This is a genomic window from Balneolales bacterium ANBcel1 (genome assembly GCA_029688905.1).
Taxonomy (GTDB): domain Bacteria; phylum Bacteroidota; class Rhodothermia; order Balneolales; family Natronogracilivirgulaceae; genus SLLW01.
This window is the reverse complement of the sequence record JARULB010000005.1, coordinates 230,686-346,028: the sequence shown is the minus strand read 5'-3', so window position 1 is coordinate 346,028 and position 115,343 is coordinate 230,686. Positions and strand designations below refer to the sequence as shown.

The 115,343-nt window shown below is 54.4% G+C and carries 73 protein-coding genes (2 of these 73 only partly in view); 38 read left to right on the top strand and 35 right to left on the bottom strand.

Annotation, left to right across the window (positions count from 1 at the left end; all coding sequences use genetic code 11):
• Nucleotides 1-948, top strand: the 3' portion of a protein-coding gene (locus QA596_09075; GenBank protein ID MDG5767614.1) for a PH domain-containing protein. 552 nt of this gene lie to the left of the window's left edge; 948 of the gene's 1,500 nt are visible here — the last part of the coding sequence; the start codon falls outside the window, past its left edge; it ends in the stop codon at nt 946-948.
• A gap of 108 nt (nt 949-1,056) precedes the next feature.
• Here QA596_09075 and alr read toward each other — a convergent pair whose 3' ends face one another.
• From alr to QA596_09030, 9 genes are all read right to left on the bottom strand, one after another.
• Entirely contained in the window at nt 1,057-2,217 is a 1,161-nt protein-coding gene (gene alr / locus QA596_09070) for an alanine racemase (protein ID MDG5767613.1), read from the bottom strand.
• Nucleotides 2,218-2,418: 201 nt separating this feature from the next.
• Nucleotides 2,419-4,464, bottom strand: coding sequence for a hypothetical protein (locus QA596_09065; GenBank protein MDG5767612.1), 2,046 nt, complete (start codon nt 4,462-4,464; stop codon nt 2,419-2,421).
• A 2-nt stretch (nt 4,465-4,466) separates the two neighbouring features.
• Entirely contained in the window at nt 4,467-5,696 is a 1,230-nt protein-coding gene (locus tag QA596_09060; GenBank protein ID MDG5767611.1) for an ATP-grasp domain-containing protein, read from the bottom strand.
• A 160-nt stretch (nt 5,697-5,856) separates the two neighbouring features.
• Entirely contained in the window at nt 5,857-6,336 is a 480-nt protein-coding gene (locus QA596_09055; GenBank protein MDG5767610.1) for a DUF302 domain-containing protein, read from the bottom strand.
• A gap of 128 nt (nt 6,337-6,464) precedes the next feature.
• On the bottom strand, nt 6,465-7,142 hold the full coding sequence (locus tag QA596_09050) for a DUF502 domain-containing protein (GenBank protein ID MDG5767609.1): 678 nt from the start codon (nt 7,140-7,142) through the stop codon (nt 6,465-6,467).
• 216 nt (nt 7,143-7,358) lie between these two features.
• The gene (locus tag QA596_09045) at nt 7,359-10,472 is read right to left on the bottom strand and encodes an AsmA-like C-terminal region-containing protein (protein MDG5767608.1); all 3,114 of its coding nucleotides are present in this window, start codon (nt 10,470-10,472) and stop codon (nt 7,359-7,361) included.
• A gap of 196 nt (nt 10,473-10,668) precedes the next feature.
• Nucleotides 10,669-12,135, bottom strand: coding sequence for a M48 family metalloprotease (locus QA596_09040; GenBank protein ID MDG5767607.1), 1,467 nt, complete (start codon nt 12,133-12,135; stop codon nt 10,669-10,671).
• A 37-nt stretch (nt 12,136-12,172) separates the two neighbouring features.
• Nucleotides 12,173-12,355 carry a twin-arginine translocase TatA/TatE family subunit gene (tatA, locus tag QA596_09035; GenBank protein MDG5767606.1) on the bottom strand — a complete coding sequence of 61 codons (183 nt, stop codon included), beginning with the start codon at nt 12,353-12,355 and terminating at the stop codon, nt 12,173-12,175.
• A 275-nt stretch (nt 12,356-12,630) separates the two neighbouring features.
• A complete protein-coding gene (locus tag QA596_09030; GenBank protein ID MDG5767605.1) occupies nt 12,631-13,566 on the bottom strand; it encodes a YaiO family outer membrane beta-barrel protein in 936 nt (311 codons plus the stop codon).
• A 31-nt stretch (nt 13,567-13,597) separates the two neighbouring features.
• On the opposite strand from QA596_09030, the gene QA596_09025 reads away from it, so the two are divergent.
• The 4 genes from QA596_09025 to QA596_09010 are packed head-to-tail and all read left to right on the top strand — an operon-like array spanning nt 13,598 to nt 17,721.
• A complete protein-coding gene (locus QA596_09025; protein ID MDG5767604.1) occupies nt 13,598-14,818 on the top strand; it encodes a GAF domain-containing sensor histidine kinase in 1,221 nt (406 codons plus the stop codon).
• 2 nt (nt 14,819-14,820) lie between these two features.
• Nucleotides 14,821-15,207: a response regulator transcription factor gene (locus QA596_09020; protein MDG5767603.1), complete on the top strand. Its 387-nt coding sequence runs from the start codon at nt 14,821-14,823 to the stop codon at nt 15,205-15,207.
• A complete protein-coding gene (locus QA596_09015; protein ID MDG5767602.1) occupies nt 15,204-16,334 on the top strand; it encodes a HEAT repeat domain-containing protein in 1,131 nt (376 codons plus the stop codon). The genes QA596_09020 and QA596_09015 overlap by 4 nt, the downstream gene beginning before the upstream one ends.
• Nucleotides 16,324-17,721 carry a glycosyltransferase gene (locus QA596_09010; GenBank protein MDG5767601.1) on the top strand — a complete coding sequence of 466 codons (1,398 nt, stop codon included), beginning with the start codon at nt 16,324-16,326 and terminating at the stop codon, nt 17,719-17,721. Before QA596_09015 ends, QA596_09010 begins: the two co-directional genes overlap by 11 nt.
• A gap of 64 nt (nt 17,722-17,785) precedes the next feature.
• On the opposite strand, the gene corA is transcribed toward QA596_09010, so the two are convergent.
• Nucleotides 17,786-18,922, bottom strand: coding sequence for a magnesium/cobalt transporter CorA (corA, locus tag QA596_09005; GenBank protein MDG5767600.1), 1,137 nt, complete (start codon nt 18,920-18,922; stop codon nt 17,786-17,788).
• 396 nt (nt 18,923-19,318) lie between these two features.
• Here corA and QA596_09000 point away from each other — a divergent pair, with 396 nt between their 5' ends.
• Nucleotides 19,319-22,660: a T9SS type A sorting domain-containing protein gene (locus QA596_09000; GenBank protein MDG5767599.1), complete on the top strand. Its 3,342-nt coding sequence runs from the start codon at nt 19,319-19,321 to the stop codon at nt 22,658-22,660.
• A gap of 122 nt (nt 22,661-22,782) precedes the next feature.
• Nucleotides 22,783-24,798: a glycoside hydrolase family 97 protein gene (locus tag QA596_08995; protein MDG5767598.1), complete on the top strand. Its 2,016-nt coding sequence runs from the start codon at nt 22,783-22,785 to the stop codon at nt 24,796-24,798.
• Nucleotides 24,799-24,827: 29 nt separating this feature from the next.
• On the opposite strand, the gene QA596_08990 is transcribed toward QA596_08995, so the two are convergent.
• Nucleotides 24,828-28,043: a glycoside hydrolase family 2 TIM barrel-domain containing protein gene (locus QA596_08990; protein ID MDG5767597.1), complete on the bottom strand. Its 3,216-nt coding sequence runs from the start codon at nt 28,041-28,043 to the stop codon at nt 24,828-24,830.
• A gap of 345 nt (nt 28,044-28,388) precedes the next feature.
• Between QA596_08990 and QA596_08985 the strand changes: the two genes are divergently transcribed.
• From QA596_08985 to QA596_08960, 6 genes are all read left to right on the top strand, one after another.
• On the top strand, nt 28,389-29,096 hold the full coding sequence (locus tag QA596_08985; GenBank protein ID MDG5767596.1) for a TetR/AcrR family transcriptional regulator: 708 nt from the start codon (nt 28,389-28,391) through the stop codon (nt 29,094-29,096).
• A 14-nt stretch (nt 29,097-29,110) separates the two neighbouring features.
• Complete coding sequence (locus tag QA596_08980) at nt 29,111-29,881, top strand: outer membrane lipoprotein-sorting protein (GenBank protein ID MDG5767595.1); 771 nt, start codon at nt 29,111-29,113, stop codon at nt 29,879-29,881.
• A gap of 12 nt (nt 29,882-29,893) precedes the next feature.
• Entirely contained in the window at nt 29,894-31,114 is a 1,221-nt protein-coding gene (locus QA596_08975; protein ID MDG5767594.1) for an ABC transporter permease, read from the top strand.
• 98 nt (nt 31,115-31,212) lie between these two features.
• Nucleotides 31,213-32,433, top strand: coding sequence for an FtsX-like permease family protein (locus tag QA596_08970; GenBank protein ID MDG5767593.1), 1,221 nt, complete (start codon nt 31,213-31,215; stop codon nt 32,431-32,433).
• Between the two features lie 107 nt (nt 32,434-32,540).
• Nucleotides 32,541-33,254: an ABC transporter ATP-binding protein gene (locus tag QA596_08965; GenBank protein MDG5767592.1), complete on the top strand. Its 714-nt coding sequence runs from the start codon at nt 32,541-32,543 to the stop codon at nt 33,252-33,254.
• Nucleotides 33,255-33,264: 10 nt separating this feature from the next.
• Nucleotides 33,265-34,491 carry a hypothetical protein gene (locus QA596_08960; protein ID MDG5767591.1) on the top strand — a complete coding sequence of 409 codons (1,227 nt, stop codon included), beginning with the start codon at nt 33,265-33,267 and terminating at the stop codon, nt 34,489-34,491.
• A 132-nt stretch (nt 34,492-34,623) separates the two neighbouring features.
• Here the strand turns inward: QA596_08960 and QA596_08955 are convergent, their stop codons facing one another.
• Entirely contained in the window at nt 34,624-36,360 is a 1,737-nt protein-coding gene (locus QA596_08955) for a methyl-accepting chemotaxis protein (GenBank protein MDG5767590.1), read from the bottom strand.
• Between the two features lie 623 nt (nt 36,361-36,983).
• Between QA596_08955 and QA596_08950 the strand changes: the two genes are divergently transcribed.
• Nucleotides 36,984-38,168: a glycosyl hydrolase gene (locus QA596_08950; GenBank protein MDG5767589.1), complete on the top strand. Its 1,185-nt coding sequence runs from the start codon at nt 36,984-36,986 to the stop codon at nt 38,166-38,168.
• 48 nt (nt 38,169-38,216) lie between these two features.
• Here QA596_08950 and QA596_08945 read toward each other — a convergent pair whose 3' ends face one another.
• From QA596_08945 to QA596_08910, 8 genes are all read right to left on the bottom strand, one after another.
• Nucleotides 38,217-38,627, bottom strand: coding sequence for a cupin domain-containing protein (locus QA596_08945; protein MDG5767588.1), 411 nt, complete (start codon nt 38,625-38,627; stop codon nt 38,217-38,219).
• Between the two features lie 611 nt (nt 38,628-39,238).
• On the bottom strand, nt 39,239-41,449 hold the full coding sequence (locus QA596_08940; protein MDG5767587.1) for a prolyl oligopeptidase family serine peptidase: 2,211 nt from the start codon (nt 41,447-41,449) through the stop codon (nt 39,239-39,241).
• A gap of 204 nt (nt 41,450-41,653) precedes the next feature.
• Nucleotides 41,654-44,635 (bottom strand): phosphoenolpyruvate carboxylase, encoded by a 2,982-nt coding sequence (locus QA596_08935; GenBank protein MDG5767586.1) that lies wholly within the window; start codon nt 44,633-44,635, stop codon nt 41,654-41,656.
• 244 nt (nt 44,636-44,879) lie between these two features.
• Nucleotides 44,880-45,641 carry an SDR family oxidoreductase gene (locus QA596_08930; GenBank protein MDG5767585.1) on the bottom strand — a complete coding sequence of 254 codons (762 nt, stop codon included), beginning with the start codon at nt 45,639-45,641 and terminating at the stop codon, nt 44,880-44,882.
• A 398-nt stretch (nt 45,642-46,039) separates the two neighbouring features.
• Nucleotides 46,040-47,650: a methyl-accepting chemotaxis protein gene (locus tag QA596_08925; protein ID MDG5767584.1), complete on the bottom strand. Its 1,611-nt coding sequence runs from the start codon at nt 47,648-47,650 to the stop codon at nt 46,040-46,042.
• A gap of 222 nt (nt 47,651-47,872) precedes the next feature.
• Nucleotides 47,873-48,295, bottom strand: coding sequence for a substrate-binding domain-containing protein (locus QA596_08920; protein ID MDG5767583.1), 423 nt, complete (start codon nt 48,293-48,295; stop codon nt 47,873-47,875).
• A gap of 13 nt (nt 48,296-48,308) precedes the next feature.
• Nucleotides 48,309-49,421 (bottom strand): hypothetical protein, encoded by a 1,113-nt coding sequence (locus tag QA596_08915; protein ID MDG5767582.1) that lies wholly within the window; start codon nt 49,419-49,421, stop codon nt 48,309-48,311.
• Between the two features lie 691 nt (nt 49,422-50,112).
• Nucleotides 50,113-51,984: a hypothetical protein gene (locus QA596_08910; GenBank protein MDG5767581.1), complete on the bottom strand. Its 1,872-nt coding sequence runs from the start codon at nt 51,982-51,984 to the stop codon at nt 50,113-50,115.
• Nucleotides 51,985-52,296: 312 nt separating this feature from the next.
• Here QA596_08910 and QA596_08905 point away from each other — a divergent pair, with 312 nt between their 5' ends.
• Genes QA596_08905 through QA596_08895 form a run of 3 tightly spaced genes read left to right on the top strand, consistent with a single transcriptional unit; the run spans nt 52,297 to nt 56,928 of the window.
• A complete protein-coding gene (locus QA596_08905) occupies nt 52,297-53,028 on the top strand; it encodes an ABC transporter ATP-binding protein (GenBank protein ID MDG5767580.1) in 732 nt (243 codons plus the stop codon).
• Nucleotides 53,025-55,589, top strand: a complete 2,565-nt coding sequence (locus tag QA596_08900) for an ABC transporter permease (protein MDG5767579.1) — start codon at nt 53,025-53,027, stop codon at nt 55,587-55,589. The genes QA596_08905 and QA596_08900 overlap by 4 nt, the downstream gene beginning before the upstream one ends.
• Before the next feature lie 28 nt (nt 55,590-55,617).
• Nucleotides 55,618-56,928 carry a lipocalin-like domain-containing protein gene (locus QA596_08895; GenBank protein MDG5767578.1) on the top strand — a complete coding sequence of 437 codons (1,311 nt, stop codon included), beginning with the start codon at nt 55,618-55,620 and terminating at the stop codon, nt 56,926-56,928.
• 162 nt (nt 56,929-57,090) lie between these two features.
• Here the strand turns inward: QA596_08895 and QA596_08890 are convergent, their stop codons facing one another.
• Both QA596_08890 and QA596_08885 read right to left on the bottom strand, forming a co-directional pair.
• A complete protein-coding gene (locus QA596_08890) occupies nt 57,091-57,753 on the bottom strand; it encodes a phenylalanine--tRNA ligase beta subunit-related protein (GenBank protein ID MDG5767577.1) in 663 nt (220 codons plus the stop codon).
• A gap of 184 nt (nt 57,754-57,937) precedes the next feature.
• Nucleotides 57,938-60,325, bottom strand: coding sequence for a glycoside hydrolase family 95 protein (locus tag QA596_08885; protein MDG5767576.1), 2,388 nt, complete (start codon nt 60,323-60,325; stop codon nt 57,938-57,940).
• A gap of 640 nt (nt 60,326-60,965) precedes the next feature.
• On the opposite strand from QA596_08885, the gene QA596_08880 reads away from it, so the two are divergent.
• From QA596_08880 to QA596_08820, 13 genes are all read left to right on the top strand, one after another.
• A complete protein-coding gene (locus tag QA596_08880) occupies nt 60,966-61,535 on the top strand; it encodes an RNA polymerase sigma-70 factor (protein ID MDG5767575.1) in 570 nt (189 codons plus the stop codon).
• A gap of 321 nt (nt 61,536-61,856) precedes the next feature.
• Nucleotides 61,857-62,918 (top strand): DUF4974 domain-containing protein, encoded by a 1,062-nt coding sequence (locus QA596_08875; protein MDG5767574.1) that lies wholly within the window; start codon nt 61,857-61,859, stop codon nt 62,916-62,918.
• 88 nt (nt 62,919-63,006) lie between these two features.
• On the top strand, nt 63,007-66,444 hold the full coding sequence (locus tag QA596_08870) for a TonB-dependent receptor (GenBank protein MDG5767573.1): 3,438 nt from the start codon (nt 63,007-63,009) through the stop codon (nt 66,442-66,444).
• 25 nt (nt 66,445-66,469) lie between these two features.
• Nucleotides 66,470-68,065 (top strand): RagB/SusD family nutrient uptake outer membrane protein, encoded by a 1,596-nt coding sequence (locus QA596_08865; protein ID MDG5767572.1) that lies wholly within the window; start codon nt 66,470-66,472, stop codon nt 68,063-68,065.
• A 62-nt stretch (nt 68,066-68,127) separates the two neighbouring features.
• Nucleotides 68,128-69,357 (top strand): glycan-binding surface protein, encoded by a 1,230-nt coding sequence (locus QA596_08860; GenBank protein MDG5767571.1) that lies wholly within the window; start codon nt 68,128-68,130, stop codon nt 69,355-69,357.
• A 170-nt stretch (nt 69,358-69,527) separates the two neighbouring features.
• Nucleotides 69,528-72,062, top strand: a complete 2,535-nt coding sequence (locus QA596_08855) for a T9SS type A sorting domain-containing protein (GenBank protein ID MDG5767570.1) — start codon at nt 69,528-69,530, stop codon at nt 72,060-72,062.
• A 116-nt stretch (nt 72,063-72,178) separates the two neighbouring features.
• Nucleotides 72,179-74,584: a glycoside hydrolase family 31 protein gene (locus tag QA596_08850; GenBank protein MDG5767569.1), complete on the top strand. Its 2,406-nt coding sequence runs from the start codon at nt 72,179-72,181 to the stop codon at nt 74,582-74,584.
• A 147-nt stretch (nt 74,585-74,731) separates the two neighbouring features.
• The gene (locus QA596_08845) at nt 74,732-77,248 is read left to right on the top strand and encodes a glycoside hydrolase family 2 TIM barrel-domain containing protein (GenBank protein MDG5767568.1); all 2,517 of its coding nucleotides are present in this window, start codon (nt 74,732-74,734) and stop codon (nt 77,246-77,248) included.
• Nucleotides 77,249-77,617: 369 nt separating this feature from the next.
• Nucleotides 77,618-80,290 (top strand): TonB-dependent receptor, encoded by a 2,673-nt coding sequence (locus QA596_08840; GenBank protein MDG5767567.1) that lies wholly within the window; start codon nt 77,618-77,620, stop codon nt 80,288-80,290.
• An 80-nt stretch (nt 80,291-80,370) separates the two neighbouring features.
• The gene (locus tag QA596_08835; GenBank protein ID MDG5767566.1) at nt 80,371-81,723 is read left to right on the top strand and encodes a DUF4876 domain-containing protein; all 1,353 of its coding nucleotides are present in this window, start codon (nt 80,371-80,373) and stop codon (nt 81,721-81,723) included.
• A gap of 40 nt (nt 81,724-81,763) precedes the next feature.
• Nucleotides 81,764-83,344: a hypothetical protein gene (locus QA596_08830; GenBank protein ID MDG5767565.1), complete on the top strand. Its 1,581-nt coding sequence runs from the start codon at nt 81,764-81,766 to the stop codon at nt 83,342-83,344.
• 42 nt (nt 83,345-83,386) lie between these two features.
• Nucleotides 83,387-85,633 (top strand): YCF48-related protein, encoded by a 2,247-nt coding sequence (locus tag QA596_08825; GenBank protein MDG5767564.1) that lies wholly within the window; start codon nt 83,387-83,389, stop codon nt 85,631-85,633.
• A gap of 92 nt (nt 85,634-85,725) precedes the next feature.
• Nucleotides 85,726-88,101 carry a HEAT repeat domain-containing protein gene (locus QA596_08820; GenBank protein ID MDG5767563.1) on the top strand — a complete coding sequence of 792 codons (2,376 nt, stop codon included), beginning with the start codon at nt 85,726-85,728 and terminating at the stop codon, nt 88,099-88,101.
• Between the two features lie 164 nt (nt 88,102-88,265).
• On the opposite strand, the gene gdhA is transcribed toward QA596_08820, so the two are convergent.
• The gene (gene gdhA / locus QA596_08815) at nt 88,266-89,627 is read right to left on the bottom strand and encodes an NADP-specific glutamate dehydrogenase (protein MDG5767562.1); all 1,362 of its coding nucleotides are present in this window, start codon (nt 89,625-89,627) and stop codon (nt 88,266-88,268) included.
• A 94-nt stretch (nt 89,628-89,721) separates the two neighbouring features.
• Nucleotides 89,722-90,705, bottom strand: a complete 984-nt coding sequence (locus QA596_08810) for an aldo/keto reductase (GenBank protein ID MDG5767561.1) — start codon at nt 90,703-90,705, stop codon at nt 89,722-89,724.
• A gap of 566 nt (nt 90,706-91,271) precedes the next feature.
• Between QA596_08810 and QA596_08805 the strand changes: the two genes are divergently transcribed.
• From QA596_08805 to QA596_08785, 5 genes are all read left to right on the top strand, one after another.
• Complete coding sequence (locus QA596_08805; protein ID MDG5767560.1) at nt 91,272-93,893, top strand: T9SS type A sorting domain-containing protein; 2,622 nt, start codon at nt 91,272-91,274, stop codon at nt 93,891-93,893.
• Nucleotides 93,894-94,208: 315 nt separating this feature from the next.
• Nucleotides 94,209-95,417 (top strand): D-galactonate dehydratase family protein, encoded by a 1,209-nt coding sequence (locus QA596_08800; protein MDG5767559.1) that lies wholly within the window; start codon nt 94,209-94,211, stop codon nt 95,415-95,417.
• Nucleotides 95,418-95,645: 228 nt separating this feature from the next.
• Entirely contained in the window at nt 95,646-97,115 is a 1,470-nt protein-coding gene (locus QA596_08795; GenBank protein ID MDG5767558.1) for a catalase, read from the top strand.
• A gap of 378 nt (nt 97,116-97,493) precedes the next feature.
• Nucleotides 97,494-98,006 (top strand): ankyrin repeat domain-containing protein, encoded by a 513-nt coding sequence (locus tag QA596_08790; GenBank protein ID MDG5767557.1) that lies wholly within the window; start codon nt 97,494-97,496, stop codon nt 98,004-98,006.
• A gap of 98 nt (nt 98,007-98,104) precedes the next feature.
• Nucleotides 98,105-98,524: a secondary thiamine-phosphate synthase enzyme YjbQ gene (locus QA596_08785; GenBank protein ID MDG5767556.1), complete on the top strand. Its 420-nt coding sequence runs from the start codon at nt 98,105-98,107 to the stop codon at nt 98,522-98,524.
• A 24-nt stretch (nt 98,525-98,548) separates the two neighbouring features.
• Here QA596_08785 and QA596_08780 read toward each other — a convergent pair whose 3' ends face one another.
• The 5 genes from QA596_08780 to QA596_08760 all read right to left on the bottom strand — a co-directional run bounded on the left by QA596_08780 (nt 98,549) and on the right by QA596_08760 (nt 103,201).
• Entirely contained in the window at nt 98,549-99,379 is an 831-nt protein-coding gene (locus QA596_08780) for a DUF4382 domain-containing protein (protein MDG5767555.1), read from the bottom strand.
• An 88-nt stretch (nt 99,380-99,467) separates the two neighbouring features.
• Nucleotides 99,468-100,442: a hypothetical protein gene (locus tag QA596_08775; protein ID MDG5767554.1), complete on the bottom strand. Its 975-nt coding sequence runs from the start codon at nt 100,440-100,442 to the stop codon at nt 99,468-99,470.
• A gap of 25 nt (nt 100,443-100,467) precedes the next feature.
• Entirely contained in the window at nt 100,468-101,826 is a 1,359-nt protein-coding gene (locus tag QA596_08770) for a glycogen-binding domain-containing protein (GenBank protein ID MDG5767553.1), read from the bottom strand.
• A 29-nt stretch (nt 101,827-101,855) separates the two neighbouring features.
• A complete protein-coding gene (locus QA596_08765; GenBank protein MDG5767552.1) occupies nt 101,856-102,647 on the bottom strand; it encodes a glycogen-binding domain-containing protein in 792 nt (263 codons plus the stop codon).
• A complete protein-coding gene (locus QA596_08760) occupies nt 102,644-103,201 on the bottom strand; it encodes an RNA polymerase sigma factor (GenBank protein ID MDG5767551.1) in 558 nt (185 codons plus the stop codon). The genes QA596_08765 and QA596_08760 overlap by 4 nt, the downstream gene beginning before the upstream one ends.
• Nucleotides 103,202-103,369: 168 nt before the next feature.
• Between QA596_08760 and QA596_08755 the strand changes: the two genes are divergently transcribed.
• Both QA596_08755 and QA596_08750 read left to right on the top strand, forming a co-directional pair.
• Nucleotides 103,370-105,448 carry a M1 family metallopeptidase gene (locus QA596_08755; protein MDG5767550.1) on the top strand — a complete coding sequence of 693 codons (2,079 nt, stop codon included), beginning with the start codon at nt 103,370-103,372 and terminating at the stop codon, nt 105,446-105,448.
• Nucleotides 105,449-105,815: 367 nt separating this feature from the next.
• The gene (locus QA596_08750; GenBank protein ID MDG5767549.1) at nt 105,816-107,042 is read left to right on the top strand and encodes an AI-2E family transporter; all 1,227 of its coding nucleotides are present in this window, start codon (nt 105,816-105,818) and stop codon (nt 107,040-107,042) included.
• Here the strand turns inward: QA596_08750 and QA596_08745 are convergent.
• The 5 genes from QA596_08745 to rpmH all read right to left on the bottom strand — a co-directional run bounded on the left by QA596_08745 (nt 107,022) and on the right by rpmH (nt 111,657).
• Nucleotides 107,022-108,662: an N-acetylmuramoyl-L-alanine amidase gene (locus QA596_08745; GenBank protein ID MDG5767548.1), complete on the bottom strand. Its 1,641-nt coding sequence runs from the start codon at nt 108,660-108,662 to the stop codon at nt 107,022-107,024. The genes QA596_08750 and QA596_08745 overlap by 21 nt on opposite strands.
• A gap of 167 nt (nt 108,663-108,829) precedes the next feature.
• Nucleotides 108,830-110,665, bottom strand: coding sequence for a membrane protein insertase YidC (gene yidC / locus QA596_08740; GenBank protein ID MDG5767547.1), 1,836 nt, complete (start codon nt 110,663-110,665; stop codon nt 108,830-108,832).
• A 12-nt stretch (nt 110,666-110,677) separates the two neighbouring features.
• Nucleotides 110,678-111,010, bottom strand: a complete 333-nt coding sequence (yidD, locus tag QA596_08735; protein ID MDG5767546.1) for a membrane protein insertion efficiency factor YidD — start codon at nt 111,008-111,010, stop codon at nt 110,678-110,680.
• An 88-nt stretch (nt 111,011-111,098) separates the two neighbouring features.
• Entirely contained in the window at nt 111,099-111,518 is a 420-nt protein-coding gene (gene rnpA, locus QA596_08730; GenBank protein MDG5767545.1) for a ribonuclease P protein component, read from the bottom strand.
• Complete coding sequence (gene rpmH / locus QA596_08725; protein MDG5767544.1) at nt 111,499-111,657, bottom strand: 50S ribosomal protein L34; 159 nt, start codon at nt 111,655-111,657, stop codon at nt 111,499-111,501. The genes rnpA and rpmH overlap by 20 nt, the downstream gene beginning before the upstream one ends.
• Before the next feature lie 225 nt (nt 111,658-111,882).
• Here rpmH and secA point away from each other — a divergent pair, with 225 nt between their 5' ends.
• Nucleotides 111,883-115,245: a preprotein translocase subunit SecA gene (secA, locus tag QA596_08720; GenBank protein MDG5767543.1), complete on the top strand. Its 3,363-nt coding sequence runs from the start codon at nt 111,883-111,885 to the stop codon at nt 115,243-115,245.
• A gap of 63 nt (nt 115,246-115,308) precedes the next feature.
• Here secA and QA596_08715 read toward each other — a convergent pair whose 3' ends face one another.
• Nucleotides 115,309-115,343, bottom strand: partial view of an Ig-like domain-containing protein gene (locus tag QA596_08715; GenBank protein ID MDG5767542.1) — the 3' end only. The gene runs 2,518 nt beyond the window's last position; only the last 35 of its 2,553 coding nucleotides appear in the window; its start codon lies beyond the right edge, outside the window; it ends in the stop codon at nt 115,309-115,311.

Genomic DNA, 115,343 nt, shown 5'->3' with positions numbered 1-115,343 from the left:
GTGGCACTTTCGATTGTGGGCACCGCGATGTCACAGGCCCATCAGGTGATTTCAGAGGATCAGATGATCGCTTTTATTGAACAGTATGCCGGTGGCACCAGTGCCGAATTCTGGATCACACTCGTATTATTGGCAGTGCTGGCCGCATGGCTGCTCTCCGTATTTGGCACACTCCTGCGATTTTCCGGATTTACGCTTACCCGCAATGGCCGGGAGCTGCAGTTCCGGCGCGGCCTGTTTGAAAAAAAGCAGGTCACCATACCCTATCACAGAATTCAGGCGGTACGCGTAGTCGAGGGTATTTTGCGTCAGCCGTTCGGGTATGCCATGGTATATGTGGAAAACGCGGGTTTCGGGGATGAAGGCGGGAAGACGACGGTTATATTTCCGCTGATCCGGAAGTCCGAGCTGAATCGTTTTATGCAGGACATGCTGCCGGAGTATGATGTGCAGCTGCCGGGGGTCCGGCCACCGGGGCGCGCATTCCTGCGGTATCAGATAAAAACGGTGGTGCCGGCGCTGATAGTGGCATCGGCGGTGGCGTGGTATTTTTCGCTATTCTGGCTGATACCCGTAATCTTTGCCGTAACGGCTCTGATTGGCTACATCCGCTACCGGGATGCCGCGGCAGGATTTGACCGGGAGCAGGGGTTCATGCGGTTTCGCCGTCTGGCGCGGACAACCGTGGTGTTCCATCGGCGCCGAGTACAGTCGCTGTCGGTTCTGGCCAACTGGTTCCAGCGCAGGAAACAACTCTGCTCGGTGATGGTGACGGTAGCTTCCGGAAGCGGTGGAGCGGACTTCCGGGTCGACCACCTCGATGAATCGGTCAGGCAAGAGTGGATGGGCTGGTACGGCGCCGCACAAATTGTCGAAAAACCCGCCGAACCGGCGGGCAGTTGGCCCGACTGGGCCGGGGTTGCTGAATACTTTGCAAAAAACACGTGATCCGGTCCGCCAGGCCCAAAATCACCTCCCTCACCTGGACCGTTCCGCAGAGAGTGGATGGAGCCGCTTCCGACCGGCAGATCAGTAGATCATCATGACTCGTTTCCATTACCTGACCGTTCTGCGGGGGATCGCGGTAGGAAGCCGACTCACCAGTTCATTGTTGATGGAATCGGTGATCTCTGTAAAAGACTTGATGGTTATGGAGTTGTTTTTCTGCTTGCCGATCAGAATAACATCATCCCCGACAGCCACATCCGGAATTTGACTGACATCCACCATAAACACATTCATGTTTATAAGGCCGGTTACCGGTGCTTTTTTTCCGTGGATGAGCACGTGCCCGCGGTTCGATAACGCCTTGGGATAGCCGTTTGAGTAACCGATTGGGATCACGGCGATCGTCATATCCCTGGGTGCCTGATAACTGGTTCCGTACCCTACGAACTGATCACGCTTCACTTTTTTCACGTGCATGACGTCGGTTTTCCAGGTCATTACCCGTTTCAGGGGGGTGTCCTTCACCTTGCCGGTCTGCAGCAGATGCATGTTGTAGATATCCGGACTGGGCCACAGGCCGAACTGGGCGGTGCCGACCCTGACCAGGTCCATCACCGTCTCCGGAAAGGCCAGCGCGGCCGCCGAGCAGGCGGTATGCCGGATGTTGGGCAGGTATCGCATTCGCCGAACCTGCTTGTACATGTCGTTGAATGTTTTGAGTTGCCGCTGAATCCGGAATTGATTGGCCAGCGATTCAATGCCGGCAAAGTGCGTACAAAGGCCTTCAAACCGCAGCAGCTTCTTGTGTTTTTTGAGAAATCGAATTGCCTGTTCGAGTTCTTCGGGTGGCAGACCGGTGCGGTTTCCTCCGGTCTCCAGCTCCAAATGGATGACGGCTTGCCTGCCCACCTCTTCTGCGGCAGCCCGGGCATTCTCCAGCTGCTCGAAATCAAAGACAAAAAACTCCACCCCGTTTTCGATGACCCACGGCAAATCTTCGGGATAGAGGATGCCCATGATCATGATCCGGCTTTCGTCGTGGGTGAGCGCCTCGCGGACTTTCCAGGCCTCGTAGCTGGAAGCCACCGAAAAGTGTCGGATGCCGCATTTTTCGGCCATCGGCACGAAGGTGGCTATTCCGTGGCCGAATGCGTTTGCCTTCACCACAGATGATATCACCGGATGCGGACCGATTTTCTCCCTGATAAAGCTGAAGTTCTGCTTGAGGGCCGACTGGCTCAGAAATATGCGGGAAGAGTGTTTGACCATAAATTACTGAGTATATCTTCTAATGTGTGCGGCTGATGAAATCCGGTTTGTAACATGAGGGTTGCAATGTGAGGATTGCCGTGCACGGAATCGTCGTGGCAAATACGGGCTTTTCCATGCCCGGGATGTTTATTCAGGAAGCATCGGGCGCCGAAAGGGAATACCTGGATTTCGAATGGTAACCATCATCGCCAAAACATGCTACGTGATTCCCGGTGAGGCTATGGGCTCGGGCACATCCTGCCAGGTGTAGGAAGCGCCCCAGCTGTTTTTGGCAATTTTTGTGACCCGCTCAATTTCTTCGGCGGGGATCCGGTCAGATGCATCACTGTCGGCGGGGTTGTAGTGAAAGGCGTACAGGCGGGAGGCAAACTGATAGAAGGGCAGAGACGATTCACCCGGCTGTTCTCCATAGCCGGCGACGGTGGGCTGGATGTCGGACTGCCACTTTTGACGCCCTTCGTTGTTGGGATTCAGAAAATAGATCCGGTAATCCTCCTCGTGCCGCGCAACCCGCAGCAGGGAGACGGCGTGGAAGCCGAGCAGTTTACCATTGGCCGCCGTCAGAAAAATGCCGACGGGGTTGGGGTAGGCGAGATCGTGTCCGCCGTTGTATTCGGGGTGATGGGTAGCGTAGAAGAGTCTCAAAAAAGCGTCGTACCGGCTGATGGTGTTGTACAGGTAATTATAGGGAGTTCGGAACCCGGTGTGTATCCATTGTCCGTACATGGCGGGGTTGACCCACTTGTGGGGATCCTCTCCCCGCCCGGAGGCCCGGCGCATCATCTCGAAATAGATGCGGTCGAGGTGCGGTACCAGCGCGATCGACACCGCGTCAAGGTTGTAGTCGAAGTCCTTGGCCAAACCTTCCGGGAGCTCGGATGCCTTGAGCAGCTGCCCTTCAAACCGCATTTCAAGATCGTTGGAAGATGCGGCGGTGTGAATCAGGTCGAGCAGTTTGCCGGGTGCGTGCCGGCTCCACAGACTCATGCCGCGCGCCGACTGGCAGGTCGGGTTCCAGCCCTGGCCTACTCCGAGCGGCTGACCCATCATGCAGATGGTGTCAGCGAACAGGTGCTGAAGCGGCGTGCAGCGGCTGTCGGGACGGGATGCGGAGATGTGGGCGGCAACATCGGGGTGGAGCGAAATATCGGTCAGTTTTTCCAGGCCGGTCATCACCGGCTGGCGCGAAAGGAGGTTGCGTTCCAGCATGGCGGCAAGTCCGTACACGAAACGGGTGGTATCGGGACGGCATGCGAAGGAGATGAACCGGGTGATGGATGCGTGATGTTCTTTCAGCTCGGCCAGTCCGTAGTCGTTTAGTCCGAGCAGCCTGCCGATCAGTTCCGGCATGTCGCTCACCCGTTTGAGCATCAGGGCGTGGAAGGCAGATGAAAGCCCGGTTTGCCGCAGGGTGAATGAGAGGGCGTCGCATTCCTCGCCGAGCAGCTGTTCCGGGGCATTCGCAATATGTGCTTCGTACTCTTCAGGTGTTCGGTTGACCGACTCCGGCGACGGGGCGTACAGGGCATCAATATAAAGCGGGAGCCCGTTGGCCCGGCCTTCGGCATCGTCTTCAGAAGATGGTTTCGTACCGGGCCCGGCCGTCATGCGGTCAGTTGTAATCTGGTCCGCCATCTGTTCCCTGACGGTTCGGATGATGCTTTTGGCACGGTCGGTTACAATGGGCCTCTGGCTGCAAATCTGTTCCAGCTCTTTTGCCAGCCGCCGGCTGATCCGGTCCCACTGAATGAAATCGTGTTTCAGCCAGGCAAACAGATTCTCGATTTTTCTGCGGGTGGCCTCATCCACATTGCGAAGCTCCTCGGAGGCATCCGGGAACAGCAGGTCGAGATTTACAACCACCAGTTCTTCGAGGAACCGGCGGGCCGCTTCGGCCGTCATTGCCGGACTTTCCAGGCGACCCCGAGCTATTGCAAGAATTCGCAACTCGCTGAGAACCTCATAAACGGTGTTCATCCCACCCGCTTTAAGGGTGCCTCCCACCAGCGAATAATTGAGGACATCGGGATCCTTCCACTGGGTATCATCAAAAAAGCCGGCCTCTACAATATCGCCGATGTGATCGTAAATCAGCGCCATGCCTCCTTCCTTGTCCATGATGGCATCGAGGCTGCTGGCCAGTTTTCGGGCCTGGTCCTGCCGGGTAAGCACTCCGGCGGTTTTAAGCTGTTCCAGTTGTTCGATAAAATTATGGCGGATGTGTCCGGCGATTGTGTCAGCCATAATCAACCCTGGTAAAAATCGACATTTTCGTAGTGTCTGAGCAGCTCTGCCATTCGTCCGGGATCTTCACCGCGGAAGAAGATGGTTCCGTAGTGATTGCCAAAGCCTTCGCGCTGGTCCGATACTTTGTGCTCCATTGGTTCGGTAAGCGTATGGTTTTCAAAATAGGGATCCTCTTTGAGCTCTTCCGGAATGATCAGGCGGGAGACTTTGCCGGGTTTCGGGTACACCATCAGGCTTCCGGCGTACTGTTGGGCGGGTTCTTCATCGGATGGGAAAAACGCTTCAACCTGCTCTTCGGTGGTGTCCGGGTCACTGCAAAGAATCATGGCCTGGATGGCGTCGAAACCGTAGGCTTTGCTGATGAGTTCAAAAATGTGCCCTCCGGGAATTCGGCAGGCAACTTCCCCGAAACTGAGGGTGTTGTCTTCGGTCAGGAACCACTCCGGGTGGATGACGCCGTACTCAATTCCGAATGCATCCACCAGTTTTTGCATCACCTCGCGAATTTGGGGACGCTTCGACTGCAGATCGGGTCCGGCGGGAATGTAGTTGGAATAGCCGAGGCGAATATACTCGGTAATATTCATAAATCGGATTTTCCCATTGTGGATGAACGCTTCGCAGGAAAACTCCTGGCCGGGGAGGTGGCTCTCGACCAGACACGGAAAGTCTTTTTCGATCACCTTTTCGTCGATCTGATCGTGATTGCGCAGCAGTTTGTGTCCGACGGTTCCGGCGGCGCTGAACGGCTTCAGATGCACCCAGGCATCTTCCTCACCCTTGAGTACCAGATTGGCTTCATTCAGGCGGTCCATGAACTTGTGGACATCCTGCTTGTTGTGGACCTCCTCAAAAAGTCCGACCCGGAGTCCGGCGAGCAGGGCCTTGCGCTTCATCATCGCCTTGTTTCGAAACAGGAACGCACGGTTCATCACCCTGGGGTCATCCCTGTACAACGTATTAAGGGCTCCGGCCCACTCCACGGTTTCCTCGTACAGCGGGATGGCTACATTCGGGTTAAAAGGCGCCAGCTTTTCGCGTAATATCAGGGAATTGGACTGGTCACCCCACTGATTGAAGTCCCATGCTACAAAAGGAATTCCGTTTTCCTTCGCATAGGGTTCAAACTCTTCAAAACTCACAACGACATAGGGTTTGTCCAGTTTTTGTGCACTTTCAATGGCCTGGGCACTCCATCCCAGAAGGACTACTGCTTTATTGGTATTCATAAATAATTGGGTTTTCCATGATAAAAAAACGCGATTCTGATTGCTGCGGCACCGGATTTTATGTAAACGGTACACCAATATCAATGAGCATGCGCAGGAAATAGTTCATTGGGGACCTGAAACAGGAGGGGCGACCGGGTTCGGGTTCGACAGCCGGGATTTATTCCACCACCTGGGCGATCATCATCTCCATGTCCCGTGTCGCTTTTGTCATTACATCGTATATCACGCCGCCGTAGGGACGGGCAATGGCTTTGTGATCCATGCGCGAAATGTAGGTGACCCCGTCGCTCTTTTCATAAATTGCAATGCGGCAGGGCATAAGCGGGGTGATGATGCGCTCGTCATCAAGTTTCAGCACTTCAGCCGAATACCGGGCCGAGCAAACCTCGAAAATCTTGATCTTGTTGACCTCATGGCCGTGACGCTGCATCATCTGCTGCATGTTATGTGTCGTGATAATGCCCCAGCCGGCTTCATCTACCGCTGTTTCAAAGCGATCGATGGTGGTTTCAAAATCATACGGGGACGCGTCTTCCATCATCCCCGGGGTTTCGCTTTTACCGAAACCGCTCAGGATAATGATAAGCAGGGCGGCGGCAAGTCCTGCAATACCGGAATAAAAACTGATTCTAATCATATCGAAGTACCTTTTTTTCTAGGTTGGCAATTGAATAAAACAATATATATAGATAAATACATATTATCAAGTGTTCGATGTGCCTTTACAGTTCTGCTGTTCGGTTGCATTCGGAGAAGAGAGTTTTATCAGCGGGGTTTTTGCATTCTGGAAAACTCGTGAGGTGTCACAATTCCTGCCGAAAGGACCATTTTCAGGCCCTGTTCCACGCTAATGGAAAGCGGGATAACTTCGCTGGTGGGGATGAGGGTAAGCATACCGGTAGTAGGATTGGGGGGCAGGGGGATGTAGACGCTGGTCAGGTCGGCGCGCTCATTTTCGGAGTCATGATACTCAATCTCGTTGGTGATGAATCCCATGGTGTACAGGCCCTTACGGGGGTATTCGATCATGCAGACTTCCTGAAAGGTCCCTTTTTTATCGGGAGAAAAGGCATTGATCAGTTCGCGGGCTCCGCTGTAGATGGTTTTGGTAAGCGGCAGATTGAGAAAGATGCTTTCAAGAACGCGGAAGAAGAACTTGACGACCAGGTACCGGGAAAAGATGCCCAGCAGGAGGATCAGGATGATGGCGGTGAGAAAACCGAGTCCGGGAATATTCAGACCGACATACCGGTAGAATGGTGAGGCGATTCCGTCGATAAATTGGAAAATGAGCCACAGCAGCCAAACTGTGATAAACACCGGAATGACAATTGCCAGGCCGCGCAGGAATGCGCGCCGGATATTCTTGAGCAGATGTGATCCGCCCTCTTCTTCGTCTGTTTTGAAGGGGTTCTTGTAGACGACTTTTTTCTCCTCGAACATGTACAACTCCTTTCGCGGTTAATCTTTTGATATCTGGATATAATAGTCTCCGGTAGTCACGCCGGCATGAGGTGTCTGCGAAGACCTCTCTGCAAGGAGCGGAATGCCCCCGGCCCGACCCTGTGTAACCGTATGGAAGAAACCCCGCAATCGGTTACGGTTCACAGACTCAGCTATATAAACGGAAAGAAACGAAAAATCGATCTGTGGCTGTAGTTAAAATCTGTTCAGGATTCCCTCGAGGATATCCCTGCCGGCATCGCGGGCGCGTTCCTTCAGGTACTCCTCAACAAGTTCCCGGATCCGTTCCTGGTCGAGGCCCGGCCTCGGGTTCTCGGAAGTGCCGCGAATGGTGGCGGGGATTACGAGTTTTCCGTCATCCCTGCGCAATGCGTCGACCGCGTCACCCGGAAGGACTCCTCCGATCCGGCCTGCCCAGGCACCCGGCAGAATGAGTTCGGCGCGGTAGTCCAGCTCATCCTCGATCAGGTTTTGCGTTCCCGACAAATTGAGTCCGATATCCCGGCTTGTCAGATTGAAATCATCCAGTCTCATGATGCCGTCTTCGATATGGTATTTGGCGGTCCAGGAGTCCAGGCTCAGGTCTCTGAGCTCATTCACGCCGAGCAGTTCCGCGATGGCCACCTGTACGGGGTGACCGGCGACACGTGCTTCCTCCATACCGAAATCACCGGTAGTAAACAATGCGGCCATGTCCATCTCAAGGTACTCGTCGAATTCGGCATAGAACTCGGTAGTGGCGCTGAAATCGGCGCGAATATGTTCGGCCATTTGAAGCTGTCCGCCGAAATCCATCTGGGAGAACAGTTCCTGAACCCTGACCTTGTCCAGCTCACCGTTGAAGGTGATGCCGGTATGATCGGCCGCGAACACATCCCACCGGAAGTCACCATGGACCGTTCCATCGAATATATGGACCGACACCTCGTCGGAGCCGATATGGTTCGGCGACATTTCAATCGTACCTTTGATATCGGTGGCCTCCATCCCGAAGAACTGCAATACGGCGATTTCGGCGTCAAACGAACCGGCCAGGTTGGGAAGCACGGCTTCAAACGGTTCGGGCTCAAAATCTTCGGGCGGTTCCTCAAAATCCATGAATTCATCGGCATTGAACAGTTCCGACCGGAAGCTTCCGGTGAAGCGGGCCGGCTCGGCACTACCGGGCTCTTCCATGATGGCCATATAGTTACGAATGCGGCCGGAAATAGAGTAATCGGATTCGCCAAAATAGAAGGTGATGGATTCGGCATGCAGGTCATCGCCAATGAATTCCAGTGATCCGTTCAGTTCACGCAGCGGAAGCATCAGGTCGGGTGAAGCCATATGGACTTCCGAGGCGACCACCGAACCGTCGAGCCGGACCGCCTCGAGGTCATCGATCCTCCCCCTCAGCCGTGCGCCGGATTCAATCTCGCCGCCCATAACCAGTCCGAACTCCTCTTCAACCGGATAGTAGGCGTTTATTTCGGCCAGTGCGATCAGCCCGTTGACGGTGAGGTCGAAGGAAGCGTCGTCCTCCATGTAGCGGTTGACACTGCCCGACAATGAGAACCGGTTTGTGCCGGAGCGCACCCGTGCTTCTTCTATGGTGACGGTTTGATCCGTAGCCCGGACCACCGCTGTCAGGTCTTCGATATCCTGATCGATTTGATGGTACGAAAGAAATCCGTCCCTGAGTTCAAACAAGCCGGAAAAGGTGGCTTCTTCCGGTGTTTCAAGAAGCCCTGCGACCGAACCGCTGAATGAGATCATGCCCCGCATGGAGAGCGTATCGGAATCTATCGGGTAGTATTCCCCGACGGTGGCCAGGTCCAGTGTAATCTCGCCATCGGCTTCAAACGCTGCGATCTCCGGTTCCAGCGGCGAGGTGATCTGCACCGTTCCGCTGAAATAGTTGTCCGATGACCGGGCTGTGGCACGGGAAATCCGCACGGATTCGCGTGTGGCGTTCACTTCCACCTCGATATCTTCCACGGGACGGCCAAGTTCGGCATGACCGATGCGGCCGCCTGAAAGTGTGGCGCTGACATCAAACGAGGCTTCCTCCGGGTTCCAGACCATCCCTTCCGCTACTGCGCGTATGTCTATGAGTCCGGCGAGCTCACGGATATCAAACTCCTCCAGCGGAACATATCTGTTGGCGGTGGAGAGATCCGCGTTCATGGTTCCGTTAAAAGTAAAAACGGCGGTCTCTTCCAGGGGATCGCGAATTTCGGCCGTTGCTGATAACCTGGAAGCTCCGGCGGATGCTTCAAACGTTTCAATCACAACCAGGGTGTTGTCGGCCCGGGCAGAGAGCCGGATACCGGATATGCGTTCGGGCACGTCGCTGTGCTGGATGAATCCGTCGGTAATGGATGCCTGTGCTTCGAATGCGGGAATATCCTCCTCGCTGATCCTTCCGGAGAGAGAGACGGAGAGATCCAGACCACCACCGGTTTCCAGTCCGGCAATAAACTCTTCGTAATCCGGAGGCACGAGGTCGAGCAGGGCGCCGAAATCATCCGAAGCGGAAGCAATTTGCAGGTCGACCATCGGTTCTCCGCCGCCCCAATCGGAGATGCTTCCCTCCAGCGTTAATCCGAGGCCGTGCAGATTCAGCCGGCCGTCCAGCAGGTTCAGGATTTCATTTTCGAGGTCCAGGATGGATGTTTGTGTAAGGTGAAAACCGAGTCCGGAGACAAGTTGCTGCCCTTCAAAGCTGACGTCCAGGCTTTCAAGTGTGATATCCATGGTGCTTTCAAGGACATCGGTGAAACGCAGCGAGCTTTGGATATCCAGTCCGGAGAGCATGGCTGTGGTGCCGGTGCTGTGGTCGATCATGCCGAATGCGGCGCCGGTAATGACGATTTCGGAGAGGTCCAGATCCATGATCTCACCCGGTTCTGCAGGATCATCAGGTATGTCGGCGGGTTCCTCTGCCAGGAAGGGGTCGATGTTCGTGGAGCCGTCCTCGTAAACGATATAGGTAAATTCGGGTCGGTCAATTTCAAGGCGGTTTACACGGATTTCACTCCGGATCAGGGGGATCAGATCCACGGAAACCAAAAGCTGATCAACGCGGAAAAACGTGTCTTCCACCGGGTCGGGCACATCAACCCCTTCGATAATAAGCCCGAAGCGGGGGAAGGTTCGGAACAGGGAGTAGGAGATGCGTTCGATTTGAACATCACGTCCGGTGAGCTCCTGCACCTCCGGCAAAATCATGGAGCGGAGCCGATCATCGGTCAGATAAAGGGAGAGTCCACCGATCAAAACGATCAGGACAAGCAGTAGGATACCCAGGGCCAGCGCCAGTTTTTTCATCTTGATTCCGGTTAATGGTTGAGGATAAGCGAAGCGGTTAACGCGGGTTTACAGGCCGTTTGGCCGAGAGCAGCCGGCGCCCGGGATCAGGCTGCGGGGAAGGTGCCGGCATGAGCGGTGGCCTGCGTCACGTTGGGAGTAAATAGTGATGATTGCGGAATTCTGCAGCAATCAGGTACAAAAATATACGCAAAAATTACTGAACCGGGATTTTCAAAAGTCGGCCCTTATCAACGGTTTCTCCCTCCTCCACTTGATTGATAATGGCAACTTCGCCGGCTGTAATGCCTCTTGGCAGCGGATCCGGCAAAAAGTCTTCAAACACCCCAGGTTCTTCCACACGGACGATCTGCAATCTGGCCGGCTGAACAGCAAGGATATCGCGGTCGGTCAGCCGGTCGAAACTTTCGGGCACAGTCCGGAAGTCATCCCGAAACGTGTCGAAATCATCAGCGGAGCTGTAGCTGATATAGCGGTAGATCCGGTTGTCGAATTCCACGGCGTACACCAGGGCTCTCAGGTTTCCGGCATCCTGTGTGATGGTCACATCAGCCTGGTAGGCCGAATGCCGATCGCTGCTTTGGGTGGCGGTTTCGCTGTTAACGGTGATGCCTTCCTGTCGGGCAAATGACTGTACGGATTCACGGGCCGACGCTGACTCTCCGTCAATGCGAAAAATCATGACGGCATTTTCCGAAGGTGCAAGCAGGATGACCTGGTTGCGTTCGTTAATCAGACGCCACTCATCCGGCACCGGAAACTGAAACTCAAGGTCGGGGTGGACAAAACGGTCGCCATCCACAAAACCTTCCCGGGGGTTGTCACCGTAGAGCATCCCGTCCAGCATTTCCATATAGGTTTCTTCATTGCGGATGGTTTGCTCGTACCCCCGTTCCCGCCATTCGCGGGCAAGCGTGGGGATGTTCTGCTCCCGTTCTCCCGGATCGGGGTGACTGGAGAGCCATGTCGGGATGGTCTGACCCGAAGCTTCGGAAATACGCTTGAGACTGGTAAAAAATGCCGCGCCCTCTTCGGCGGCAAAGCCTGCTCGGGCGGCGTACTCGACACCAAGTCGGTCGGATTCACGCTCGGCGCTTCGGCCGTAGCTCAGGAAGATAAGCTGTGCGGCCTGGCTGCTCAGGTTCAGAATCGGTTCTCCCGGAATGCCGAGAAACTCCTGGCCGAGGATGGCGCCACCGAGAATGGCGATTTGTCCGACAGACTGCCGCAGCTGGCGCTGGGAAGCGTGGCGGGCGGCAACATGACCGATTTCATGGCCGATGACCACGGCGAGCTGTGCGTCATTGTTCAGGTGGGCCAGCAGGCCGCGGGTCACATACACATAGCCGCCGGGCAAGGCAAATGCGTTGACAACGGGGCTGTCCAGCACCCGGAAGTAAAACTCTGTTTCGCGGAACTTGGCGTCCGTGTATTCCCGGCGCATATGGCTCTCGGCCAGTACGAGGCGGCTGAGTTCATCCACATAATCCGAGACGTTCGGGTCATCGTACAATCCGTACTGGGCCGTGAACTCCCGGTCGACTTCACGTCCAATTTCCACCTCCTGGCTCCAGGTGTAGGCCAGCAGGCGGGTGCTGCCGGTAACCGGGTTTTGCTGAACCGCGCATGATCCGGAAACCAGTAGCAGGGCCACCAGAACCATACTTCTGAAAAACCTGAATCCGGGAAGAAGTGGTGCGCTATTGCCTGTCCGGTTCATCGTTCTCCTTGTCCTCATCTTTCTTTCCGTCATTAACCGCTTTGCGAAACTCAAAGATTCCCCTGCCGATGCCCCTGGCCATGTCGGGGATTTTCCGCGCGCCGAATAAAAAGATAATGATCAAGGCGATGATCAACCATTCAAATCCACCGAGAAAGCCCATATTATAACAATTGATAGGTGTGTACCTGAAAAAAAACGCAACAGGCGGGAAACGGATCCAGCCTTCCTGTAATATACAGAATAACAAAAAATAAGCCCTCGTCAATAACGGAGTTGTTGTCTACGCTACTGTTGTTTTTTACGGAGCCATTATTACTGTTGATGGACCGGCGGGCCTTGCCGAAACATCAGGAGCTGGCGGTGAGAGAGATGTCTTCTCTGAAGGTTGAATAATTGCATGTTTTACAAGGCCAAATGCCCAAATGTTGGTACTGGTCAGAAGTGACCGGTGATACCGGCTCGAAACGACCAGTTATTTACGTAGTTTCCCGGATCGAACGACAGTTCCTGGCGGTAGAGTGTGATTGCGGCAACACCTGACAGGTTTCTGATGATTGGGTATCTGCCTTCGGCGCCAATTTGCGCGGATTTCAAGAGCAGAACGTCCCTCTGTTCGGCCTGACCTATCTGGAAGATGGTTTCATCGGAGGAGCGGCCAATAGCGGCCCGGATCATGAGATAATCCCCCTCGTCATTTATAAACCGGCGAATACTTCCCTGCCAGGTCTGTCCGGATCCGCCGTCGGAAAAAATGAAATAGGGGCGGAAGGTGGCCATATACCTGTCGAAATAATGGCTGAGGGAGGTGGTAATCATGATGGTTTCATCTGCACTCTCAAAATCAAGGAAGCGTAGACCGACGGACCCCTCCATGCGCCAGGGCAGGGCCGAAAAGAGTTCGGCTCCGGCCCGGTGCCGGGGAAAAATTTCGGAGTCGGAGTATGCGTAAGCTGCATATGCATAGAGCCGCTCGGAGATAATCGGATAGCTTTCAAACTCCCACTGATAGGCAGTCTGGTCGAAACGATTGCCACGGTGAAGCCGCAGCACATAGGCTCCCAGGGAATTATTTGTTCCAAAATGGAATGATGTTTGATGCTGGGTGTCATACACCCGTGAAAAAACATGCAAATTGTGCTGTATGCCGGCTTCGAAAGGTGTATCGGATGCGCTTGAAGAGCCGGGAGCGGCTGCAAACAGCATGGCAATACCGAAATAAATAACGCGGTTGAAATTGGTGAAGGTAAACAGATGGCGTTTGATCATGATGTAACCGGAAGTCATATGGCTTTGCAAGTAGTGGAATAAAATGTCTCCGGGCATGGCGGCAATGTTGCGGTGGTATTCGTCAACATAAATATTATTTTTCACTTGTATGTAAGCATTTAATCGTTTTTTTGTGATGACACATTCTACTTGGCTTGGAGAACAGACGCCTCCGATTCCGGCTGATGAAACGCAGCGGCTGGAGGCTCTCAGGCGATATGTCGGGCCGGACGGGGCGGTGGAACGAAACGAAGCTTTGGAAAAGCTGGCCCGGCTGGCGTCCGAGTTTTTTGAGATTCCGATTGTACTTGTGAATCTCATCGACGAAGAGACTCAGTATCAGCAAGCTTGTCACGCGTTTGAGGCGCGTACAACTGCACGATCCGAAAGCTTCTGCCAATTCACCATTATGAGCGATGATGTTTTTGAAGTCAGAGATGCCAGAAAGGATCCTCTTTTTCGAAATAATCCCAATGTCACGGGGGGTATGCAGCTTCGGTTCTACGCCGGTGCCCCCTTGAAAACACCCGACGGACACAACATCGGTTCGCTTTGTTTGATTGATCGCAAGCCGAACGCTTTGACTCCTTCAGACAAACAGGCCTTGCGCACACTGGCGGATGAAGTTGTATCACGAATGGAGTTGACACGTCTCAACCGGGTTCTCGAGGAGGAAAGTCGTGCCAAGGATGAGCTTATGCGCATCGTTAGTCATGATATGCGTAATCCCCTGATGGGCATAGTGGGATTTGCCGAGTACTTGCACCAGGAAACCGAAGATGAAGAAAAGAGGGAGATCTACTCCATTATGGAGGATGCCGCAAAGCATATGCTTGGGATTGTAAATGTGATGCTAAATTCGGACTATCTCCGCAATGAATCGTTTGCGTTACATCGGAAGGTGATGGATGTTGCAGAGCTAACCAGGGATGTCATCAAATTGTATCAGCCCTTCGCCATGATCAAGGAGCAGGAGCTGGCGGTTGATCTTCCGGACAACCTCAGGTTCAAGATCGACCCGGAACGGTGGAAGCATATCACAGGAAATCTGATCAGCAATGCCGTCAAGTTTACCCCGCGACACGGGCGCGTTTTTGTCTCGGTTGGCGTGGTGGAAGGGACTCCACGATCGCTTGTTCTTCGGGTGGAAGATACCGGAATCGGACTTTCAGAGGAACAACTGAAAAGTTTGTACTCCGGTAACAAAAGCATACGCCGAAGAGGAACCGAGGGGGAGGAGACCAGCGGCCTTGGCATGCTCTTCATTAAGAAAAGCGTAGAGCTGCATCGGGGTACAATCAGTGTGACATCAGCACCGGATAAAGGAACCGTTTTTACTATTGAAATACCGGAGTAATAATGAATCCAAAAGTATTGATTATCGATGATGACCCCGCTGTGGCAAAGTTCATTAAGTTTCGCCTGACCAAAAAGGGTTTTGAGGTGGATCATGTGGATAACGGGATCGACGGATTGCATGCCATCGGAGAGTTGCAACCCGATCTGGTCATACTGGATCTGATGATGCCCGGGATCGACGGACGTGAAGTGGCCGAACAGGTCCGTGAATTCAATCTGATTGACCCCAACCGGATCATCATACTTTCCGGAAAGGAAATGAGCAGTGAAATCAAGGCACTGTTTGAGCTCGGAGTTCATGACTGTATCCAGAAGCCGTTTAATATCGACAATCTTCTTGTCCGGATTGAAAGAGCCCTGTACCTGTTGTCTCAGAAAAAGGAATGAATCCGTCAGCCGCCAATGCCACTTTTATTGATGCCTGGGCACCGGCTGTTGTAGCCGCAGTTATTGTTTTGCTCGCCGCTGTTTTTCTGATATTGATTCTGTACACCACACTGAGTCGTTTCGTAATGAACCGCAAAAGAAGGCGCGACAAGCAAGTGGAAGAGAAACTTCAGCCGTTGATCTATTCCTGTCTGGATGGGGAAATGAGCCGAAAGGAGTTTTCAAGCATGATTCGAAGAAAACACGAGATCCTGGCCGCTTATAAAGTTATTACGCTCATGATCGAGAACCTGTCGGGAGCAGAGCGGCAAAGGCTGCAGGCTCTATTAGAGCTTCCGGCGTTCCGGGTGTATTTTTACCGCAGGTTGCGGTCACGGCGTCCAATGGATGTTGCCCAGGCCTGCAGATATTTTTCCCGGAAAGCAGTGATTGATAAAGGGGCTGTAAGCCGCCTGATCGCACTCCAGGGCCATCCCTATAACGTTATTGCCTATGCGGCTACACTGGCTCTGGTTAATTCCGGCGACCGTATTGTGAGGGATAAGGCCCTCGTCCGGTTCTTGCACAGACCCCGAAACGCCTCCATGGCCGTTCATGACATTATCTTCACCTATTATGAAAAGAACCGGGATAAGGATGAGGTTTCGGAGAAACTGGTGTTCTTTGTAATGGATTCCCGAATACCGGACCAGACACGGGCGGCTGTTATTTCCATGTTTCCGACTTTTGGTTTTTACCAATGGGAAAATAATCTGCATGAACTTTTGCTGCTGGTGTTACCCGGCGATTCCAACGGCAAGCTCACTGCAACACTGGTACGGGTTCTGTATGAGCTTTCGGATGGCAATATTGAAGCGGAGATCAAAAAGCTCCGCCTTCGGGAATCCCCCTTTCCGGAGGTGCGGCTCGAAGTAGCCAGGATCTATGCCGATGCCACAGACCCGGAAAGCGTCGACATTTTGCTCGGAATGGCGCATGACGAAGACCTTGAAGTGCGAATCGCAGCTCAGAGAGCCCTGGCGAAACGCGAAGGGAACAATCTGCCGGATCATCTGTTTTCCAGGGAAATTCTCCCGGAATGGAGAGCGATGAAACAAAGCGAGGAGGTGTGTTCCGATGCTCTATAGTTTGCTTTTCGCCATCAATGTTCTGGTACTTGGATATTTCTTTATCGTCAATCTGGTATACATGATATTAATTGCGGCGTCCTACCGGAATGTCCGTAAATACCGGGATGTAGATCAGATTTTTAAAATGACCGGGGTTTACAGCACGAATTTATATAAGCCTGTAAGCATTATCGCGCCGGCATTTAACGAAGAACAATCCATAATCCACTCCGTCAACGCTCTGCTCAACCTGAAGTATGCAAACCTGGAAGTTGTAGTAGTCAACGACGGTAGCAGCGACGATACCCTGCAAAAACTGATCGACTACTATAAGCTGAAACCGGATCGGCGCTATCGCCCCCGGTTCCTGGAACACAAGCCCATCCGGCAGGTATATTCATCCCCGCGATACCCTGCGCTCGTGGTTGTTGACAAGGTAAACGGGCGCAAGGCCGATGCCCTGAATGCCGGACTGAATATCGCGAATAACGATTTGATTTGTGCTGTCGACGCCGATTCAATGCTCGAGCCGGATGTTATAGTGAAAATGCTGCGTGTGTTCATGGAAGATGAAAACACCATCGCCGTGGGCGGGGTGATTCGCGTAGCCAACGGATGCACCTACAAACACCGTATGGTCGATCGTGTTTTGCTTCCGAAAACGTTCCTGGGTCGCATTCAGGCCGTTGAATACCTGAGAGCCTTTCTGTTTGGCCGGGTCGGCTGGGACTATTTCGACTCACTGCTTGTGATTTCCGGCGCATTCGGGGTTTTTGATCGAAAGGCGGTGATCAAAGCCGGTGGTTATCTGCACGATACCGTGGGAGAGGATATGGAGCTGGTAGTTCGGCTTCACAAGTATCACCGGGATAATGACATCCCCTATCGCATCCGGTTTATCTCCGAACCGGTCTGCTGGACCGAGGTGCCGGAGGACCGCAAAACCCTGGCCAAACAACGTAACCGATGGCACCGGGGGCTGGCTGATTCGCTGTTTCGCCATCGCGACATGATGTTACGGCCATCCTACGGCAAACCCGGAATGGTGGCCATGCCGTTCTTTGTTTTTGGCGAACTGCTGGCACCGGTAATAGAATTGTCGGGTTTTATTCTTGTAGGAATTTCGTTGTGGATGGGCGCCATCAACGTGACCTTTGCCCTGCTGTTTCTGACCTTCGCCATTGTGCTCGGAATGATCCTTTCGATCAGTGCCGTTTTACTCGAGGAGATGACCACCAGACGCTACGATCGACCGATGGATGTGGTCGTTCTGGCCGTTTACGCCCTGTTTGAAAATTTCGGATACCGACAGCTTCACGCATGGTGGAGACTCAAAGGCCTGGTGGACTACCTGAAAGGAAACAAGGAATGGGGGACCATGGTCAGGAAAGGTATCGGCAAGTGAATTTCCCGCACCCGGAATTGTTTTCCGGACATCACAGAACGAATTGCAGGGTTGCCTACAACCCCTATATCCATTTTCTTCTTCGGAACAGCACCAGCATCCCCAGGGCGATGGCCAGCATGATACCAAGTATCCCGAAATAGCCGTATCGCCACCCGAGTTCGGGCATGTACTCGAAATTCATCCCGTAAATACCCACAACAAACGTAAGCGGAATGAAGATGGTGGCGATGATGGTCAGCATTTTCATCACCTGGTTCATTCGGTAACTGACGCTGGAGAGATACAGGTCAAGCATTCCTGCCAGCAAGTCCCGGTTCGTCTCCACACTGTCGATCACCTGGATGGTGTGGTCGTACAAATCACGCAAGTAGGGAATGGTTTTCTCATTAATGAGCTCCGATTCCGACCGCTCCAGTTTACCGATGGATTCACGCAGCGGCCAAACCGACTTGCGAAGAAACAGGACCTCCCGTTTTATTTGATAGATTTCGTTGAGAGTCCGGGAATCGGGAGCCGACATCAACTGCTCCTCGATTTTTTCAATTTGGTCACTGATGCTCTCCAGGTTCAGAAAATAGTGGTCGATGATCATGTCCATGATCGCATACAGCAGATAATCCGGGCCAACCTTCCGGATGCGACCTCTATGTTCCCGAATTCTGGTAAATAGCGGCTTGAAGAGTGATTCATGCTTTTCCTGAAAGCAAAGCACAAAATTACTTCCCAAGATCAGGCTCACCTGATCGATTCCGATGTGACGATTCTCGGGTTCATAATCCAGTACCTTCAGTGTTACAAAGACATGGTCGTCGAATATTTCGACTTTGGGCCGCTGATGAGGGTTCAGTATGTCTTCGCACACCAGCGGATGGATTCCGAAATGCCGGGCAAGCGCTTCAATTTTTTCCGCGTCATGCAGGCCGGTGATCGTAATCCATGACACCGTTCCGGTGTCGCGCATGGGGAAAATCGCCTCAATTTCCTTTGACTCCTGCTCATCCAGGTAATCGTTATTGTAGTCAATCCATGAAACATGAAGGCTGTCGACTTTTTTTCGTCCGGTGAAAACCGGTGTGCCAGGTGGAAGGCCAATTTTACGGGCGGTGTTTCGGAATAAGCGTGACATGATGCCGAGAATGAACGTAGTGTTGTCCCGGACGGACAGGGTTACCGGCCAGGCTGAAAAGGAAAGGTACATAAACCGGAGAATGAATCAAGCAATGGCCCCTATCAACAACTTCAAGTGTAGAAATCCGGTTTCGGATATTTTCGGCAATGCTGGCAGCAGGGCACAAACCCGGGTGCCGATAATGGTAGCACAGCTTTTGAATCCGATGCGACACGGATGGCAATTACGGATCATAAACGCTTGTGCTGCATGCGAATGAAAAGTCGATCAGGTTGATCAACGCACTTATTGACAGGCGCTTGCCCGCAAGTGTTGAAATATCAACTAATTATTGTTAAGTTTGTCGGTGTCGGGGCTGTGGGTTTTCGTTTTTGGCCATCCCCTCCCGCCAGAGAGCAACCCGCGCATATATCGATGGCCTGCCACTGTCCCATTGTGCCAATCACGTACACTTGACGAGAAGGTATGGAACAATTGCTACGTCCCCTGTCTGTTACATTGACCCTGTTTCTGTTGCCGGTTGTCCTGTCCGGGTCGACGATCACACTTGAAGAGCACGGCCACGAGTACCATATTACCGGAACGGTCATCGATCCCGGCGGTGACCCTGTTCCGGGCTTGATTGTGGATCTTGTCGACGCACAGGATGTGCTGATCGATCGGGATACGACCTCCGCAGAGGGGGGCTACAGCGTTTCCCGGACGGTGACTTCTGCCGACCCCGGCCGATCCGATGAAACACCCGGCCAGTTTGAACTGGAACCGATATATCCCAACCCTACGGGGGGGCAGTCCATCCTCCCTGTGCGTGTAGCTGCTGAAGGGGTATACCGTATTGAGCTTTTCAGTGTGGACGGGCGCCTGGTCACCTCCCTCGAAGAACGAATGAACCCCGGCCGGCATACCGTGCACATCGGCATGCCGACCAGTGCCGGCAGCTATCTGGTGCGGGTTCGGGGAAATGGCTTTAGCGCGACACGCCAGGTTACCTCGCTTTCGGGAAGCGGTGCGCGGCTGGCCGTTGTCCACGGATCCGCACCTCCCTCCGTCCGGGATGAGGCACCGGTCCGGACCGGCATCAAGCAGCCATTCTCACTGTTTGATACCGGATCAGTGACGCTGAAAGTGCATGGTGACGGGCGATTCGAAGAGTATTCGGTTCACATTGATACACCCGGTACCCATGAGTACGACATCGTACTGCAACCGGCCGGAGCGGATCCTGCGGTCGCGTGCGCCAATCTGCAGCCGGCGGAAAGTGGTTCGGTCCCGGCCCGATATATCGAACTTGAAGGCCTGGGCGAAGAGTTCGGCCAGGAACCAATGGCCTGGTTTTACGACGCGACGACCGATGAGCCGGACGAGGATGCCCGCCATCCCGCATTCATCGAACGCATCGGTGATGGCGGCGAGGCTCGGGTTGCCGTTCCGCTGCATCCTGTGAACCTCATGGAGGGCGGTGCGGCGCATCTGGTTATCGTCAGCGAGGATGAGTCCGTTGTCTGCGAAGGGATTCCCTTCGAAATCGAGCCCATGGCGCCGGCGCCCGGAACCCTGACCGCCATCGCCGATGACCTGGAGGATATGCTGCTTGCACGCGCCGCAGCCATCGGGTATACCAAAGCCGAACTGCTGAGTACCGATCCGGCCACCCTCACTCCCGATGTGCTACCCATCGCCGCCGGCTTTCACATGCTGGAAGGCGAAGGCTTTTCCAATAATATCCGCGCCATTATCAACGGGGACGCGCCGATTGCCGCCGATACGGATGAAGAGGCCATGGAGTTGATGGAAGCGGCTTTGACGGCATCCGGCTACGCCGCCGACTTCGCCGCCTTGATTGAAGAACTCTCGGAGCTGCCCGAACTGGAGCAACTGGCCGAAGCCGAAACCGGCAAACGATTACCGGATAGTGATTTTCAGCAATCGTTCGGACTTGAACACGTCTCTTTGTCATCCGCCCAGGCATTGAGTAACTACATGAGCGCCCAGGCCCGGTGTGCCAATGCAAATACCGGAGCTGCTCAGGCGTCACGGGTTGGCGGCGGACTGGTACTTACCGGCGTGGCATTTCTGGTTCCACCCAGTGCCCCGGCCGCAGGAGTGGCTGCGCTCAATCTGTTTCTGATGGATTTGATCCTGGGTATTTGCGAAGACCAGTACCCGTCCAAATTGCGGGATATCCAGCTGACGGTGGATCCGGCATCGTTTTATGAAGACTCCGAAGATACCGGTGAATGGGAGGCCTCGCTGCAGGCAGAGGCAAACGGCTTTACACTGACCTGGCCGGATGCTATCGGTGCCATACCCGGTCTGGGCAAAGTCGGTGAAAAAGTGGGAAGCATCGCCCGTCAAACCGACGCGATCCAGGGGCTGGTCGGGGAGACGACCGAACTTGTTCAGGGCTTCGCGACTGCGGGATTGGGTCTGAGTGCCGAAAGCGGTCCGATTAATTACCCGGCCACGATTTACGGCCCGTTAACGATCGACCCGGCCTCCGATGAAGACTATTTCACCTGGGAAATAGTTTCACAGGCGGAAACGCCACCGTTCGGTTTTATCGATGACGACAGAGGCTATGAGCCTCTGGCTGCCGGCGAGGCGGAGTTGTGGGTGCAAACCGCTCCGGGCGCATTCCAGGACAACCACTCCAGCGCCCGGGAAGATCTGGAGGTGCGCGCAATCGATGTGGAGATAGAAATTCTCGGAATGGAGGGCATGGCGACCAACATCATCCGAATGGGACCCGAATCCATGTTCCAGTACGAAATCACACTGGCAGCCTCGGTGGAAAATGCTCATGACGAATCCGTCAACTGGTACTATGAAGTGCTGGAAGGTCCGGATCCGGTGGAATTTGAGCCATTCGGACCCGATAATGAGATGCTCTTCCTCGCGTTCGCGGAGGAGTCGGAAGGCTCCTACATGATTTTCGCGGAAAGCGGCACACGCGACGGGCCACGCGCCGGAAACGATCCGGTGCGACGAGACCACGCGGCGATCATTCTAAGTGAGGAGGAAGAGGATGAACCGGAGTCATTTTTATATCTTTCGCCCCGGCCGGGTTGCATCGTACCGGATCAGGACGATATCCAGTTCACGGCCAATCTTGGCGATGATGAGCAAATCCCGTTTTCCGAGCTGGATTACGCGCTCAGCGGACCCGGTTCGCTCTCCCAGGATGGACTCTACACACCGTCCGGCGTGGGACGTGTGAGCATCGCCGTCGCCTATAATCATCCCGATTTCGATGAACCGCTCACCGACGAGGTCTCGTTTTTTGTCAGGGAGTCCTGCGGAGAGCTGACCGTTTCGTCGCCCTATTTCACCTATGAGACCGGCGATGTCGGAGCCGATTATCTGGCAAGCAGCCTCATGAACGTGAGCAATATCTTCGGCGATTGGCCCGGTCAGGGTCCGGGAGGATATATCGTGCTTTATGCTTCCACCACCATCGGCGATTCGGGCGAGTGGGTCCGGGAACTGCCATGGGTAAGGGCCCCGGATTTCGGATCCGAAAACTGGTCGATTCCCGATTTCTACGACTCGTCGGGGGATCAATGGGTTCCGACCAGCAGAGATGTTGATGACTATTCCCGATATACCCTGACCATCGAGCGGACCGAAGAGGTTCTGGATGGTGAAGTAATCGGCGTTGTCAGCGGCAGCTTCGCAATGCCGATGTACAACTATTCGGAAGCCGAACGGCTGGATTTGCATCCCGATGAATACACCAGAGCGACATTCACCGGGACGTTTGAGAACATCCCGGTATCCGGGCCATGGTACCTGCCGACCCCTCCGTGATCGCAAAAACAGCTCTCTCGACACTGCGGGATTGGCTTTTTCCCCGCAATCGTGTATGTTATCGTTAACTCGTTGCAATGGTCCATGCACAGGGGCGAAACATTATAAAACAGAGGGTTGGTATGAAAATTTTGAAGAGGGTACGATCAGGGTTCTTGCTGTTTACCGTCAGTTTACTGACGCTGCAAATCAGCGAAGCGGCAACAGCCGGTATGGTTGATAACGAGGTTGTGCTGAGATCACCAGACGGACTCCTGGTCGCGACAGTCACGATCGGAGCCGATATCCGCTGGACCATCACCCACGACGGGGATCTTATTCTGGACGAATCGTCCATCGCCATGCATCTGGATGACGGCACGACATTTGGCGCGAATCCGGTACTTACCGACGTGTCCGAGCGCTCGGCGGACGAAGTCATCCACACCCGCCTGTACAAAAAAAGCGAGGTGCCCGACCGTTTCAACGAATTGGCACTTTCGTTTGAAGGAGACTTCGGACTCATTTTTCGCGCCTATGACGATGGCGCCGCCTACCGGTTTGTGACTTCACATGACGGAGAACTGACCATCCGGTGGGAGGATGTGGCTTTCAACTTCGCGGAAAACCATGTCGGACATATCCCCTACCTGGAGACTCCGGAAGGAGTACGCTACTCAAGCTCCTTCGAGAGTTTTTATAATCCGTTTCCATTGACGGAATTTGATCCGGAAAGGTTGTCCCACCTTCCACTGGTGATTGAAGTTGGCGACAAACGGGCCGCACTTTTGGAGGTCGATGTCGAGGATTATCCGGGCATGTTCATCGTCCCAAGCAGAACGCATGAGTATGGACTTTCCGCTCATTTTGCGCGTCACTCACTGGAGGAGCTGCAAAGCGGCTACAATAATCTCCAGCTCTTTTCCACCAAACGCGCCAATTATATTGCCCGAACCGACGGGGATCGCGTTTTCCCGTGGCGTGCCGTCGTCGTGGCCAATGAGGATGCCGAGCTGCTGGACAATGACATGGTATTCAGACTTGCATCTCCTTCACGTATTGACGACGATTCGTGGATCCGCGAAGGACAGCTTGCCTGGGACTGGTGGAACGACTGGAACATCTCCGGAGTGGATTTTGAAGCCGGTATCAACACCGAAACGTACAAGCATTACATCGATTTCGCCGCCGAGAACGGCATCGCATACATCCTTCTGGACGAAGGGTGGTCCATTGAGAGCAATAATTTGATGGAGACGATTCCGGAGATCGATCTCGAAGCGATTATCGCTCATGGAAAGGCAAATAATGTGGATGTATTGCTCTGGGCCGGATGGGTTCCGGTGCACCGGGACATGGAGGAAATCTTTGCCCTTTATGCCGGGATGGGCGTCAGGGGATTCAAGATCGACTTTATGGACCGGAACGACCAGTTCGTCATCAACTTCCATTATCGCGCAGCCCGAAAGGCGGCTAAGTATGAGATGCTGGTGAACTACCACGGGACGTATCCCCCCACCGGCCTGCAGCGTACCTGGCCGAATGCCATCACCTATGAAGGAGTGCGGGGCCTGGAGTATCATAAATGGGAGGATGAGGATCTTACATCTAACAATGTGGCAATTCCGTTCACCCGAATGCTGGCGGGTCCGATGGATTATACCCCCGGCGGTATGCGCAACGCGAATCGTCATAACTTCCGGCCGGTTCACTCGATGCCGATGACCCAGGGCACGCGATGCCATCAGCTGGCGATGTATGTGATGTACGAGTCACCGCTGGCGATGCTCGCCGATAACCCAAGCGCCTACAGAGCCGAACAGGAAAGCGTGGATTTCATCACATCCATTCCCACGGTGTTTGACGAAACGGTTCCGCTTGCCGGAAAGATTGGCGAGTATGCCGCTATTGCCCGCCGTAACGGAGACAACTGGTATGTCGGAGCAATGACCAACTGGGATGGCAAGGAGCTGACGCTTGATTTCTCGTTTCTGCCGGAGGGTGAGTACGAAGCGGTGATTTTCCGGGACGGAGTGAATGCAAACCGGGACGCGCGTGATTATGTGCGTGAGGTGAAGCTTGTCACAAACACCGACCGGATATCTGTTTCGATGGCAAGCGGCGGTGGATGGGTGGCCAGGCTTGTTCCGATCCGCTAATGACAAACCCGGCTCGCCCGATCATCAGCTTACTTCGCAACTAACGGTTCGAGTGTGATCGTGTAGGTATAGGGCCGCGCCTCGAGCCGGTACTGCGGATGCGGCCTGGCTCCCTCCGACCACGAATTGTCGCCCCCGACACCCATTTGTCCGTAATCCAGGTTGAGTGTGAAGTAATCGCGATCACCCTTGAGCTGATAGGTGTGGGTGGCTTCGTCAAGCTCCTGCTGGCTGTAGGGCCAGGCACTGAAATTCAACTGTGGTGTGCCTGAGACTTTAAAGCCGAGTCCGTCGGCATCACGAAACTCCACCCAGCGAACATCGGTACGGTTGGCGTTTTCCTGCGGCCTGACATAGTCGACGGCAAGATCACGTGTGTGCAGGTCGTAAATGCCGATTTGTGCCCCGGTTTTACGGTCCTCGTATGTTTCATGAGGCCCGCGCCCATACCAGGTCGTTCGTTCCATCGCGTCAGGTATGCGGGTTTGCATGCCCAGCCGCATCATGGGCTCATGATCCGGGTCCGGGTTGATCGCTGTTCCTATGCGAATCCGTCCGTTGGCATCGAACTCGTATGTATTGGTGTAACTTGCATCCCCAACAGGAATACGGAATTCGGTTGTGACTGTGACATGGCCGTTTTCATCCTGACGGGTTTTGATATCTGTCAACTCCCGGTTTTCGGCGGCATTCTCCCACTCGGCAAGCAGATGGGCAAGACCATGGCCATTGGCATCGTCATTGTCGGTGTGTGCCCGCCAGAAATTTGGAACAAGAGGCGCGGTAAGCATCTCATGGCCGTCGACGGTCCAGCGAACGAGCGCGCCCGTCTCCCGGTCGATATACGCACGAAACGTCTCTCCGGAGATCACATAATGACGCTCCTCCTCTTCAAGTGACAGATCAGACCCGTTTCCCGCATCGGTAACAGCGCCAAATGGATCGCTGTACTCCCCATCCTGCAAAATGAACTGATCCCAGGCAACCAGGTGGCCCGCCGGTGCCCATTTGTGATCATCCGCCAGCATGAAAGAGAGCGTTAAAATATATTCGGATGCCGGGTCCATGGCGATGTTGGTCAGCGGAACCTGAATCTCACCGGACGTTTGCGGCTTGATCTCGGGCAGCGTTGCCATGCCCTCAGCAATCACATGTCCGTCTTCCGTCACGGTCCATCGGGCATCCACGAAGTCCAGATCCCGGAAAAAGTACTCGTTAAAGACCTCGAATCGGCCGGCGCCGGCATCATCAGGCATCCGCACATGAATGTCCTGGTACACTTTTTTGACTTCCGGCATAGCCGGACTGGGTTCGCGGTCGGGCATTACTATGCCGTTGATGCAAAAATTCCCGTCATGGACTTCTTCCCCGAAATCGCCTCCGTAGGCCCAATATGTTTCGCCCTGATCATCGGTTTTGGCCAGGCCCTGATCCACCCAGTCCCAGATGAATCCACCCTGAAGCACGTCATAGGCCTTGATGGTATCCCAATAATCCTGGAGATTGCCGACGCTGTTGCCCATCGCATGCGCGTACTCACACAAAATGAGAGGCATTTCGGGATCGTTTTCGGCATAGGCCTGAATTTGTTGAATACCCGCGTACATCGGCACGGCCAGATCGGTCGCCTCCGTCACCCACGTTTCCATGGGCCAGTCCCAAAGATAATGGACAGGCCGTGTGGGATCGAATTCCCGGATCCAGTTGGCGCCGTCCACCAGGTTTTGGCCAATTCCGGACTCATTACCCAGTGACCAGATAATCACGGAGGGATGATTTTTATCCCGGTGTACGACGGATCGGATGCGGTCCAGATGCGTTTCTCGCCAGACGGGCCGATCGGCCAGGTACGGATCTACCACATACCAGGAGTCGTGCGACTCGATATTCGCTTCGTTGACCAGATACAGGCCGTAGCGATCGGCAAGCTCGTACCAGACCGGATCGTTCGGGTAGTGTGCCGTGCGAACCGCATTGATATTGTGCTGTTTCATGAGCTTGATCTCGGCGATCATACTGTCGCGCGAGATCGCCCGCCCGGTAAACGGATCATGCTCATGGCGATTGACCCCTTTTAGGAGGATCGGTTCTCCGTTGACAAGCAGCTGTGTGTTACGGATTTCAATTTGCCGGAACCCGAATTGGTGGCTGAGGATTTCGGTTGGTTCTCCGGCCTCATCCCAAAGCGTGAGCAGCAGGGTGTAGAGATTCGGTGTTTCCGCGGTCCACTTTTTGGGATTTTCGATGTGCGCTTCCAGGGAGACGGTCTGCAGGGATCCCGCTTCAATATCCGGTACAGGCATCTGCATAGCCGGGTCGGTGGTCACGGTGCGGCCCGCATTATCGACCAGCTCGACCGACAGGCGATGTGCTTCACCAGGGGAAGCGCCATCATCCGATGCACGTTCGTTCACATAACGCGCGATTTCGACATCAATCGTCAAATGTGCGTGGCGATACTCTTCGTCCAGCTCGGCATGGGCAAAGAAATCCCGGATGTGCGTTTTGGGCGTTGAGAAAAGGAATACATCCCGATAAATCCCGCTCCAGCGCCAGCGGTCCTGGTCTTCCAGATAGCTGGCATCCGACCAGCGGTAAACCTCCAATGCGACACTGTTTTCGCCGTCCCGAAGGTATTCGGTGATGTTAAATTCGGCCGGTGTTTTACTGCCCTGGCTGTAGCCGGCTTTCTCGCCGTTGACCCACAGATAAAATGCGCCATTCACACCCTCAAAATGGAGAAAGACCTCGCGTCCGTCCCAGTCGTCCGGAATCTCGAAGGTCTTAAGGTAGGATCCGACCTCGTTTTGTTCATGATCCACGTAGGGTGGATTGGTTGGAAAGGGAAATCCGAAATTGATGTATATCGGGCTTCCAAAACCTTCCAGCTGCCAGTTGGAAGGGACCCGAAGCAGGTCCCAGTCGCCCGAATCAAAATCGTTGCTGTAAAAACCGGAGGGGCGTTCCGAAGGATTCGGCGCCCAATGAAACTGCCAGTCACCGCTGAGAGTGCGGACATAGGGAGAGTTGCTTCGATCCATGGTTAACGCGGCTTCCCGGCTGGAATACGGAACAAGGGTGGCGTGAGGATCCTCCTTGTTAACGCCAATCATCTCCGGGTTTTCCCAGTCAGGGTGGGGTTGACGGTCGGCGGTATCGATCCCGGCAGTATTGCAGGCAGCTGCTGCTACAAAGAGGAACAAAATGACAAAAGTGGGAACCGAACATACGGATGATGATTTCATGGACCAGAAATTTTAGTTGAGATTTACAAGCACACCACCCAGGCAATATCCAAAAACTTTACCAAATAAGCGGGATTAAATCGGTTGATACTTCGGCGCTATGCGCTTCGGGCATGGGCGGTTGCTGTGATGGTTCCCATGGTGACGGTGCCGGTGGAATTCACTGCATCGACACGGGAAGCCTGCCTTAATAATAATTTAAAAAGACGGTTCGGAATCTATTGACACGATTCGGGAAGTTTATTATACTTGGATAAACCATTTGGTTGAACCATTAGGATTATCCTGCGGGATTAACTGATTTGCATAGTGTAATAAGGCTTACGGGCCAATTTCAGAATAAATATGAGTGAAGTCGAAAAAAATACGGAACAAGCAATAAAAGAAGCGGCACGAAAAATTTTCCAGATTGACGGGTACGCGGGTGCCCGGATGCAGGCGATTGCCGATGAAGCGGGCATTAACAAGATGATGCTTCACTACTATTTCCGTAGCAAGCAGCATCTTTTTGATGTCATCTTCGAGGAGGATTATACCACGCTGATGGCGCCGCTAGCCGTCATCCTGCGAAATCCGGAGCTGCATGTTGAGGATCAGATCATCACATTTGTGCGGCGTTATCACGATACCATGATTACGCATCCGCGGCTTCCGCTTTTTGTGGTGCATGAGTTTTCCAAAAATCCGCACAAGGTGCTGGAAATGGCACAAAAAAGCATTCCGGTCAGCAAAAGCGAAGAACCGGGGCATCCCGGCCTCAGCGCTACCACATTCATGGATCAGATCGATGAAGGCAAGGCCCGGGGCCATTACCATCCGGATGTCGATGCGGGTCAGCTGGCCGTCAGCATGCTGGGGATGTGCACTTATGCTTTTATTTCCAGGATTTCGGTCCAGACAGCCTATGAACTGACTGATGAGCAGTACGACAAGTTCCTGGAGGAACGCAAGGAGCACGTGATAGACCACACCTTCCGGATTCTCATGACAACAGACTATTACGAGCAGTGGAAGGAAAAAAATCAGAAGGAGAAAAAGAACAGATCAACCTGAACAGGGAGTATCCCATGTTTTACAAAACTATTACCAAATCCATTTTGCTGATCTGCCTGCTGGCTGCGATGCCGTTAGCCGACGCCCGGGGGCAGAGTCAGGGCCCCGCCGAAATCATTGACCGGATGGAGCAGGTTATGCGCGGCAATTCCAACTACGCCGAAATGACCATGCGTATCGAGCGGCCCCGCTACCAGCGGGAAGTGTCCATGCGTTCGTGGATGCTTGGCCGCGACTACTCCATGATCATCATCACCGCGCCGTCGCGTGATGAGGGAACCGCCTTTCTGATGCGTGAAAACGATATCTGGAACTACGACCCGCGCATCGACCGCACCATCCGTCTCCCGTCTTCCATGATGGCGCAATCCTGGATGGGGTCCGATTTCACCAACGACGACCTGGTGCGCGACTCCGACACCGTTGAGGATTTTGAGCATGAGATTCTCCGGACCGGGGAGTATGAGGGCAGAAACGCCTGGGTCATTCGCCTTATCCCCAAACCCGATACCCCGATCGTCTGGGGCAAGGTAAAAATGTGGATCTGCACCGACACGTATGTTCAGTTGCGTGTTGAGAACTACGACCAGCAGGAGGAGCTGGTCAATACCATGAAGCTGGATGAGATTCGCACCATGAATGACCGCGAAATACCCACCCGGATTACGGTAATTCCTGCCGGCAAGGAGAATGAACAGACCATCCTGGTCTATGAGAAACTGGAATTCGATATTGATATCGACCGCCGCTTCTTTACCCAGCAGAATATGCAGCGCCAACGCTAAGCCCCCGATCCCATGCTTATCTATATCAAACTCGCCTGGCGAAATATCTGGCGCAAGCGCAGACGCACATTGATCACCGTCTCCGCCATTGTCTTTGCCGTGATTGCCGCCATCATGATGCAGTCGGTAAACCGAGGCAGTTATGAGATGATTATCGATCGCACGGTTAGCTTCAGTACCGGATATATCCAGCTGCAGGATTACCGTTTTGATGACGAATCGTCTCTCGATAATGCGTTTTACTACGACGAGGAGATCCGCGATCAGGTTCTTGGCGCGGATGAACGTATCACACATCTGATTCCGAGAATCGAAACCTTCATGTTGGCCGCCAACGGTGGGTATACCCGCGGTTCGGTAGTGCTGGGCGTCGACCTGGAAAAAGAGCATCGCTTTAACAACTTCCGCGACTATCTGGATGACGGCCGTTTTTTTGAGCCGGGAGAGCAGGCTGTCGTAATTGGAAGCGGATTGTCCGACCGCCTGCAGCTTGCAGCCGGGGATACCCTGATCCTGATCGGGCAGGGCCGGTTTGGCATGTCGGCCAGCGGCCTGTTTGAAATTTCCGGCGTGATACGGCATCCGATTCGTGATTTGGACAACATGGCGGTGTACATGCCTCTGGAAAGCGCGCAGTGGCTGTTATCTGCAGAAGACCACCTCACCGCATTGCTGATTTCTCCGGAACGGGAGCGGCAGACAGGCAGCGTAGCCGCCTCGTTGAAAAGTGAATTTGAAGACGGGGAGCTGGTTGTTCTGACCTGGCCCGAGCTTATGCCCGAACTTTTGGAATTGATGGAGCTGGACCTTGCCGGTCCGCGGTTTATCACGCTTGTCCTTTATATCGTCATCGGATTCGGATTTCTGGGAACGGTACTGACGATGACCATGGAGCGACTCCGTGAGTTCGGCGTACTTTTGTCGATCGGGATGAAGCGCGGGCGCCTGTGTGCCGTAGTCTTCCTCGAGACGCTCTTCATCAGTATCATCGGTGTGCTGGCCGGTATGGCGGCGGCCTGGGGGATTCTCTGGCTCATCAATCCGATCCGGCTGAGCGGGGATGCCGCCGTAGCCCTGCTTGACATGGGCTTTGAACCGCTGCTGCCCATGTCTTTTGCCGCCGATCAGTTTTACATGCAGGGTTTTTATGTGTTTCTGATCGCCATGGTGGTGTTTCTATTTCCACTGGTAAAAATATCCCGGCTGAATATTCTTGATGCAGCGAGGAGCTGACATGACACGAATATGGCTGCCACCGTTTGACTTGCGGGGTAAGAGGGTGCATTGCCGTTCGATATCATTTGACCTTACAAATCAGAAATTTTAACCACATGAAAACGTTGATAACCATTTCCTGGCGGAATATCTGGCGCCATCCGGCACGCAGCGGCGTCATGCTGGCTGCCATCACGATCGGATTGTGGTCCGCCCTGCTGATAGTCGGCTGGGCCAACGGACTGCTTCAGCAGCGCATGGACTACATGATCGAACGGGAGGTTACGCACGCCCAGGTCCATCACCCGGAATTTCTCGCCGATCTCTTCCCCTGGAACTACATACCGAACCACGATGACGTCTCCGCATGGCTGAAGGATCATCCCGATGTCGCATCGCACACCTCCCGGACCATCACCGAAGGGATGCTGCAATCTCCGGTAAAAACCTCCGGAGTCCGCATCCGGGGTATTGACACGCAGACCGAAACGCGAACTACCCGGTTCCACGAGAATATGGTCGAGGGCGAATATCTCGACACCGGAATGCGCAATGCCGTAATCATCAGCCGGATTATGGCGGATGACCACAACATGCGCATCGGAAACCGGATTGTGCTCACCTTCGAGAATATGAATGGCGAGCTGACCTCCGGCTCCTTTTTCATTTCCGGCTTTTTTGAATCGGCTTCATCAGATTATGACCGCCGGAATATCTTTGTGCGATCCGCCGATCTGCTGGATTTGCTCGCCGATCAGCCGGTTTCCCACGAAATCGGGATCATGTTGAAGGATGTTGAACGGGCTGACGCCCTGGTGGCCGAACTGAACGATCAATTCGAAGGAATCCACGCGCAGACATGGCGGGAACTCTCTCCGGAACTCAGCATGATTGTCGCGCTGGGCGGACTCATGGTCATTATCCTGACCGTGATTTTCATGATCGCGCTGGGATTTGGCATCCTGAATACCATGCTCATGGCATTGTTCGAACGCATGAGAGAGATCGGCATGCTGCTTTCAATCGGAATGAGCAAACTCCGGGTGTTCGGTATGATCATGCTCGAGGCTTCCATACTTACCATGACCGGCGCCTTCGCGGGTATTCTGCTGGCCTGGCTCAGCATCATGCGGCTCGGCAAAACCGGGATCAACCTGGAAATGTTTGCCGATGGAGCCGCCATGGTCGGTTTCGATTATATGATCTATCCGTTCATGACGACCACCGATTTTGTAACCGTCATTGTCATTGTGATCATCATTACCCTGCTCGCATCGTTTTATCCGGCCATGAAGGCGGTCCGTATCAAACCGCTGGAGGCGGCCAGGGATTCCTGAAATGTGCAGTCCGCCGCCCGACGCCGGGTGCTGCCGTCAGCGGCATCATCGGTATCGGGCAGGCTTCGGAAACCGGTTTTTTCAAATAACTCTCAAAATGAACCATCATGGCACTTGTAAAAACGGAAAATTTGTCAAAGGTATACAATCCGGACACCGTCCCGGTACATGCCCTGCGCGATGTCTCCATCACCATCGAACCGGGCGAATTCACCAGCATTGTGGGTCCGTCGGGTTCCGGTAAAACCACACTGCTCAACATGATCGGTGGACTTGACAAGCCGAGCTCCGGCAGGGTGATTGTCAACGGCACCGACATAACCGGCATGAAAGACAGCAAGCTGATCGATTTCCGGCTCCGGAATATCGGTTTTGTCTTCCAGCACTATAACCTGATCCCGGTATTCACCGCACGCGAAAATGTCTCGTTTATCATGCTGCTGCAAAATCGCGATAAAAAGGAGATGCATCGCCGTGCCGATGAGTTGCTCGACAAGGTGGGACTCGGCGACCGCAAGGATGCGCGCCCCAAGGAGATGTCGGGAGGCCAACAGCAGCGCGTTGCCGTTGCCCGGGCCCTGGCTTCCGAACCCAGTTTCATTCTGGCCGACGAACCGACCGCCAATCTGGATTCCGAGTCGGCCATGAATCTGCTGGATATCATGAGCCGCATGAACAGGGAACAGGATGTCACCTTTGTGTTCTCCACTCACGACCAGCGGGTCATAGACCGGGCCCGGAGGGTAATTACCATGGTGGATGGTGCCGTGGATGGGGATGAAATCCGTCACGAGGAGAAGAACCATGCCGCATCATCGTGAACCCGTTTGTATGTGTAGCCCCGACACCCGGTGTGAGCGGAGAAGCATCCTGCCGCGCCGTCCTGTACCGTTTCGCATAGTGATCCCGGCCATACTTCTTCTGGTCTGGATTGCGGGTGCGGAGGAGCTGCGCGCCTGGTCAGGTGACCGCCTTCAAATCCGCGGGTATCTGCAAGGCATGCCGGTACGCATTTCCGCGGATCTTCCGGAACCGGTCGGCAGCGACACCTGGATGGAGTATCGCCTGCAAAACCGGCTCAACGTCAGGTGGGATGCCGGATCGGATCTGAGTTTTCACTGGCAAATGCGAACCCGAATCTTTGGCGGGGACCTCATCCGGGACTTTCCGGAGTATGCGGCCGGTATTGATACCGACGACGGACTGGTGAATCTTTCCTGGATGATAACCGAGCAGAACAGCTGGGTGCTGCACCATATCCCCGATCGTTTGTATGCCGAATGGGACCGGGGTGCCTGGAATATTCGTGTCGGCCGGCAACGAGTGAACTGGGGCGTCAACATGATCACCAACCCCAACGACATCTTCAACATCTACTCGTTCTACGACTTCGGCTATCCTGAACGGCCGGGCAGCGACGCCATCAGGATCCGGCGATTTCTTGGTTTCAGCTCCCGGATGGAACTGGCCGTGAGTCCGGCCCGAAATCTGGAAAACAGTGTGGCGGCCATGTTGTACTCTTTTAATACCCGTGGTTACGATATCCAGGTGATCGGCGGATACTATCGCGAGCGGTTTACCACCGGTGCCGGCTGGGCGGGTAACCTGAGGGATGCCGGGTTCAAGGGAGAGGTGATGTTTTATGCCGACATCAACGAGACGGACGGCTCACGGGCAACCAATCTCATCGCCTCGGCCTCCATCGACTACATGTTCTCGAACAGCCTGTTTCTTGTGACCGAAGCGCTGTACAACAAGGATGGGGGGATGGATACATTCTCGCTGCTGGCCGAGCCGCTTACTCCCGACAACCCTTCCTTCTCCCGCTATCAATTCACCGCACAGGCAACCTACCCCGTTCATCCACTGCTGGACGGATCGCTTGCCGCGATTTTTTATCCTGACGAATCCTCCGTATTCCTGTCACCATCACTGACATGGTCGGTTCTCCAGAACCTGGACATGCAGCTTCTGGCCCAGTTTTTTGCCGGCAGCGACGACTCGGCATTCGCGAATGCGGGCAACCTGGTGATGGCTTCGTTGAAATACAACTTCTGACAGCATGACGAACCCGCCCGAAAACCCGGACATGTGTTCGCAATTTTTTTGATCAATCCAGTGGCGTACGCCGAAACGCGAGCGCCTCTTCAAGCCCGTTCGTAACCGCGATGTGCCGGTTCGGCCTGAGGATTAGAAATCACTCAAATCGCCATCGTCCAGGGGAATCAGCTCCCTGGCTTCTTTTTGATTCTTTTTGCGAGTGCCGTTACCTCCGTTTCGTCCGTACGGCTCACGGAAACCCTGACCAGCGGATGGCTGTGGACGAAGCAATGTGTGAGCGTTTGAACCGGAGGAATTGCCGCGAGAGTAACCGTTGCCGGTCGATTTACCCGTATGGTGTCCGTTGTAGCTGTTTCCGTTCTTCGACCCGACCAGGGCTACAAGCATGTCCACCATTTGATTAAGCTCACTGGCCTGGGATGAAAGCTCTTCGGCGGAGCTGGCCGTCTCTTCGGAGTTCGAGGCATTCGTCTGTACCACCTTGTCCATTTCCGCCATCACACTGTTCATTTCCGAGATGCCGGTTGCCTGTTCCTTGCTGGCCGCGGAGATTTCAATAATCAGGGTACTGACATTGTCGATGCTCTCCTTGATTCGCACCAGGTTATCCGAAACTTCCGTCGCGACCTCCGATCCCCTGTGGGAACTGGACTGCGACTTTTCAATGAGTTCCGATGTGTTTCTGGCCGCTTCGGCACTTCGCTGAGCCAGATTCCGTACCTCTTCGGCGACTACCGCGAACCCTTTGCCCGCCTCACCGGCACGCGCCGCTTCCACAGCGGCGTTCAACGCCAGCAAATTGGTCTGAAAAGCGATATCGTCGATGGTTTTTATGATGCGGGTAGTTTCCATGGAGGAAGTCTGGATCTCTTCCATCGTCTCCGACATCCGCTTCATCGCCTGTACGCCGTTCTCAATAATAGGCTGGGCCTCTTTCATTGCCCGTTCCGCTTCATTGGCATTACTGGAGGTGTGCTTTGTCTGGGAGGCCATCTCTTCCATGGAGGAGGTAGTCTGCTCCAGGCTGGCAGCCTGTTCGCTGGCTCCCTCCGAGAGCTGCTGGCTGGCAGATGACAATTGTGTAGATGAGGCCGTAACCTGCTCGGCGCCGCTGCTGAGTCCGTCGATGATCTTTTGCAGGGCATTGTTGATGGCACGGCTGATATAGCCACCGAGAAGCAGCGCGATGGCAAAACCCGCAATCAGGGCGGCCAGGGTAAGAGTACGGATAATATTGGATAAACGAACGGCGCGGCTGGTCACTTCATCTGCCACAGCAGTATTGATGCGAACCAGATTTGCCAGATGGCCGGTAGCCTGCGTTTGAAGCCCGTAGGAGTCTTCTAGCGTCATTTGTGCAATTCTGCTTCGTAACTCCTCTGCCTGGTCTTCGTTGCTTATGTCGTCCAGTTGCCGGTGCAGACGCAAAATGTCATCGTTGACCCGCGCCCACTCCGGGATGTAGCGGTTGAAACCCTGCCACTCCCGTTCCATTTCTGCCGTTCTTGGCAAGGATTCGTATCTGCCCAGTGCCGCTTGATAGGTTTGGCGCAGCCGGGCAAACTCTTCATAATAAGCCCGACGCTCCTCACGGCTATTGTACGGGGTAAGCAGAGTCCGAGTGATACCCACCAACTGCTCCAGAGCTACCTCCATACGCAGCAACTGTTCTACCGCCGGCAATTGTTCTGTTCCGATGTTATCGATGCTCCGATCGGCCTGATATGCCCCATACAGCCCGATAAAACCCACAATAAGTGTGATAACCGCCACTCCACTGAATGCGGCCATCAGTTTTTTCCTGATTGTCCAGTTACTGCCCCATTCCGTAATACCGGAAAAGGTTCCATTGTCTTTTTTTCTCATAAACGTGATTTTGATAATGTACAGGATTAGATATACCGGCTACAGGATTTATCGGCCCTGTTAAACCGCCTGAAGTGAATAAAACCACGGAATGGTGGTATCCCCCCGACTCTTTCCGAAGCTCACTTAACCGTGCGGCAAAAAAAACAGAGCAGCCTGACATCCTGCTTCATACCTGATATCCAAAAAAGAACAGCGTGTGCCCCACAGGGCAACGAAACAACCCCATAAGTTTCAAAAACCATGCCACTCGAAAGAGGCTCGTGACCCTGGTTTTATTTTCGATTCACTGCAATCTACCCTGTTATCGGGCGCACAGAAGTGTTGCTTAAGTGTTTTTATGACACTCGCAGTGCCGGTTTCGCATTTATATTGGATGGATGGCAGTCCGCGGCCCCCATTTGCAGCTTTTTTTCACGCCCCGCTTTTTTTTTCGGATGATGACTGCCGGAGACTTTTTTTCGCGATCTGTCCCGGAGTCGCTACTTGCAATCCGGAAATCTTTTCCTTGAATTTATTCAATCATATTGATTAATTCAGAGTGTATGCGACTATTCCTACCGGCTGCCTGGCGTGCCGGGCCGGACCTGTTTTCTGTCAATTTCAAATATGTGAGGCTAAAGATGGCAATAATCAGATGGGCTGTAATCCTTATCACGGGTATTCTATTGACGGGGCTGACGGCTTGTGAACCCGAATCGGAGCCCCCTCCGTTTCAACCGCTTGCGATGGTTGATCCTGACGCAACTGCTGAAACTAAGGCGCTGTTTCTCAACCTCAGAGATATCGGGGAGAACCATATTTTATTCGGACATCAGGATGATCTGGCCTATGGGGTTCACTGGAAAAATGAGCCGGGACGCTCGGATGTCAAGGAAGTGACCGGATCCTATCCTGCAGTGTTCGGCTGGGAACTCGGTGACCTTGAATTGGGCGCAGAGGAGAATCTGGATGCGGTCAATTTCGAAAACCTGAAAGGGTGGATTCGTGAAGCGCTTGAACTCGGCGGGATCAACACCATCAGCTGGCATGTGAACAATCCGGCTACGGGAGGTGATGCCTGGGATACCGACGGACGTCCCGTCGCCACCATCCTTCCCGGTGGTGAGAATCACGACATGTTCAACGAATGGCTGGATACGTTTGCGGATTTTGCAAACGATTTGACGGCAGTTGTTGATGGCGAGGAACGGTTTATCCCCATAATTTTCAGGCCCTGGCATGAGCATAACGGCAGCTGGTTCTGGTGGGGCGCCGACCACTGCACCCCGGAGGAATACATCGAGCTGTGGCGGTATACGGTCGAATACCTGCGTGATGAAAAAGGGCTGCATCATCTGATCTGGGCCCACTCGCCGGGCGATTTTACCGGTATGGATGAGTTTCTGGAGCGCTACCCGGGTGACGATTACGTGGATCTGGTCGGGTTTGACATGTATAGCCTCGACCGGGAAAAATATATTGAAAGCATGCGGGCACTGGTGGAATATGCCGAAGAGCGCGGGATGATTACCGCTTTCACCGAGACTGGAAACGAGGCGCTGCGCAATGAAACCTGGTTCACCGAGACGCTTTATCCCCTCCTGATGGCTGACGAAGTTGCCGCCCGTATCTCCTACGTGCTGGTCTGGAGAAACGCTCACGAGGCCACAGACCGTGTCGATCACTATTATACCCCCTACCCCGGACATCCGGCCGAACAGGACTTTATCCGGTTTTATGAGAAGGATGAAATCATATTCCTCGACCGGTTGCCCGATATGTATACGATATCCGATGAGCCGGTACAGCCACGACTTTTGCCCTGATCACTCCGTTCGTTACAAATTATGCACCCATATAACGGATGCACGGTATCACAAAGCTTCCCCGGCATCATGTTCGGCGATAAAATGGTATTTCACCTCTTCGATGGAATCCGCAGCAAAGGTATAGAAAAACCGGAGGGGTTCTGTTCCGGTGTTTTTTAAACAGTGGACGGCATTTCCGGGAATGTATACGGCACATCCTGGAGCTACCTTCTGGACAAATCCGTCGATAGTAATTTCGCCGTTGCCGCCGGTAATGTGATAGATTTCCGTCTGTTTGTGCCGGTGTGCCTTGAATTCCCTGCCGGGAGGGATTTCCGCCATGCCGGCAGTCAGGTTCTTTGTCGGGGAACGGCCGGCACTGAACAGGGTTCGCCAGTACACCTCGCCATGGATCTCGTCGTTCCATCCATTGGTATAGAGACCTTCCTGGGTTATTACGGGTTGAGCTTCATCCATAAGAGTGTTGGTGATTAAAAATGGTTCCGGTTGAGTTCGCGGACCGTTTGAATATGTGTACCACAGCCGTTCGTGCTGCAGAAACCAGGGCACGGAACAGACGGGAGGCATATCCCTTCGTACCGTGTACCCTGTGTTTATGACGTAACCAGCCCCTCCGAGATTGTATCGGCAGAGGGGATCGCTGTCAGGTATTGGTTTGTGTGGAGGACAACGTGCAAAAAAAAGTGCGGCTCATCGGTAGTGCGGCTCATCGGTCAAAACGGCATCATTCTTACAAATAATCAACGATTGCCAGGAATGACCGTATGTTTCAGATAAAACAGCTGCAGCGATTTTTTTCACATACGGACAGTTTTGGTGGCACCGTTCGTAATGAGCGGCGCGGCACCGCCGGTAGGGGCATACGAAAACCCTGAATCACGCCCGCCTGATGGCACGCTATAACATCGGCTGGACGAGCTGCGGGAAGAAAAGCCCCGGGTGGATTTCATCCTCGGCGGAGCTCCCAACCGGTGGTACTTTATTGAAGATGGAGGAGGTAACTCAGATCACCTGCCTGCCCGGTTTTGAAGGCATCTTTTCAGATTGTAATAGTGGTGCTTCGGTTCTCAGGGTGTCTCTGCGAAAGGATGGATTCCCATTGAGAACCAGGCGAAAGCGTAGCGATCAGCCCACTCGCGGATCACCGACTCGGTGGAGCGCCCGGCGCCATGTCCGGCGCGGGTCTCGATCCGGATGATTACCGGATTGTCGCCGGCGTGTTTTGCCTGAAGCTCAGCGGCAAATTTGTAGGAGTGCGCCGGCACCACACGGTCGTCATGGTCGGCTGTAGTAATCATGGTTGACGGATAAACGGTGCCTTCCCTCACATTATGCACAGGGGAATAGCCAAGCAGATACTGGAACATCTCCTCGCTCTCTTCGGAGGTGCCGTAGTCGAACGCCCAGCCCGCACCGGCGGTAAAGGTGTGGTAACGGAGCATATCGAGCACACCGACAGCCGGAAACGCAACGGCCGCCAGATCGGGACGCTGCGTCATCACCGCTCCCACCAGAAGGCCCCCGTTGGAACCTCCGGCAATGGCCAGCCGCTCGCTGGAGGTGTATCCGTTGTCGATCAGGTACTCACCGGCGGCAATGAAATCGTCAAACACGTTTTGCCGGTTGGTGCGGATCCCGGCATGATGCCAGCGTTCACCGTATTCGCCGCCGCCACGGATGTTGGGTTGGGCGTAAATGCCGCCGTTCTCAAGCCAGATCAGCCGGCTGATGCTGAAGGAAGGCCGCAGGCTCACATTGAATCCACCGTATCCGAACAGGTAGGTGGGGTTGGTGCCGTCCAGCTCCAGCCCCTTTTTGTAGGTGATGAACATCGGAATTTCGGTGCCGTCCGGACTTTCGTAAAACACCTGCTCGGTAACGTACTCCTCCGGATTAAAATCGATGTCGGGCATCCAGTACATTTCGGAGGCCCCGGTTTCGGTATCGTACTTGTAAATGGTTGAGGGGTAGGTAAAAGAGGTGAACACATAGTAGAGCGTTCGCTCCTCCTTTCTGGCGGAAAAGCCACCGGCGGTACCGATCGAGGGGAGCTCCACCACACGAACCAGGTTGCCGTCGTAGTCCAGCTGGCGAACTTCCGTCTGGACGTCAATCAGGTAGCTGGCAAACAGGTATCCGCCGGCTGTGCTAACCGTAAGCACATGATCGGTTTCCGGAATGATATCCACCCAGTTCTCCGGGGCCGGATTGTTGATATCGGCAGCTACGAGGCGGTAGTTAGGGGCTTCACGGTTGGTGTGGATCAGCAGCCGGTCGCCATCGGTATCAATCACCGTGTAATTGCTGTCGAAATTGTCGATGATCGGGATGAGTTCACCGGATCCGGCTTCCAGATCCTTTACGTAGAGCTCGTTGCCGGTGGTGCTTTCAGCCGCCCAAATCACCAGATACCGCTGATCTTCGGTGATTCCCCCGCCAACATAGCGTCTCGGGGTTTCCTCGCCGCCGAAAACCAGCTCGTCCTCACTTTGGGGAGTGCCGATCCGGTGAAAGTAGAGCTTGTGCTGGTCGGTCATTGCGGAAAGCTGACTTCCGTCGGGGTTTTCATAACTGCTATAGTAGAAGCCCTCGTTTTTATACCAGGAGATACCGGAGAATTTGACATCAACAAGGGTGTCGCCAATCTGTTCCATGGTGGCGGTGTTGCGGACAATAACCTTCCGCCAGTCGGAGCCTCCCTCCGATATGGCATAAGCAGCCAGTGAGCCGTCGTTGGTGAAACTGAGTCCGGCCAGCGAAGTGGTCCCATCATCCGAAAACGTGTTGGGATCCAGGAATACTTCCGCACGGCTTTGGATGTCGCCGTCTTCAAGATCCGAGAGATCGGCAATTCGGTAGATTACGGAGTGGTTTTGGAGTCCGTCGTTATGCGAAAAGAAGTAGTAATCCCCGTACTTCGTTGGTGCGCTTTGACGTTCGTAGTTCCAGTCTTCTGTGAGTTGCTGCCGGATTTGCTCGCGGAAAGGAATTTGCTCGAGGTAGTCAAACGTCACTTCGTTCTGTGCCTTGACCCATGCGGCGGTTTCATCCGACAGGTCATCTTCCAGCCATCGATAGGGGTCGGGCACCGCAGTGCCGAAATAGTGATCTACGGTGTCACTTTGACGCGTATGGGGATAGGCGAGGAGCCGTGCGGTCTCTTTTGTTACCTGTTGTGCGGCTTCCGGGTCGGTGCCGGAATCTGCCTGTATGGCATCCTGCTGCTTGCAAGCGGTAATCATCAGCAGTGTGAGGAGGGTCGACAAAACGATTTTCATGGGTATGATTTTTAAAGGGATCAATCAGAGGAGGGAGGCCTCCACAGAAATAAGTGTAGACTCCGGCCACATATTGTGATGCTCCCAGCGGGATTATTGGCCGGGCAGGATCTGTCTGAATAGCTTGACGAAGAGGTCGCGCCGACAAATGTTTGCCCATCTCGTTAATATAAAAAAAAGCTGATTACAGAAATAATGCCGGCGTCACCCGGTGGTTCCGAGTCCCCCGGCAATGGCATTCAGCACCAGAAGCATGTCTTCGAGCATCACGTCGGCTTTTTCATTCTCCCCGTTCCGCTTGAGTTCCCGCCAGGTTTTGAGCTGATCTATCTGCAGCCGGTGCAGCGGTTTCAGCCGCTCGTTCCGGAAGCCGATCATGGTGTACATCCGGGGCCGGCGTTCATGAAGCTCATGGCCGTAGAGAATCTCCAGCATTCGGCGGGTGCGGTGGTACTCGTCCGTGATCCGTTTCAGATAGTGCTCTGCGGTATCGCGATCGGCCATCAGGTTTGCATACCACTGCATGATTTCGGTGTCGGTCAGCGCAATTGCCGATGAGGCATTGGTGATGATGTAGCGGAACGGCATGAAATCAACCGCATGGTTTTTGAGGGTTTCGAACGACTCGGCGTCCTCTTTCTGCAGGATTTCGAGCGCGTGGCCCACCCCGTACCAGCCGGTCAGGAAAAAACGCGACTGGCTCCAGCTGAATACCCACGGTATGGCCCGGAGATCTTCAAAGCTTCGTTTGCCGGTTCTGCGCGCGGGCCTGGACCCGATGCTGCTCGATTCGATGATGTCGATGGGCGTGACCTGCGAGAAGAACGAGACAAACCCGTCGGAGCGCACCAGGCTTTGATAGCGTTCGAGACTGCTGTCGTACAGGCGTTTGATTATGGGCTCAAGGGTCTGGTAGAGGTCGTTGCAGGAGCTGCCCCGGCGCACGCTGGCAGCATTTCCGGAAGAGGAACCCTCGCCGTTTTGTCCCGTTTCGTGATGTCCGGGCCGCTCCGGGTTTTCGCCGATGTCAAAGGCACCAAGTGTGAGTCCGGCCGTACCGGCTTGCAGCAGCTCCAGATTATAGAGCGCGGTCAGCTTGTTGGCATATTTCTGGGAGATGACTTCCCCCTGCTCGGTCAGCCGCATATCCCCCCGGATGGTTTCGGAGGGGAGCCCGGCGATAAAACGATGGGTCGGACCGGCGCCCCGGCTGATGGTTCCGCCCCGGCCATGGAAAAACCGGATGCGTATTCCGTGTTTGCGGCCGGCTTCGGCAAGGCGGCGCTGGGCGACATTGAGGCTCCACAGGCTGGCAAGTATACCGCCGTCCTTGTTGCTGTCGCTGTAACCCACCATCACCTGTTGGTAGAGATCAGGCTGACCGGTTTTCGATTCACCTGATTCTCCTGCTTCTTCGAGCTGCCTGTCGGCCTGAATGGTCTTGTCTGAATCGCTGCTTTTCGTCCGGGTAGAAAGAGTGAGCATCTCTCTGGTAATGGGACGCCCGTCGGAGAGGGTTCTCTGGAGATACAGGCTCTGGCGTGTGACCGGGTGTTGCAGAAACGAGTCCAGGATATCCGGGCCCCGTTCAAGATCATTGATAGTTTCAAACAGGGGTACGACGGAAAACAGGCAGGCCAGACCGTTTTCGCCGGTGACCAGGAGTCCGGCTTCCCGGGCCAGCAGATATACTACCAGCAGGTCGGAAAGACTGCGGGTCATGCTGACGATTAGGGCGCCGATGCCGCGTGTGCCGAATCGCCGCACGTGCCGGTAGAGAACCCGGTAGCAGGCCAGCACTGCGTCGGCCTCCTTGCCGATACCGTGCCGGTGCCGCAGAAACGGCCGTGATGTTTCGAGTTCACGATTCAATAACTCAAGCCGCTTCTCCTCCGGCCAGTCGGCGAAATGTTCGGCGTCGGGGATACCGGCGGCCTCCATCAGCTGTGAAAGTGCGGCATCATGAAACCGGCTGTTCTGGCGGATGTCCAGCGATGCCAGGTGGAATCCGAACGTTGAAACTTTCCGCGCGATCGGGTCAACATCCGAGTTGGCGATGCGACCGGCATTGATTTCACGGAGAGAATCCGTCAGTTGGTCAAGATTCTCCAGCAGCTCTTCGGTTCTGGTATAATAACGGGGGTGATCGAGTTCAAGCAGCGGCTCATCGTCATCATCCAGCGGAAGCCGGGTGATCAGCAGGTTGACGAACTGTCGCCAGGGCTCCTCCGGATTGCGATCCATGGCTTTTTGGCCCGCTTCCCCGCACAGGTCGGCCAGGATCTCCAGATGGTTTTTGAAAGCGGATGGAGCGGGTGCTTCGCGAGAGGAAATACTGATTTTCCGGGCCAGGTCAACCAGGTCGGATTTAATCATGCGGAGCGCGTTTCTGCGCAACTCAAGAAGCGTATGTGCGGTTACATCACTGGTGACGAAGGGGTGGCCGTCACGGTCGCCTCCTACCCAGTTCCCGAACGACACACGGGGAAGCTGATTTCTGTTCTCGATGAGTTTAGGATCAAAACCGGTAGCACTCCAGGCGTCTCTCAACCGCTGGTCGAGCAGAGGCAGCACCACCGGAAACACATTCTTCAGATAGTGCATAACGTTGCGCAACTCGTCCTGGATGGCAGGTTTTTGCAGAAAAACCTGACCGGTCTGCCACAGGCGCTCCAGGGCCACCTTTACATCCTCGGCTATTTGAAGTTTCTCGTTTTCCGTCCAGACCTGGTTTTCGCGCTTCACCATCAGCAGGTAGATGGCGCGGAGCTGGTCAATGACCGTCGACCGTTTCGATTCGGTTGGATGGGCGGTCATAACCGGTTCGATGCGCACATTGCGAAGCTCTCCGGCAATGGTCTCGGGTGGGAGTCCCCTTTTTTCGAGATCCGGAAGGATGCGGCCCCACAGTCCGGAGATGCGTGAAATTCCGTGCTGGTCTTCCAGCTTTCGGCGAAGCTGGGCGGCCGCGTTCTCCTCAACGATGGTGATGAGCTGAAAATAGAGGGAAAACGCTTTGCTGACCTTGTCGGGGTCCGCTTCTGCTGAATGATCCCCCTCGAGATGGCGAATGACCTCCTCTTCTCCCAGATCCCGGAGCATCCCGGTGTAACAGTCGTGTAAAAAACCGATGTCGTCCTGGATTTTTTGCAGGTCTATGCTGTCGTCGGTTGTGCTGAAGTACATGGTCGGGAGTATGTTATGAGGTGAATAGCAGGAAAGTCCGGGAGCGGCGGGCCACAGAGCCTGACCGTAAAAACTGCTACAAAATCAGCGTAAACAAACGTCCGTTTGCTACATGTCATCGATTACACCGGCATGCCGGTTAATGGCAGATAATTTACGGATTCTTTTGTTATGGTCAGATGCGGTGTGCCGGTCATTTGCAAGTGGTCGTTCTGTATAAACGGCAAAGATAGGCAGCTTCTTGTCAGGGGTAATCCTGCCGTGTCGGTCTGACCATAATGTCGCTGACATGCACATGCGGCGGCTGATCGACCACATATTGAATTGCGTTGGCAATGTCTCCGCTCTGCAGCAACGGGCCGAATTTGTCATGGAACGTACGGACCAGCTCGTCGCTGTATCCCGCAGCGGATTGAAAGCCGCTGATCACGATAGCCGGTTCCACCAGGGTTACACGTACCCCACTCGGGCCGATCTCTCGGCGAAGGCCTTCGGCCAGGGCATGAACCGCGAACTTGGTCGCTCCGTAAACACTGCTGAACGGGGAGATAAGCCGCCCGACCGTTGATCCGATGATGACAATATCGGCTGCAGCGTCCGGGTACCGATCCTTTTGCAGATCAACCAGCTTTCGCGCCGCCTGTTGCAGCAGGTGCGTGGTGCCCCTGACATTGATGTTGAGAACTTCGTCAAACTCCGAGAGGTCGGCGTCCTTGACCGACCCTCCCATGCCCCGTCCGGCATTGGCGACCACCGTGTCGGCCGGCCGGCCGAAATGCTGTTCGGCCGCCTCAAAAAGTTGTTGGATGACGGTGCTGTCGGACGCATCTCCGGCAACCCCGTGAAACGCGGCACCCAGTTCCGCCTCGAGTTGGTTCAGTTTTTCGACAGTCCGGCCGTTGCCCACAACACCGTAGCCGTTGGCAATTAAGGAGCGCATCACCGCTTCACCGATACCGGAAGTGGTACCGGTTACTATGGCGATTCGGGAAAAGTCAGAGGCCATACAGGTACAATTTGATGATGGAGGATTAACCGCGCTACCGGTTTTGGTTTTCTTTGCAAAGAATACCGATGAATCCGGAATGGTTCAAGGGGGGCGGGCTTTCTCTTGAGCGGAATCACCAAAAAACCATTTCGGAAAAGCCTGCCGGGTGCGGCAAATCAGGCTTTTACAGGGTCTCTAAAACGACGATGCCCCCAACGACCATGCAGACATGTATCGAAGAGGGCATCACGCTTCCAATAGAACATCCGGCTATTGAGGGAGATCCTGTCCCGGGTTGCAGGAAATCATTCCTCGACCGGCTGCTTTTCGGCAGGAGAGGGACGAGCCGGTAATGGAACATATACCCGGCCCGCCGCGCCTGTTATTCAGATCGGTGGGAGAGATTTCCCGTTTGGTCAGTTCAATTCAAAAGCAATTTCCTTTTCAGGCGACGGCTTTTTGGAGTGGCCGTTCATCCCTTTTGGTTGCGGTTTTTGAACCTGTAATGGCTTGTGTCCGTTCTGCTGCCGGGCGAGTCCGCCCAGTTTGTAATAGGCAATAGACTGTTTCAGACGCTCGGCCTGGTTCATCAGGTCTTCCGCGGATGCGGCAAGCTCCTGGCTCGAGGCAGCGCTCTGCTGCGAGAGTGTGCTGAGCTGCTGAATCGACTGGTTGACCTGGTCGGCGCCTTTGCTTTGCTCATCACTCGACATGGAGATCTCCTGTACGAGCGTAGAGGTTTTGTCGATTTTCGGAATGGTTTCGAACATCACCTCGCCGGCGCGGTTGGCCAGGTTGTAGGCGGTTTTGGTGAGTTCCACAATCTCGTCGGCCGCCGTTTTGCTCTTTTCCGCAAGCATCTGAACTTCTTCGGCCACAACGGCAAACCCTTTGCCGGCATCACCTGCCCTCGCGGCTTCAATAGCCGCGTTCAACGCCAGGACGTTGGTCTGGAACGCAATATCGCTGATCTGGTTGATCCGCTCTGTTATGGTTCTGTTGGCGTTAATCGCGTCCTGCGACCTGCTGCCGACATCTTTCAGCTTGGTGTTGGCTTCCGAAGACAAGCTGTTGGTCTCCTGGGCGTTTCTTGCATTCTGGTTGATGTTGGCAGAAACCTGCTCCATGGTGCTCGAAATCTCTTCCACAAAAGAAGCCTGTTCACCCGACCCTTTTGCCATCTGGGAGGATGTCTCTTCGAGTCGACGACTGATCTCATTGATGTGGTTGGACTCATTTTGCACCCCGACGATCACTTCCGTGAGTTTGGAGACCAGGTCATCCACCGCACGGGAAATATCGCCGATCTCATCCTTCCGGTGGAGAAACTTTTGCGGCACCTTGATGTCCAGATGTCCGTCGGACAGCCTCAGGATGTTATCTACCATTTTCTTCAAGGCTCCGGAGATGGCCTGCGACAACAGCAGTGAGATGACGACAAACAAACCCAGACTTACGAACAGCACCATATTGATCGTTTGACGCAATTCCGCCAGATGGCCACGGGCGTTTTCAAACGCCTGATGCATTTCAACGCTCGAAATTTGCTCGAGCAGATCCCGGAGCACTTCCAGTTCACCGATCATCGCCTGGACGCTTTCGCTGACATTCTCCGAGTAGTCGTCCTCGATCATCAATGTTGACGAATTTACACCGTGCCGATAATAGCGGTTGAACGACTCTACGGTGCGATCCAGCAACTCGTAGTTGTTATCGGCCCTGATTGCGCGGGCACTGTCGGCAAGCTGGCGAAACTCCTGTGCCAGTGCAGCCGTGTTGTCGATCAGGTTGATGTCCTGGGCGGCGACTCCGTCCTGAAACGATTGCTGAACCGCCCTTTGCGTGGCCGTCATGCGATTGGTCAGATCATTGTATGGAATGTGCGAATACTGAACCGTATCCAATTCCCTTCCAACGGACTCGTTGCTCCATTGGGTGGTATAGTAGATCACACCCACCACCAGCACAAAAATGGCCGGGAAGACAAGGATCTTGTATCTGAGTTTTATGTTATTGAAAATATTCATTCTGTGGAGGGTCTTGGGTTGCCGATACCGTTAGGGTACTGCATGCGTGTGTGCTCCATGTGGGGAAATCCGGGTGCGTGAGGATAGAAACGGATTCCTTACGTTTTAATGCCGGGTCTCCGGGTGCCGTTGGTAAACTGCTGATCCGAAAAGAGAGAGAATGCGGACCATGCCGTTGTTTTGTCAAACAGAACGGCGATGGCCCGCATCTGGAGGTTTTGCTTACTGCACGCTTATGGTTTTTACACCGGAGACATTTGCATCGGCGGAAACATACCCGATAGCTCCGGGGTTGGATTGCACGAATTGTACAACGTCTGCGTCGCTGCCACGCTCGAGGGGTGCAGTTCCAGCGCCCGAGAACGCGGCCTGCTGCCAGTGACTCCGGATGGCACCGACATTTCGTCCGTGAACTTCCTGTGAAAACACTTCACGAACCGCCGAGCGCGCACTTTGATCGACCGGTTCAATGGTGGAACCGTCAGCCCAGCGGGTGTTGGTCTTCAGAAAGATGGCCGACAAATCGCTTTTGGAAATGGAGGCTACCGAATTGTCGTTATTGACAATCACCTTGAAGGATTGTCCGGATGCCTGCATAGCCGTGGCAAGCAATAAAAAAGAGAGAATGATCAAAATATTTTTCATGGCTTTACCAGAGTTAGAATGAGTAAATGAAGGATCCGACAAATCCGTGAAGATTATCATCGACGTCATCCTGCGTGTAGAGGAGGTACTCGAGTTTCAGGGTTGTCGCGAACGTCGGTTTGAAGTTCACACCGCCTGTGTAGCGGGAATACGAAAGATCGCCTGCATTCTGTTTTTCGTACCGGACATAGGGTGTAATCGTGTTGATTCGCTGGCTCAGCTCAACATAGTAGGCATCATAATCGCTGGTGAAACCTTCGGTTGAAATCTCCGCTTCCCAATATTCAGCCTTGATCTGGGTGTTACCGTATTGCAGACGGGCATTCACTCCGTAGGCGATTTTCTCGAACTCCATGGTGAATTCCATATATTCCGCGGGTGAACCCGGGAACAGCTCGTCTTCCTCAAATTGGAAACCCAGGGTGACGATCTCATTCCTCGGGTTGAATACTCCGAACCCGACATCGACGTAGTTTTTGTAGGAAACCCCGGCGGTACCGGCAATAGCCACGTTGTTGTAATCGGGAAGGTCGATGGGGTCAGCTCCAAGTAAAGAATTGAAATAATTTACTTCGCCGCCAAAGAAGCCCAGGGCGCCGGTTCGTGACGACATGTCGTTGCGGTACCCTCCGGCAAATACATCATAATTGAAGCGGAAGTCGTTGCCGAACTGTCCGTTCACAGAAACACCATCGATGTTCAACGGGAAGAACTCGTTGTTACTGACCAGGATGGGCAGTGTCGCGCTGGTGTTTACCGGTGCGTAGTAATAGGTGTTGGTCGGGCTGAGCGACTGGAGAAAACGGCCTGCTCTTACATTGAGATAGGGAGTCAACGCATACTCACCGTACGCTTCGTTCAGCATTTTGTCGAACTCGTAACCCGGACGGTATACAAATACACCGCGGATGGTGAGCTGGGAAGTCGGCCGGTATGACATTAATAGCCCCGCTTCCGATACGGCGGCACCATAATCGTAATCGAAACCTTCCAGGTTATCGAACCAATTGAATTCTGTGGAGATGTAGCCGGTAATGTTGGTGTAGGGCTCCCAGTAGCTTTGTGATTGAGCACTGCCAATAGCTGCCATCAGCAGGATGGCCATTGTAATTGTGGTTGTTTTCATGCGTGATTGTGTTTGGTTGATTGATTCTATGTATAAGACCTGATGATGCTTCATCAATGGCGTTGGCCGATAGTGCAATACGCTAGAGGCGGGCTTGCAACGATGGCCGTTTACTGCAAATCCGGTTTCGTTATTCCCTTTATACCCGTAAAGGAAACGCGGAGACCTAAGTTGACCGGCAACACCGGTTTCACAACCGGCATCTTCAAATTGGCGGTGTGAAAAACAGAGCTTCCAGCCTTGCTAAAACTGCGTGAGATTTAAAGACCGTTACTAAAACCTGGTGCCGGCATATCCCGTATGCCTTTCATCGGGCAACCCTCATACCCCTGCAGGTTGTCGGCATTTACCGGGTTGACCAGCTGAAAATGTGTTATCCAGTGCAGACCTCGAATGAAACGGATAGAAAGCGTCTGTTTCATTCACTCTTATCGGTTCTTTTTTGCAAGCCTTAAGCTTTTTTAACTTTAGGCAATGAAAATGGTTGAAAGCGGTTGCATGATCTTTATTGCCATCTTTTTAAAGTGATGGAATGCAGACATGTTTTCCGCACGACATTTTCTTTCATAACAAACATTGTGCCAGAGGTGCGGGGCAGTATAGTAATCGGTGAAGGGATGGGGGTCTTGTGCGAAAAAACCGTAACCTGCAGGCCGTTGATGAATAAGGGTCATGCCGCAGTGAGGCGGTATCAGTGGTTTTTTCTCCTCGAGAGTGCTTTTTTTGCCGCAATCTGGGTTTTGATCCAGAAGGGATCCGGCGGGTCGACAGCCGGCGGGCGTTCACTCAGGTAGCTGACCGGATGTTCCGTGGCTTTTTCACGAGCCTCCAGCAGCTCCAGGGCTTCCGGCCGTGCACCGTAGGTGTAATGGAGAAAATCTCTGGCTTCTTTGGTAAGGTCCACATGGTACAACCTGACCAGCGTCTCGGCCAGCTGTTCGGCGGCCACATCGAGGCGGTCGTCGGCTACATCCGCCATACGCCGGCCAATTTCCGCTTTTTGAGTCGCGTTCATGTTCGGCGCCAGCTCGCCAAGATAGGTGGCTTTGGTCGCGTTGATATTACGCTGGATCTCGGGTTTGGAAATGCGGATATGCGGTTCGAGGGCCAAGGCGATTTCAATGGCCAGTCTTCTGGCGGCCAGAGCTCCGCTGCTATCTGTCGAAGTGAAGAAAGCGGAGCTGATGTTCCTGGTATCCTGTTTCGCGAAATACCATGATAGGTGCCGACAGACTTCCAGGCGTGCCTCATCGTCAAGGTGGATGGTGTTTTCCTGTATCTGGATACCTCTTCTACCGGATTTCAGCCGCAGAAGCGCGGGGTTTCCGTAGGCCTCAGAGGTGATGGCGTCCCATTTGCCGGAGGCTTCAATAAGCTGAGTGTGAATTTTTCCGGTCTCTACATAGGCCTTGTGGGCCATTTGGTAAAGTTCGAGCGCGGTTTTCATGATGCCGGTGAGTCGCTTTAACTCTTCCGCAGAGACGGACGGGTTATTCATGCTGCGATTCAGTTCGCCGGCGAGACGAGTGATTTCTTTGTTAACCTGTTTCACAAGCTGGTTGATGGTCAGGCCCTCCGGCAACTCCTCCATTGAGGAAAAACCGGTTTCGATAAGATAGGATGAGAGGGCGCGGATCCGGTTTCCGCTGCGCGCCTGGGATACCCGGAACTGGCTGCGTTTAATTTCCAGCTCATCCAGAGCCCGTGCGAATTTCCACCGGCCGGTATACTGAAATACCAGGGATGGAATCTCCCGGCCGTTGATGAGCTCGAAAGCCAAAATGATCATCTCTTCGACATCCCGAAAGGTCATCAGCAGCGGATTGTTATTTTCGATGGAGGACATCACCCGCTGCAGGAAGAAGGGTTCTCTTGGAGCGCCGAGTTTCGACATGCCGAATGTGCTTCCGGTGAACCAGTCGCGGATTTCACGGGCGGCATCCGGCGATTCCAGTTCGATACCTTTGATGATCTCGTCCACCTGCTGATGATATTCGGTATGGATTTCCCGCACCCTGGAGTGAAGGCCGATGCGGCGATAGGTGTAGATCCGGCCCATGATTTCGCCGATTTCGGCATTGCCCGTCAAATCGGTGAACGCTATGGATACGCCATACGGCGACAGATCCACCCGGCGCAGCAGCTGCAGGGCGGCTTCCCGCTTTCTCATCTCCCCTTCGTAGCCCTGCACGATCATATCACGTGCGGCAAGAATCAGGTCACCCAACTTGTCGGTCACATCGAGAATGTCACGTTCCCCCTGTTCTTTGAGAGGGCCGCGTGTTGTTTCCAGGACAATTTTGGCAATCAGGCCGATCAGGCCGGACAAGACCGTGAAACTGATGAAGTACACCAGCAACTGTACCGATGGCAGCTGTCCGTACCCGATGTAGTACCCACCGATCAGGCCCAGACCGGTGACCGGGCCGGCCGTCCAGAAGATTTGCATCAGGGTATGGGACCAGCGGATTTTGTTCAGGCTTTTGCGGAGCCGCCGGCTGTGCTCGTTGTTCTCCCTGTCGAGCGTTATTCGTTCTGTCCGTTTTCGTGACAATGTGGCCATCAGTTGGAGGTAAAGGTGGAAAAATACTCAGAATTGTGATGCGTCGCAGGAACGATTCCCAGGCCTTTAGCTGCATCCCTGGTATCATCGGTTCTCTTTTACGGTTTGCTCATTCATCCGCAGCTCGTCTCTTGCTGTACCCTGGTGCCATCGGTTCCGCAGGCAACCCCCACCGCAAGGTGGAACAAAAAGGAAAGAAGCTTTGTTCTGCTTCGCGTGATATTATCACTCCCATTTAACTGCCGGGAACGGCCGTTTTTACCGGCTGAAGCAGTTCAGCATATCAACCCCACGTCCTATCAGACCCGCTACATGAATACAGAAACCATCCAGGCCTCTTTCATCGCGTCCCTGAAACATGTTACCAAGAAGTATACCGAAGGGGATAAGACCAACCTTGTTCTCGACCGGCTCGACCTTGAAATAAAGCAGGCCGAACTGATTGTGCTGCTTGGGAAATCCGGCTCCGGGAAAAGCACCCTGCTGAATATTCTCAGCGGCATTGATCATCCCGACGGCGGCCGCGTTACCATTGGCGGCGAAAATATTACGGCCATGAGCGAACACGAGCGAACCCTGTTTCGCAGGAATTATATCGGGTTTGTCTTCCAGTCGTTTAATCTTATTCCGACACTGACCGTGATGGAAAATGTCTTGCTCCCCCTGTCGCTGAAAGGCGAGGAGAGCGCGGTTAATACGGAAAAGGCCATGCAGTTTCTGGAGGAGGTCGGTCTGGCTGATCGTGCAGTCAGTTTTCCCGACCGTCTATCCGGCGGTGAACAACAGCGGGTAGCGATCGCCAGGGCGATGATTCATCGCCCCCTGCTGATTCTGGCAGACGAGCCCACCGGCAACCTGGATCATCGCACCGCCGAACATGTCATCCGGTTGATGACCGGCCTCGCAAGAGAGAATAACCAGACCATACTTATTGCCACGCATGATGAAGACCTCTGCCGTCTGGCAGACCGCGTACTGCAGCTTGAATCGGGGCGACCTGTGTTTCTGCCATCCCCCCGCCATACCGTTACGCAGGAGGAATGATGCGGACCTTTCTCCCCCCACCGCTACTCTGGAAATCAGGTCTCAGGTTCCTGTATCGGCACCCGTGGCTCTTTGCCTTGTCGGTGACCGGGATCGCGCTTGGAGTTACCATCGTTGTGGCCATCGACCTTGCCAACAACAGCGCCCAGCGGGCATTCCGGCTATCGTCGGAGGCGGTGACAGGACCGGCAACGCATCAGATCACCGGAGCATCGGACCAGCTTGGTGACCAGCTTTACCGCGATATCCGGGTTCGGGCCGGAATGCGCCTGGCAGCTCCCGTAATCGAAGGCTTTGCCACGCTTCCCGGATCCGGAAACACAGCCCGTGTACTGGGAGTCGATCCGGTCGCCGAAGCACCATTCCGCTCCTTTGCATCGCAGGATGCCGGCATCAATCTCGCAGATTTCATGGCAGAGGAGGGCGCGGCACTTATCTCGGAGGAAACGGCTGCATCCCTGAACCTGTCGATCGGTGATACCCTAGCCCTGAGCATCGATGGTGTGGCTCACAATGTGCGCATCAGTGATCTGGCCGCTGCCGACGACTCCCGCAGCAGGCAGGCCCTCGAGAACTTGCTGATCGTGGATATCGGAACCGCACAACAGCTTTTTGATATGGCGGGATCGCTCACCCGTATCGACTTGATTTTGGAGGAGGACGATACCGCCGGGATGGCGCGGCTGCGGGACCTGTTGCCCGCTGGCGCCGAAATCGTCCGATCCGGGTCGCGAACGGACAGCATGGCGCAGATGACCAGCGCTTTTGAGCGCAACCTGCAGGCACTTAGCCTGCTGGCTCTGCTGATAGGCGTATTTCTGATCTATAATACCATGACGTTTTCGGTTCTCCAGCGCCGGCCGCTTATCGGACGATTACGGGCATCGGGTGTCACCGGCAGGGAGATCCGGACACTGATACTTGGCGAAGCGCTGCTGCTCGGCGCGACAGGTACCGCGGCAGGGTTGCTGGCAGGGATCATCCTTTCCGGTTTTCTGCTTCAAATGGTCACGCAGACCATCAACGACCTCTATTTTGTGCTGACCGTCCGGCAACTTCAGTTGGATCTTTTTACCCTGGTCAAGGGCCTGGCACTCGGCATTGGAGCCACGCTTGTTGCCGCAATTGTCCCGGCGCGCGAGGCGGCCGGCGCGCAGGTTAATACCGTTCTGCAACGATCCGGCCGTGATACATGGATCCGCCAGGCCGCAGGCAAGTTGGCTGCCGCCGGACTCTCACTCTTTGCCGCCGGGGGTCTGGTGCTGCTGCTTCCGGGTCAAAGTGTTGCGGCCGGTTACCTGGGACTGCTGCTCATGATCGCGGGTTTTGCCCTGCTGGCCCCCATTCTTGTCACATTCATGGCCGCAGGCTTGCGGCCGGTGATGGCCCGCATCGGAGGGATGATCGCTAAAATGTCCGTTACCGGGGTTGTGACCGACCTGAGTCGAACATCCGTTGCGGTTTCGGCACTGACCATTGCCGTTGCGGCGACCGTCGGGGTGGGGGTTATGGTGGACAGTTTCCGCGGAACCGTCGCGTCATGGCTAGAGGCACAGCTCCGGGCGGATATCTATGTACAGCCTCCGGGAAATGCGGCCCGCCAGGCAACCGCCTCCCTGAAGCCTGAACTGATTCGGCAACTTTCCGGATTCGAAGGCGTTGCCGGGGCTCATTCCGTCAGGAATACCACGGCACAGACACCGTTCGGAACCGTCAACCTCGTCGCAGTGGAGCCGGGCCCCTCCTCGCGGGAATCCTACCGCATGCGATTCGGCCGGTCGATTTTTGACACCGATCCGGATGCCGCGAACGTGTCACTCCCACCCGTTATGGTATCCGAAGCATTCGCCTCCCGCCACTCCGCCGGCACCGGAGATACGCTTCGGATCCGGACCGACAGCGGCGATCAGCCTTTTCGGATCTCGGGGGTGTATGTTGATTTTACCTCCGATCTTGGCGTCGTATCCATCGACCGAACCATCTATAATCGCTTTTTTGAGGATGATGCCGTTTCGGGCCTGGCTCTGTATACCTCCGACGAAGTCGATCCGGAACAGCTCGTTCAGGATCTTCGAGTCATGGCCGCAGATATCCAGGAAGTATACATCAGGTCGAACCGGGGACTGCGGGAAGCGTCACTTGATATCTTTGACCGAACCTTTACCATCACCTGGGTGCTTCGGCTGCTGGCAATTCTGGTGGCCTTCGTCGGGGTGCTCACCGCACTGATGGCCCTTCAGCTCGAGCGCTCCAAAGAATTCGCCGTTCTGCGCGCCAATGGAATGACGCCTTCGCAGCTCTGGAGATATGTGACCACACAAACCGGGGTGATGGGAGCCATGGCGGGACTCCTTTCGGTTCCCGTCGGTCTGCTTATGGCAACGGTGCTGGTCCATATCATCAATCTGCGTTCTTTCGGGTGGACCCTCGAGATGAATATCGCCCCGGAAATTCTCCTGCAGGCCGTACTCCTGGCTTTCCTGGCCGCACTGCTGGCCGGCATATACCCCTCATTTAAAATGTCGCGTGCCAACCCCGCGGATGCCCTGAAAAACGAATAAGAATCGATCTCAAAAACCTGTTGCTGCCATGCGCTACCGCTCCCTGTTTATGGTTCTTGCCGCTGTTTTGATCCTGATCGCCGGCGTTCGCTGGATTACGGATTCCGACGAGTCGCAGATCCGGGCTTCCCTTTCAGCCGTGGAGGCACTGGCCGGAGAAGGCGATGCCAGGGGCTTTTTACGCGCCGACGGTCCCCGAACGTTTGTTTTTCCCGAAGACCATGGCCCGCATCCCGGCTTCCGAACCGAATGGTGGTATTACACCGGCAACCTCTTTACAGAGGAGGGACGCCATTTTGGCTATCAGTTCACCATCTTCCGGAATCAGCTCAGGCCGCCTGAAACTGCAGGTGACCCGGCAACTGGTTCTCGTGAACATGGCCCGGATCTCACTCCGGATTCCCCCGGCGATGCTCCGCCTGCCGAGGGAATTGAACATCAGGGGGATACCTCGGGAGGATGGGCGACAGACCAGCTCTACCTGGCGCATTTTGCCGTCGCCGACATGAAGACAGGGCGGCATATCTATGAGGAACGGTTCAGCCGGGGAGCTGCCGGTCTGGCCGGAGCCCGGGCGGCACCCTTTCTTGTTTGGCTGGAAAACTGGAGGGTGGAGGAACTACTTCCGGATGCGGAAGTATTGAACCACTATCAGAAAGATGATCGCGGTGACGGAAAATTGCCGGTTCGTATTGAGGCCGAGACGGATGGCGTGGCCATAGACCTCTCGCTGGACCCGCTGAAGCCACCGGTCTTCCACGGCGATCGCGGATACGATCGAAAAGGCTCAGAACCCGGAAACGCGTCCTACTATATCTCATTCACCCGAATGGATACATGGGGCAGCATCACCCTGGACGGGGACCGGCACGAGGTGGCCGGATACAGCTGGATGGATCATGAATGGAGCACTTCGGCTCTGGAAGAGGGCCAGACCGGCTGGGACTGGTTCTCGCTGCAGCTGTCCAACGGGTATGAGCTCATGTATTATCAGCTGAGGAAGGAAGACGGAACCCTGAGCCCATTCACAACGGGAAGTCTGGTAACCCCGAAGGGCGACGTGCTGTCTGTCGGACACGGCGACGCGGCTCTGAAGACTCTCGATACCTGGAAGAGTCCGCATAGCGGAGCGGAGTATCCGGTGGCCTGGCGCCTGTCGGTACCCGGACATTCCCTTGAACTGGAACTATCCACCCTGTTCCGTGATCAGGAGATGAACGTCTCTTTTCAATACTATGAAGGTGCGATTCGGATCTCCGGGACCCACCATGGCGCACCGGTGGAAGGCTACGGATATGTTGAGATGACAGGCTATGAGACCGGCAGCGGCCGCCTGTAGCGGCGGACGAAAGCAGCAAGCCCGCCTGAAAGGGCTTGTTCTGATGCCGCAGGATCAAGAGGGCGACCGGATCGGGAAAGCCTCCTGCACAGGCGGACCTGGAGGAGTCTTCCTTAGAACCAGAGCCGCAAGGCGCAGGCCAGGTATTTTTCCTGCAATGGTTTAACGGACTATGGTGCTTTCGACGGATGTCGAGGCGGCCTCCAGCAGTTCCGAGAATTCGTTGAGGATGTCTTGCAGATCGGGGGACTCCTGCCAGCCGGCGGGGTAATAGACGGCTGCGGCGATGTTTCGGGTGGATGGATCCGTTTTTGTTTTCTGGCAGTCCTTTACCGGGGTTACGATCGGTTCCTGCTGCTTTTTCGAAATGGCGTAGCCGGTGACCAGATCCTTCAGGCCGATAGCCTGTCCGGACGGATTGAAGATGAACTGCTCCCCGTCGGAGCCCGGGCGAAACAGCCAGGATTCGGCTTCAATCCGGTCGCGGTCCCAAAGTGATATGGGCACCAGGAATTTCAGGGAGATGTAGTTGTTGATGTCGGCGGCCAGATTGATTCGCGGGAAGTGGCCCTCCCCTGCGGTCCGCAGCAGGTACTCGGAGGCGGGTTTGCCCCTGCCTGTCGGCTTGTAGGCGCCGATGCGCATCATGTCGCGGCAGGCCTTGCGAAAGCGGTCATCGTGGTCGGTGATTGCCTCCACGCGCTGTGCCAGGAGTCCGGAAATGCGTTTCTCCAGCTCGGGATGGGAGGCAGACGGATCGATGCCGTCGGCCGTGATGAAACCGATGTGAATTCGGTCCCGGAGTAAATTCTCAACAGGAAGCATGGAGTTGATACGGGTTTGGATTACGGATTCGGGTGGATTGTCCGGGTACGGGAATTGTTCCAGGTGTTTATGTGGTGATACAAGGTCGGGTGTTGGTCCGTGAGCGATGAAAAGGGGATTATCCCGCATGGTCTGAAATTTCGATGCCTGTCATAAGTGACATAGCATCTGGTGAATTGGCGGCTCATCGCAGTCCGGGGCCAAAAATAAGGATTTCACCGGTGGTGGTTTCCTGCTCAACTCGCTGTCCGTTGTATTCCAGGGTGAGTGGCCGGCCGGAATGGGAGATGACGCGCACTTCGGTCAGTTGCTGCTCTTCCCAGGCGATGTCAATCTCGAAGTTGCCCCGGGCCTTGAGTCCGGTGACCCGGCCGGTGCTCCAGGCTTCCGGCAGCGCGGGGAGCAACTGAATGTACCCCAGGTGGCTTTGAAGGAGCATTTCGGCAACGGCAGCTGTACCGCCGAAATTGCCGTCTATCTGGAAAGGTGGATGCGTATCGAACAGGTTGGGCAAAGTGGACTGTTCCAGCAGCAGGCGGAAATGGTGATGCGCGGCTTCCGCATCCAGGAGGCGGGCGTAGAAGTTGATGATCCAGGCCATGCTCCATCCGGTATGACCACCGCCGTGTTCAAAGCGCCGTTCGATGGTTCGGCGTGCGGCTTCGAACATCTCCGGGGTATCGCGGGTGATATGGGTGCCGGGATGAAGTCCGAGCAGATGGGATATGTGGCGATGACCGGGTTCGGCTTCGTCATAATCCTCAATCCACTCCATTATGGTGCCATTGGCACCGATCCGTACCTCCGGCAGGCGCTCCAGGGCAGATCGCAGCCGGTCCAGGAACGCGTCCTCTTCTCCGGTGTTGTCGGCCACATCCAGGATGTAGCCGAACAGTTCACGGATGATCTGGATATCCATGGTGGGACCGTAGGTGATGCGGTACTCTTCTCCGGTTTCAGGCAGGATATAGCTGTTTTCGGGGGAATATGAGGGCACGGTTACCAGTCGGCCTTCGTCGTCCTCCACAAGAAAATCCAGGATGAACTCCGCGCTGCCGCGCATGACGGGGTAGGCCCGGTTGAGAAGCCAGTCGGTGTCCAGCGTGTACTCATAATGCCGGTACAGGGGAAACATCATCCATGCCCCGCCCAGGGGAAACATCCCCCAGTGGATTCCGTCCATGACACCGGTTTTGCCGAAGACATCGGTGGTGTGGTGCATGGCCCATCCGCCGGCACCGTACATGTCGCGGGCGGTCACTGCGCCGGGCACCGTTATCGCCGACATGAAATCACCCAGCGGGGACACCGTTTCGTCCAGGTTGGTGACATTGGCGGGCCAGTAGTTCATCTGGATGTTAATGTTCACGTGGTAATCGGACCCCCATGGAGCCCAGATGTGCTCGTTCCAGATACCCTGAAGATTGGCCGGAAGAACACCGGGAGCCCGGGAGCTGCCCATCAGCAGGTAGCGGCCGAACTGGAAATAGAGCGCTTTGAGGGCGGGGTCGCTGGCACCTTGCTGAAGTTCGGAAAGACGCCGGCCGGTTGGAATGGAGTCGCGTTCGTGTCCGCCCAGGTCAATGGTGACCCGATCCATTATCGGCAGATGATCGTCTACATGCCGTGATTTGAGTTCCTGGTAGCTGTACTCAGAGGCTTTGGCGACAAGATCCATGGACCGCTGGTGGGGGTCTATGCCGCGATCGAAATCCATAGACGGCAGGTCGTAGTTGGTGGCGGCGCTGAAAAGCAGTGTGGCGGAATGCCCGCCGTTCAGAACCAGCGTGTTGCTGTTCTGCGTGAGGATGCCGTCGTAGCCGGACACCTCCAGCCGGGAGGCAAACCGCATGTGGGCGCCCGCCGGACCGTGACCGGAGGCCTCATCGTCAATTATTCGCCCTATCATTGTAAGGCCGCCACTCATGGCATCAACGAATGTGTGTTCGACCCTGGTCAGGGCAATGGTGGTATTCTGGAATCCGTCCGGTGCCGTGGTTGTCATATGGAGGACCATCACATCATCCGGGGCGGAGGAGAACATTTCGTAGGCATACACGCCCTGCGGGGTTTCGTAGGATACGCTGGCGACACCTTTTCTCAGGTCAAGTTCCCGATGATACGCGGTTACGGCGGTGGTGTCGTCGTGGCCGAAATCGATAAAAATATCCCCAAGGGTGCGGTAGGAGTTGTCCACCCAGGGATCGCCCAGCAGATGTTCTTCGGCCAGTATCTTGGCTTTCGGGATGTCACCGTCCAGGATCAGGCGGCGTATCTCAGGCAGGTTTTCAGAAGCTCCGGGATTGTTGTTGTTTACGTTGCTGCCGCCCCAGAGCGACTCTTCATTGACCTGAATCCGTTCCAATCCGATCCGCCCGAAAACCATCGCACCCAACCGCCCGTTGCCCACCGGGAGCGCTTCATTCCAGTCGGCGGCCGGTTGGTCATACCACAGCTTCAGGGGCAGAGGATCCGCTTCCCTGGCAGAGATATGACCGCAGGAGGCAAAGAGGCAAAGAGAAAAAAAGGAACACACGATGGCGCTGACTGGAACAAGCTTTTCATTCGGCATGATCATCAGTTTAGGTAGTGGAAAACGCCCGGCGATCCCCGGGGTGAAGAGGTCTTTCCGGCGGATAATATCTGAACTGCACGATCCCGTCCCGGACCGATTCGGTAATGGTACCCCGGCTTGATAAACCCGCCCCGGACATGACCGGAGTACCGCCAGTCAAATTACGAACAAGATGCAAAAGCACAAATCACTGGGCGGTTCTCTGACGGGAAAATTTTCCCAAATTGTTGTAGTTCAACGATATTAAGGGTTTCTGATATTCAAATAAAAAACATTGTGGGGGTGTTCGGCAAAAACGGGGTACAGAAAATAACTGCAGGAAACCGGGGGCCGGGTCGCTCGGGAGGATGAACAGGCAAAAGCAGGTTGGTAGCGCAAAAGCACCTCCGATTCGCATGTACCATACACAGAGCCAACCGGTACGGATGTGATGTCCGTGCCGGTTTTTTCTTGTCGAAAAGATTTCACAACCGCTGTCGCTGTCCGTTGCCGGAATGCACTGTTCAGACACCTGATGAAATGTTTACAAGTCCGGTTCAATTTAACTTGATTTTACTTGGGATGATCCGAAAATTGTCTGTTCGGAGGGTAATAGCAGCTTACACATTTGTCGGGGTGCACCTTTGTTGTAATCGAAATGGAATATGCGCAGCAGATAGAAGACCGGATAAGGAGGGATAACAGCTGGGTTGAGGGTATCAACAACGGTGATGCATCGTCATTTGAAGCACTTTACAAGCATTATTATCCGCAATTGGGTCGATTTTTGTTGCGATATGTACAGGAAAAGCAGGTTGCAGAAGATATCATCCACAATGTACTGTATGAAATCTGGAAGAATCGCAACCGGCTTGAGGCGCGTGGCACCCTGCGGTCCTATTTATACACTGCGGTCCGCAATCAGGCCCTGAAATATTTAAAAAAGGAAAAAGGGCATTTGCATGTGGATGTGGTTGATCACCCTGAAATAGAGCACAATCCCGATTACCGGGATGAGGACATTGAGTTCGTCGAATTTCGCGAGGCGGTCCGGAATGCACTTGCGCTGATTCCCGAGCAGCGGCGAAATATTTTTCTGATGCACCGGGAAGATCAGCTGACCTATCGTGAAATTGCGGAGACACTCGGCATCTCCATTAAAACCGTAGAGACCCAGATGAGCCGGACTCTGAAGTTTCTGCACAAAAAACTGGCCCATTTTAAATAACCGGTATTACAAATGAATTGGGCATTCAGGGTAATCTATAGTCATGCCGAAGGAATATGACAGAAATCCGAAGGGTAAATGGCCAATGCGGTTTCAGCGCAACACGCAACAGCATCGGAATTGACGGATAATCAAAGTGTTGCACGCTTCGGCACAGGATTGGTCCCGTACATGGGCGGGGTTGCTGATGGATGCCGGGGATTGTCGTAAAACTTCCGAGTGGCCCATGGCTTCGCTGTTTTTCCAAAGATATGGAAAGCGTGTAGGGGTACCGGACCCTTTCATGGTAGTGAATAGTAGACAGAACATTAATACAACGAAATGAACGAAAAAGACATCCATTGGAATGACCTGATCCGCTACGTCAACGGTGAAATGTCCGGTGAAGAGCTCCGGAAAACGGAGGAGTGGATTCAGAAGGATCCGGAGAACAGTGAACGCCTCGCATTTGTGAAACGAATTTATGCCCTGCCGGCTGAAGAGAGGGGAGAGTGGGACGCCGATGCGGCGTGGGAGCGCTTCAGGAAAAAGCACCCGGAGGTCGATACCCGGCGAAAGCCCCTCATCGGCACGAGCAGTGAGCTTTTGAGCAGGAGGCTGAGGGCCGGGAACAGTCGCTACCGCTGGATTGCTGCGGCCGCCTCCATTCTCTTCGTTGCCATGGCCGCTTTGTTTCTATACAATGTGGAAGACGAGCCCGTCCGCGAAGAAGTCACGGAGGTCACCTACAAGGAGTTTTTTGCGCAGCCGGGGAGCCGTACCAGGCTGACCCTTTCCGATGGCAGCCGGGCTATACTGAAACCGGGCAGCCGCCTGGTTCTGCCGGAATCCTTCCGCGGTCTGGAAGATCGGGTGGTGGAACTCGAGGGGGAAGCCTTTTTTGAGGTGGAGCCGGAGCCCGGCAAAACCTTTATCGTAAAAACGGAAAAAACCATCACACGTGTACTGGGTACCCGATTTAACGTCTCTTCCTATCCCGAAGACGACTTTGTCTCCGTGGCGGTAATTTCCGGCGTCGTATCGCTTGAGGGCAGAAGGGATGATGCAGCAGTACCGGCCAGAATTTCCGGAAATCATCTGGGGATATACACGCCCGAGGGTGTTGTCGAAGTAAGCGAACTCTCCGATATGTCGAAATATCTTGGCTGGATTGAGGGGGAGCTGGTATTTCAGCAGGAGCCGCTGGACCGGGTAGCCCTGGAGTTGCAGCGCTGGTACAACATCAGCATAGAGATAGACCCTGAAAAGCCGGAGCTGTATGAAAAAAAGCTGACATCGTCTTTCCGGCAAAACCAGCCGGTCAGAGAGGTGATTGAGGCGGTTAGCCTGACCCTCAACATAAGTTTTACCGAGAAAAACGGATCATTTTACTTTACCGAATAATTTGTCCAACTGTAAATGAACGACCATAACTATGCATAATGATACCAGAATCAGGCGCGGCAGGTGGGTGTGGGGTGTAATCGGGTGTATGGCAGGCGTCTTGTTATGTGTACTGCCGGTGCAGGTTCACGCACAAAGCTTTGCCACAACCGGCCATACGGCGCAAAACTACGTACCCCTGGAATGGTTTGCATACGATCCGGAGGTCAATGACATCTATGAAGAGCGGATCGACATATTTGTTCAAAACGCTTCCATGGATGAACTGCTGACAAGGATCAGTGAAAAATCTTCGGCCCGCCTGACCTACGACAGGGATCAGCTTCCCTATGCCCGGATTACCATGGCCAAAACCAATGTCAAGGTAGTGGATTTACTGCAATCCCTGATGAGTGAGTATCAGGTCGAGGCGCTGGCATCGGCGAACGGACAAATCATTATTCGTCCGATTGCCCATACCGCAGAAGAGACGGTTCAAGCCCGGCAGGGCATAACCGTAACCGGTCAGGTTGTTGACAGCGAACGCAGGGAAGCGCTTCCGGGCGTCAATGTGGTGGTGAAGGGCACATCCACCGGTGATGTCACAGATATGCAGGGGCGTTATTCTGTGAACGTGCCATCCCCGGAAGATACGCTCGTTTTTTCCTATTTGGGTTTTGACAGACTGGAAATTCCCGTGCTGGGGCGCAGCGAGATCGATGTGGAAATGACCTACAGCTTTCTGGTTGGAGATGAAATTGTGCTTATCGGCTATGGAGATGCGCGGCGCCGGGATTTAACCGGTTCGGTGGCCTCCATCAGCTCCGAAGATCTTCAGGTGTCGCGGAGCGGATTGTTTGAAAGAGCACTTCAGGGACGGGCAGCCGGCGTCATGGTGCTTTCCAATTCCGGTCAGCCTGGCGGGGGCACCTCGGTGCGTATTCGGGGTACCAATACTCTTACAGGCGGGGCAGAGCCGCTTTATGTGGTAGACGGCGTGCCGCTTTCCGGAGAGGCCAGCAACTCGACCAACCCGCTTGCAACGCTGAACCCGTCGGATATTGAGTCCATTGATGTGCTCAAAGACGCATCTGCTGCAGCTATTTACGGCGCACGTGCGGCAAATGGGGTCATTCTCGTTACTACCAAACGCGGACGTGCGGGAGAAACCAACGTGGACTATGACGGCAGTTATGGCGTGCAGCATCTTCCCGGTTCGGTTAGTGTGCTCAATCTGAGAGAATACGCGGAGTTTCATAACCTGCGCGCCGATATTGCCGGATTCGGGCACCGGGCCGAGTTCATGGATCCATCCATCCTCGGGGAAGGAACCAACTGGCAGGACGAGCTTTTCGGCTTCGCGCCCATGCACGAACACAACCTTTCTGTGAGCGGCGGAGATGAAATTACCCGGTACCGGTTGTCTCTGGGGTACTTCGACCAGGACGGCATCGCGGTAGGATCCCGCTTCAACAGATACTCGGTGCGCCTGAACCTGGACAACACCCCGGTGGAATGGCTGGATGTCGGCACCAGTCTCAATGTCAGCCGTACGGATGAGCGACTGACCGTTTCGGATGCCGACCTGGTCAATCTCGCCATCAGACAATCGCCCGATATTCCGGTGCGGTCACCCGACGGATCCTGGGGAGGTCCGGATCAGTCGGAGTTCACCCTTGAAAACCCCGTGGCCATGGCCCGAATCATGGATAACACACAGGAGCGAGCCGAAATGCAGGGAAATGTTTTTGCAAGAATCCGGCTGAGCAGAAGCCTGTCCGTCCGCACGGAGTTCAGCGGCGCGTACAACCTGGCCAATCAGGCCCAGTTTACGCCAACGTATGAGTTCAACGCCCGTGTCAACCAGATCAACTCCTCCTCCCGGTCAAAAAGCGTTGGGAAGTTTTGGCAGGCACGCGGCTTTGTGGACTATAACGACACGTTTGCCGATGTGGTCCGCATGGATGTCATGGCCGGATACGAGGCAGAGGTGTTTGAGTTTGACGGACTGAGCGGCAGCCGTCAGAATTTTCCGGGCAACAATGTACCTGAACTGGCCGCAGGCGATGCCGAAACCATGGCCAACAACAGCTGGGCCGGCTCCAACTCCATTCAATCAGTGTTCTCAAGAGTTAACCTGGATTACGATAACCGCTACCTGTTGACCGGCTCCATACGCGTGGACGGCTCATCCCGATTCGGGGCGGATAACCGCTGGGGCGTGTTCCCCTCTTTTGCCGGGGCATGGCGCATATCAAGCGAACGGTTCTTTACGCTTGATTCCGTAGATGAGCTGAAGCTTCGAGTCGGCTACGGTTTCGTGGGAAACCAGGAGATCGGTAACTACCTGTTTGGTTCCGCACTGCTGGTGACCGCCACCGCCTGGGGAAGCGGAGTGCGACCGGGTAATCTAGCCAATCCGGATCTGAAATGGGAATCGACCGAATCCATCAACGTCGGCCTGGATCTGAGTATTTTCAACCAGCGCATCAGTCTGACGGCGGACACGTATATGCAATGGACCCGCGATCTGCTGCTTCAGCAGCCGTTGCCGCTCTACTCGGGAACCTCGGGAATCGGCTCCATCGGTGCTCCGATGGTGAATATCGGGTCTCTGGAAAACAGGGGCATTGAAGTGGCCCTGAGTACGGTCAATATCGACCGGTCACTGCGCTGGGAGTCCCGGTTCATCTACACCAGAAACCGGAACCAGGTTACCGCCATGGACCAGGAGACGAGCTTCATCGAAAGGAACATCGATTTCTTCGATCCGGTCTCACGTACCATCGTAGGTCAGCCCGTCGGCACGTTCTACGGATATGTGGTGGAAGGCGTATTTGAGGATGCCGACGATATCCGCAATCACGCGACCCAGCATGCCAATATCAGCCGGACCAACGGCGTGTGGCCCGGAGATCTGAAGTTCAAGGATCTCAACGGCGATGGCGTTATCGATGAAAACGACCGTACCATTATCGGAGATCCCAATCCCGATTTCCAGTTTGGTATTACCAACGATTTCTATTACCGGAATTTCGATCTCTCCATTTTCATCAACGGTACCTACGGAAACGATGTCTTTAATCAGCTCCGCAGGATTAATGAAGACCCTGCCAGCAACTTCGGACTCCTGGCAACCATCAATGACCACGCACGGGTGGAGATGATCGACCCCGAGGGCGATATCAATGATGTCGACAACGTCTATGTATCCAATCCCGATACCGATGTCCCGCGAATCACATCCTCCGACCCGAACAACAACCAGCGTATCTCCGACCGGTTCGTGGAAGATGGAAGCTATCTCAGAATTCAGAATGTAACCATTGGGTACCGCATGCCGCAAAGTGTTCTGAACAGTCTGGGAATGCGCACCATGAGGGTCTATGGCAGCGTGCAAAACCTCTATACATTTACAAAATACTCCGGTTATGATCCGGAAATCGGCGCTCAAATGAACAACCCCGATCCTCTGCTGCTCGGCGTGGATCGTGGAAGATATCCTTCACCACGCATATTCACCGTAGGTGTCAGTGTTGGCTTGTAACCCGTGTATTCGAAATAAATTAATTATGACTAAGCAAAGATCTATTCGCTATCTGCTGGCAGGATTACTTGTAAGCATGCCGGTGCTGTACGGTTGCGGCGAGAGTTTTTTCGATCGGCCACCGCAGGATCAGATCGTTGAAGACAACTTCTACCAGACGGAACAAGATCTGGCCATGGCTACCGGGCCACTCTACAACATCGTCTGGTTTGACTTCAACGACAAGGCCAAAATGGAGATCGGAGATGCACGGGCCGGAAACATGATCACCAACGACGGGGGACGCGAACAGTTCGTTATCTTCAGCACCAACTCCGCCAATACCCGGCTCAACGAACTCTGGCGGTCTCTCTATCTGGTAGTTACCAACGCCAATATCCAGATCGCCAACATCACCGAAAAGGCGTCCGATGATATCCCGGAAGTCGTCAGGGATCATCGTATTGCCGAGGCCCGCTTCATGCGGGGTGTCGCCTACTATTACCTGGCCTCGCTCTGGGGCGAGGTACCCATCATCACAAGTACCCGTGATCTGCTGGAACAGCCCAATCAGAACCGTAATCACAGGGAGGATGTCCTGCAGTTCGCCATCAACGACCTGGAGTTTGCCGCCGAAAACCTGCAGCTCAACGATCCGGCAGGACGGGTGGATGAATGGGCCGCAAAAGGAATGCTCGCCCGGCTGTATCTCACCCGCGCCCATTTCGACAGCGGTGGCGGCGCACTGGTGGAAAGCGATCTGGAGCTGGCCCGTCAGTATGCCCTGGAGGTAATCGACAACAGCGGCGTACGGCTGATGGATGACTACGCCCAGCTCTTTTTCCGCGCCAACAACAACAATTCCGAGAGCCTGTTTGCCCTGCAGTGGGTTTATGGCGCAAGTGAATGGGGTACCCATAACAGCACCCAGGCCTATTATGCCGTTGAAGCGCGACTCACAGGTGCCGGTGACGGATGGGGAGGCGGCACCAGCGCTTCGGCCTGGCTGTTTGAGCTCTATGGCGGAGCGGATTCCGCAGACGAACGGCGAAAGGCCTCTTTTATGCTGGATGGAGATCACTATCCCGAACTGCTGCAGGCGGAAGGGGGCTACACCTATCAGGGCAGCATGGCACCCATCAAAAAATATGTGATCGGTACCGCAGGTGACAATAACGGTAATGTGGGCTTCATGGAAACAGATATCAATACCTATATGCTGCGGCTGGCGGAAGTGTACCTGACGTACGCCCAGGCGACCCTCGGTAACAACGCTTCCACCAGCGATGCCAGGGCCGTAAGCCTCTTCAACAAGGTGAGGGAGCGGGCCGGACTGGATCCCGTCTCTTCTTTCAGTTACATGGATCTGTTCGAGGAAAAGTGGAAAGAGCTCGCGTTTGAGGGCCAGAACTGGTACGAGCTGGTGAGATTGTTTAACTGGCAGCCCCAGAAAGCCATTTCGATTGTAGAGGAGCAGCGGCGCAATGCCAATTTCACCTTCACCCGGGCAGACGGATATGAGGAGGAACCGCCTGCCGCACCGGTGATTCCCAACGAAAGCGACTTCAGGCTTCATTACCCCGAAGCAGAAATGACGGCCAACCCGATCTTCATGGATGAGCCTGTCCCATTTAACTTCTGATGAATAGAGTATGCGGCTCGGACGGCAACGTTTAACAGTTATCCCGCTAACCCCCTGAATGTATGAATTCAAAGAAAAACATTTCCTGCCATTCGCCGATCGCCATTGCGATGGCCGTTTTGCTGGGCCTGCTGAGTACTTCGTGCGGGTTGTTCGGTAGCGACGACGATCGTATCCCGGAAATTACCAGTGTGAGGTACATGCACCCGGATACCGCCGCGGTTCGCCAGCTTGAGCAACTGGGTCCGGGCGAAATCTTCGTGATTCAGGGAAATAACCTGGATCGCGTGGAAGCCGTGTTCTTCAACGGTGTGGGCGCCTCTTTCAATCCGGTGTTTGTGACCAAAACGAACATGATCATCACCGTCCCGGATATCAATTTCATGGAACTTGATCCGGAGTCTGATGAGATGAATACCATTAAAGTGGTTTCGGATAAAGGGGAATTCGTCTTTGATTTTCCCATTGTGCCGCCCCCGCCGTCCCTGTCGCATCTGACCAGGGAGTTTGGCCAGGCAGGCGATCAAATCCGGCTGTACGGTCAGTCACTGTTCCTGATCCTGGATGTACGTTTTCCCGGCGGCATCTCCGCCGCGGACTTTACTCCGTCCGACAACGGGAGCTGGGTCGACCTGGTGGTTCCGGACGGAGTCACCGAAGGTGGCGCGATAACGGTGGAAACGGTGAATGAAGAGGTGGCGACGCCCCCATCCAGCCCGTTTAATGATTACACAGGCATGCTGAATGATTTTGATGATGTGAACAACTACGAGTGGGGCGCCCTCGTCAGCGATGACCCGGACCTGTTTCCCGGAAGTATCGGGTCCTACGGCTATATGCAGACAGGGAATATCACACCTGGCAACTGGGCGTGGTGGGAGGATACCCGCTCGGTGAACCTGGTTTCGCTCCGCTGGATGGAAGAAGAGCACCTGGATGACCCGCTTCAAGACTGGGCGCTCAAGTTTGACATATATATTAAGGATCCGCTGGCATACGGCACGTTTTTGATTAGGATTCATGACGACTGGGACTATATCGCCCGCTATGAGCCCTGGGAAGATACAGGAGGAGCGTATACTACCGATGGATGGGTTACCGTGACCATCCCGCTGTCCATGTTCCGAACAGACAACGGCTACGGACAATCGGCGGCAAGTATCCGGGATCTGCACACTCCAGACGAGTCCATGGGCATAATGTTTGTCAACGATAATGAGGGCGAAGATGATCTTGTCGAGAGCCTTTTGGTGGCGTTCGACCACATGAGGATCGTCCGCATAGCCGATTAATTTCACCGATCCGTTTTCAGACAGAATGATTCATGGCATGTATGACCTCCGCAAAACCGGTGTTTTTGAAAGTTCCGGAGACACCGGTTTTTTTTGATCTTGGTGTTGTCTGTTTCAAGCTGCCCGAACTCCGGGCGGAATAATTACCGCAGTAAATGAGCTTTTATTCTATGTTTGGACATGTTTTGCGAGTTGGTTTTTTGATGCTGCCTCTCCTGTTTGTGACGCTGCCGTTTACTGCCGCGGTGTCGGTGGCATCGGACCTGCCCGCGGAAGAGGTCTATCACTGGAACAGTGTGGCTATCGGAGGGGGGGGCTATGTCACGGCGATCGTCACCTCCCACGAAGGCGATGGTGTCATGTATGCACGAACCGATGTCGGCGGGGCCTATCGCTGGAATCCCCGCGACGAAACCTGGATTCCCCTGAACGACTGGGTTTCCGAGGATCAGACAGGCCTGCTTGGAATCGAGTCGCTGACGATCGATCCGTCATCCCCAAACAGGGTTTACATGATGGCCGGTATCGATTACTTCAACAACGGCAATACCGCTTTTCTGCGCTCCGACAACTTCGGCGACACCTTTGACGTAATCAATGTGACCCAACAGTTCAAGGCCCACGGTAACGGGATGGGGAGGCAAAACGGAGAACGCCTGGCAGTGGATCCGAACAATGGAGACATTCTCTATGCCGGAACCCGGCGCGACGGCCTGTTTGTGACTACGGACCGTGGTGATTCCTGGGAGCATGTGTCCGCACTGGAAGTATCACAAACACCAAACGACAACGGAATTAGTTTTGTGGTGATCGACGGACGCACGGAGGAAAACGGGCGGTCACAGCGCATAATAGCGGGTGTTTCGGTAGCGGAACTGGAAGCCGGTGGAACCCGCTATCATGGCAACAATCTCTATATATCGGAGGATGCCGGGGAGAGCTGGGAGCTGGTGGAAGGTCGCCCGACCCGCTTCATGCCGCAACGCGCAGCTTTGAGCGGAGACGGAGACCTGGTGATTACCTACGGGGACGGCGCCGGTCCGCATGGCCACTGGAATGTTCCCGAGCCCGTTGAAAGCGGTGGCATATGGAGTTGGAATATCGACGATCGCAGCTGGAGCGACATCACACCGGCAGGATTATCAAGGGCCTTTGGCGGCATAAGCATGGATCCGGCCAACCCGGACAGGATGGTCGCCTCCACCATAAACACCTGGATGGACCAGGGCGACGGCACCTGGGGTGACCGGGTTTTTTATTCGGAGGATCGCGGTGCCGGCTGGACCAGCGTCGACCTGCAAAAAGATGACCAGGGCATTTCCTGGATTCAGGGCCATTCCATCCACTGGGCGGGCAGCATCGAGTTCGATCCCGGCAATACCGATCGCGTGCTGGTCACTTCCGGAAACGGGATTTTTATGACCGGAAATATCGATCCGGCCGCCCCGGGCGAACATCCGTGGAAGTTTACGGTCAGGGGCATCGAGGAGACGGTTCCACTGGATATCACCAATATCTATAACGGTCCGCTTATATCGGTAATCGGCGACTATGACGGGTTTGTGCATCATGATGTCACCGAATACAGCCCGATTCACGAGCCGCAGATCGGCACCTCAACCGGGGTGGACCATGCCGAAAAACGTGGCAATATGGTTGTGAGGGTCGGTGGAACCAGCAACGGGAGCAACTTCCCGATATACTATTCAACGGATTTGGGCCGGAGTTGGAGCCCATTCGCATCACTCCCAGACGGTCAGACCTACTACCAGGGCAGGGTGGCGGTTGCAGCTGACGGGGAAACCGTGCTCTGGAGGCCGTCCAACAGCAACCGGATTTTCCGTACAACCGACCGGGGGAGGACCTGGACCCAGGCCGACGGATTTGCATCCACACGAACCATACCGGTATCGGATCCTGCCAACGGCTCCATTTTCTACGCCTACAATCCGTCTAACGGGAATGTGATGATCAGCCGCGATGCCGGCAGTTCGTTTTCAGTGAAATCTTCCCTGCCGTCCGGCGGCTCCGCACTGATTCGCACCGCACCACAGCGCGAGGGGGATGTGTGGATTGCGTTGGAGGCAAATGGCCTGGTTCGATCCGCCGGCCCGGATGCGGAATTTGAGCCTGTCGCCGGCGTGGATCGTGCCGCCGCGGTTGGATTTGGACGTGCGGCACCGGACCATGACTACCCGTCCGTTTATATCTGGGGAACAGTGGGCGGTATTACCGGTCTTTTCCGATCGGTGGATGAGGGGAGCAGCTGGGTGAGGATCAATGACGATGCGCATCAGTACGGCGGACCCGGTAACGGCAATTTTGTGATTGGGGATCCAAACATCTTCGGTCGTGTCTACATGAGTACCGCCGGCCGGGGCATTGTCTATGGTGCCCTTGAAAATGAAGTGGTCTCGGCAGATCAGCCGGAGGCGGTGGCCTCCGCCGTCCGCTTGAGGCAAAATTACCCCAACCCGTTCAACCCGTCCACCTTGATTTCCTATGAGCTCCCGGCAGAAACCCATGTGACGATCCGCGTATTCGACGTGCTCGGACGCCAGGTCCGTGTGTTGGTAGACCAGAGGCAGGACGCGGGGCTGCATCATTCCGTTTTTGACGCCACCGGCTTGTCAAGCGGTGTATACATATGCGTTCTGCAGGCGGGTCCGGCCAGAAAGTTTCGAAGTATGATGTATATTAAATAGTACCCTGCAGGCCGACAGGGTACGGAACCATGATCGCAATGGGTATCAATCCACATGAGAATCTATTTTTTTTACCATTTAAGACGCCAAAACTATTAACCTTCAACGCCATAACCATGCCTGTACAAAAAACCGCTTTTCTGCTGATACCGGCACTTCTGCTCATGGGTATCATAACTACTTCAACCGAACGCGCAATGAGCCAGTCCCTGCCTAACGTCCTCAACGAAACCGTCGACATCTCCGGGGATTTCAAGGATTTCACCAACAACTATTTCCTGGCCGATCGACTGGTGAGTTTTGATCCGGAAACCGGGAAAGGTGAAGTGGAATGGCTGCGTCACCATTATGGTACCGCAAAGGCCTTCAACAACATGCTCACGGTTCTGCGCCGAAGCGAAGCCAATGAATTCCCGTTGGGAGAGTATGCGGTGGATCCGGTCTATCCATTCAAAATCGATTTCGTGTCACCGCGTGCGGTACGCCTGCGCATGGCTACCGGACCACAGGTCGCCACACCGGAACCATCTCTGATGCTGGTGGATGGCGAAGCGCCCTCAGATAACTCCTGGAGCTATTCGGCGATTGAGGGCGGACATCGCTACAGCAGCGAATTCGGCAGCGTAACTATCTACGAACACCCCTGGAAGGTGGAATTCCACGATGCCGCCGGCCGGCTGCTCACCGGAACCAATCATCAGGTGGACAATGAGACGACACTGAACCCGGTGCTCCCATTCTCTTTCGTGCGCCGCGCCCACGATTACTCGCGCAGCGTAGCGGCCGTTTTCAATCTGGAGCCCGGCGAACGTATCTACGGCGGTGGAGAGTCGTTCACGCGCCTGAACAAACGGGGACAAAAACTCAACCTTTGGGTCAATGACTCACACGGCAGCCAGAACAAGGATATGCACAAGCCGATTCCGTTTCTGATGAGCAACCGGGGCTACGGCCTGTTTGTCCACTCGTCCACTCCGATGACCTTCGACATCGGCGACTCCTACCACTCCACCAACAACATGATGATCGCCGACGATGAACTGGACCTGTTCGTCTTCATGGGATCGCCGAAGGAAATCCTGGACGGGTACACCGAGCTCACCGGCAAATCTCCGATGCCTCCGCTTTGGTCATTTGGCCTCTGGATGAGCCGGATCACCTATTTTTCCGAGCAGGAAGTCAGGGAAGTAGCCGACAACCTGCGCCGGCATCGCATCCCCAGTGATGTGATTCACCTGGATACAGGCTGGTTCGAGACCGACTGGCGCAACGACTTCATCTTTGCAGAATCCCGGTTTGATGATCCCGCGGCCATGATCACCGATCTGGATGACATGGGCTTCAAGACCTCCATCTGGCAGCTCCCCTATTTTGTGCCTCAAAACCTGCTCTATCAGGAGATCGTCGAAAAAGGGCTGCACATCAAGGACGGCAAGGGGAATGTGCCGTTTGAGGACGCCATCCTCGATTTCACCAATCCCGACGCGATTGCATGGTACGAGGAGAAAATTGCAGACCTGCTCAAGATGGGCGTTGGGGCTATCAAGGTGGATTTTGGGGAAGCGGCACCGCTGTGGGGTGTCTACCATAACGGCCGCACCGGTTTGTATGAGCACAATCTCTACCCGCTGCGGTACAACAAAATCGTGGGAGATCTCACGCGGGAGATTTCCGGGGAGGATATTATCTGGGCCCGCAGTACCTGGGCCGGGAGCCAGCGCTATCCGGTGCACTGGGGTGGCGACGCTGGAAACAGCAGCTCGGCGATGGAGGCCAGCTTGCGGGGCGGACTTTCGTTCGGTCTGAGCGGCTTCTCCTTCTGGAGTCATGATATCGGCGGATTCCCGGTGGAAACCCCGGAAGAGCTGTACCGCCGCTGGACGCCCTTTGGCATGCTCTCCTCACACAGCCGCTCCCACGGCCACGCGCCCAAAGAGCCCTGGCTGTTCAGTGACGATTTCCTGAACCTCTACCGTTCCGCTACCGAAATGCGATACCGCCTGATGCCCTATATCTACGCGCAGGCCAAAGAGAGTTCGGAAAAAGGGCTGCCCATGCTGCGGACCCTCTTCATCGAATATCCGGAGGATCCCGGTTCCTGGCTGGTTGAGGATCAGTACCTGTTCGGATCGGATATCCTGGTTGCGCCCATGATGCAGGACGAGGCCGAATCCCGCAACGTCTACCTGCCGCCCGGTGCCTGGATCGACTATCAGACAGGCAGCGTGTACAAGGGTGGATGGCATCATATAGAAGCGGGCGACCTGCCGGTGGTCATGCTGGTTCGCGACGGAGCCGTTATCCCGCACATCGGCCTGGCACAACACACCCGCGACCTCGATTGGTCCGATATCGAGCTGGTGGTGTTTTCTGCAGACGGTGACACCGTGGAAGGCCGCATCTGCCTGCCGGAGGATAATGTGCTGCACCCGATACAGCTGAACCGCACGGAAACGGATCGGTTCGAGCTGGCAGCCGATCCGCTGGAAGGCCGTGTCCAGTGGCAGATCACCACATTCTGACTCCATCCGCCACAGAAATGACCCGATAAATCGACCTGGCGGGCCCCGTTCTTAATAGGAACGGCCTGGGGAAAAACGACCTGATCGACCCCGTTTACCCCAGGAACGGCCCGGCAATCAACCCACTCTGACCATACCCCGTCCGCTATGCGCACTCCTCTGTTACTGATGCTTCTCTGCAGCGCCGTCATCCTGCATGCCGGCTGCTCCCAACCGGAACCCGGCCGTCATGTGCTGGATTTCAATGACGACTGGAAGTTTCAGTTGGGTGACTCCGACCGGGCCGAACTGCCTGATTATGATGACGGCGACTGGCGCAGGCTGAACCTGCCCCACGACTGGAGCATCGAGGGGGAGTTTAGTCCCGATCATCCGGCCGGGGTGGGCGGAGGCGCACTCCCGGGTGGCGTGGGCTGGTACCGCAAGACCTTTACCGTGGATGAGAACCGGCGCGGCAAACCCGTATTCATCGAGTTTGACGGGGTCTACCAGGACAGCGATGTCTGGATCAACGGAGAGCACCTGGGCAACCGGCCGAACGGCTACATCTCATTCCGGTATGAACTGACCCCCCATCTGAATTACGGGGAAGGGGAAAACGTCGTAGCGGTGCGGGTGGATAACTCCCTCCAGCCCAACAGCCGGTGGTACAGCGGATCGGGAATCTACCGAAATGTGCGGCTCGTGCAAACCGAACCTGTACACGTGGATTACCGGGGAACCTGGATCACCACACCGGAGATAGCCGCCGCTGAGGCGCTGGTTGCCAAGGAGACAACCGTCCGCAATGCGGGAGATGCCCCCGGGTCCGTGTCGGTCACAACACGGATTCTGGATGCGGATGGCCGCCAGGCGGCTTACTACTCCGGTGAACCATTTCGGGTGGATGCCGGTGCAACCGGAGTCGCCATGCAGGACATCCGTGTGCCGCAACCCAGGCTCTGGTCGGATACCGAGCCGAATTTATACACCGCCGTGACCGAAGTCTATCTGGAGGAATCGCTTGTGGACCGGTACGAGACAACCTTCGGAATCCGGGAGTTCCGCTTTGACGCCGAACACGGCTTTTTCCTGAACGGGGAGCCGGTGAAGATTCGCGGGGTCTGCAATCACCACGATCTTGGCGCACTGGGAGCGGCGGTCAATACCAGGGCCATCGAACGGCAACTGGAAATCATGCAGGGAATGGGTGTGAACGCCATCCGAACCGCACACAACCCGCCGGCACCGGAGCTGCTGGAGCTGGCCGATCGCATGGGCTTCATCATACAAAATGAAATATTCGATGCCTGGGCCGAAGGAAAGGCCGAGTACGACTATCACCTCCATTTTGATGAGTGGCACGAGCGAGACCTGCGCGATTTCGTGCTGCGTGACCGGAACCACCCCAGTGTCATCATGTGGAGCATCGGCAACGAAATTCTGGAACAGTGGGATTCGACCGGAGTGGAAATCACCCGCAATCTGGCCGGCATCGTCCGGGAGCTGGATGACACGCGGCCGATTACCGCCGGACTCAATCACCCGCAGCCTGACAACTATATGATCCGCTCCGGCGAACTGGACCTGATCGGGTACAACTACGAACACGAGGAGTTTGAAAACTTTCCGAAAACCTTTCCGGGCGAAAAGTTTATCGCATCCGAAACCACCTCGGCGCTGGCTACGCGCGGTGAATACGACATGCCTTCCGACAGCATCCGCCGATGGCCCTATGACTGGCGGGTGGCGTTTACCGGAGGGAATCCGGATCACACCGTATCCGCCTACGACAACGTGAGCACCCCCTGGGGATCCACCCATATGGAGTCGCTCCGGCCGATCATGGAGCACGACTTCTTGTCGGGGATGTTTATCTGGACCGGTTTCGATTATCTGGGTGAGCCGACGCCGTACGGGTGGCCGTCACGCAGCTCCTATTTCGGTATTGTGGATCTGGCCGGATTTCCGAAGGATGCCTACTACCTCTACAAGAGCGTCTGGACTGAAGAGCCGGTGCTGCACATTTTCCCGCATTGGAACTGGGAGGATGGCGATATTATTGATGTCTGGGCATATACAAACTATGATGAAGTTGAGCTGTTCATCAATGATGAGTCGCAGGGGCTGCAGCGGCTTGTGGAGGGGGATATGCACCTGATGTGGCGGGTTGCATGGGAGCCGGGTACGGTTCGTGCGGTAGGCCGGAGATACGATCAGCCAGGCGGATCTGAAAGCGGAGGGCCGGAAATAGCCGATGCAACGCAGCCAGGCGGACAAGCTTCCGCCGACGAAAACGGGAACCGTCCGGCGCCGCATGAGCGGATAGTGGAAATCCACACGGCCGGTGACCCGGCGCAACTGCGGCTGACAGCAGACAGGGACAGGATTGTAGCCGATGGACGGGATCTATCCTTCGTGACGGTGGAGGTGCTTGATGAAAAAGGCCGTCCGGTGCCGTGGGCCGATGATCTGATCCGGTTTCATGTCGACGGACCCGGTTCGGTTATTGCCGTGGATAACGGCAGCCCGACCAGCCACGAACCGTTTCAGGCTGATTACCGCAAGGCGTTCAACGGCAAGGCTCTGGCGATTGTGCAGTCGGCCGGCGAATCCGGGGAGATCGTTTTGACGGCTGCATCCGGCGACTTGCAGAGCGACCGGATCGTGATTACCGCCAAATGACCGCTCAAAGTTACCTGTGATAACCAGGGATTCCCGACGGGCCTGAAAAAAATATTCAGAAATAATCAACCAGACATTGCTGAAAAAAAAGGGCTTTTCCCTCTTGGAAGGTTGAGATTTCAGGAGAAGCATATCCCTGGTTTATGGCCGGAAAGTATTTTATTTCAATGAGATACGTGCATTTATCAGGAGTGCGAATTATATAATTTCACAAGAGGTTTCAATGAGTCGGAACATTATTTATATTAAGTCTAAATAAGCATTGTTCCATCATTAATAATTCTCACTCCCCTGAAACTATTTCGGATTCCAGGCAATACAGCTCAATGATTCTGGTATTCCAGGGCAGTAAGTGTAAACAATTGAAGAATGAGGTCAGCAGGACTCCTACTGCTATTTATTTTCGTGGCTTTATCGCAGGTTCACGGTCAGTCCGGCAGTTCGCGAATCACCGGAATGGTCTTCGATGAGCAGGGCGATCCACTAGAAAATGTATCCGTACTGGTCAGGGAACTCTCTACAGGCCGGTCGACCGGATCCTCGGGCAGATATGATATTCCCGTCAGGCCGGGTACCTATACATTGCAATTTTCCATGCTGGGCTATGAGCGGCTGGTCGATACGGTGCAAGTCACAGCCGGGCAGAACGTCTACAGGGAGTACCGGATGGTTCCGACCTACTTCGAAATCGGAGCAATCACCGTTACGGCTCCGGACGATCTGATGTCGCGCGATCTGGAGACCGGATCGGTAATAAGCTCCGGTGAAATTCAGCATATGGCAACAGCCAGTCTGGGAACCGTTTTGCAACTGATGCCCGGCGTGCAGACCACCAATCCGACATTGAACACTCCGGAACAGGGAGTTATTCGCGGCGGAGATGCGCTTGGCACTCAGATACTTGTGGATGGCGTTCCGATCACCAATAATGCCAACATGCAGATCGGTATTGGGGCGAATACTGCCAACCGGGGCCTTGATCTCAGACAATTTACCGCCGAGAATATCGAAGAAGTGTCGGTGATCCGGGGAATTCCTTCGGTCGAGTATGGCGACATGACCGACGGGGCCATCATAGTGCGCACCAGGTCACGGCCCGAACCCCTTCGACTAAAAATCTCCTATAATCCCAACATCACCGAATACAACGCCTCGGGCGGCTTTCGTCTGGGGAGTTCCGGCTGGGTGCTTAATTCCAATGCCAACATAGCCTCAGCGAGGAATGATATCCGCATCGAAGATGACGGGTACACCCGCTTTTCGGGCCAGATCAATCTTCGTCGCCGTACCGACGACTGGAACTTCAGCCAGAGCCTGTACGCCACCCGGGCACTGGATGAGCGCCAGGAACAGCCCGGTTACGCGCTTCGCCAGGCCTGGTACAACCGCGATGTGAATCTTCGCTATTCCGGAGAAATGCACTATGACTTGAACAGCTCCCACAGAACCAGAGCCAGCTGGTCGGTCAACCACACCCGGCAAAACTCCTACGAGCAGCGACTGATTTCCAGGGACAATATGGTCGTGAGCAATGCCGAAAAGGAAGGGACGCGCGAAGGGACTATCGTGTTTGGAAGTTATCTGGGCCGGCAGTGGATCCGCGGATCGGTTTGGAATGTATACGCGGATGTTAACCATCGCTGGCAATTTGAAACCGGTGCACTCTATCATCAGCTTCTGGGGGGCATCACGTTTCGATCGGATTTCAATCGTGGTGACGGAATCGAGTTCGATCCGCTCTATCCGCCATCACTGACCAACCCCTCTCCCCGATTGCGAACCTACGACGACCTGCCCGCATTTAATATTCTCAGCCTCTACATCCAGGACCATATCTCCGGCCGTATCGGAATCCCGTTTCGCCTGCAGGCAGGTGTGCGTTACGAAGCCTACCGGCCCACAGGGATCAATCCCTCCGCACTGATCGGCGATGGCGCACTCATCGAATCCCGCAACGGCACCTTCCTCAATCCTCGTGTCAACCTGTCACTGCATCTCGCCGCCGACACCCGGCTCAGACTGGGTTATGGCGTAACCAGCAAATCGCCGCCCATGGGCATGGTGTTCGCCCAGGATCGCTACTACGATATCGTTGATACCGTATCGGTTGTGGATCCGTCCCGGCCGGAGGCGAATTTTGCTTTGGTCACAACCCACATCCGCCAACAGGCAAACCCCAACCTGCAGGGGTATAAACAGCAGAAATTTGAAATTAGCCTCGATCAGCAAATCGGAAAAGTGGGCCTCAGCGCTACCGCTTTCCTGAATCGGAGCGACGACATGTTCCGGATCTTCAGTGAACCGACGGCCTTCTATCAGCACTCGTTTCCCAACTGGCCGGATGAATCCGGAGCGATGGTTCGTGATACCCTTCTTGAAAGCTATCCCACATACATTAACGACGGATGGCATCATGCGCACGGATTGGAATTGAGTCTGAGGACACAGCGATTTACCCGGATTAACACGGCCTTCAGGGTGGATGCCGCCTATATCGACAACCGCAGGGGTAACGAGAACGGCATTCAATATGGCAGCCGCCGCTTCAGTGATGAATTCGGCCGGTTTGTGCTGCCGGTGTACGCAACCGAAGAGCGATATGACCGCAACCTGCTCTTCAACTACCGCGCGGAGATTCAATCCAGATCACTGGGTCTCTGGGTTACGATTCATGTCCAGCAGCAATTGTTCAACATAGACGGGCGCGACGGTCTGTCCGACACCCTGGCCATCGGCTACTATACTCCCTCGCAGGAAACCGTGTTTATTCCCGAAGAGGAGCGGGGTGACGAACGTTATATCGAGCTGCGGCGCCGATACGAAGACTTCCAGCTGCTGGATGAGGAACGGCCCAACCTTTGGCTCATGAACCTGAATGTGAGCAAGTCCCTTTTTGAAGGCTCCGAAGTGACCTTCTTTGTGAACAACATTTTCAATCACCGGCCGAGGTACCAGCTTCGGCGACGGGCCGAGGCCGCTCTTAGCTATGAACGGAGAAATCCTCCCGTTTTTTACGGGGTGGAGTTCAGCTATCGGTTTTAACAGAAACATGTCGATCCGAGAGCTGCCCCATTTCAGGGGATCTCGGTCATCGATCATTAACGGATTACCGTAACACTGCCATGAAACTACCAGGTGTTTGTCGTCCCATTTCAACGATAACGATACTGTGGCGTGACCTGATGTCGCTGCTGCTGATCGATCCCGCACTCGATCGACCCCGATCAATTGTGTGGAGTCGCCGGATTCCGGTTATGCTGCTCATGATTCTGCCGGCTGTTTTTGGATGTGATGATGTCGTTTCGCAACGCGACAAGCCCGCTCAAGCCGAACGCGCCGGTACAACCGTCCTGGAGCTGGTGGATGAATCGGGTGTCATGGAAACCGTTTACGGCCGCACCCTGGCCGACAGCGCTCGGGTGCAGCTGCGTTCAAATACACATGGAACCGAACACCTCTTCTGGAGTGATTCGGAAGGCCGGGTGGAGGTGACCGGACTTGTTTCCGATCGCTATTTCATAAGTGTTGACCGTCCGCTGCGCAGAAATGAAATTGAACGGATGCCCGACCTGATGCATGCCAACAGCTACTCGCTGGCGAACCGAAGCCATCCCTCCGTGGATATTCGGGGGGATTCCGACGGATCGGTCACTATCCCACTAGAACTGGTTTTCGGAGGTGCCCCCATCGTGTTCAGCGAAATTTATGTGTCGGGACCGCCCGGCGCAGGCCTCTATTTCTTCGACCGCTACATCGAATTCTACAATCAAACCGATTCTACCCTGTACCTCGACGGACTGGTAGTAGCTCGGGTCTATGCCAGTTCCTGGCTCGGCCTCAACTTTATCGATGATCCCGAATTCATCCATTCCACCAATGTCTGGAAGTTTCCCGGTTCGGGAACAGATTACCCGATCGGGCCGGGCCAGTTCGTGATCTGCGCTGTGGATGCCATCGACCACAGGATCAACGCACCGGAGAGCCACGATATGTCCGGTGCCGATTTTGAATTCTACAAGCCGGATGCCCCCGATATCGACAACCCCAATGTGCCAAATATGGTGATGATTTATCAGGATAGTGGTGTGGATTGGCTGGTAGGGGGGCAGGCCGACGCCATAGTGCTGGCGCGGACCGACACCCAGGATCTGAAGTGGCGGGACGGCAGAATTCTCATACCCTATGTGGATGTCATCGACGGCGTGGAGTATCTCCACAATCCCGCCAATCTCTCCCTGAAGAAACTGAATCCCGCCATCGACGCGGGAGCAGCCGGAGGCATCAGTTTTTATACGGGACGCTCCATGGAACGCCGGCCGGCTGAAAATGACGGAGGCACGCCGCAGCTGCAAAATACCAACAACTCCTCGGTGGACTTCCGGATCAATGAGCGGCCTACCCCCGGCTATCATCCGGATTTCACCCCGAGAAACAGCCTGGTAACCAACCGGGACAGCACCCAGGATACCAACTGATGCCGACCCGGTCACACCCTTTTCAGAATTATACCGCACCATGAACTTGCCGAGCCATATACTATTTTATCTGAACTCCCGCCGTGTCTTCTTACGGCGCCGATGGATACGGCTGCTTTCGGCTCTGATTCCTGTCGTCTGTCTGGCATCTCTTGTTCCTGCCCATGCCGCAACACAATGGCTGCCAACCACTCCGGATTACTTCCAGTACCAACTGCTGCGCCACGACCGGCCCTTCGACTGGGCAGGAAAGACCGGTAACCCGGCATTGCTGTTGTACTCACACAGAGGCGACGCCCTTCGAATGGAAAGCGGATATTCGGACGAAAGAGGCCGGTACCGGCGATTTGTGGACCCCGCAAATCAGGTGCAGTATGATCTTCACGCGCACGGAAGCCGAACTACAGGCGACCGCCGGCTTTATAGCGGCTCCTTCGGTTTTCGCCGCCTGGAACTGCATGACCGGCAATGGATCTCGACAAGAGAGCATGAAGCCGCGCATCCTTTCTTGATAGGTGACAGTACCAGCGGAATGTCGCGGTATCACGAAATTCACCTCACCGGCTCCTATACGTATCGCATCAATAACTACGGATCCGTGGGCGCGCAAGTGGATTATTCTGTGGATGAAGGGATGAAGGAGGTGGCACCCAAGCCGCTTTCAACGCACCGTTCGTTCGGCATTACGGCCGGTGGCGCACTGGACCATGGACCGTTGCGCTGGGGAGTCCACGGGAGCTTCACCGATCGTGAAGAGGAGCTGCGATATACCGAGTATGAAGGATCCATACTTGATGAAACCCGGCTCATCTTTTTTCGCGGCTACGATCTTCCGGTTGTCCAGTACCGAAACCGCGAAACCCGGCTTACCCGCAGCAGTCGGTGGAGCTACGGGTCACACCTGTCATGGCAGCTCTCCGAAGGCCTTCTGTTCCACGTTCAGTACACCGGGTCGCACACATCGCTGCGAATAGAAGAAGACCTTACCCGGCCTCGGGACGAAGGGTATACCTCGGCGCGGACTCATCACCTTGAGGCAGACCTGCTCTGGAGTTTCGGATCATGGTCGGTGAACACCGGCTATCGCTACCGGGAAGGAAATCGCTGGGCGGAATATCAGCCATTTGAAGCTCTCTTTCTGGAAGCAGGCGGCTATAGCCATCAGTGGGTAACCGGTTTTTCCCACAGGTTTTCGCCCGGATGGATGTGGGCACTGGAAGGGTCACTTGCCCTGACCGATCTCCACGAAGACGACTATTACAGCCAGGTTCACTGGTCGGCAGAACATCTCGATGCGGGATTCCTCACCGGCTTCACAACAGAAGCCGTGACCAACCTTTCGCTGACGGTAACCTACGGCTATCAGCATCGCAAAAAGTCCGGGTACGACCTGTCTGCAGATGCAACAACACCGTATTTCGATGAGTATCGACGAAGGGATATCGATTTTCAGATATCCGGTTTCGCCGGTCACCATGCCGGAATTCGGGCAGTATATGCGCTGCCTGGAGATCATGAAATCCGCCTGGACCTGAGGGGGCGTCATCTTTCTGAAATGAATAACAGCGCCGGCCGGCGCCAGGTTACCTCGCAAATCAGCTATCGGGTGCCGCTGCCCTGAGGCGAACGGCACATCAACACACAACCCCAAAAAAGGTACAAAATGAAAAAAGCAGTACAGTTCATGAGCATAATGATCCTGTTTTTCTCCGCCGCAACGGCACAGGAAAACTGGACAACCGTACTGGAAGCAGATTTTCCGGGATTTATTAACGATATCCACTTTCTGTCCGAAACCGAAGGATGGGCCGTCGGCACAAATGGCACGATCAAGCGGACCGACGACGGTGGATTGACCTGGACCGACCACTCCACGGCAGAATACGCCGGCGATGCGTTTACATCGGTTTTCTTTGTAGATGAGGAAACCGGCTGGATCGGATCAAGCTCGGCGTTTCTGCTGAAAACCATCGACGGCGGCAACAGCTGGGTACAGACGGATTTTCAGGATGTCATTGAACACCTCGATATTAACCTGTTGCGCAGAATTCAGTTTCTGAATGCCGAAACCGGATTTATGCTGACCGGCCGTCACAACAACAACTTCATGCTCCGGACCGATGACGGAGGCGAGACCTGGGCCGTCCAGGATTCACTGATCGGGGCCAACTGGCTCGATTTTGATTTTTATGACACCGATCGGGGGGTATTGGTGAGCAACAATCCCGATGGACAGTTCCACACAGTTGATGGAGGTGAAAACTGGCTGCAGGCCAACAACCTGCCGGCCATAAGCAACCTGACCTTACTGAACGCGGTTCGCTGGCTGGATGAAAACACGGTAGTCGCCATGGGTCAGGGAAACTCCTTTCAAAACTTGCCGACGACCGTGTATTATTCAACGGATGGTGGCGCGACATTTGAACCCGCCGCATTTGATGAAGCCATGACCGTCGATGTTTTTACAGGCCTCCAGGTGATTGATGCCGATCATGTGATCGCCGTTGGGCATGACAGGGCAACACGTCCGGTAATCGCCAGAAGCATGGACGCCGGCCGAAGCTGGTCAACGGAACTCCTCGATTTTAACGCGAATTTCCAGAAAACATCCCTTTCCGGCAGCAAATTGTTCATCCAGGGGTCGTCCAGCAATCTATTTGTCTCGGAAGATTTTGGAGAGACCGTTTCGCAGCTTCCGGTACACCCCTACTCGGAAATACGTGCGATTCAGTTCACCGAAGACGGTGCCGGATTTGCCGTCAACGCATCCAGTTCCCTGTTTGTGTATGAAGAATCAAGCGGAAAGTTTGTCTATCACGGATCCACGCTGCATAACAGTCCGGGCCGTGGGAACAACATGTTTTTCCAAAACGCATCTACCGGAATCATCCAGAAAGGAAACCGCCAGATAGTGAAAACCACCGATGGCGGAGCTGCCTGGTCAACGGTGCTGGAAGATGTTCCGAACATTGCCAATAACCGTTCGGGCGGAGTCACGTTCACGGACGATGATACCGGGTACGCCTGGATGAGCCTCAATACCGGCGCGGCTTACTACATCTACAAAACCACTGACGGCGGAGAGAGCTGGAACGAGCACCTTCAGTTCACAGGTCCGGCCAACGTCATAGGACAGATCCGGTTCTTTGACGATAATAACGGGTTTATCGCCGGGCCGAACCGCGTAATTATGCGTACCAGTGATGCTTTTGAAACGGTTGAAATGGACACGCTATCTGCCGGATTTCCCGAGGGATTTAGTGAATCGGCCGATTTTCGCAGTGCTGTCGTCGTCGATGAAACCACGGCCTGGGCTGTCGGCGACAAATTTATCGTAAAAACCGAGGATGCCGGTCAGACCTGGCAGTGGGTAGACCATGGCGTGGCGGATATCGACTCCAATTTTTACGCCCTTGCGGTACAGGGAGAGGTGGCCTATGCAGCGACCTTCGGCGGCTATATCATAAAAACGGAGGACGGTGGTGAGAGCTGGACTGCCGATGATACGTTTGCCGGAGAGCGGATTTTCATAACCGCAGCATTTAACGGAAATCGGGTATATATAGGCTCGACCGTTGGTGAAATTGTCGCCGGCGAAGAGTACATAGATGATGTTCCTACCGGGTTGGCCGGAATCGATCATCCCGTACACATCCGTCTCGATCAGAACTATCCCAATCCGTTCAACCCGGCCACACAAATCTCGTTTGCCGTACCAGACCAGCAGCGGGTCCATCTGTCCGTCTACAACATGATCGGACAGCAGGTGGCGGTACTGGTGGATGAGACGCTCCAGGCAGGGACGCATCAGGTTGCGTTTGATGCCGCGAACCTGGCAAGCGGTGTCTATATCTACCGGCTCTCTACCGGGACTACCTCCCTGACACGAAAGATGATGTTAATCAAATAAGTTAAAACAGGCACAACACGGCACCAGAGGGAAGTCAGTCCCCATAAAACCTTCTGGTGCCGTATTAATTCACTTACCTACTCGGAATTTCCATGTTAATTCAATATCGCCTCCGGTCCCTCTCCGTCCTGCTTTTGTCTCTGGTGTTCATTATAATGAGTGTCGGAAACGTGTATGCGGGACCACAGATCACTCCCCCGACCACCGGGCATTCCGCCGCGTTTGCCATTATTGTGGATTCGGAAACAGGCAAGGTGGCCTCCGATGGCATTGAAGCGTACCGCAGGGCACTGGAGCAGTACGACAAACTGAATGTCTATACCATCATCGGGGATTGGGAGCGGCCCGATCCGCTGCGTGATTTGATCCGCAGCCTGGCGGAAGAAAACCCCTCCCTCGAGGGTTTTGTTCTCGTCGGTGACCTGCCAATCCCCATGATACGGGATGCGCAACATCTGACCTCTTCGTTTAAAATGGATCAGGAGCGGTTTGACAAATCACGCTCTTCGATCCCATCAGACCGCTTTTATGATGATTTTGACCTGGAGTTTTCCTATATCGGTCCGGATGACAACCATCCCCTTAAACACTATTATTCGTTGCTGCCGGACGCGCCCCAGTTTTTGAGTATGGATCTGTACAGCGGCCGGATCAAGGCTCCTGCAGAAGGAGCCGAAGGCCGGGAGATGGTCAACCGGTATCTACTACGGGTGGCGAAGCAGAAAGCGAACCCGCCGATTCTTCAACACGGACTGTTTACCACCGGACACGGATATCATTCCGAATCACTGGCATCCTGGGAGGGAGAGATCACCTCACTGAGAGAACAGTTTCCACAATTTTTCACTCCTGGAGGAAGCCTCACCAACTATTACCACTTCAAAGGAGAAGACCTCAAATTTGAGCTCTACCGGGAACTGCAGAAACCAGAGCTTAACCTGGCGGTTTTCCACGCTCATGGTACCCCGGAGCGTCAGCTGCTGGTCGGATCGCCCCGGCACAGAACCGTTCAGGCTCAGGTGGACGCCATCCAGCTTTTCCTCAGAAACCGCCTGCGGCGTGCCGAAAGAAGCGGCCAGCCGCTTGAAGAGGTAAAAGCTCAGTACTATGAAGAATTCGGAATTGATGCCCGCTGGTTTGACGGAGCATTCGATGAGGAGGTTATCCGCGCCGACTCCATCACATCCGCCAATCAGGACATGCATGTCGGTGATGTCGAGCGTCTGAGTCCGGCTCCCCAATTTATCATGTTTGACCAGTGTTTCAACGGGGCGTTCATCCAGGCGCCGTATGTTGCCGGCAGTTATGTCTTTGGCAATGGCCAGACGGTCGCGGCGCTTGCCCATTCCGTATCCGTTCTACAGGATATCGATGCCAATCAGTTTCTCGGATTGCTAACCGATGGAATGCGGGCCGGCCGGCTTGTCTATTTTAAAAACCACCTGGAGACCCATATTATTGGAGACCCCACCTTCCGGTTTGCCGCTGACACCGATCGCGATATCAATTCCATCCTCAGAGAGAAAACGAAAGAGCCGTCATTCTGGGAGGAGATGTTGAATGATCCGGATCCGAACTACCGTGCCCTGGCGATAGAAATGAGCGCCCGGTTGAAAGGTGCTTCCGTCGCCGATACGCTGCAGCGGATGTACGAAAACGATCCCGCCTATATCGTGCGGCTGCAGGCACTGAAGGCACTGGCCCGGATGCACTCCCTGACCGATCATATTCATCACATCCTGCCGATAGCCGTACATGACCCGTATGAATACATCCGGCGCGTGAGCATTGGTCTGATGGGAGACATTGGCCGTTCCGATTATATGGATATGATAGCGGAGGCGCTGATAAACGATCACTCGCGGAGGGTCAGGTTCAAGGCGCGTACCGCCATCCAGAAAGTGGATGCACCCCGGGCTGCGGATGCCTGCCGTGTGGTGCTGGACCGTCATGATGAAAACGAAGAGGGGAAGCAGATGGTTGCGCACACCCTGAATAATTTCGAGCGCACCGGAAGACAACTGGAAGAAGAGATGATTCCGGCCATTCGGGATACTTCACTGGCGTTCAACGACCGCCGCCGAACAATTCGCATGTTCCGACTGTATCGCTACCAGCAGGTTGTGGAGCCGCTACTGGCGCTGGTAACGCGTGAAGATGACGATGTAGAGTTGCGGATCATCGCGGCCGAGACACTGGGATGGTATCTTTTCAGCTATCAGCGTGAAGAAATACTGGAGGGGCTGAAAAATATCAGGGACGATCTGGCACAGGCCGGATGGAGTCATGACGAATCCGGCAGTGCCATGGGAAGCGATTTGCCGCAGAACGCTTCGACTGGTGAAGGAGCACAAAGCGCCGAATCAAATAATCACCCCGACGCTGACCGATACCGCGCCTTGTCGGCGGAGATAACCCGGTCGATCAACCGGTTGAGCCAGCCCCCCAACCATCCCTTTACGCTCTGACCAAAACAGGAGACGCCTGCATTTAAAACGGGCGTCAATTTTCGATTGCGGAGATTCAGAGAAAGCACAAACCCGCGACGCACTCCGGCGCTTCCCTGATTGGGAAAAGCCGGAGTTGCGGGGAAATTAATAGAGGGCAGAATGGAAGCGGAACGGTGGATGTTCTATACCGCTCCCTGATCCATCATGGCATCGGCGACTTTGACAAAGCCGGCCAGGTTGGCACCACGGACATAGTCCACCGAGCCGTCTTCGTTCTCTCCGTAGGTGACACACTGCTGGTGGATGTTCTTCATGATGCCCAGCAGCTTGCTGTCCACCTTTTCACGATCCCAGCTCAGACGGAGGGCGTTTTGTGCCATTTCCAGACCGGATGTGGCCACACCGCCGGCGTTGACGGCCTTGCCCGGGGCAAAAATTACGCCTTCATCCTGGAAGAGGTGAACGGCCTCGGAGGTACACGGCATGTTGGCGCCTTCGCCCACGATTTTGACCCGTTTGTCAATCAGGTGACGGGCATGTTCGGCGTCCAGCTCGTTCTGGGTGGCGCAGGGAATGGCGATGTCGATGTTTATCGGCAGGTTCCAGACGCAATCGCTGTCCTGAAAGCTTAATTCGCTGAATTTATCGGCCATTTCGTGAATACGCCCGCGCGTTTCATTTTTCAGCCTTTTCATGAACTCGAGATGCTCGTGGGTCAGGCCGTCCTTGGCCATGATGCAACCGGACGAATCCGACACACTGATCACCTTTCCACCCAGCTCTATCACTTTTTCAACCGTAAACTGGGCAACATTTCCGGAGCCCGATACCGCAACCGACTTTCCTTCGAAGCTGTCGTTCAGCTTGGCAAGAATTTCCGCGATAAAATAGACGGTTCCGTAACCGGTGGCTTCCGGGCGGATGAACGAGCCGCCCCAGTTCAGATCCTTACCGGTAAGAACGCCGGTAAATTCATTTTGAAGGCGTTTATACTGACCGAAAAGAAAGCCGATTTCACGTGCGCCGACACCGATATCACCTGCGGGAACATCCGTGTATTTATTGATGTGACGCTGGAGTTCGGTCATAAAACTCTGGCAGAACCGCATTACTTCCAGGTTCGACTTGCCTTTGGGGTCGAACTCGGATCCGCCCTTGGCGCCGCCAAGAGGCAGGGTAGTGAGCGCATTTTTGAAGATCTGCTCAAATCCGAGAAACTTCAGTACGCTCAGGTTCACCGACGGGTGAAACCTCAGGCCGCCCTTGTACGGGCCGATTGCAGAATTAAATTGAACCCGGTAGCCCCGGTTCACCTGAACTTTTCCCTCATCATCCACCCAAGGGACACGGAACATGATTACCCGCTCGGGTTCAACCATGCGATGAAGGATATTGGCTTTGCTGTATTTCGGATGCTCTGAAATAAAAGGTATAACCGTTTCAGCAACTTCTCTGACCGACTGCAGAAATTCCGGTTCTCCCGGATTGCGCGACTCCACCTCGTCCATGAAGGCTTCAATGTGCGCGTGATATTTTTTCTTCATAAGAAGGGATTAGATCAATAATAAAAACAGGAGGTTTAATAATAACGGCTAATTAGTTTACGATTTTTTTCCCTTTTCCGCATTTATTTTTGTTTTAGTATGCTCCCCGGATTTGATTGTGCACCTTTTGTTTATAAAAATCAGTGAGTTGGCGGTGCAGTTCCGCCGGTAGTGGCGGGAGTCCGGGAACAGAGGCATTCTGCCTGGCTTGTTCATGAGAGCTGGCTCCGGGTATCACGACAGAAACCTCCTTGTGGTCCAGTATCCAGCGCAGGGCCATTTGGGCCATGGTCATGCCGTCGGGAACCAGCTCCCGGAGTTCGTCGGCCAGGGCAACGCCGGTTTCAAATGGTAGCCCGGCAAAGGTTTCACCCACATTGAACGCATCCCCGTCGCGGTTGAAATTCCGGTGGTCCCCTTCGCGGAAGGTAGTAGAACGTTTCATCTTTCCGCTCAGGAGTCCGCTTGCCAGCGGCAGTCTGACAATGATGCCGACTCCCTTGTCATGTGCCCTGGGAAGGAGTTCTTCCAGAGGTTTTTGGCGGAAGATGTTGAAAATGACCTGCAGGGAAGTCAGCCCCTCCTGTTCCAGGCAGATCAGGCCTTCCTCCACGGTTTCCACACTGGCACCGAACCGCTCGATCAATCCCGCTTCCCGTTGTTCGCGCAGCCAGTCAAATACGCTTCCATCTCGCAATACCTCGATAGGGACGCAGTGCAGCTGGGTCAGGTCAATTTTGTCCACACCCAGTCGTGCAAGTGATTCCCGGGTGGCGTCAAGCAAGGATTGGCGGGTGTAGCCGTCGGGGTATATCTCTTTGCGGCCCAGTTTTGTGGCGACAAACACATCCGGCCGCTTTTTCAGGAAGCGGCCGATGGAGGATTCGCTTTCGCCATTACCGTCGCCGTAGACATCCGCGGTATCAAAAAAGCGCACACCCTCCTGATAGGACGTTTCAAGGATGTCCTGGGCAACGGCGTCGTCCCAGGGTTGGCCCCATCCGCCGCCAAGCTGCCAGCAGCCCAGTCCGCATTCCGTAATTTCAGGTCCGTTTTGAGACAGGTTTCTTTTCTTCATGGCATACTCCGTTTTGTATTCAAGTCTAAATAATTGAAAGCGTTATCTGGCGGTTACACAATCGTACTATACCCATAAAACGGGTACTGTTCAAGCATTAGCGCATTGCTTGATAAGCAGGAAATTGTTGTTCAAAATAGTGTGAAAACTTTGCGCATAGTCAAGAAAGCAGGCGTTTTGTATTGATGCACATGTTCCTGGAGGTCTGATGACAGACCACTACTTGTTTCGACCATAGTAACTCCACTTTTTATAATATTATGCGGGTGTTGTGCCCCGCCTCTTTGGTAGCTTACGGGAAAGTTCGGTTCAAAAGCATTTTTTGAATGCCTGGCGTTAAATGTTGAAAAGAAACTATGAAAAGCGGTTACAATTTATTTGACTTTGAGGGGGTGGAGAACTATAATTTTCTCAGATTGAGCTAATGTTGCTCATTTCTACTCACATAGCGACCGGTTTTTTGGCTTTGTGTCATAATGCTTTGCAGGGATATTAACTGAATGATGACACCGATAAGTAAAAAATTGTTTCGCATGTGTTAATTACAAATAAAATGAGGGTGTTATATGAAATCAGATAGTATACTATGGAAGCAGATGAAGCAGATAATGAGGGTGGGTGCGTTTTGCCTTATTTCCGCCTTTATTGCGGGGAATGTATCGGCTCAAACGGTGATCAACGATAATTCGGACTTTACCGATGCAGAAGTTGGTGAGGCCACAGGTGTTGCAAATTGGGCCTTTGTGGGGGCAGATGATGATTATGCGACTTTTGAGATTGTTGAAGATCCGGATGACAGCGAGAATAAACTGCTAAAGGTGACAATTACCCAAGTTGAAAGTGTTGAAAACCCATGGGATATCCAGCCGCTCTATTTGGACGTAGGCTTTGAAAATGGCAACACCTATTCGGTTGAGATGCGAATTATGGCTGACCCCCAGGGAGGCGGAAACCCGACATTCAGCCTGGATCCGGGAGCGAATCAAATCTGGGGCGGCTCTTTACCAGTGAATGAATGGGAAATGATCGAAATCAACCACTTCGTGCATGCTGGAGATAATCAGAATGTAGGCATCCACCTGGGCAGTGATAATAATGCCAATGAGGATGTTTTTTACGTTGACTACCTCCGGGTTTTGCACCATGAAGAGGATGACGATGACGACGAAGATGATGAGATCGTTGATGAGCTGCTCGTTTGGGGATTTGAAAATCTTGACAACTTCGGGCACTGGGATAACGGTGGAGGAGTCTCTACCTTTGCAGTCTCCGACGATGCTGTTCAGGGCGATCACTCTATTGAATGGACCTACGAGGTAATTGCAGGCGAAGGTTGGGGTGGAAGTAGTGATATTCAACTGCAACCGACGAATGACCAATTCCCCGTCCTCTCCGATTACGAAGAACTACGGCTTAGCTACAAAATCGTGGATCCGATCGATGGAGGCTCTGCCAATTTCAACGCTGTTCTGTTTACCCAGCACGACGAAGGCCGGATTCCCTGGGTAATCGCAGTGGATCTGAATCTGGCTGATGATTCTGGTGATTGGATAGAAGTGGTACTTCCATTTGAGGCATTTGCAGTACCAGCCTGGGAAACACAAACAGAAGACGATTATCCCAATTTGGATCAGATTGCAGAAATCCAGATGCAAATTGCACTTGGCTCTGATGATCCGACGGTTGCCGGTAAACTGCTGCTTGATAATCTGACAGCCGTTAAGGAGGTTGAAGACGATAATGGTGATGATGTTCTTCCAATACCCCAGCCTCCGCATGCCATCGGCGACCTGTTGAACTATAACGGTGACTTCTCATCCAGTGAAGCAGGGGTGGTCGATGGTGATACCTACGCATGGACACTTTCGACTACCGATCAAGCCTCCATGGAAATCCAGGAAGGTGCATTTAATGATGACGGAAGGGCGCTGAGAATTGATTTTGGCGACTGGGACGGATCTGGCGATGACTGGAATGTCGAAGCCGTCAATGAACCGATCTATCCGGAAGAAGGCGATTATATCCGTGCTTCGGTTTGGCTCAGAGCTGATGGTGTGGATGAAGAAAACCCGGGACTTGCCAATATGTACCTGGGACTGCCGGCCAGTGGTAACTGGGCACGTTACCCCAGTGGTAGCGGTGCCACCGGTGGAGGTGGAACCATGGTCGACATTACGTCGGAATGGACCGAGGTTGTCTACTACCACGAAGTAAGTGCCACCGACGAAGAGAGTACAATGCGCCTCGCTGTGGGCCTCAACCACGAAGAGAACGACAACATTGTCATCTATCTCGCCAATGCCCGCGTCGAAAAAGTTCTTCCAATACCCCAGCCTCCGCATGCCATCGGCGACCTGTTGAACTATAACGGTGACTTCTCATCCAGTGAAGCAGGGGTGGTCGATGGTGATACCTACGCATGGACACTTTCGACTACCGATCAAGCCTCCATGGAAATCCAGGAAGGTGCATTTAATGATGACGGAAGGGCGCTGAGAATTGATTTTGGCGACTGGGACGGATCTGGCGATGACTGGAATGTCGAAGCTGTCAATGAACCCATCTATCCGGAAGAAGGCGATTACATCCGTGCCTCGGTTTGGCTCAGAGCTGATGGTGTGGATGAAGAAAACCCGGGGCTTGCCAATATGTACCTGGGACTGCCGGCCAGTGGTAACTGGGCACGTTACCCCAGTGGCAGTGGTGCGACCGGTGGAGGTGGAACCATGGCCGACATTACGTCGGAATGGACCGAGGTTGTCTACTATCACGAAGTAAGTGCAACCGACGAAGAGAATACAATGCGTCTCGCTGTGGGCCTCAACCACGAAGAGAACGACAACATTGTCATCTATCTCGCCAATGCCCGTGTCGAAAAGGTGGAACGAGAGCCAACGTCCGGTGGAATTGACACCGAGCTTGCCACTGAATTCGATTTGCGGCAAAATTATCCAAATCCGTTCAACCCTGTAACTACCATCTCCTATGAAGTTCCACAGGCTTCACATGTCCGCATTGATGTATTTAATGCACTCGGCCAGCAAGTCATGACTTTGGTTGATGGGGAGCAATCGCAGGGGTTGCATACCGTAAACTTTGATGCCAGTAATCTCTCATCAGGCGTATATCTCTACCGTATGCAAGCTGGTAGTTTTGTCCTGACCAGAAAGATGATGCTGGTTAAATAACAGTTATCCATGTTTACTGTTTGGGATCATTTTCGGACAGTAGATTAACCACTGATGTTTTCGATTGGAAATATCATCTTATTGAACTGGAGCCGGCAGCCCAAATCAGGGTTGTCGGCTTTTTTTTGTGAGGCCGTAAAGCAATCCAGACATGGATGCAGTGTTTTTTTGGGGATAGCTTTATCTTTCGAACCGACACATTAATTTCCTTTGTTACAAATCGGTAGCAGGTGTTTCTGTTGACAAGCGAACGTGAGTCAACATCCCATGGCAGTTGTTTGCCGCAATTAGTTATTACCTTTATTGAAATTCATTATGAAAATTACCAGCACCAAAGTCATTGTCTGCAGCCCCGGAAGGAATTTTGTTACATTGAAAATCGAGACCGACGAGGGGGTCTACGGAATAGGTGATGCGACACTCAACGGGCGTGAGCTGGCGGTGGCCTCTTATCTTGAGGATCATGTGGCGCCCTGCCTTATCGGCCGTGACCCCTCACAGATCGAAGATATTTGGCAGTATCTGTACAAGGGGGCGTACTGGCGCAGGGGCCCGGTTACCATGACCGCCATCGCCGCCGTGGATATGGCGCTTTGGGATATCAAGGGCAAGGCGCTGGGCACTCCGGTATACAACCTGCTGGGCGGCAAGAGTCGTACCGGAGTGATGGTCTACAGCCACGCCAACGGCAAGGATATAGAGCAGACGGTGGATGAGGTCGGACGGCATCTTGATATGGGCTACAAGGCGGTGCGTGCGCAGAGCGGGATCCCGGGCGTGCCGACCACCTATGGTGTGCCGAAAGGAGACGGCGACTACGAACCCGCCGAGAAGGGACTGCCCCAGGAGCATGCCTGGTCCACAGAAAAATACATGAGGCATGTCCCACAGCTGTTCAAGCGAATTCGCGATGTCTATGGCGAGGAGCCGCATCTGCTGCATGATTGCCACCACCGGCTGACACCCATTGAGGCCGCCAGGGTGGGAAAGGATCTGGAACCATATCGTCTATTCTGGATTGAGGATGCGGTTCCGGCGGAGCTTCAGGAGGGGTTCCGGCTCATTCGACAGCATACCACCACTCCTCTGGCTGTCGGCGAAATATTCAACAGCGTCTGGGATGCGCACGATCTGATCCGTGAACAACTGATCGATTACATACGGATGACCACACTGCATGCAGGCGGCATCACCCACATGAAAAAAGTGGCTGCTTTTGCCGAGATGTATCATGTGCAGACGGGAAGTCATGGCGCCACCGATCTCTCTCCGGTCACCATGGCCGCCGCACTGCACCTGGACATTGCAATCAATAACTTCGGTATCCAGGAGCATATGCCGCATACCCGTGAAACCGATGAGGTGTTCCCGCATCATTACAGTTTCTCAGACGGCTATTTCTATCCGGGAGACGCACCCGGACTTGGGGTGGATATCGATGAGAAACTGGCGGCAAAGTATCCGTATGAACCGGCATACCTGCCGGTCAACCGTAAAATGGACGGTACGCTTTTCAGCTGGTAACCATTGCTGCGACAAAGGTTGCCGGTATACAGCACGGTCTGATTTCGCAATGAGACCCCGGTACGTCCGGTTTCATTTTGGGACTAGGCCGCAATATCCTATTTTGAAATGTGACCCGTTGCCCGCCGGTATTTCTGCCCGCGGAGAACTGCAACCGGCAGTTTTTTGTTGACCGGTACGAAGAGCATGCCTGCCGGCTTAAAAACATTAAAAGCAAACGAGTATTTCATGAGTAAAAAAAAGAAAACACTGACCACGACCGGTGGAAATCCGGTGTCTGATAATCAGAACTCAAAGACGGCCGGCCCGCGCGGACCAGTGCTTCTGGAGGATTATCAGCTAATCGAAAAACTGGCGCATCAGAACCGCGAGCGCATCCCCGAGCGCGTGGTTCATGCCAAGGGATGGGGAGCGTTCGGCACCTTTACCGTGACCAACGACATCACCCGCTACACCCGCGCCTCCATTTTTTCTGAAATCGGGAAGAAAACGGAGCTGGTTGCACGTTTTTCCACGGTTGCCGGCGAGCTGGGCGCTGCCGATGCCGAGCGGGACGTGCGAGGCTTTTCGGTCAAGTTCTATACCGATGAAGGCAACTGGGATATGGTCGGCAACAATACGCCGGTCTTCTTTGTGCGCGACGCGCTCAAGTTTCCCGATTTCATCCGAACCCAGAAACGCCATCCGAGAACCAACCTGCGCTCACCCGAGGCCATGTGGGATTTCTGGTCACTTAGCCCGGAAAGCCTGCACCAGGTAACCATCCTGATGTCGGACCGCGGAATTCCCCAGGCGCCGATGTTTATGAACGGTTACGGATCCCACACGTTCAGTTTCTGGAACGACAAGGGAGAGCGGTTTTGGGTGAAGTTTCACTTCAAGACCCGCCAGGGACATAAACATTACACCAACGAAGAGTCCAAAAAAGTTATAGGAGAAAGCCGGGAGTCCTATCAGGAGGCCCTTTTTGGTGCTATTGAAAACGGTGAGTTCCCGAAGTGGGACGTCAAGGTACAGATCATGCCGGAGGCCGACGCGGAAAAAACACCGTATAACCCGTTCGACCTGACCAAAGTGTGGCCGCATGGCGATTATCCGCTGATCGATGTGGGTGTGATGGAGCTGAACCGCAATGCCGACAACTATTTCACCGACATTGAGAACGCGGCGTATTCGCCGTCCAATGTGGTTCCGGGAATCGGATTTTCGCCGGACAAAATGCTGCAGGCACGTATCTTCTCCTATGCCGATGCGCACAGATATCGTCTCGGGACCCATTACGAAGCCCTGCCGGTAAACCGTCCGAAATCCGAAGTGAACCATTACCACAAGGATGGCACGATGCGATTCTTTGCCAACGATACCGGAAATCCGGATGCCTATTACGAGCCCAACAGCTTTAACGGCCCGGCAGAGGACCCGTCGTTCAAGGAGCCGCCTCTGCGTATTTCCGGCGATGCCGACCGGTACAATCACCGGGAGGGCAACGACGATTATACCCAGGCCGGAAATCTGTTCCGTCTGTTTGACGATGCACAGAAGCAGCGCCTGTTCAGTAATATCGCCGACGCGATGGGCGGAGTTTCCGAAGAGATCGTCCAGCGGCAGCTGGTGCATTTCCATAAAGCGGATCCGGAATATGCCGAAGGTGTTGCCAAGGCGCTTGGCGTTGAGAACAAAGCACCGTCGGCGGACTGACAACCGTACCTGATTTTCCAAAGACCTGAAGCACGAATCCGGTTAACCGGCGGCTTCGTGATCACCCGATGCCGTAATCCCGGCGTAACGAGGCCGGCCTGAGGAGATCAATGGCATCGGTTGCCAGAAATAACCTTTACAGGGAGCCGGTTCGCGTGCAGATGCTGAACCGGTTCCCTTTTTTATACCCGGCCCACTGGCCGGTTGTACATAATCCTGAAACCCTGTCTTGCCGGCGCGCCTGTCTGTGAGTCAGCCTGCCCGACGGTTTGCTGCAATGCGCGCAGTTTTGATACTACCCGGACCTGCAGCGCTGATCCGGGACTCCCTGAGCTATTGCAGTCCATACAGTTTAACCCTGAGCGGTTACCCATGAACATGACCATTACTTCAGATGAGGAGAAACGGTATGCCGAACTTCAGCGGATGGCGCTTGATTTCGCCAGAGGCGGGGAGCCGGAGCAACTTGAGAAAATGATCGAAGCCGGTCTGCCTGTCAACCTGGCCGATGAAAAAGGCAATACGCTGCTGATGCTCGCAGCCTATAACGGGGAGGAAGAGACGGTCGCCATGCTGATACGTAACGGTGCGGATGTGGATCGGCGCAACGACCGCGGCCAGACGCCGCTGGGTGGCGTGGCGTTCAAGGGATATACGGATGTAGCCGAACTTCTGATCCGCGCCGGGGCCGATTTGCACGCCGATAACGGAGCCGGCATGAAACCGGTGCATTTTGCCGCCATGTTCGGCCGGTGGGAGGTGATGAAGCTGCTGGAGAAACACGGTCCGGCGCTGAAGGAAAAAACACCGAAAAGCGGATCGCGCAGGCTGATGCCCGGAATTGCAAGGCTGGTGAGTCGCGTTCGCACCTGGTTTCGCTCCGACAGCTGATGACTGTTGTCGTACTGCCGATGGTGAACGGCATGCCCGGCACGTAGCCCCATCCCCCCGAAGGGAATTACTATAAAAACCTGATAACCCAAGATCCCATGAAAATTCAAACACATGATATTCACTTTAACACAAAGGGTTTTTCCGATATTCATGACTTGACACAAAAAGTCGCTGTCATTCTGCAGGAGTCGGGTATCGATGAAGGGTTTTGCCACATATTCGCAGTCGGGTCGACGGCTTCCATTTCCACGATGGAGTTCGAGCCGGCGCTGGTGAGGGATATCAAGGAGAAACTGGAGGATTTCGCATCGGAAAAAATGCATTCCCACCACTCACAGACTTGGGGCGATGACAACGGATTCTCCCATATCCGGTCAACGTTTATGGGACCGGGGATCACAGTGCCGGTTCGTGATGGGCGGTGCATTCTCGGCACCTGGCAGCAAATTATTCTTCTCGACCACGACAACCGTCCACGCGATCGGCACGTCGTGGTTCAGGTGGTCGGGAACTGATCAGGGGAATGTTAAGAACGGTTCTTACAATTCAATGGTGCCAAGCTCCTTGACTTCACCAGCGGTGACTTCAACATCAGAGATTTCAGTTGCTTCAAAATCCTGGGCAACGGGCTCAATGGTTACGGTGTAGGTGCCAGCCAGAAGGCCTAGAAGCCGGAACTCACCGGTGTTTTCTTCACTCCTTGTGATTGACACGGTGTCTTCCCCGGCAATGGCGTAAACCCAGGGGTCCGATTCGGCCGGTGTGACGGTACCGCTGATGATGCCGGTTTCGCTCTGGCTGTATGCCCGGATGACAGGCTTCAACAGATAGGGGTTTTCGTGTTGACCGCGTCCACGCTTGACTACAGAGCGGGCTACATCAAAATCAAGGTGCAGAGAGTAGGTCATGCCTTCCCGGATTTCCGCGTCGACGTAGAGTTTCAGGCCGGTCTGTTGCTGTGACGGTGTCTTCAGTGGATAGGTTTCGTCATCGACAACTAGCGTGTTGTTATCGCCAAGTATCAGGCGTATTTGCCGGTAGGTGCCTTCATCAAGTTCGGCTTCACCCAGGAGCACCTGGGCTCCGTTCACCAGTTCCAGTAGATTGAACTGTTCCTGTGGCTCACTGATGACAATCCAACCGGTTCCTTCATCCATCTGATTGTTTACTTCCACTCTCTGGACATCAATCCACAGTTCCTGGTAGTTGCCGGGGTTGTCGTGCATCAGCACTTCCAGTGTTCCTTTTCCGGCCGATGTTCCTGTTGAAGAATCGTCACATGAGGCTACCGCAAATATCAAAACGAGTGAAAATGCAGCGTACATGGAAAAGACAGAAAAAGTGCGAGTGGGCGTAATCGGGGTTTTCATAGTGTCGCCTGATTTAATTAATGATAACGATTTTTTGAAGTCGGACGTAAGACGGCCAAAGTTCGAAAAGGTTACATTTTTTTATTGACTACATATCATCAGGTGGGCCTCCGTTTCCCGGAGGGACATCAGGACGCCTTCCCCGGCCGCGGCCACCTTCACCTCTGCCTTCAAGTCCGGGCGGGGTGAATCCGGGAGGCCCCCCGCCGACATTGCCCTTGAAGATATTATCAAGTATATGGTCGGCCGGTATGCCCCGTTGCATTTGCTGTTCCATGCCTCTTGCAATGTTTTCGACGGGCAACTGGCTTCTGAATTGCGCGGAGTGAAACGCGTCCGGCAGTTGCTGTATCTGGCCCGGACTGAAACCTGCATTCAGCGCACGTATCAACAGTCGGCTTCTTGTTTCCGGTTGATCCTGCGGGGCGGGCAGGTCCGGAAGTGTGCGAATAGCCGACGCGATGGAACCCATCCCGCTTCGTTCGGTCGTTCTTGCTGCAATCATCTCATCAAGAAACTCGCGCAGATACTCTCCGTTTTGCTCATGCTGAAGAGCATAGGAGGTGTTCTCTATAAGCTGCCGGCGAAAATCATCCATGGCATTGCTCATCTCCCGGTTGCCCCGCCCTCTTTCCACCAGGGCATGCACTTCACTTCGTTCCAGCCAGGGATCAACCAGGTCCGCGGAACGTATCATACCGCGGGACATATCCTCAAGTACCTGCTGAATGGAGTGGGTGGGAACCCGTTTTGCCAAACCTTCCATGGATTTCTGTATGACCGCCTGATAGGGCAGGTTCCGTTCAGCCAGCTGGATTGGAGGTTCGGTTAGCCGGGCCAGGTCCGATGGATCCAAACCACGATTCTGAGCCCGCTCAAGAAGAATATCCAACTGTCCGGCTTCGATGCCGGCTTCGACCCCGCGATCAAGAATTTGCTGATAGGCATGGTCAGGCTGCGCCTGTACCCCGGCTGATATCGCAATCAGAAAACTGCAAAACAGCGACACCACAAAAGGCCGGAGCGCCGGTAAATGTCCGAAGGCATTGTAGTTTTTATTCATAACCTTTGTCATATGTTCCTCATGCTCAGTAATCGATGAAAATCATTCCATTGGTACCTCCAAAGCCGTCCTGAACGGTTGGAGTTTGTTCCGGCAGTTCCACCCATTCCAGCCGGTCACTGGTGCGCCTGCCAATTTTATACTCATAGGCCCCCGGTGGAAGGTCCAGCCGGGTGCTGTATCGATTCCGGCCCGTCCTGCGAAGAGGAATGCCGGGATCCTCCCAGTCGTTGAAACTACCTGTAAGGTACAGGACCTGCTCCCCCCGGTAGCGTACTGTTAAAACGGTCTCGTCCCTGTTTGACGTTTCCCAGGTCAATGTGCGAAGCGTACCGCGGGCCGGTCGCCGAATGGAAAACGGTACCCGAACACCGGCGGATGCGTGATAGTCGGCTTTGGCCCGGTGATCCTCACTGGTAAACCAGAACAATCCTGAAACAGTACCGATCATGATTATCTGGTTGCCGAGGGGCCAGGTAACCTGTAATGTTGTGCGGTGAATGCGATCTGATAATGTAATGGTTTCTTCGGCAGTCGGGTCGTTGCCGGAAAAATCGAAAAAGGAGTGCCCCTGAATAACCGGGGTGTCGGTTGAGGTAGCTGCATGGGTGGGGTAAATGGGCTCAGAACCGGAGAGCCCGGATTGAAAGTTGGTATTGGGTGACGCAGTACCGCTCCCGGCCGCATCCTGAAATTCCGTTGAGTATTGCTCAAGCCCGGTTTGAAGCAGGAACATGGCTCCATTTCCCGTGAATCTTGATACGGAGAAAGAGGTGGAGAACCCATCCCCCGGGTTGGTGATATGGGCCGGGCTGCTGCGGAAGTCTGTTCGCAGGCGCCACCGGAATCCCGGCCAGTATTCAAGACCGATGCCGTAAAAATCGTATCGGCTGGACTGGTCCGTGTCGAGGCCGGGTACCATGAAACTGCGCCGGGCGGATCCGCCGGTCACCTCCATCTTTGTAAATGGATTGAAGAACCACTCTGCTTCTGCCTGGAGCCACTGCATGTTACGGGTTTGGGAGTAATACTGCTGTGATGCCGAGTAGACATGCAGGCCGCCGGAACCGGCGAGTGAAAACCCTGAGGAAACGCGCTGGCGAAATCTGGTGGACAGCAGTACGGAAGCACGGTCGGGGTGATCCCCTGTCAGGTGAATGAGCTGACCTGCCGCGTTGATGGATAGGCTGCGCCCGGCGCTTGTAAGCAGCAGGTATCCTGCAGGTCTCAGGGAGGTGAAACCCATGGGTTCGGTGCGGCTCCAGTCAGCCATCTGCGGTACCAGATAAAGGTTGGTGGAATAGCCTCCATGCGCAGACAGGGTCAGACCGGTTTCCAACCGCTGAGCCGCAGACAGTGACGATATGAGTATCAGTCCGCTCATGAGGGCTATTCCTGTTAGCAAGTGCTTCATTACAGATGAATGATGGCGTTTCGGTTTCCAAAGCCGTCTTCAACATGTCGATGCGCCAGCGGGTCGGTGGTCCAAAGTTCGCCGTCCTTGATAAACATGTATCGGTGTTCGCCTCTGGTCAATGGCACGATACCGGTCCAGACATGATCACCGTTGACCACCTGCCGGCTTAAGGGTATCGGTTCCCAGTCGCTGAAATCACCGGCCACCTCAATCGATTCGGCTTCGTTATCCAGATAAACGAAACGAATCATAACCCGGTCGGTGGTCTGCTCCACGATTTGGAGGGTGGGGTTTTCCTGTGTTGACGGGGTATCCGTGGTCGTCAACAGGAAAAAGGGCGCCGTAATGGCGACCAGCAGCAGGGCGGCGATTCCGGCTGACCATGCCGGCCGCCACTCGATGGTACGCGGGTGAAACAGCCAGTTCAGCAGGGCGTTTTTCCGGTGTGCCCCGATTTTCTGTGCTGTTCCGGTTTTCGCCCCGGCTTCTGTCGGCTGGACCCGGCGGGACGGCTTTTTGCCGGACTCCAACTTGGAAATAGAGTCCATAACCCCTTCAAAAAACTGCTCTGGGACCGGTGGTATGCTGCCCGCTTCCGGTTCGAAAGTGTCCGGGTGCGAGGGGGCGTCTGCTTCGCCGGACAACCCCTGCCTCAGCTGCAGATCAAATTTGAGCATGGATCGCATTTCCGGGTCATCGGCTATCAGGTGAAGGGCAATGCGTTCCTCTTCTTCGGAAAGTTCACCGTCAAGATAGCGCTGCAGCCATTGTTCATTGTCTGTGCTCATATCTTCTGCTCCAAAAATTGTTTCAGTTCCTTCCTGGCACGGTGCACTCTTACCTTCAGCGCCCCGACAGGAACATCAAGTGCTTCTGATATCGCCTGGTATGACATGCCATCCCGGTATTTCATTAAAAGCGGTACCGACTGATGCTCACCCATGCGGCCGATGGCTTTCCAAAGCCTGTTCAGGGAGTTGTCCGGAAATTCATCCGGACCGGGCTCCGTGCTTTCCAGATGCCGTGAATGATCATGGGGCAACTCCATGTAGTGCCGGTTGTGACGGTTTTCCCACCTTTTCTTGTCAATACAGTGATTTCTGGCCAGTCCATACACCCAGCTGGAGAAAGCCGAGCGGTTTTCAAATGATTCCAGTTGTTCATATACTTTCACGAAAATCTCATGAGCTGTTTCGGCCATTTGTTCCGGGTCCGGCATAAAGCGTTGCGCCACATGAAAAACAAGTGTGTGGTGCCGTTCCATCAGCAGGCGGAACAACTCCTTCTCCCCGCCAAGAACGCGGGTTACCAGGTCAAAATCCGACAGGTTTTTCGAATGCATGTTTATATCTCTATTGCCCGAAACCTGACTATATAAGTGTATATTTCGCCACACCGGTTCGCTAAAAATCGAATGTATGACGATGAGGTTCGGAAAAAGTTACAAGTCCGTGCAGATTTTTATTACTATTTTCAAAGTGAACTTGTTAATCGTTACAATTATAATGCCATGTCAGTCAGATATATTTTTGTTATAGTCGTCACATTCGCATGCATCCTCTTTGTTACATCCTGTGCCCCTGACCCGGTAGTTTCACTGGAGAACGGGTCCGTCGAAATGGTATCCGACACGCAGGTATGGCAACAGCAACGACCGCTTCCCAGGGAAATCAAGCCGCCGGATGGATTTCTGAAATCCGTGGATGAAGGCATTCGCACCGGCGACGGACGCCCCGGCGAACAGTATTGGCAGCAGTTCGCGCAGTACGATATCGACGCGACCCTCATCCCGGTGGATCGTCAGCTTGCTGCTACGGTGCGTATCACCTACCACAACAATTCGCCGGATACCCTGCGGCGGCTGCAGCTCGAAATGGTTCAGAACCTGCATGCCGAAGGAGTAAGGCGGAATCGCCCTGTGGAAGTCACGGGCGGCGTTAGCATCCGCCAAGTCTCGGTTGGCGGCATGGAACTGACGGACGAGCCGGATCGTGATTCTTTCTATGCTGTTCAGGGTACCCGGATGGTTCTGCACCCACCGGCGAAGTTGGTGCCCGGTGAATTCGTGGATATTGAAATCGCCTATGATTTCAGCATACCGCAGCAGGGCGCCGGGGGGCGCATGGGCTACAGTGGGGACAACCTATATTATCTTGGATACTGGTATCCCCAAATGGTGGTCTATGATGATGTGGTGGGATGGCACCCGGACTCCTATCTGGGACAGGCTGAATTTTATCATGGCTTCGCCGATTACAAGCTGACTATCCGGGCCCCGGAGGAATGGCTGGTTATGGCGACCGGAGAGCTGCAGAACGCCAATGAAGTACTGGCTCCCGATGTGTATCGGCGATGGCGGGAAGCCGGGCGGAGTGACGAACCCGTAAGGGTGTTTTCGGCCGGTTCAGGAAGGCTGCCGACCCTGCGCGGGGTGCCCGGACGAACCCGCTATGCGCGCGATTCCGCCGGCGGGGAAATTTCATGGGTGGAGGAAACCGGCGACGAGGGAGCCGAAAGATATCTTGCGTGGCGATTCTCGGCGGAGAATGTCCGCGATGTGGCCTTCAGCGCCACAAAAGCGTCGAACTGGGATGCCGCTCGTACGGCGGTAGGCGATCTTACCGGCGACGGTGAAACCGACTATACCCTGATCAACAGCTTCTGGCGGGAGGAAGCGCCTCTGTGGACCGAGGTGGTCGCTTACCAGCAACACGCCATCACGTTTCTGTCGGAAATGACCGGATTCCCCTATCCCTGGCCGCACATGACCGCCGTGGAAGGCGCCGGTATCATCGGGGGAGGCATGGAGTATCCGATGATGACGCTGATGGGCGACTATAACCAGCGCGGTGCCGAAGCACTCTATTCGGTCACGGCCCACGAATTGGCGCACATGTGGGTACCGCTCATCGTCAGTACCGACGAGCGGCGTTACAGCTGGCTGGATGAAGGGAACACGGTGTTCAGCACCGCCGAGGCGGTAGGTGACTTCCTGCCGGAACGCCGGCAGCATCGCCAGTCGCAAAACGCGTATATCCGTGCAGCCCGGAGAGGCGATGAGGGTCCCATCATGCGTAGATCCGATTTCCACTATACCACCGCGCACTTCCGAATGGCTTCCTACCAAAAACCCGCTGCCGTACTTGTAGCTCTGCGAAAAGTGCTCGGTGATGATCTGTTTGAGGAGGCGTATCAGACCTTTATCAACGACTGGGCTTTCAAACAGGCGTATCCATGGGATTTTTTCCGGACGATCGAACGCGTCAGCGGCCGTGATCTGGACTGGTTCTGGTATAGCTGGTATTATGAAACCTGGGTGTTGAACCAGGCCATCGACCAGGTACATGAAACCACGGACGGCACCCGAATTGTGATTCGCGATGAGGGCGAGGTGCCCATGCCGGTTTACCTTACGGTGACCTCCGAAGAGGGGCAGACCAGGCGTACCATCCCGGAAACCGTCTGGCTGGAAGGCCGCCGTTCAACGGAAATCACCATCCCTGAGCGTAATGTGACCCGGGTGGTGATTGATGCCGAGCGTGCCCTGCCCGATATCAACCGGCAGAATGCCGTTTGGGAGCGCCCGTGATCGTGATATGCACGGGTCTGTTCGGCCGGTAATCCGGAATGTTAACCCGGCAGTCCATGCCGAATGCCGGGAGCGGCCGGGCTATTTGTTCAGTATTGTTTGTTTGTATATTGTGACTGGCTGCGCCAAATGCTGTGGCCGGCCTTGCGGTTTTTTGGTGGCCGCCCGATTGGAATGATGTATCCGGTGGGTCTGGTTAACACTATAAGCGCAAGCGTGTTTATTCGATCCGGCATCAGATCCGGCGCCGGCCGGGAACGTGCATTATCTGCATCTGAAGTGTGTGGTCATGTGCGATTCTTCGCCGCGGCACACACCCTCTTGAATACGGCAGCGATCAATAGAAACTCCAAAAACCCATAGCGTAGTGAATAGCAGCGTTGAACTTCCCTGGTACGCAAAACTGACGTTTATTCTGGGCGCACTTACGCTGATTGTCTTTTTCCTCATTCAGGCCAGTTCGATACTGATCCCTTTCCTCTTTGCTGTTTTCTTTGCCATCCTGCTCACCCCGCTCTCCTCGTTTCTTGAGAAATACCGCATTCACCGGGTCTTTTCCTCCCTGTTGAGCCTGTTTATCGGCATCACCTTTCTTTCGGGCGTTATCTTTTTCTTTTACAACCAGATCGTCAATTTCGCGCAGGATCTGGGAATGATCGAGGAGCGTATCAACGAGCTGTTCGAACAGTTCTCCGGGTTTTTCAACGTCTATCTGGATGTCGAGCCCGATGCCCAGCTGGAGTCGGCTCAGGATGCTATTATTTCGTTCCTGAGGGATAATGTGGAGCCGCTTACACGGGGCGTGATGACAGCCGCCACGACCCTCACCATGTTCTTCCTGATCCCGATTTATGTCTTCCTGCTGCTGATGTACCGCGATTTTCTGAAGGACTTCTTCTTGATGGTCTTTTCCAGAAGCAGCCGGAACCAGAAAGTGGAACTGGTTCTGAACAAAGTCAGAAGCGTGGTTCAAAATTACATCACCGGAATGTTCATCGTCATCTGCATCCTGGCGGTGCTGAACAGCCTGGCACTTACCATTATTGGTGTCGACCACCCCCTGTTTTTCGGTGTTTTTGCGGCAATTTTGAATGTCATTCCGTTTCTCGGACCAATAATCGGCTCGATTCTCCCGATTGTCTACTCACTGCTTACGATGGATTCGCTCTGGTACCCCGTGGCGGTGCTGGCTACGTTCTATGTGATTCAGCTGTTTGAAAGTAATCTGTTTACACCCATGATTGTGGGGCAGCGCGTAAGCCTGAACCCGCTTGTCACGCTTCTGGCTATTTTTATCGGTGGACAGATTTGGGGGCTTGCCGGGATGATCCTCTTCATTCCGGGCCTGGCCATGCTCAAGGAGGTGTTTGATGAGGTCGACTCCATGAGGCCGTACGGCTTTCTGCTTGGAAAAGTGAAGACCAGAGAGCAGACGGAGAAGGAGTATTTCTCGGGCAGGTTTCCCGGTTTCAGCAAGGCAGAGAGTCCGGAGGATGACGGGGAGGCCGGCCGCGAAGGGGAAGGCAATGGTCGGAAAGCCGGAAAAAAGAGTGATGGAAAGGGCCGCACCCGATCAAGGGAGAAATCCAGGTAGTAAGGGGAAGAATGCCGCCGGTTTTCCATGTTCCCGGAAGAAACGCATCAGCGCCAAAGTCAACTGTTCCGCGATCTGATCCTGAAAATCCGGATCCAGCAGTTTCATCTCGTCTTCCGGATGGGACAAAAAGGCCGTTTCCACCAATACATTCGGCATTGCCGTCATGGCATTGAGGGTGAAATTGAAATTTCCAATCAGTCCGAAATTATGCAACGGCAACTCCGTCATGTGGCTGTGGATGGCCTGGGCGAACGGACGGAACTCCCGGTACCGGTAATAGGTGCTGGTACCGCGAATATTCAGCGGATCGACAGCATAGCTCACGGAGTTGGCATGGATGCTTAAGAGTACATCGGCGTCGGATGCGAGCAGCCGGTCGATGCGCTGCGGCATGCCGGCAACAGTGTCTTCACTGCGGGTCATTACCACGCTTGCGCCGTTACGCTCCAGGTTACGCTGGATGCGCTTGGATATTTCCAGTGCCACATCTTTCTCCAATGCGCCGGTGGCACCCCTGGCACCGAAGTTGCTGCCGCCATGCCCTGGATCGATGGCGATTGTGCGGCCTTCAAGGGGGGTGTCCGGCAGCACCGGTCCGGGCGGCCGGCGAATGCCAATCCGAAGTGTCTGCCCGATACCGTAGCCGGCATGAAACCCCCAGTGCAGGTCATGTGCCAGGACGATGCGAAGGCGCGCATGTCCATCGCCCATATCCGTCAGTTGAATATCCAGGATGGCTTCGTTGCCCCCCGGCTCGCTCAGCGCCCGGCTGACATCCGCCTCTGTACCGAAAATATCGACTTCAATGGCATTCGGGTTAGTCTGCATGGTTGCGATCCAGGGGAGGCGTGCACCGACAGTAAGCGATACGACATCGGTTCGATCGTCACTGGTCAGTGAGACCGATCCGGTGCTGGGCCGGGGCATCGGCGGGGCGTCGTGAAGAATCCGGACGAACCTAACCGGGATATACACCTTTCGCCGATCCGAGAGGCGGATCCGATAGAAGCCTCCCTGCCGGGCGGTGATTTCCAGCAGAATCCCCTCATCCAGGTAGCCGACGATCCGGCCGCCTAGCCTGTCCCGGTCGGAGCCGGAAGTTACAAAGGCGTGCTTGCCCACTACTTCTGCCGCTTTGGATTCATCAAACAGGTGAACAGGATCAGCCGGCAGCGACTCCGGTACAGAATCAGCCGGCTTGTCGCGATAAAAATGGAATTCATGCAAGAGGGTGTCGCCTTCCGGAGTTACAGCCTGGACGGTTGGCCGGGAGTACCCTGTCGGCAATTCGATGATTCCTGCGAAAGCGCCGCTGGGAAAAACCCTGGCTTCTGTCCCGTCGATGGTGACACGGTTGGCCGGATGCGTATTGCCTGCAACACGATGCCGGCTTTGGTTTACACGAATGGAATCCGTTTCCGGAATGACAATTTCCAGACGGCTGGAGGATGACGCGCTTCCCGGGCTTCCGTCCGGTATCGAAGCGGCAGGGTTGACGGAATCGCTGTCTGCCCCGGAAAAAGGTGCCGTACTGTGCAGGTGGGTCAGCGCATAGGTAAACAGCGCAAATACGAGCACGGCGAACACGGGGTATGGCGGGCGATCGGAATAAAACATCGATAGTAAAAAAACTGGTCCATTGCATGACAGGCGGAAAGTTCGGGCCGTCTGTATCCGGTATATTACCGCACTCTCACCGGGTATAAGCCGAGCAAGATACGTGTATTCCGCCGGGCATGGTTTGGCCCGCCCGCTCGCTCCAGAAAACGCAAAAAACGTGCCGTTTAGTTTGACTGCTTGTTTTTCTCTTTCCGTGCTCGTTTTTCCTCAAGCAGCTTTTCCCGCCGCATTTCCTTGGCTTTTTTCTTGTCGACGGATTCCATCAGCTTCACATGATCCATCTTCTTGTTGATCAGCATCTGTTGTGCGATGGAGAGGGCGTTATAGACCAGGTAGTAGAGGCTGAGCCCGGAAGAGAGCCGGTTGAAAATGACCAGCAGCATCACGGGGAGCACGTACTGCATCATTTTGAGGGCCGGATTGGGGGCGGTATTGCCCTGGCCCGAGACTTTCATCTGAATGACCATGGTAGCGGTCATCAGCAGTACGAAACCGGCGATGTGGCTGCCCATCATGGGAATGGTGAAAGGCAGGTTTATCAGAATATCGGGGGCGGAGAGGTCACTGGCCCAGAGGAACGACTCCTGACGCACCTCGATGGCATTCTGGAAGAAACGCCAGAAGGTAATGAGTACCGGTATCTGAAGCAGGTTCGGCAGACAGCTGCCCAGGGGATTCACCTTCGCGGTTTTGAACAGCTTCATGGTGGCCTGCTGCTGCTTCTGCGGGTCATCCTTGTACTTCTCCTTGATGGCTTCCATTTCGGGCTGAAGTTCCCGCATGGCGGCCATGCTCTCGAAGCTCTTCTTGGTAAGCGGATAGAGTACGATCTTTACCAGAACGGCAAACAGGATGATAGTGACACCCATGTTTCCGGTAAGATCTCCCACGAAAGCAAAGAACGGCAGGATGATATATTTGACGAACGGGTCGGAAAACCAGCGCATGAAACCGAAACCGGTGTCGACCATATCGTACGCCTTGGGGTCGAAATCGCGGAGGCGGTAGTATTCGAGCGGACCCAAATACAGCTGATAATTATAGGATGCAACGTCAGATACGCGGGTCCGGAGCGCCGTATTGTAGTCGTGAATCATCAGCCCGTTATCCGGGTCCATCGTCAGTTGCGCGCTTAAAATAGCCCCGTCGGTAGTCTCATGGGCCTTGATGATCTGGGTGAAAAACTTGGATTTACTGGCGACCCAGTCCACATTCCCTGTAATGATGCTTTCCGAATAGCCTTCATCCGAGGGCTGAAACTCCTCAAGGACACCGCCGGCATAGCTGTAGGCGGAGGTGTACTGGGCTTCGGAAGCGACGTCGCGTTCGGTCGGCGGTATGGCGGGTTTCCAGGCCAGCTCGAAACTGCGACCGCTGATCAGGTGCTCCACACCTTCAAAGGAGACGCTCTTGAGTATTTGGTAACTGTCTCCGTAGATGGTGTAGGTATAGATGACGCGGCTGCCGTCTTCCAGCTCAAACTCGTACTGAAGCGTGGCGTTCTCGTCCTCACCGAGAACAACCCTGGGCTGATACGAGACCGGACGGAACAGCAGGTTGTCGGTCTCGATATTGTAGTTTTCCGTGGATAAAAACTCCAGCGAGTAGGCCGATCGGGTGGTATCGGATATCAGCTGCACATTTCCGCCGTCCCAGCGGTTATGTTTTTTCAGGTGGAAGCTCGCCGGTCCGCCGCCGGCATTGGTAAAACGAGCCCGAAACAGCGGAGTTTCTACCCAGGTGGCAAGGGTGTCGGTAACATCGGTATAACCGAACACACCCATGGATGGACGATCTTCATCGGGGCGTGCCTCATCATCGTCCGCGAAATCCTCCAGGATCTGAGTTTCGGGACGTTCAAAATCCTCAGGAACCGTATCTCGTGCCAGACGCTCCTGGCGTTGTCGTTCCAGCTCCTCCTGTGAGGGCATCGTATAGTACATCCAGGCAAGCATGAGCCCGAATATGAGGATAAATCCGATAACGGTATTACGATCCAAAATAGTAGCCTTTTAATAGTCTTTGTAGGTGTGGGCACCTGCGGAGTGCATTGCGGGACGGGAGGACGGTTCCGATGCCGGATGATTGTCACGGTGATCGCTATGGAGGTGATCGTCCGTGCAGCAGTCCCGTGAGCCGGGAACAGGATCTTCACCGCCATCGCTGAAGGGGTTGCATCGAAGTATGCGCCAAACGGCCAGGGCTGTGCCTTTGAATACACCATGAATCCGCAGGGCGTCTATGGCGTAGTTGCTGCAGGTCGGATAGTATCGGCAGCTTGTGGGAAAATACGGTGAAATGAAAAACTGGTAGCCCCTGACCAGAAGAATAAACAGTTTTCTCATGAGCGGGATCCTCTGGTTATGGCCGGGGAACAGAGATCTGCGGTTGACAGGCACGAAACGGGTTGACCCAGGCTATGCAACGTGTTCTTCATGAGCCGCTACCTCTGGAATTGGAGTATCTTTCAGAAACGGCGGCAAGCAGGCGAACGCACTCCTGCTCAACCTGATGAAAGGGCGTCGAAGTGGATTTTGCAATAAAAATCCCGTGAAAACCGATAGCCTCGGATTCCGTCAGATCGCGTATCAGAAATTGATTCAGCCGGAAAGCTTCCCTCATACGGCGTTTGATCGCGTTGCGTTCGTGTGCTTTGCCAATACGTTTTCCTGCAATGAATCCGACCAGGCACTCTTTCGGACGGTCATCAAAAAAAAGGTAGCGCATGTCAATGTGCCGTTCCCTTACGACATTGCCTGTCCTGAAAAGATGCTGAATCGAATCACGCCCGCGCAGAATGTGCGAACGGGGTAAAACATACTTCCGCCGGTCATTACTTGCGGAATCCTTCATCACTTACGGTCAGCCGTTTACGGCCCTTGGCCCGGCGGCGTTTGAGTACTTTCTGCCCGTCGGCCGTTTCCATGCGGGAGCGGAAACCGTGCTTGTTGGCCCGGCTGCGACGGCTTGGTTGATAGGTTCTTTTAGGCATTTCGTTGCAGTGGTTTAAATATTGTCGATTTTACAAAGACCCTAAAAATACAAGATTTTTTTAAGAAACAGAACCATGAAATACAGGCTATTTTGGTTTTTTATTCGTTGAGGTAACAAAACGCAGGAGACAGGGCAGTGCGGAAAGCATGAGTTGAACGAACCTTGATTTAGCCGTACTTTTACAGATTGTATAATAATACATTAAAAAAGCCAGAAGGCTGTTATGATAGACAAGATTTTTGCCGGCATTTCGAAAATAATGGGCTCCAAAAGTGAGCGCGACATCAAAAAAATCCAGCCGATCGTTGACGAGATCAAATCGTATGAGGACGAGGTCAAGGCGTTAAGCGATGAGGAGCTGAAAGCGAAGACCGAATCGTTCAAACAGGAGATCAGAGAGGCGACGGCCGCGACGCAGAAAAAAATTGATGAACTGAAAGCGGAACTGGAGTCCATCCATACCGGGGAGTCGGAAGACATCGATCGTCGAAACGAGCTCGAAACCGAACTGGAAGAACTGGACAAGGAGTGGCTCGAAATCGCCGATGAGGTGCTCGATGACATCCTCCCGGAGGCATTTGCCGTCCTGAAAGACACCTGCCGCCGGTTTGTGGGGAAAAGCTGGAAAGTGGCCGGCACCGAAACCGAATGGAACATGATCCCCTACGACGTCCAGTTGATCGGAGCCGTGACGCTCCACCAGGGGAAAATCGCGGAAATGAAAACCGGGGAAGGTAAAACCCTGGTTGCCATCTTCCCGACCTATCTCAACGCCCTGGTCGAGCGGGGCGTCCACATCGTCACCGTCAACACCTACCTGGCGCAGCGGGATGCCGAGTGGAACGAACCCATTTTCAATTTTCACGGACTCAAGGTGGACTGCGTAGACCGGTACGACCCCAATACCGAAGCGCGCAGGAACGCTTATCGGGCCGACATCACCTATGGTACCAACAACGAATTCGGCTTCGACTACCTGCGCGACAATATGGTCATCAACAAAGATCAGCTGGTGCAGCGCGGCCACCATTTCGCCATCGTCGATGAGGTGGACTCCGTTCTTATTGATGAGGCGCGTACACCGCTCATCATCTCGGGCCCGGTTCCACAGGACAATCAGAACCAGAAGTACTCCGAATTCAAGCCACGCGTGCAGAAGCTGGTCGAAGCGCAGAAAAAGCTGATCGCAAAATTCCTGCACGAAGCCGAACAGGCGTATGAAAAGGGGGATCACGAAGCGGCCGGACTTGCCCTGTTCCGGGCACGGCGCGGCTTCCCCAAGAGCAAGAAGTTCCAGAAAATGATGCAGGAACCGGCACTGCAGAAATTGACCCAGCAGACCGAATACCTCTACCTGCAGGATCAGGGCAAGAACATGCATATTGTCGATGAGGCCATGTATTATGCCGTCGACATGAAACAGAACACCATTGAGCTCACAGAGATGGGACGTGAGCTCATCACGCCCTCGAATGAAGACCCCGAGTTTTTCGTGATCCCGGATATGGGAATGGAGACCTCGGTTATTGAAGAGGAGCTGGAAAACAAAGAGCGCGAGAATGTTGCGGAAATTGAGAACAACCCGGAGTTCAGCGACGAATACAAACAGAAGCAGATCGAGAAGGTCCGGGAGGAGGTCAAGAAGGAGCGGTCTGACCGCATGTCGGAGCTCTACCGCATTTTCTCCGAACGCAGCGAACGGATCCACTCCGTCAACCAGCTTCTGAAAGCGTACACGCTCTTTGAACGTGATGATGAGTACATCGTCTCCGAAGGAAAAGTGCAGATTGTGGATGAGCACACCGGACGCGTTCTCTCGGGACGGCGCTATTCCGACGGGCTCCATCAGGCCATCGAGGCCAAGGAAGAGGTGAAGGTTGAGGCCGCCACACAGACCTACGCGACCATCACCCTGCAGAACTACTTCCGGATGTATCACAAACTGGCAGGGATGACCGGTACGGCCGTAACCGAAGAGGGTGAATTCTTCGAAATTTACAAGCTGGAAGTGATCGAAATCCCGACCAACGTGCCGGTACAGCGGGATGACCGGGAAGACCTGGTGTTTCGGACCAAACGCGAGCGTTACAACGCCGTTGTGAATAGAATCCACGAATACAACGAGCTTGGCCAGCCTGTGCTTGTCGGAACCACGAGTGTGGAGGTTTCGGAGATGCTCAGCCGAATGCTCAAACGATCGGGTATCCGACATAATGTATTGAACGCCAAACAGCACAAGAGCGAAAGTGAGATTGTGCGTGAAGCGGGCCAGAAGGGCTCGGTGACCATCGCCACCAACATGGCGGGCCGTGGTACGGATATCAAACTGGGCGAGGGTGTCCGCGATCTGGGCGGCCTGGCGATAGTTGGTACCGAACGGCACGAGTCGCGGCGTATCGACCTCCAGCTGCGGGGACGCGCGGGGCGCCAGGGTGACCCCGGCGAATCGCAGTTCTACGTCTCGCTGGAAGACGACCTGATGAAGCTTTTCGGATCAGACCGTGTGGCCAATGTGATGGATCGCCTGAAGTTCGAGGAGGGGGAGGTGATCCAGCACCCATGGGTGTCGAAATCGCTGGAAAGAGCCCAGAAAAAAGTCGAGCAAAACAACTTCAGCATCCGGAAACGCCAGCTTGAGTACGATGATGTGCTTAACAACCAGCGGAACGTGATTTACGGTTACCGCCGGAAAGCACTGCTCGGAGACGGCCTCAGCAGCATGCTGCTGAATATGCTGGAGGATATGATCACCGCCATAGTAAACGAACTTTACAAGGAGGGCGATTACGACGGCATACGAGAGCGAATGCTGCGTCTGCTGGCGGTCGACATCGAGGTTGATCGCGAAAGATGGTCAAGCCTGCGGGAAGACGGGGTAGTTGACCTGATCTTCGATGAGGCGGTCAAAACCTATCAGAATAAAGAGAAGCGATTGACCGCTCCGTTTTATAATGTGATAAAACAGGTTCATGAGTCGGATGCCGAAAATAAGCCAACCAACGTGCAGATTCTGTTTTCCGATGGGGTAAAACGGATGCGTGTGGTCGTGAACATCGAAGAGGCGATGAAGAATGAAGGCCGGGAAGTGGTGCGGGCGCTGGAGCGGTCGGCCGTGCTCTCGGTTATTGACGAGAAGTGGATGGAGCATCTTCGCGACCTTGATACGGTGAAGGAGGGAATCGGGCTTCGCGCTTTTGGCCAGAAAGACCCGCTGCTGGAGTACAAACGCGAGGCGTTCAACATGTTTTCCCAGCTGCTGGAGGACGTCAACAACGATGTGGTGTCACTCGTCTGGAGAGCTGTTCCCGAAGTAGCAGCCGATCCGTCCCAAATGAAACAGGCCCGACAGCCTGCCAAAAGCCGTGTGGACATGGACAAGCTGAAAACACAGCACGATTCGGCGGTCAATATGGGATTGCGGTTTGGCGGCGGCCAGGACGGCGGCGCGGCCCAGCGTGCGGCAGCAGCGGCAGGCAGAGGCGAAAAAGTAAAGCGCCAGCCCGTGGTGGTCGAAGACAAGGTTGGGCGGAACGATCCTTGCCCGTGCGGATCCGGCAAAAAGTACAAAAACTGCCACGGCCGGTAAGTGACATCTTCCGAGCGAGCTGCCACGCCGGCCCATGGGATCGGGTGATCGCATATCTGAAGCTTACGGAATCAATGTAAGTTTTCGCACTGTGTGTT

Bases quoted from the DNA above. Each gene is read 5' to 3' on its own strand.
- alr (MDG5767613.1), bottom strand. From the start codon at position 2,217: ATGGTCAAACACTCTTCCCGCATATTTCTGAGCCAGTCGGCCCTCAAG.
- QA596_09065 (MDG5767612.1), bottom strand. From the start codon at position 4,464: ATGGCTGACACAATCGCCGGACACATCCGCCATAATTTTATCGAACAA.
- QA596_09060 (MDG5767611.1), bottom strand. From the start codon at position 5,696: ATGAATACCAATAAAGCAGTAGTCCTTCTGGGATGGAGTGCCCAGGCC.
- QA596_09055 (MDG5767610.1), bottom strand. From the start codon at position 6,336: ATGATTAGAATCAGTTTTTATTCCGGTATTGCAGGACTTGCCGCCGCC.
- QA596_09050 (MDG5767609.1), bottom strand. From the start codon at position 7,142: ATGTTCGAGGAGAAAAAAGTCGTCTACAAGAACCCCTTCAAAACAGAC.
- QA596_09045 (MDG5767608.1), bottom strand. From the start codon at position 10,472: ATGAAAAAACTGGCGCTGGCCCTGGGTATCCTACTGCTTGTCCTGATC.
- QA596_09040 (MDG5767607.1), bottom strand. From the start codon at position 12,135: ATGGTTCTGGTGGCCCTGCTACTGGTTTCCGGATCATGCGCGGTTCAG.
- tatA (MDG5767606.1), bottom strand. From the start codon at position 12,355: ATGGGCTTTCTCGGTGGATTTGAATGGTTGATCATCGCCTTGATCATT.
- QA596_09025 (MDG5767604.1), top strand. From the start codon at position 13,598: ATGACACATTCTACTTGGCTTGGAGAACAGACGCCTCCGATTCCGGCT.
- QA596_09020 (MDG5767603.1), top strand. From the start codon at position 14,821: ATGAATCCAAAAGTATTGATTATCGATGATGACCCCGCTGTGGCAAAG.
- QA596_09015 (MDG5767602.1), top strand. From the start codon at position 15,204: ATGAATCCGTCAGCCGCCAATGCCACTTTTATTGATGCCTGGGCACCG.
- QA596_09010 (MDG5767601.1), top strand. From the start codon at position 16,324: ATGCTCTATAGTTTGCTTTTCGCCATCAATGTTCTGGTACTTGGATAT.
- corA (MDG5767600.1), bottom strand. From the start codon at position 18,922: ATGTACCTTTCCTTTTCAGCCTGGCCGGTAACCCTGTCCGTCCGGGAC.
- QA596_09000 (MDG5767599.1), top strand. From the start codon at position 19,319: ATGGAACAATTGCTACGTCCCCTGTCTGTTACATTGACCCTGTTTCTG.
- QA596_08995 (MDG5767598.1), top strand. From the start codon at position 22,783: ATGAAAATTTTGAAGAGGGTACGATCAGGGTTCTTGCTGTTTACCGTC.
- QA596_08990 (MDG5767597.1), bottom strand. From the start codon at position 28,043: ATGAAATCATCATCCGTATGTTCGGTTCCCACTTTTGTCATTTTGTTC.
- QA596_08985 (MDG5767596.1), top strand. From the start codon at position 28,389: ATGAGTGAAGTCGAAAAAAATACGGAACAAGCAATAAAAGAAGCGGCA.
- QA596_08980 (MDG5767595.1), top strand. From the start codon at position 29,111: ATGTTTTACAAAACTATTACCAAATCCATTTTGCTGATCTGCCTGCTG.
- QA596_08975 (MDG5767594.1), top strand. From the start codon at position 29,894: ATGCTTATCTATATCAAACTCGCCTGGCGAAATATCTGGCGCAAGCGC.
- QA596_08970 (MDG5767593.1), top strand. From the start codon at position 31,213: ATGAAAACGTTGATAACCATTTCCTGGCGGAATATCTGGCGCCATCCG.
- QA596_08965 (MDG5767592.1), top strand. From the start codon at position 32,541: ATGGCACTTGTAAAAACGGAAAATTTGTCAAAGGTATACAATCCGGAC.
- QA596_08960 (MDG5767591.1), top strand. From the start codon at position 33,265: ATGTGTAGCCCCGACACCCGGTGTGAGCGGAGAAGCATCCTGCCGCGC.
- QA596_08955 (MDG5767590.1), bottom strand. From the start codon at position 36,360: ATGAGAAAAAAAGACAATGGAACCTTTTCCGGTATTACGGAATGGGGC.
- QA596_08950 (MDG5767589.1), top strand. From the start codon at position 36,984: ATGGCAATAATCAGATGGGCTGTAATCCTTATCACGGGTATTCTATTG.
- QA596_08945 (MDG5767588.1), bottom strand. From the start codon at position 38,627: ATGGATGAAGCTCAACCCGTAATAACCCAGGAAGGTCTCTATACCAAT.
- QA596_08940 (MDG5767587.1), bottom strand. From the start codon at position 41,449: ATGAAAATCGTTTTGTCGACCCTCCTCACACTGCTGATGATTACCGCT.
- QA596_08935 (MDG5767586.1), bottom strand. From the start codon at position 44,635: ATGTACTTCAGCACAACCGACGACAGCATAGACCTGCAAAAAATCCAG.
- QA596_08930 (MDG5767585.1), bottom strand. From the start codon at position 45,641: ATGGCCTCTGACTTTTCCCGAATCGCCATAGTAACCGGTACCACTTCC.
- QA596_08925 (MDG5767584.1), bottom strand. From the start codon at position 47,650: ATGAATATTTTCAATAACATAAAACTCAGATACAAGATCCTTGTCTTC.
- QA596_08920 (MDG5767583.1), bottom strand. From the start codon at position 48,295: ATGAAAAATATTTTGATCATTCTCTCTTTTTTATTGCTTGCCACGGCT.
- QA596_08915 (MDG5767582.1), bottom strand. From the start codon at position 49,421: ATGAAAACAACCACAATTACAATGGCCATCCTGCTGATGGCAGCTATT.
- QA596_08910 (MDG5767581.1), bottom strand. From the start codon at position 51,984: ATGGCCACATTGTCACGAAAACGGACAGAACGAATAACGCTCGACAGG.
- QA596_08905 (MDG5767580.1), top strand. From the start codon at position 52,297: ATGAATACAGAAACCATCCAGGCCTCTTTCATCGCGTCCCTGAAACAT.
- QA596_08900 (MDG5767579.1), top strand. From the start codon at position 53,025: ATGATGCGGACCTTTCTCCCCCCACCGCTACTCTGGAAATCAGGTCTC.
- QA596_08895 (MDG5767578.1), top strand. From the start codon at position 55,618: ATGCGCTACCGCTCCCTGTTTATGGTTCTTGCCGCTGTTTTGATCCTG.
- QA596_08890 (MDG5767577.1), bottom strand. From the start codon at position 57,753: ATGCTTCCTGTTGAGAATTTACTCCGGGACCGAATTCACATCGGTTTC.
- QA596_08885 (MDG5767576.1), bottom strand. From the start codon at position 60,325: ATGCCGAATGAAAAGCTTGTTCCAGTCAGCGCCATCGTGTGTTCCTTT.
- QA596_08880 (MDG5767575.1), top strand. From the start codon at position 60,966: ATGGAATATGCGCAGCAGATAGAAGACCGGATAAGGAGGGATAACAGC.
- QA596_08875 (MDG5767574.1), top strand. From the start codon at position 61,857: ATGAACGAAAAAGACATCCATTGGAATGACCTGATCCGCTACGTCAAC.
- QA596_08870 (MDG5767573.1), top strand. From the start codon at position 63,007: ATGGCAGGCGTCTTGTTATGTGTACTGCCGGTGCAGGTTCACGCACAA.
- QA596_08865 (MDG5767572.1), top strand. From the start codon at position 66,470: ATGACTAAGCAAAGATCTATTCGCTATCTGCTGGCAGGATTACTTGTA.
- QA596_08860 (MDG5767571.1), top strand. From the start codon at position 68,128: ATGAATTCAAAGAAAAACATTTCCTGCCATTCGCCGATCGCCATTGCG.
- QA596_08855 (MDG5767570.1), top strand. From the start codon at position 69,528: ATGTTTGGACATGTTTTGCGAGTTGGTTTTTTGATGCTGCCTCTCCTG.
- QA596_08850 (MDG5767569.1), top strand. From the start codon at position 72,179: ATGCCTGTACAAAAAACCGCTTTTCTGCTGATACCGGCACTTCTGCTC.
- QA596_08845 (MDG5767568.1), top strand. From the start codon at position 74,732: ATGCGCACTCCTCTGTTACTGATGCTTCTCTGCAGCGCCGTCATCCTG.
- QA596_08840 (MDG5767567.1), top strand. From the start codon at position 77,618: ATGAGGTCAGCAGGACTCCTACTGCTATTTATTTTCGTGGCTTTATCG.
- QA596_08835 (MDG5767566.1), top strand. From the start codon at position 80,371: ATGAAACTACCAGGTGTTTGTCGTCCCATTTCAACGATAACGATACTG.
- QA596_08830 (MDG5767565.1), top strand. From the start codon at position 81,764: ATGAACTTGCCGAGCCATATACTATTTTATCTGAACTCCCGCCGTGTC.
- QA596_08825 (MDG5767564.1), top strand. From the start codon at position 83,387: ATGAAAAAAGCAGTACAGTTCATGAGCATAATGATCCTGTTTTTCTCC.
- QA596_08820 (MDG5767563.1), top strand. From the start codon at position 85,726: ATGTTAATTCAATATCGCCTCCGGTCCCTCTCCGTCCTGCTTTTGTCT.
- gdhA (MDG5767562.1), bottom strand. From the start codon at position 89,627: ATGAAGAAAAAATATCACGCGCACATTGAAGCCTTCATGGACGAGGTG.
- QA596_08810 (MDG5767561.1), bottom strand. From the start codon at position 90,705: ATGAAGAAAAGAAACCTGTCTCAAAACGGACCTGAAATTACGGAATGC.
- QA596_08805 (MDG5767560.1), top strand. From the start codon at position 91,272: ATGAAATCAGATAGTATACTATGGAAGCAGATGAAGCAGATAATGAGG.
- QA596_08800 (MDG5767559.1), top strand. From the start codon at position 94,209: ATGAAAATTACCAGCACCAAAGTCATTGTCTGCAGCCCCGGAAGGAAT.
- QA596_08795 (MDG5767558.1), top strand. From the start codon at position 95,646: ATGAGTAAAAAAAAGAAAACACTGACCACGACCGGTGGAAATCCGGTG.
- QA596_08790 (MDG5767557.1), top strand. From the start codon at position 97,494: ATGACCATTACTTCAGATGAGGAGAAACGGTATGCCGAACTTCAGCGG.
- QA596_08785 (MDG5767556.1), top strand. From the start codon at position 98,105: ATGAAAATTCAAACACATGATATTCACTTTAACACAAAGGGTTTTTCC.
- QA596_08780 (MDG5767555.1), bottom strand. From the start codon at position 99,379: ATGAAAACCCCGATTACGCCCACTCGCACTTTTTCTGTCTTTTCCATG.
- QA596_08775 (MDG5767554.1), bottom strand. From the start codon at position 100,442: ATGAATAAAAACTACAATGCCTTCGGACATTTACCGGCGCTCCGGCCT.
- QA596_08770 (MDG5767553.1), bottom strand. From the start codon at position 101,826: ATGAGCGGACTGATACTCATATCGTCACTGTCTGCGGCTCAGCGGTTG.
- QA596_08765 (MDG5767552.1), bottom strand. From the start codon at position 102,647: ATGAGCACAGACAATGAACAATGGCTGCAGCGCTATCTTGACGGTGAA.
- QA596_08760 (MDG5767551.1), bottom strand. From the start codon at position 103,201: ATGCATTCGAAAAACCTGTCGGATTTTGACCTGGTAACCCGCGTTCTT.
- QA596_08755 (MDG5767550.1), top strand. From the start codon at position 103,370: ATGTCAGTCAGATATATTTTTGTTATAGTCGTCACATTCGCATGCATC.
- QA596_08745 (MDG5767548.1), bottom strand. From the start codon at position 108,662: ATGTTTTATTCCGATCGCCCGCCATACCCCGTGTTCGCCGTGCTCGTA.
- yidD (MDG5767546.1), bottom strand. From the start codon at position 111,010: ATGAGAAAACTGTTTATTCTTCTGGTCAGGGGCTACCAGTTTTTCATT.
- rnpA (MDG5767545.1), bottom strand. From the start codon at position 111,518: ATGAAGGATTCCGCAAGTAATGACCGGCGGAAGTATGTTTTACCCCGT.
- rpmH (MDG5767544.1), bottom strand. From the start codon at position 111,657: ATGCCTAAAAGAACCTATCAACCAAGCCGTCGCAGCCGGGCCAACAAG.
- secA (MDG5767543.1), top strand. From the start codon at position 111,883: ATGATAGACAAGATTTTTGCCGGCATTTCGAAAATAATGGGCTCCAAA.